Origin of the sequence: Streptomyces sp. NPDC051664 (assembly GCF_044453545.1) — a bacterium.
Taxonomy (GTDB): Bacteria; Actinomycetota; Actinomycetes; order Streptomycetales; family Streptomycetaceae; genus Streptomyces.
The window spans coordinates 57672-173014 of sequence record NZ_JBITCU010000005.1; the positions used below are offsets into that span (position 1 = coordinate 57672).

The following is a 115343-nucleotide window of genomic DNA, read 5'->3' on the forward strand; positions in this document are numbered from 1 at the left end:
GGTCGCCGCGCTACTTGACCCCGCCCAGCAGCGGCTCCGAGGCCCGCTCCAGGACCGAACCGACCCGCTCCCAGGTCTCCGTGTCCCTTTCGACGGGCGCCAGTCGGGTGTCTTCACCGGTGTCCCAGGAGGTGGCGATCGCGACCGGGTCCTGGCCGGTGGCCGCCGCCTGGGCGAGTGCGGCCGCGCCCAGCGCCACCAGTTCGCCGCTGCCGGGCACGACGACGGGTCGCCCGGACAGCCGTCGTACCGTCTCCACCCACATGTGCCCCTGCGCGCCGCCGCCGATCAGACGCAGCGGCCGGGCGGCCACCTCGGGGTCGGCCGGGTCGAGCCCGCAGGCCCGCAGCAGCTCGTCGAGGGCGCGCAGTACGGTGACGACCGCGCCTTCGTAGGCGGCGCCGAGCAGTTGCTGCGGGGTGGTGTCGTGCCGGAGGCCGGTGAGCAGGCCGGAGGCCGTGGGCAGGTCGGGGGTGCGTTCGCCGTCGAGGTAGGGGAGCAGCACCGCCTCACCGCCGGGTGCCGTGTCGTTGCGGTCCAGGCCGAGCAGGGCGGCGACCTTGTCCACGGCGAGCGTGCAGTTGAGCGTGCAGGCCAGCGGGAGGTACGTACCGTCCGCCGCGGCGAAACCGGAGAGCGCCGCCGACGCGGGCCGGGTTTCGGAGGCGGCGAAGACCGTACCCGAGGTGCCGAGGCTCAGCACGGGGTGGTCGAGCAGTCCGGCGCCGCCCAGACCGAGGCCGACCGCGGCGCTCATGTTGTCCCCGGTGCCCGCCGCAACGGCGATCCCGGCCGGCAGCCCCAGCGTCTGTGCCGCCTCGGCGGTCAGCGAACCGGCACGGGCCGCTCCGGTCGTGGCCACCTCGGGCAGCAACGCGGGGTCCAGGCCCAGCAGTTCGAGAAGTTCGGGGTCGTACGCACCGGTGGCGGTGGAGTACCAGCAGGTGCCCGAGGCGTCGCCGGGGTCGGTGACGGCCACTCCCGTCAGCCGTTCGGTGAGGAAGTCGTGCGGGAGGCGGATCGCCGCGGTCGCGGCGGCCGTCTCCGGCTCGTTCTCGCGCAGCCACTGCCACTTCGACGCGGTCATGGAGGCCACCGGCACCGATCCGGTGCGGGCGGTCCAGGCGGCCGCACCGCCCAGCGCGGCGGTGAGGGCGGCGGCCTGCGGGGCGGAGCGGGTGTCGTTCCACAGCAGGGCGGGCCGCAGCGGCCGGCCCTCACGGTCGAGAACGACCAGGCCGTGCTGCTGACCGGCCACCGCGATGCCGGTGACGTCCGCGGCGGGTACGCCGGACTCCTTCAGCCCGGCGGCGACGGCGGCGCGCAGCGCCTGCCACCACACCTCGGGGTCGGTCTCGCGGGCCCCCGCCTCACCCGTGACGACATGCGGGGCACGGCCGACGGCGAGCAGTTGACCGGTGGCGGTGTCGACGAAGGCCGCCTTGGTGGACTGGGTGGAGCTGTCCACGCCGATGACGACGGTACGCGGCGGCATGGGTTACCTCATTCTCGCGGTGCGGGTGTGCGGGTGTGGATGCACTGGTGTGCTGGTGGGCACAGGTGCGAACGATTTGGTCGTGCTGAAAACAAATTACGCGATCGCACGCGTTCGGACCAGGGGCGTCCCCCGATTCGCGGACGCGATGGGTGACGAGGGGTTACGGCGTGGCAGGGCGCCGTGCAAGATTAATCATGACACTGAACAAATGGGGGTTCGACGACCTCGATCGGTTGCGGACCCGACTGCACCGAAGGTGGTCAGACGATGACGGAACGCTTCACGCCCACCCCGGGAGACCGATTCACGTTCGGTCTGTGGACGGTGGGCTGGCAGGGACGCGACCCGTTCGGCGACGCGACCCGCGCGGCGCTCGACCCGGTCGAGTCCGTCCAGCGGCTCGCGGAGCTCGGTGCGTACGGTGTGACCTTCCATGACGACGACCTGATCCCGTTCGGCTCCACGGACACCGAGCGCGAAGGCCTCGTGAAGCGGTTCCGGCAGGCGCTGGACGCGGCCGGTCTCGTCGTTCCCATGGCGACGACGAACCTGTTCACCCACCCGGTGTTCAAGGACGGCGGCTTCACCTCCAACGACCGCGACGTGCGCCGCTACGCGCTGCGCAAGGTCATCCGCAACATCGACCTCGCCGTCGAGCTCGGCGCCACCACGTATGTGGCGTGGGGTGGCCGCGAGGGCGCGGAGTCCGGTGGCGCCAAGGACGTGCGGGTGGCGCTGGACCGGATGAAGGAGGCCTTCGACCTGCTCGGCGAGTACGTCGTCGAGCAGGGCTACGACCTGCGGTTCGCGATCGAGCCGAAGCCGAACGAGCCGCGCGGCGACATCCTGCTGCCCACCGTCGGCCACGCCCTCGCGTTCATCGAGCGCCTCGAGCGCCCCGAGATGTACGGGGTGAACCCCGAGGTCGGCCACGAGCAGATGGCCGGGCTGAACTTCCCGCACGGCATCGCACAGGCCCTGTGGGCCGGCAAGCTCTACCACATCGACCTCAACGGTCAGTCCGGCATCAAGTACGACCAGGACCTCCGCTTCGGCGCCGGCGACCTGCGCCAGGCCTTCTGGCTCGTCGACCTCCTGGAGACCTCCGACTACGAGGGCCCGCGCCACTTCGACTTCAAGCCGCCGCGGACCGAGGGCTACGACGGAGTCTGGGCGTCGGCCGCCGGCTGTATGCGCAACTACCTGATCCTCAAGGAGCGGGCCGCCGCCTTCCGTGCCGACCCGGCCGTACAGGAGGCGCTGCGCGCGTCCCGGCTCGACGAGCTGGCCCTGCCCACCGCCGAGGACGGCGTGGCGGGGCTGCTGGCCGACCGGTCGGCGTACGAGGACTTCGATGTGACCGCGGCGGCGGAGCGCAGCATGGCCTTCGAGGCGTTGGACCAGCTGGCGCTGGACCACCTGCTCGGGGTCCGCTGACGCCAGGGCGCGGCCGCCGGACAGGTCCGGCGGCCGCACACCCCGGTTCGGCCCGCCGCCCGCACATCCCCCGTGGTCAGCCCGCCGCCTTCGTCGCGTACGCCGCGGGGTCGGCCAGCACGTCCTGCATCACCAGTGCCGCCGCACCCCGCGCAGCGTCACCCGCGACCGACGAGGCGCGCAGCCGCCCGCCGCTCCGCGACCACAGCCCGGACACCACCCTGCCCGTGAGCTCCTCGTCGGCGGGCGCCGACAGCCACGGCATCAGGCCCCGATAGATGCCGCCGAGCACCACCGCGTCCGGGTCGAGCAGATTCACCGCCCCGGACAGCACCCGGCCCAGCATCCGGCCGGCCTCGGCCACCGCAGCCACCGCCCGCTCGTCCCCGGCCCGGGTGCGCCGCTCCAGCTCGGCCACCCCGCTGCCGCGGCCGGTCTGCTCGATCCCGGCCGCCCGCAGGAGTGCCGACTGTCCTGCGTACTGCTCCAGGCAGCCACGCGAACCGCACCGGCACTCCGGCCCGTCCGCGTCGACCACCACATGCCCGATCTCCCCGGCGAACCCGTGCGCACCGCGCAGCAGTTCACCGTCGATGACCAGGGCGCCGCCGACGCCGATCTCACCCGTCAGGTACAGAAAGCTGCGGACCTCGTCGAGCCCGCCGAACCAGAGCTCGGCCAGCGCCGCCAGATTGGCCTCGTTCTCCGAACTCACCGGCAGTTCCGTGCGGCCGGGACGCAGCGCGGCCAGCGAGGCCGCGAAGAGTTCCTCGGCCGGAACCTGGTTCCAGCCCAGGTTGGGTGCCTGGCGCACCGCGCCGCCGGACACCAGACCGGGCAGTGCGAGCGCCACCCCGACCGGGAACAGTTCCTGCTCGGCCGCCGATTCCAGGGTGCGCGCCGCGATCCCGGCGGCCCGCGCCAGCACCTCGGCGGGCGGTGCGCCCCGGTTGTCGAGGTGCTCCGTCAGCCGGACCCGGCCGGTGCCGGCCAGATCGACGACGCACACCGACACATAGTCGATGTTGACCTCCACACCGAGCCCGGCGGGGCCGCTGCGCGCCACCTTGAGTGCGGTGCCGGGGCGTCCGGCCTGCCCGCTGAAGGTCTTGCCCGACTCGGTCAGGAACCCGCTGTCGAGCAGCTGCTCGACCAGCGAGGACACGGCGGCACGGGTCAGCCCCACGCGCGCGGCCACCCCGGCCCTGGTCGCCTCGCGGTCGCCCTCGTCACGGACGGCACGCAGCACCAGGCTGAGGTTGCTCCGGCGCACGGTGTCCTTGTCGGCCTTGGGCCCCAGCGTCGTGAGGTTGCTCTTCATATCGCTGATGAGCCTATGCGATGCCGCACGTCAGTACGGTCCGGAGCGTGCTCCGGCCCCGGCCCGGTGGTCCCTGCGTGCGGGACCACCGAGCCCGGACCGTTCGGCTCACGCCGTGGCGCCGCGCTCCTCGGTCATGTCCGCCATCAGCGCGATCTCCGACCGCTGGCCACGGACCATGCCCGCCGTGAGATTCCTGATCTCGTCGGTGCCCGCCCCGGCGGCCGCCACCTGTGCCATCTCCTCACCGGCCCGGTGGTGCACGGTCATCAGCCGGAGATAGATCACCTCGGCGTCCTTGCCCTTCGCCGCCCGCAGTGCGTCCAGCTCGGTGTCGGTCGCCATGCCCGGCATCAGTGAACCGTCGCCCCTGGGCTCGACCGGGTGGCCCATCCACTTCATGGGCGGGCGGCTCGAGCTCTTGGCGCGGCCCCACACGTCCAGCCAGCCGAGCATCATGCCGCGCTGACTGGCCTGGGTGTTGATGATGTCGTACGCGAGCCGCCGCACGTCCTCGTCGGCCGTCCGGTCACGGACGATGAACGACATCTCGACCGCCTGCTGATGGTGGATCGACATGTCACGCGCGAACCCCACATCGACCGAGGCGTCCGCGGGCACGGCCGCCCGGTTCGCCTCCTGCGGGGTGGACGACGAGGTCGGACGTACGAACATCAGCGCGACCAGGCCCAGAGCCAGCAGCAGCACCACAGCTCCCGCCGCACCCATCCGCCACGGAGCGCGTACCGAGGACGTCACCGGGCGATCCCGCCGGTGCATGCGGCCCCCGGCTCCGGAGTCTGCGGCCCCTGGACGTACTTGGTGAAGAACTGCGCGACGCGTGCGGCTGTGGATGCGGCAGTAGAGGCTTCCGCTGTCGGACCGGCGGGATACTCTGCCCCGGTGACAACGCACTCGAACGTATCTGCGGGCTGGTATCCGGACCCCCATGGCGCGCCCCAACTGCTGCGCTACTGGGACGGCTCCCGCTGGACCGAGCACACCAACCCGGCCGGCGGACAGCAGCCCCAGGCGCCGGCCCAGGGGCAGGTGCCCCAGCAACAGGCCGCCCCCCAGTATCAGCAGGCCGCCGCTCAGCCGCAGGCCGCGCCGCAGCAGTTCGCCCCTCAGCAGGTGGCGCAGCCTCAGCAGGGTGGCGTCCCGGGTGGCGCCTCGCTCTTCAATCAGCAGGTCCTGGTCGTGAACCAGAAGGCCAAGCTGATCGAGGTGACGAACGAGTACAGCGTCTTCGACCAGCACGGCAACACGATCGGCTCGGTCATCCAGGTCGGCCAGAGCGCGCTGCGCAAGGTGCTGCGGTTCGTGTCCAGCATCGACCAGTACCTCACCCACAAGCTCGAGATCCGTGACGCGTACGGTCAGCCGCAGCTGCTCCTGACCCGCCCGGCGAAGTTCATCAAGTCCCGGGTCGTCGTGCAGCGCCCGGACGGCAGCCCCGTCGGCGAGATCGTCCAGCAGAACGCCATCGGCAAGATCAACTTCGCCATCGTGGTCGACGGTCAGAAGATCGGTGCCATCAAGGCGGAGAACTGGCGCGCCTGGAACTTCGCGATCGTCGACCACAACGACGCAGAGATCGCCCGGATCACCAAGACCTGGGAAGGCCTCGCGAAGACGCTGTTCACGACGGCGGACAACTACGTGCTGCAGATCCACTACCAGCTGCCCGAGCCGCTGCTGAGCCTCGTCGTGGCGACGGCACTGACCGTGGACACCGCCCTCAAGCAGGACGCCCGCGGCCTCGGCTGACCGGCCCCCTTCCGCACGGCACGCACCGCCCGCACGCCCGTACACACGTGTACGGGCGTGCGGGCGGAGGCTTGTCCCCGGGACGGCCGCACGGCCGCTGCCCGGGACGGGCGCCCCCCGGTGGGACGATGACAGGCATGCCCTACCTGGTGCCGCCCCACATCCCTTCCGGTCATCTCGCGGAAGGTGCGCAGCCGGCACTGCAGGTCGACGGCGATCTGCTCCTTCGACCGTGGGAGCGCACCGACGCACCCGCCGTTCTCGCCGCATTCTCGGACCCGGCGATCCAACGCTGGCACCTGCGGCGGGCCGACTCCCGCGACGAGGCCCGTGACTGGATCGAACAGTGGCAGGACGCCTGGCACGCCGAGACCGGTGTCCACTGGGCGGTTGTCCGCCCGAAGAACGGCGCGCCGGATTCAGCCGAGGAACTGCTCGGGCGGATCTCGCTCCGCTCACTGATGCTGGGCATCGGACAGGCCGAATGCGCCTACTGGACCCTGCCCGCCGCCCGCGGGCAGGGCGTCGCACCCAGGTCCGTGGCCGCTGTGGCGCGCTGGGCCTTCGACGAGGTCGGCTTCGAGCGTCTGGAGCTCGCCCACTCGGTCATGAACGAGGCGTCCTGCCGTGTCGCGACCAAGTCGGGCTTCGCGCTGGAGGGCACCCGGCGGCGGGGGCATCTGCACGCCGACGGCTGGCACGACATGCACATCCACGCCCGGATCCGGGGCGACCGGGCGAGCGTGGCCGCCGGTCGAGGTGCCCGTCCTGACAGTCCTTAGCGGCGGCAGCGTGGTGATCGTCCGGCCCGGTGTGCCGTTACCGAGGCGCGGCAGGGTCGGGCGGAGGAGTCATCGGCGTTCCAGCGCCCGGTCGGTGAGGGGGCCCGCGGACCCTGTGTACCGGGTGGGGTCGGTCAGTTCCGCCAGATCGAGGCCGGCGAGCTCGGGTTCCTCGCGCAGGACGTCGAAGAGCACATCGGCGAGGTCCGTCGTCTCGGAGTGAGCCCGGTCCGCCGCGGCTGCCAGCACCTCCCTGGCCCGCGCCCGGCCGATCCGGTCGGCGAACACGGCAGCCAGTCGCTCCGAGACGATCAGACCGTCGGTGAGCTGGAGGTTCTCCCGCATGGTGTACGGGACGACCCGCAGTCCGGCCGCGAGTGCGGCGCCGTCGCGCGCCGCGCCGCCGACGAGCCGCAGCAGATCGCGCAGCGGCTCCCACTCGGCGTGCCACGCCCCGGCGGGCCGCTCGTCCTCGGCGGCCAGCGAGCCGTACAGGGTGGCCGCCAGGCCCGGGGCGCGGCGGGCGGCCGCCGCGATCAGCGTGGCATGTACCGGATTCGCCTTGTGCGGCAAGGCTGACGAATCGCCCCCCTCCTCCTCCTCGACCTCGCCGATCTCGGTGCGGGAGAGCGTGAGCACGTCGGTCGCCATCTTGCCGAGAGCGCCCGCGGTGAAGGCGAGCGCACCGGCGAGATCGGCGATCGGGGTACGCAGGGTGTGCCAGGGCAACACCGGTTCCGCCAGCCCGAGTTCGCGCGCGTAGGCAGAGACCAGAGCAAGCAGGTCGACCTCCTCCTGCCCGTCGGTGTCCTCCTCCCCGTCGGTGCCCTCCTGTGCGGTGGGGGAGGCGGCGGGAGCGGAGAAGGCGGAGAAGGCCGCCAATGTGCCTGCCGCGCCACCCAGTTGGGCGGGCAGCGACGCCCGTACCGCACTCAGCCGGTCCCGGGCGTCGAGGATCAGCGCACGCCAACCCGCAGCCTTCAGCCCGAACGTGGTCGGCACGGCGTGCTGGGTGAGCGTGCGCCCCGCCATCTGTGTGTCGCGGTGCGTGGCCGCGTGCCGTGCCACCTCGCCCGCCGCCCGCTCCAGATCGTCGAGCACCGTTGCCAGCGTTCGCGAGGCGACCAGCATCGCGGCCGTGTCGAGGATGTCCTGGCTGGTCGCACCCCGGTGCACATACGGCCGGGCGTCCTCGGGAACGGCCGCCGTGAGGTCCACGACCAGGGGGATGACCGGGTTGCCGCCGGAGCGGGCCCGCAGCGCCAGATCGCGTACGTCGAAGCGGGCGGCGTCCGCCGTCGCCGTCACCGCACGCCCCGCCTCGGCGGGGGCGAGTCCGCAGGCGGACTGGGCGCGGGTCAGAGCGGCCTCGGCGTCGAGCATCGCCTGAAGGAAGGCGCTGTCGCCGGTGGTGGCCTCGGCGGGGGAGCCGGCCCGCCCGGGGGCGAGCAGGCCGGCATCGCTCTCGTACATCAGCTGAACTCCAGGAGGACCGTTTGACCGGCGCTGTGCGGACGGACGTCGAACCGGTGGGTGCGCCGGTCCGTGGGCGTCGCGATCAGTGTGGCCCGGCACTCCGTGTCCAGCGACTCCAGCAGCGGGCCCCCGGCACGGACAGTGCCGTCAGCGACCGGGGACAGATCCGGGTGACGGCCCCGGCCCCGGCCGTGATCCGCCGGACACCCCTAAGGACTGTCCCGTGATCCTCGGTGGGCGCACGACGGCAGCTACGGCACCTCGCTGCGTTGTCGGAACGCCTGAATACGCCAAGTACGAGAGCGCCCCTCCGCCATTGCAGGACAGCCCTCAGCCTTCCTCGCCCGTCAGGTAGATGCCGAAGACCGCGCCCTGCGGGTCACGTACCACTGCGATCCGTGGGCCGCCCGGGACGCTCGTCGGCGGCATCATCAGCTCGCCGCCCGCGCCCTGTGCGGTGGCCGCGGTCGCGTCGACGTCGGTCACTGCGAAGTAGGGCAGCCAGTTCGGCGGTGCCTCGGGCGGGAACTTGTCGTCCATCACCAGCATGCCGCCGAAATCGGCGCCGTCCACGCCCCACTGCGGGTATGTCTCCGACGCGGTGACCGTCCAGCCGAAGACCGCCGGGTAGAAGGAGAGGGCGGCATCGGCCTCTCGGGTGACGAGTTCGACCCAGCCGAGCGCGCCCGGCTCGTTCAGCAGATCGGCGCCCGCGAAGGCGCGTCCCTGCCACAGCGAGAACACGGCGCCGGTCGGGTCCGCGACCACCGCGAACCTCCCCTGGTCGAAGACGTCCATCGGGCCGACCAGCCGAGAGCCGCCTGTCGCCGTCACCTTGTCGACCGTGGCGTCCGTGTCCTCGGTGGCGAACGAGACCGTCCAGGCCGGTGGCCGGCCCGGCTGATAGACGGGGCTGAGTGCGGCGACGCGCTCATCACCGATGTGCGCCAGCGTGTAGCCGCCGGCCTCCTCGCGCGGGTCGGTCTCGGACCGCCAGCCGAAAAGCGCCGCGTAGAACGCCTTGGCTGCCGCGATGTCGGGCGTGCTGAGCTCGACCCAGCAGGGGCCACCGGACACCGGTTTGGTGAGCTTCATTGCGTTTCCTCTGTTCCCTCTGTCACTGCGGAAAAGCGTGGAGGTTCATGTGTTCTCGCACGCTATGGCCGGCCGGGGAGCGGGGCCAGCGAAAGGGGTCGGTGCGTCGCGGGATGAGGAAACCATTTTACGAGTGTAATATCTGCTAAAGTATTTGGGTGAGCGATTCAACCATTCGTACCCGGCAGCCCTCCTCCGTCCGCAGACTTACCCTGGTCGGCCCGTTGCGCCTGACCCGCCCCTCGGACCTGTGGTTCAAGCCGGCGCTGAGCGTGGTCGTCGCCTCCGCCGTACCGAATCTTGCCCTCTTCGCCTTCGGCCGGCTCGACCTCGTGATGTACACGATGGCCGGGTCGCTCTGTGCGCTGTACGGCCACAGCCTCCCGTACGCCCGCCGCGCCCGTACCGTCGCCGGAGTCGTCGTCGGCATGCTCATCGGCATGGCGATATCCCTGGTCACGGCCTCACTCACCGACTCGACCGCCGTGCTGATCGCCGTCGGCGCGCTTCTCGCGGCCGGGCAGAAGGTGGTCTGCGACGCCACCCGCATCGGACCGCCCGGACCGGTGATCTTCACCTTTGTCACCTCGGCCGCACTCTTCGCCCCGCAGCACCTCGGTCAGGTCCCCGGACACCTGGCGCTGACCGTGGCCGCGGGCGCGATCTCCTGGCTGGTCACCGTCGGGCCCGCGCTGCTGCGCAGGGAAGGCCCGGAGCGGCGCGCGACCGCCCGAGCCCTGGCCGCTGCCGCCGCGTACGCGGACGACCCGGGGCACCGCTCCCGGCACGCCGCGGCCACCGCCGTCCACACGGCCTGGCAGACACTGCTCGCCGCCGGGCGCCCCACCCCCGTACGCCGGGAGCTGGAGCGGCTCGTCGTCCACGCCGAAGCCGCCCTCGCCCAGGGAGCAGCACTGGGTGCGCACCCCGGCGTCCACGCGTGCCGGGTCGGCGACACCGATGGTGGTGGCCACGTCGAGCTCGCCCCCACGGCAGTTGGTCCCCGTACCGGCGACGACCTCGAAGCCTGCGTCGCCGGCCCCGATCGGCTCCGCGCCTGGGCCCGGCAGACCCGGGCCCGCGGCCCCGTCCCCACCCCGCCGCCCGCTCCCGGCACCGCCGAGGAGCTCTTCGGGATCGACGCCGAGCGGGCCGCGCGCCGGACTGTAGGCCGACGCACCGCCCGCCGGGCGGTGCTGCGCGCACTCGCCCCCGGCTCCCCGCTGCTGCCCATCGCCGCCCGCGCCCTCATCGGCTGCGCACTCGCCGGATATGTCTCGATGGCCGTCGGGGTCGGCCGCCCCTACTGGGCGATCGTCACCGCCGCCTCCCTCTACCAGGCCAACGTCACGCTCTCCTGGAACCGCGCCCTGCAACGCACCCTCGGCAACCTCCTCGGCGTGCTCGTCTTCGCCGCGGTCCTCCCCGTCTCCCGGACGAGCTCGCTCGCACTCATCGGCTGCTGCCTCTTCTTCAACTTCGCCGCAGAGGCCCTGATCACCCGTAACTACTGGCTCGGCTCCATAGCCGTGACCCCGATGGCCCTCCTCGTCCTCGAGTTCGGCGGCACGCACCCGGCCGGAGAGCTCATCGGTGACCGGGTCCTGGACACCGTCATCGGAGCCGCCGTCGGAATCCTCGCCGCCATGGCCGTCACCAACCGACGGGCCACCGGACGCCTGGAACGGGCCCTCGCCGCCACCGACCGGGCCCGGGCCCACGCCGTACGGACCATCGCCGCCCCGGCGCCCGCGCCCGCCGCCCTAGATGCCGCCCGCCGCAGGCTCACCGGATCGCTCGTCGAACTGCGCGAGGCCGGCGACACGGCAGCCGGCGAATGGTGGCAGCGCGCCCTGCCCGAGGAGCACATTCTCGCGGCCGAGCAGGCCGGACACCGTACGCTCGCGGCGACAGCAACACGGCAGGGGCTGATCGCCCCCGCCCCGGAGAACGGAGCGGTGTGACCGACGACATCGTCGCCTCGGTGGTACGGCAGTGGCACGCCGTCAACCCGGAGCTGGACACCGGACCGATGGAACTCATCGGCCGCATCAACCGCTGCGCCGCCCTGCTCCAGCAGGCGGAGGACGCCCCTCTGCGCGCCGCCGGACTCTCCCGCGCCGAATTCGACCTGCTGGGCGCCGTACGGCGTACCGACCGCGAACTCACCCCCGGCGAACTGGCCAGGGAGACGTTCTCCTCCGGTGCGGCCGTCACCAAGCGCCTCCGGATCCTCCAGGAGCGCGGCCTGGTCGACCGCCGCAGCGACGAGCGCGACCGGCGCGTCACACACGTCCGTCTCACCGAGGAGGGGCGCGCCCTGGTCGACCAACTGCTGCCCCGGCAGCTGGCGTACGAACGCGCCGTGCTCTCCGGCCTCGACGAGCGAACGCGCGGCGAACTCAGCGTGCAGCTCAGCGAATTGCTGGTCCAGCTGGAGGGACGCATCGGCGGGGCCCGGCGCTGACCCGCGCACCGGATCCCGCTGCGCCCGGGTGGGTGACGGCCGTCGGACGGCCCGCCCCGGACGTCGGCCCACCCACGGATGCACGGCCAGGATCAGCCCGTGGGGGCCGCCCGAAGACATGATCGGGGGTGGCGGCTCAGGCCGCCGTGCAGCCCCCGTCCACGACGCGTTCGGTGACGGTCGCGAAGCGGGACTCGTCGGAGGCCAGGTGGAGCACGCCGTACGCGATCGCATGTGCCTGCGTACCTCGGAGTGGGACGGAACGGCCCGCTCGGGAATCGATGCGGTGCGTCAACTCCTCTGCCGCCGTACCTCTCTCCGAAAGTAAGTCCTGACAACGTCCCGCACAGCGGTACGGGAAGCGTCATGTCGCCCGCGTTCCAGCACTACGTCACTCCTCGCACACGGCTGGAGGCGGTGCGTGCAAAAACTCGTGAGTGTATTACCGCCGGACGGCTCGCGCAGGGGGTTGGGTGAATATGCCGAAGCGCTGTTTCTATCTGGCTATGCTCACGCGCAGTGAAGTCGAGTTGATACGAATTCGAGCGCTTGTTCCTGCGCGCCCTCGATGCGCGCATACCTCCCGAATCAACCGTCAGAGGTCTTAGATGGTTCGAGTTGAATCACCGCCGATCGACCGAGAAATTCCCGTTGCTCGCGCCGCGTTGCTCCCCGTGCTCCTGATGGCCGGCGCGACCGCCGCCGCCGCGGCACTGGTCTCCGAGCCCGCGCGGATACCAGTTGTCCTGTGCGGAGCCGTCGCCACCGTCGTGGTCGCCTCACTCGGCGTCGTGCTCGGCCGCCGCGGACGCGCGATGCGCAGGCAGCGCGCCGAGTACGAACGCCGCCTCGCCGTCCTTGAACGTCGGCTCGCCACCCATGACGAAGAGGCCATCCGGATCAGCAAGGAGCTGCTGCCGGCCGCGATCCACCGGCTCCGGGTGGGCAACTCGCCCGACGAGGTACTGCGCGACGTCGTCGACGCCGACGAGACGTACCGCGATCTTCCCGACGCCCAACGCGCCCTCGTTCGTACGGTGCTGAACATCATCGACAACGAAGAGGCGATGCGTGACTCCGCGCAGCGCGCCTTCGTCAACGTCGCCCGGCGCGTCCAGGCGATCGTCCACCGCCAGGCCTCCGAGCTGCGGGAGATGGAGGAGCACCACGGTCGCAACCCCGACGTCTTCGACGACCTGCTGCGCATCGACCACGGCACCGCGCTGATCGGCCGCCTCGCCGACTCGATCGCGGTGCTCGGCGGCGCTCGCCCCAGCCGCCAATGGCCCAAGCCCGTACCGCTGTTCAGCGTGCTGCGTGGTGCCATGTCCCGGATCCTCGAGTATCCGCGCGTCGATCTGCACTCGATCGCCAAGGTCGCCATCATCGGCACCGCGGTCGAGCCGCTCATCCACGCCTGCGCCGAGCTCCTCGACAACGCCACCCGCTACTCGCCGCCGCAGACCCGGGTGCACGTCACCGCGGTCGAGGTGCAGTCCGGCATCGCCATCGAGATCGAGGACGGCGGCGTCAGCCTCAGCGAGGAGGCCCGCGCGCGGGCGGAGAACATGCTCGCCAGGGCCCAGGCCGGATCCAATATGAACGATCTCGGCGAGTCCCCGCGGCTCGGCATGGCCGTCGTCGGCCGGCTCTCCCGGATGTACGACCTCCAGGTCTCGCTGCGGCAGTCCGCGTACGGCGGGGTCCGCGCCGTCCTCATCGTGCCCCGCGCCATGATCACCACCGGCCCCGCACCCGGTATCGCCCACGGCATCGGTGCCACGTCGAGACCTACCAGCGACATCGACCTCTCGAACATGAAGCACGTCGTTCCGCCGCGCAGCAAGCGCCGCCAGCCTCTCCCCCTGGAGTCCCGCCCGGCCACCGGACCGGTCGCCTCCGACTCCCGGCCGGCCGCCCCCGCGTCCGCCACGGGGGACGACGCCCCCGTGGTGACCGAGTGGACCGCCGGCGGCCTCCCGCAGCGCCGCAGCCGCGGCCGCGCACCGCTCGGCTCGCACAATCTCCCCGCGCAGTCGGCCGCACCCGCCGCAGGGCAGCGCAACGGTAGCGACAGCGCCAAGGAGCCGCCGCCCGGACTCTGGCTGGAGGCATTCACCAACGCCGTCAACGGCGTGCCGCAGGAGCCGAAGACCGACGAAGACTCTGACGATGCGTGGGACAAGGGAGATCTGAAGTGATCCAGCAGCGGGGCAATATGGACTGGATGCTCAAGGAACTGGCCGACGACGTTCCCGACATCCATCAGATCGTGGTGCTCTCCGCGGACGGCCTGCGCATCGCCCGGCACGGTGGCGACCCCGATGTCGCCGACCGGCTGGCGGCCGCCTGCGCCGGACTGCAGAGCCTGGCCGCCGCCGTCGCCTCCGAAATCCCGTACAGCGACGGAATGATGAGGCTCGTCGTCATCGAAGTCACCGGCGGTTTCTTCTACTTGATGGCCGCCGGGACCGGTGCGTACCTCGCGGTCCTCGCCGGAGAGACGGTGGACGCGGGACTCGTCGGAGCACGGATGCGCGACATGGTCGTCAGGATCGGCGCCCACCTCACGAGCCCGCCGCGTCATGACGGGCAGGCCGGATGAGTGCTCCCCGACGAGAACGCCGAAAGGCCGATCCGGCACTGAGCGATCCGGAACGGCTGTACGTGATCACCGGCGATCCCGACGGCAGTGAGCGGGCGGCGCTCGACCTGGTCACGATGATCGTCGCGAAGGTGGAACCGACGCCGACGGTCCAGCCCGAACAGGCCGTGATCCTGCGGCTCTGCCAGGCGCCGTTATCCGTCGCCGAGATCTCGGCCTACCTCAGCCTGCCGTTCAGCGTGGTGACTTCGCTCCTCACCGATCTCCTCACGACCGAACTGATCGAATCGCGCGCGCCCATCGTCCGCGCCACACTCCCGGACAGGTCTCTTCTCGAAGCGGTGATGCATGGACTTCAGAAACTCTGACACGATCACCGGCCCAAGGACGGAGGACATCCTGCCCACCACGGCCACAGCGGCCGTGAAGGTGGTGATAGTCGGTGGGTTCGGGGTCGGCAAGACGACCATGGTCGGTTCCGTCAGCGAGATCCGGCCTCTGACCACCGAAGAGACCATGACCCAGGCCGGCGTCGGCGTGGACGACAACGTCGGGGTGGAGAGCAAGACCGCCACCACCGTCGCCATGGACTTCGGCCGGATCAGCATCAGCGACGAGCTGATCCTCTACCTCTTCGGTACCCCGGGCCAGGAACGCTTCTGGTTCCTGTGGAACGGTCTCTTCGAGGGTGCGCTCGGCGCCGTCGTCCTCATCGACACCCGACGCCTCGAAGTCAGCTTCGACGTGATCGGGCGTCTGGAGGAGCGCGGCGTGCCGTTCGTCGTCGCCGTCAACACCTTCCCGGACGCCCCGAAGCACCCGGTCGAGGCACTGCGCAGCGCCCTGGACCTGCCGGACGAGGTTCCGATGATCGACTGCGACGCGAGACTGCGCGCGTCCAGCCGCGATGTGCTGATGACCCTGATGCGCTATCTGCACAGCCTGGCCGTCCCGCTCGGCTGATCCCACCGCGCCGCACCGCACCGTGCCCGCCCCCACGCGCACCCCGCTGGACACCCTCTTGGCACCCGCTCGATCCCTCGCCCGTACACATCCGATCTCGGCAGCCTCATCCCTGGAGCGATCGTGACAACCCCTTTCCACTACGAGCCCGGCGCGGCCACGGGGCCGGTCCCACCGCCCGAGTGCCCGGCCCACGGCCTCGGTACCGGACCCGGCGGGCTGCGCCGGTTCTACGGCCCCGAGGCGGAGCGGGACCCCGCAGGGCTGTACGACAAGCTGCGCGCCGAACACGGCACGGTGGCACCGATCCTGCTGCACGGGGACGTACCCGCCTGGCTGGTGCTCGGGCACAGCGAGAACCTGCACATGACCCGCACCCCCTCGCAGTTCTCCCGCGACTCCCGGCGCTGGCGGGCCCTGCAGGACGGCAGTGTCGCCCCGGACCACCCGCTGGCCCCGATCTTCACCTGGCAGCCGGTGTGCGTGTTCGCCGACGGCGACGACCATGAACGGCTGCGCGGCGCGGTCACCGACAGCATGGCCCGCATCGACCACCGCGGCGTTCGCCGTCACATCAACCGCTTCAGCAACCGCCTCGTCAACGACTTCTGCCAGGAAGGCCGTGTCGACCTGGTCAGCCAGTTCGCCGAGCAGCTGCCGATGATGGTGATGTGCGCGATCCTCGGCATGCCCGAGGAGTACAACGACCGCATGGTGCAGGCCGCCCGCGACATGACCCGGGGCACGGCGACCGCTGTCGCGAGCAACGCCTACGTCGTCGCCGCGCTGAGCCGGCTGGTCCAACGGCGCCGGACCGAACCCGCCTCCGACTTCGCCACCTGGCTCGTCGAGCATCCCGCGGGAATGACCGACACCGAGGTCACCGAGCATCTGCGGCTGATCCTCATCGCCGCCTACGAGGCGACCGCCAACCTGATCGCCAACGTGCTCCGCATGGTGCTCACCGACCCGCGGTTCCGGGCCAGGCTCAGCGGCGGCCACATGACGGTGCCGGAGGCGGTCGAGCAGACGCTGTGGGACGAGCCGCCGTTCACCGCGGTGTTCGGCCGCTGGGCGGTCGGCGACACGGAGCTCGGCGGCCAGCGCATCAGGGAGGGCGACGCGCTGATCGTCGGCATCGCACCCGCCAACACGGACCCGGTGGTACGGCCCGATCTCACCGCCAACATGGAGGGCAACCGCGCCCACCTCGCGTTCAGTGGCGGCCCGCACGAATGCCCCGGCCAGGACATCGGGCGAGCGATCGCGGACGTCGGCGTCGACGCCCTGCTGATGCGCCTGCCGGACCTCGAACTGGCCGTCGACGAGAGCGAACTGCAGTGGATCGGGAACATCATGTCCCGGCATCTCGTGGAACTGCCCGCGGACTTCGCCGCCCGCCCGCCGCAGGACGACGACGAACCCCCGTCGACGGGCCGGCGTGACCCGGCGCGCGAGAACTGGGAAGTTCAGTCGCCGCTCCGGCACACGCCGCCCGCGTCGGTGCGCACTCCGGCACCCCCGCCTGCTCCGGCCGGTGCGGGGGCGCAGGCCGGCCCCGGCAGGGCCGGTGCCGTGCAGGGTGGCGGGGTGCAGACCGAGACGGAGCCCGGAAACGCGGCCGCGGGGCGGTCGGCAGCCGGCCGGATCCCGCGCCAGCGCAGGCCGGCCGCACCGGCGAGGCTGTGGCGCGCGGTGACGCGCTGGTGGAGCGGCTACTGACCTGGCTGTCCGCGCCACGACCGGCACGAGCGCAGTTACGGGCCGGTGGCCCCGGACCTCGGAGTCCGGGGCCATCGGCCCGCGCGCTTGCCGCGGTGACGGCGGCGGGCCCGGTACGGAGCTTCGGGCCCGTACCATGCGGAAGCGTGAAGCTGACAATTCTGGGCGGCGGCGGATTCCGGGTCCCCCTGGTGTACGGGGCGCTGCTCGCCGACCACGCCGAAGGCCGTGTCACCGCCGTCACCCTCTACGACACCGACGCCGACCGGCTCACGGCCGTCGCCCGTGTCCTCGCCGATCAGGCCGAGGGGGTGCCGGACGCACCCACCGTTCTCGCCACCACCGAGCTCGACGAGGCACTGCGGGGCGCCGACTTCGTCTTCTCCGCCATCCGTGTCGGCGGCCTCGAAGGCCGTGCCGCCGACGAACGGGTCGCCCTCGACGAAGGAGTGCTCGGTCAGGAGACGGTCGGCGCGGGCGGCATCGCCTACGGGCTGCGCACCGTCCCCGTCGCGGACGGTCTCGCCCGCCGCATCGCCCGGCTGGCCCCGCACGCCTGGGTCATCAACTTCACCAACCCGGCAGGCCTGGTCACCGAAGCCATGTCACGCCACCTCGGCGACCGGGTCATCGGCATCTGCGACTCGCCGGTGGGCCTCGGCCGCCGTATCGCCCGGACCCTGGGCGCGGATCACGACCGCGCCTGGATCGACTACGTCGGCCTCAACCACCTGGGCTGGGTCCGTGGGCTGCACATCGACGGCCGCGACGAACTGCCGCGCCTGCTCGCCGACCCGGAGTTGCTGGGCTCGTTCGAGGAGGGCAAGCTCTTCGGCACCGACTGGCTCCGTTCACTCGGTGCGATCCCCAACGAGTACCTGCACTACTACTACTTCAACCGGGAAGCCGTCCGCGCCTACCAGGACGCCGAACAGACCCGCGGCGCCTTCCTCCGCGACCAGCAGGAGGGCTTCTACGCCCGGATGAAGGACCCGGCCACCCCCGCCCTGCCGACCTGGGACCGCACCCGCGCCGAACGCGAGGCCACCTACATGTCGGAGAACAGGGAGGTCGCCGGGGCCGGTGAGCGGGACGAGAGCGATCTGGAGTCCGGCGGGTACGAACAGGTCGCCCTCGCCCTCATGCGGGCCGTCGCCCGCAACGAGCGGACATCCCTCATCCTCAACGTGCGCAACCGCACCACGCTGTCCGTGCTCGACGCGGACGCCGTCATCGAAGTCCCCTGCCTCGTCGACGCCAACGGCGCCCACCCCGTAGCCGTCGACCCCCTCCCGTATCACGCCGTCGGCCTGGTCACGGCGGTCAAAGCCGTCGAGCGCGCGGTCCTCGACGCGTCGGCCACCGGCTCACGCGCCACCGCCGTACAGGCCTTCGCACTGCACCCCCTCGTCGATTCGGTCTCGGTCGCCCGCCGACTCGTCGACGGGTATACGAAGGCTCACCCCGGGCTCGCCTATCTGAACCGGGCCTGACCGGGACACGATTGCTCGCCCCGGAGCGTCATCAGCTGTCGGCGGCCCGCAGCTCGCTGCTGACCAGGAGTTGGAGCCAGGCCTCCAGCCAGGCGGCGGTCCGCCCGCTCTCCGCCTGCCCGTCCAGCGCGTTCAGGAACGCCCGCGGCAATTCCGCCGCGCGGGCCGGCCCGGTCCAGACAGGGCGGTCGCCGCCTCGTCGATACGGGGCCGGGGCGGTCGGACGGGACAGCCTGCCGTCGGCCGCGGATATCGCCTCGTCCAGTGCCGCGGCCGGCGGATCCGGTGAGCGGCTTCCGGCCGCCGCCAGGGCCGTGGAGCCGTCACCGGCGGCCAGATCGGGCCGGTCACCCCGCGCCGGGGCACCGGCCCGCCCCCTTCACACCTGGACAGCCCGCTTCGCGGCGGGCTTCTCGATCAGTGCTGCGACACCGGAACCCGCCACTGACAACGCAGCGTGACGGTGCACCGGCGGAAATAGCCCCAGGTCAGGGGTGCAGTGAAGGCAATGGAGGTCAGCCGGCGGACACCGCTCGGGGGCCGTCGGCCACTGCCCAGGACGGTGTCACCCCAGTGACCTGGCACACCATCAAGAACAGCGGAATGGGCGGGGTGTAGGGCGTACGGCTGTCGGGTGCGTGGATCAGCCGCGGCCGCACCGCGGGGACATACGCACCCCTGGCGTACGCGACCTGCGCCGGCCAGTCCAGTTCGAGATCCGATCCCGCCGGGACGATCCACCACCAGCGGTCGGCGTCCGCGAAGACGCAACCGGTGCGTGGCAGATGCGACAACAACCGGAATCCGTATGCGGCCGGGACCCCCACCGCGTCGCAGCCCAGACTTGCCGAGAGCGCGGGCGGTACCGGCAGGTGTACCCCGCTGTCGCCCACGCCGGGCGGCTGGGGCTCACGGGAGCGGCGGGTTCCGAGCAACTGGGACATTGCGTTCCTCAACATGACTGCTCCGTGCCGTGCGGCAGTTCTGCCCAGACGATGCGGCCCGAGCCGTCCCCGCTGTCGCGGGACCCCCAGGCGCTGCTCATCGCGTCGACGAGCAGCAGGCCGCGTCCGTGTTCGTCATCGGCGGTGCGGCGCAGCTTCGGGCCACCGGGCTGGTGTCCTTGATCCTGTACGGCTATACGCAGCCGTCTTTCGAGGCAGTGCAGCTCGCACACGACGCGAGCGCTCGCGGTGTGCACCACCGCATTGGTGACCAGCTCCGAGACGACCAGGACCGCCGCTTCGTGTGCATCCGCGTCCAGCCGCCACTCGTCCAGCCGGGCCCGCGTCAGCCGTCGTGCACCTGCCACCGATTCCGGGTGGGCGGGCAGTGCGAAGCAGTACCGGAGCGCTTCCGTCCCGGGCGCGAGGTCGACGTGCCGGGGGATGAGCGCACTGCCAGGTGCCACGACCGATTCCTCACAGTGGGGGGATGCGCCACGCTTCGCATCTCGGGGGGAGAGAGCGGGCATGACTAAGTGAAGTGGTTCACCCACCAACTCTCCCCCTGTCGCGAACACTTGGCAAGGGGCACTCTGAAATTTTCAGAGTGACCGTGTCTTTGAAGGCATACGCATGGCACACTGCTCGCAAACAGCGCATCGGGAGGTCTGAAGTGAGCGAACCGCGGTCCGCCCCGACCGTGGGTCAGGTCGTTCTCGGCAAGCGCCTGCAGGACCTGCGGGAGCGTGTCGGCCTGAGCCGTGACCAGGCTGCCAAGGTGCTGCGGGTCGCTCCTGCGACGATTCGCAGGATGGAGACGGCAGAGGTCGCTCTCAAGATCCCCTATGTGCAACTGCTTCTGAAGGCCTACGGGATCACCGACGGTGAGGCCGACTCCTTCGTCGAGCTCGCCGAGGAGGCCAACAAGCCCGGCTGGTGGCAGCGGTTCCACGACGTCCTGCCCGACTGGTTCAGCATGTACGTCAGCCTGGAGGGTGCCGCGAGCCTCCTGCGCATGTATGAACCGCACTTCGTCCCCGGACTCCTGCAGACCGAGGACTACGCACGTTCGGTGATGCGCACCGGCGCCGTCGGCCAGACCCGGCCCGAGGACATCGAGGGCCATGTGGCGCTGCGGATGGAGCGGCAGGCGCTGCTGACACGCCCGGACGCCCCGAAGCTGTGGGTGGTGATGGACGAGACGGTCCTGCGCCGTCCCGTCGGCAGCGCCGAAGCCATGCGTGAGCAGACCGACCGGCTGCTCCACGCGACCGAAATGCCCAATGTGACGTTGCAGATCGCGGAGTTCGCGACCGGCCACCACCCCGGCACCTACGGCCCGTTCGTCCTCTTCCGCTTCGCCGTCCCCGAACTGCCCGACATGGTGTACAGCGAGTACCTGACCGGCGCCGTCTACTTCGACGCGCGCCCCGAGGTGGCCTCCTACCTCGAAGTCATGGACCGCATGGCGGCTCAGGCCGCAACTGCACAACGCACGAAGGAAATCCTCCGGGACTTCCGCAAGGAGCTGTGATGATCGACCCCATATACAACGGCATGCCGGCCGCCGAACTCGGCTCCGAAGGCTGGTACAAGCCGTGGAGCGGCGGCAACGGGGGCAACTGCGTCGAGGCCATGAGGCTGGCCGACGGCAGAGTCGCTGTACGCCAGTCCGCGGATCCCGACGGCCCCGCCCTTATCTACACCCCCCGTGAGATCGCCGCATTCATCCAGGGTGCCAAGGCCGGTCAGGCGGACTTCCTCCTGACCGGAACCTGACGCGCAGGTACCGGACCCTGAAGGGCCGGCGCCTGTTCCTCGCCTCACGTCAGCCTCTGTTCGCCGATCCACGGACCTAAGGAGCGCGCAATGACCGGGCACGACCCGCAGCCCATCGAGATCGACACCAGCAAGCCGCATCCCGCCCGGATGTACGACTGGTTCCTCGGCGGCAAGGACAACTACCCGGTCGACGAACAGATGGCCCAGCAGCTCCTGGCCCTCGACTCACGGGGCCGTGACATGGCCCGGGTCAACCGCGCGTTCATGCACCGCGCCACCGGCTGGCTCGCCGAGCGGGGTGTACGCCAGTTCCTCGACGTCGGCACCGGCATCCCGACCGAGCCCAACCTTCACCAGATCGCCCAGCAGACCGCCCCGGATGCGCGCATCGTCTACTGCGACAACGACCCGATCGTCCTCGCACACGCGGCGGCCCTGTTGCGCTCCACCCCCGAAGGCGCCACCGAGTACATCCAGGCAGACGCCCGCCGGCCGGAGGCCATCCTCGAGAACGCGGGCAAGGTCCTCGACTTCAGCCGCCCCATCGCGTTGTCCCTGCTGGCCCTGCTGCACTTCCTCGACGACGAGGACGGTGCGGCCGAACTCGTCGACCGGCTGGTGGCGCAGCTCCCCTCGGGCAGCTATCTGGTGCTCTCGCACACCACCGGGGACTTCAACCCCGAGGGTGCGGCCCAGGCCTCCGCCATGTACAAGGCCCGTGGGATGACGCTGCGTCCGCGCTCGCATGCCGAACTCAGCGCGTTCTTCGACGGGCTGGAGCTCGTCGAGCCGGGCGTCACCCTCTCTGCGGACTGGCACCCGGAGCTCGGTGAGGTCGTCGACGTGCCGGGCGACGAGCCGATCCCGGGATACGCGGGCGTGGCCCGCAAGCCCTGACCCCGAGCCCGCACGATTCACTTCGGCGCGGTAGACCGATTGGCGGATCACCTTCGCCTGCCGGCTGATGGAGCGCGGCGAGGAACGTCTCGACGTGGTCGCCCGCGCCGGCGGACTCGGTACGGCGACGAACCTGCGGGCCCAGCTACGCCGCCGCACGGGGCTCACCCCCACCGAGTACCGCCGCCGCTTCGCCGGGACATGGTGACGCACGGTCCGGCACGGCAGCGTCTGCCCTGGCGCACCTGCCCGGTCCCGTCGCAGGTCACAATGGGGCCATGTCCCGACGCAGCTCACGCCCCCGGCAGACCTCCGCCGCGAGCACCCGGATCGCCCCGGCCACCGCGATCACTCCGGCCTCGCCGTGCCCCTGCGGTCTTTCCGCCACGTACGCCGACTGCTGCGGACGGCTGCACGCCGGGGCCGCCGCGCCGACCTGTGAGGCGCTGATGCGTTCGCGGTACGCCGCGTTCGTCGTCCAGGACGCGGCGTACCTGCTCCGGACCTGGCACCCGGACACCCGGCCGCCCGTCATCGACTTCGATCCCGCAATGCGCTGGGTGCGCCTGGAGATCCTGGCGACGACGGACGGCAGCGCCTTCCACACCACGGGCACGGTCACCTTCCGCGCCCACTACACGGACAACGGCCGGCCGGACTCGCTCCACGAACAGAGCCGATTCGTCCGGCACGAAGGCGCCTGGGTCTACTCGACAGCGGTCTTCGCCGACTGATCACTCCGAGGTCCGCCGAGTGGCGTCACGCCGAGAGTGCTCACCGCGACCCTGCGGGCGGTGGAGCGCGACGGACTCGGTTGGAGGAGGAGATGGTGACGCCGGCGTCAGGCCGGGGCGGGCACCCGTGATGCACCGGCCGTGTCCGCCGGGGACAGCTCCTGCGTCAGGTCCTCCGCCAGCAGCCTTTTGGCGATGACATGGACAGCGGCCCGCAGCTGCTTGTCGTCGGGTCGGGGGCCGTCTTGGTCCACCTGTTCATTGAGCCAGGCGCCCCAGGCACGGGAGATCGTCGCCGCCTCCCGCCGGCCCGCCTCGGTGTGCGTGAAGAGATGACCGTCCCCGCTGAGATACCCCTCCTCGATCATCCGGTCGAAGACCGGCACCAGCACCTCGGGTGGAATCCGGTGCCGGGTCGCGATAAGGCCGAGCCCCGCATGGCCGACCATCCGGGTGAACAGCTCGACCTGCATCACCGCCCAGGCGCCCGCCATGTCGAGCCGGGTGTCCGAGGCGGCGACGATCCGTCGGGCCGTGTCCGGGCCCATACCCCGAAGGATCTTCGCCACCGAGTACTCGAGCAGCTTCGCCGAGTCCCCGTCGCTCGGAGAGGCGAAACCTTCGCCCATGTCGGTCGAGGCGACCCGTGCGGTGTCCCGCAGTTTCACCTCTTTCAGGAAGAGGGCCACGACGAACCCGAGCATCGCGACCGGCACCGTCCACAGGAACACGGTGTGGAGCGTGTCCGCGTATGCCTGGACCAGCGGCGCGGACTGCACGGGCGGCAGGCTGTGCAGCCCCTGCGGACTCTGCGCCGCCTTCACCACGACCGCGGGGTCGGCGCCCGCCCGCGCCGCAGCCGTGACTCCCTGGGTCAGGTTCGGGCCCAGCGCGTTGGCGTAGATCGTGCCGAAGACCGCGGTGCCGAAGGAGCTGCCGAGCGTACGGAAGAACGTCACGCCCGATGTCGCCGTGCCCAGGTCCGCGTAGTCGACCGTGTTCTGCACCGCGATCGTCAGCACCTGCATGGACAGCCCGATTCCGACACCGAGCACCAGCATGTACAGCGACTCCAGCCAGACCCCGCTGTCCGGACCCATCCGGGACAGCAGGTACAGCCCGACCGCCATGATCAGCGAACCGATGATGGGGAAGATCCGGTACTTGCCGGTCTTGCTGACCACATTGCCGCTGAAGATCGAGGCTGCGAGCAGACCGATCACGAGCGGCAGCGTCCGCACGCCCGACAGGGTCGCCGAGTTCCCGTCCACGAACTGCAGGTACGTCGGCAGGAAGATCATCGCGCCGAGCATCGCGAAGCCCACGATGAAGCTGAGGACCGAGCAGACGGTGAAGACCGGGTTCCGGAACAGCCGCATCGGCAGCATCGGTTCCTTCGCCCGGAACTCCACGAGGCAGAAGAGTGCCAGCGCGACGACACCACCCACGAAGAGACCGATGATGGCGGGCGACCCCCAGGCGTACTGGTTGCCGCCCCAGCTCGTGGCCAGGATCAGGGCGCTCGCACCGATCGTGACCATGGTGATGCCCAGATAGTCGATGACCGGCCGCCCGGCCGCCTTGACCGCCGGGATCGTCCGGGCGGCGGCTACCACCACCACGATCGCGATCGGCACATTGACGTAGAACGCCCAGCGCCACGAGAGATGGTCGGTGAACAGGCCGCCGAGCAGGGGCCCGACCACCGTGGCCACGCCGAAGACCGCGCCGATCGCGCCCTGGTACTTGCCGCGTTCACGCAGCGGGATCACATCGGCGATCAGCGCCATCGAGGTGACCATCAGCCCGCCCGCGCCGATGCCCTGCAGCCCTCGCCAGATGATCAGCATCGACATATTGGTCGCGAGACCGCACAGGAACGAGCCGGTGATGAAGATGATCGCCGAGACCTGGAAGACGATCTTCCGGCCGAAGAGGTCACCGAACTTGCCGACCAGGACCGTCGCCACCGTCTCGGCGAGCAGATACGCGGTGACCACCCAGGACATATGGGCGGCGCCGCCCAGATCCGAGACGATCGTGGGCAGGGCCGTGCCCACGATCGTCTGGTCCAGGGCGGCCAGCAGAATCCCCAGCACGATCGTGATGAAGACGATGTTCCGGCGACGCGGGTCGAGCACGGGCGGCGCGGCGGCACTCTGCGCGGCGGGGGCGGTCTCGCTGGCAGTGGTCACGCTTGCACCCTCACATCGGCCCCTGTCTCCCGCATGTGGGGGACGGCCGGACGGGTCAGCGGATCAGCTCGCGTACCGACGTCTTCATCCGGGCCACGAACGCCTCCCGCACCGGCTCCGTCACCCGGTCGAGCGAGAGGTACGGATTGAGGTCCTCCAGCTCGACGAGGAGCAACTCGCCGTCGGCCGTCCGGCAGGCGTCGATCCGCTGGATGCCGTGTGCGAGAGCGTTCCACTCCACGAACCGCCGGGCGAACTCCAGATCCGCCGCCGTCGGCCCGTACGGCTCCAGCACCCAGCGCCTGTCGGTGTGCGGTGCGTACAGCGCGTACTGGAAATCCCGGTCGATGAAGTAGAAGGACACCTCGTAGCTGAAGTCGATCTTCGGCTGGACGAGTACGGCGCCGTCCGGCTCGGCGGCCACCTCGGCGGCGAGCAGCTCCGGTGCGACGAACCGCAGCCCGACCGAGTCCGCACCCAGCTTCGGCTTGATCACATACTCTGCGGCCTCGGGCAGCAGCCCCAGATCGGCTGCCCGGTCCACGGTCGCGATCACCGGATACTTCGCGGCGCTCAGGTCGACCAGATACTGCTTGCCTGCCATGTCACCGCGGCCGGTCAGCGGGTTGTACACCGGCACGTTCCGCTCGCGTGCGCGGGCGCAGAACGCGTCGTGCGCCTCCTGGTAGTGCAGCACCGGACCGCTGTTGCGTACGACGACGACGTCGAAGCCGTCCAGGAGTGCGGCCGCGTCCCGCGGATGGCAGAGCGCTACGTCGAACTCCTCGCGAAGCCGCGAGGTCAGAAGGATGTCCTCGTCGCAGTAGCGCCGGCCGCGCGCCTCGTAGGCAAGATCGGTGACGAAGAGGACGGACGGGCGCGGACCGGCGGGCATGGCGTTTCCCAGGGGGTGTGTGCGAACAGCGGTTCGGTGGCATTACTGCCCGACATTCTCTCCTGGTCCACTTCACCCTGGTCACCGCGGTCCGATCGGCGGCCGTCAGGCCGGCCGATGCGGGTGCGGATGTTCTCCGTGGTCCCGTGGATCATGTGCTGCCGATGTCGTCGGCGCTGCAGTCACCAGGGGCTGCCGGGACGCACCGGCAGCCGGGGGTGGTGGGCGGCGAGCACCTTGTTGGCCCGGGCCAGCTCGGACAGGGCCTGCTCGCGATCGGCCTGGTCCTCGATGCCGAGCCGGGGACCGCGGAACCTGCGGACCTCGCGGGCGGCGCACTCGGCGGCGAACTCCGCCTGCACGATGTGCGGCGGGATGCAGGACCCGATCAGTGCGGCGACCCGGTCCGGGATAGGGACGGGGACGAGGAGGTGCGGGGCGGTCATGGGGGGTTTCCCTCTCGGATGGTTGACCAGGAGGTGATGCGGCGCGGCCGCCGGATGGGCGGTCGACTCCTCCTTATGTAACGGGACGCAGTTCCGGTTTTCTCGTTGAGAACGTCTCCGTCTGGCAACCGTTCGGGAGTGACCGGCTATTTTCCCTTACCCGTAAGTAAGTTGACTCCACGTGAGGTACGTGCTCGGGTCGTGATCCGCGCCGCGTCGCTCAGTGCGGCGCGTCGCTGCTGCGGGCGCGCAACTGCATCGCACGCGGCACGGCCTCGGTCGAGAACCGCGACTCGGCGTCGACGAGTTGTTCGCCGAAGTTTGTCTCCAGATTACGCATCCGGTAGCGGACCGTCTGCGGGTGTACGTCGAGCAGTTCGCCCATCTGGTCCGCGGTGCCGCGGGTGTCGAGCCAGATCCGCAGCGTCTCGATCAGGCGCTCGCGGCGGTTGGTGCTGATCTTGTCGATCGGGGCGAGTTCGCGCCCGTCGAGGAGGGCCGGGCGGAGAGGAGCCGGAGAGTGATCGGATGGTCCTCGCAGCAGTAGCGCGTACTCCGGGTGCACGCGAGTGACCTCCAGCCCGATCTCCTTGATCGGACTGGGCAGTTCGGGCCGCACGATCGCGGCGAACTCCTGCGGCAGTGGTCCGAGTGGTTCTCCGATGTCCGAGGGTTGTGCGACGCCCGGCATACCTGTACCCCTTGCTCTCCTGTGCCCGATGTGGGTGGGTCATGGGAGGAGCGCGCTCCCACGTGCGGTCAGGTGCGTACCGACTTGGGTTGTTGAAGATAGTCCAAGCCGGAGCCCGTGCACACAGGCGTGACAGGACGAGATGCACGGGGCACGTATTACGCTGCCGGGGCCGGTCCGCCCCAGCCCCGCGTCGGCCCGGGCTCCGGTGGCCGGAGCCGGCCCGCAAGCGGGTTCGGCACGGGGGCCTGCCCCGCTCGTCCTTCCGTGGCGTCCGAGCGAAGAGGACGAACCGGTCTCGGCAACATGTCGTCCGGCCCTCCGCTACGAAGAGAACTAAGGTGGTATGCGGATCACGCTGGAACGCCCCCGGAGGGGCCATGCGCCACCACCGCACCACTCACGTCGACAGCGCCCAGGAAGCCCTGCTCACCCTCGGACGTCTAGTAGATCAGGCGCTGGAGCGGATCAGGATCCAGCGGGCCCGCGTGGAACTGGCCGAGGCGCTGCAGCGCCATCTGCTCCCGCCTCAGCTGCCTCAACTGCCCCATATAGCCATCGCGGCCCGTTACACCCCCTCGCGCGACGGTCTCGATGTCGGGGGTGACTGGTACGACGCCTTTCCGATGACGAACGGTTCGGTCGGGGTCACGATCGGTGACGTGCAGGGGCACGACGTCGAGGCCATCGCCTTCATGGGGCAGGCCCGCACCAGCCTGAGGGCCCTCGCCGGTGCGACGACCGATCCGGGCGAGATATTGAGCCGCACCAACGACCTGCTCATCTCGATGAGCTGCGGCCTCTTCGCGACGTGTTGCTTCCTCACCTTCGACCCGGGCAGCGGCGCGCTCGCCATCTCCCGGGCAGGGCACATCCCGATGGTCTGGGCCACCGCCACCGGCTGGTCCGACATCATTCTCGACAGCGGGGGCCCGCCTCTCGGAATTCTCCCCGGTGAGACCTATCCGGTGACGCGACGACGGCTGACGGAGCCGGGATCGTTGGTCCTGGTCACCGACGGGGTCGTGGAAGGGCCGTCCTGCCCGATCGAGAAAGGGCTCGACGAAGTGGTCCAGCTGGTGAGCGGTGGTTACGACGGAGATCCCGACCAACTGGCCGGCGACGTGATCAAGGTGGCCGATCTGACGGGGCACCGCGACGATGCCGCAGTTCTCGTCGTCCGCTACGCCGGCATTCCTTCCGCGGGGTAGCCCTGTGCGGTCGTCGCACATGTTCCGCGTTGCGACGATGGAGATGTCTTCCGGCGCGTCCTGGCCGGTAGGGCCCTTCCGGGTGGTGTGTGATGACTGGCGTGGTGACCAATCAGGAGCTCCGGCGCAGGGGCGCCGAGACTCTGCTGGCCCTCGGTGTCGCCGCCGTCTACTACGGGGCTGCCTGGCTGGGCCTTCTCGAACAGTTGGTGCGCGGGCAGGTCACGCCGCTCTGGCCACCCACGGGTATCGCCGTGGCCGGTCTGCTCGTCTTCGGACTACGGGTCTGGCCGGGTATCGCGCTCGGCGCCTTTCTGGCCAATGTCGCCATCGGGCCGACACCTCTCACCCTTCTGGCAATCGTGGTGGGAAATACGCTCGCACCCGTCGGCTCCTACCTGCTGTTGCGGCGTGCGGGGTTCCACAACGACCTGGATCGGCTGCGCGACGCGCTGGCGCTGGTCTTCCTGGGTGCGCTGGGCGGGATGCTCATCAGTGCGACCGTGGGCAGCAGCGGACTGGTGCTTTCCGGTGCGCTGCCGGCCGGCGATTTCTGGCCCACCTGGTCGGTGTGGTGGACAGGCGATGCGATGGGCGTGCTGGTCGTCGCACCGTTTCTGCTCGTCCTTCGCAAGGCGCGGTGGCCACGAGGTGTGGCACCGAGGCGGTGGGCCGAGGCAGCGACCCTGTTGCTCGGCACCCTTGCGGTCACGCTCCTGGCAACGGCAGGCACCAGCGCCTCCCTGCTCTTCCTCGTCTTCCCGTTCCTTGTCTGGGCCGCGTTCCGCTTCGAACTCGCCGGTGCCGCGTCGTGCGCGCTGGGCGTCTCCACGCTGGCCATTCTGGCCGCCGGCCACGGGGTCGGCCCGTTCGCCCATAAGGATCTCTTCACCAACATGGTCACGCTCCAGGCCTTCAACGGGGCCACGGCACTCACCGCGCTGCTGCTCGCGGCGGTCATCACCGAGCGGAACCGCACCCACGGGGAGATCAAGCGGCTCTGTGCGCGGCTCACGGACATGGTGGCGGCCATGCCGGACCATCCGGTGACCGATCAATGGCAGACGTCCGACGACCCTGAGGACCCCGGCGGCCGGACCGGCGACGGTCAGCCCTGAGGGCCGTCCCGACCCCCGCGCCACACCGTCGCGCTCGACGTCAGTGGGCTGACAACACCTCGGCCAGGTCGTATCCCACCACCTCCTCCAACTGCGCATACGTGCAGCCGGCGGGGGTGCGGTCCGGCCGCCACCGGCGGAACTGGGCAGTGTGCCGGAACCGGTCGCCCTCCATGTGGTCGTACGCCACCTCGCACACCCGCTCCGGACGCAGCGCCACCCATGACTGGTCCTTCTTCGCGGACCACCGGCTCGGCGCACCGGGCAGCCGGGCGCTCTCGTGCGCGGTGGCGTCCGCCCAGGCCGCCCACGGATGGTCGGCGAAGTCGGTCCGCAGCGGCTCCAGCTCCGCCACCAGCTCCTCGCGGCGCTTCATCGGGAAGGCGGCGCACACCCCGACGTGCTGCAGGACGCCCCCGGAGTCGTACAGGCCGAGCAGCAGCGAGCCGACGATCGGGCCGCTCTTGTGGAAGCGGTAGCCCGCCACCACGCAGTCGGCGGTCCGCTCGTGCTTGATCTTGTACATGACGCGGACGTCGGGGCGGTACGGCAGATCGAGCGGCTTGGCGACGACACCGTCGAGCCCGGCCCCCTCGTACCGCTCGAACCACTCCTGGGCGACGGCCGGGTCGGTGGTCGCGGGGGCGAGATGGACGGGGGCCGAGGCACCGGACAGCGCCGCCTCCAGCACCGCGCGTCGGTCCACCTGCGGGGTACTCAGCAGGGAGTCGTCGCCCAGCGCGAGGATGTCGAAGGCGACCAGGCAGGCCGGGGTCTGTTCGGCCAGCAGCCGTACCCGTGAATCGGCCGGATGGATACGCTCGCTGAGCCGGTCGAAGTCCAGCCGGCCGTCGTACGCGACGACGATCTCCCCGTCCATCACACAGCGCGGCGGCAGATTCTCCCGAACCGCCGTGACCAGCTCGGGGAAGTAGCGGGTGAGCGGCTTGCCGGTGCGGCTGCCGATCACCACCTCGTCGCCGTCGCGGTGCACGATCGCCCGGAAGCCGTCCCATTTGGCCTCGTACTGCATCCCGGGCGGGATCCTGGACACGGACTTGGCGAGCATCGGCTTCACGGGCGGCATCACCGGCAGATCCATGGAGCGATTCTTACCCGGATACCTCGATGAGGCTCCCGATATGCGGCATATGTGAGCCCGGCCTAGCGTGGCCCCATGGGCGCAGCGGGAACAGCGGTGGAGCTGGATGCGGACGGGCGGGCGGTGCGGCTGTCCAGCCCGGACAAGGTGTACTTCCCGGAGAAGGGCTACACGAAGAGGGACGTCGCCGAGTACTTCCTCTCCGTGGGCGCCGGGATCACCCGCGCCCTGCGTGACAGACCGACCACCCTCCAGCGCTTCGTGGACGGCGTCGACGGCGACTTCTTCTACCAGAAACGCGCCCCGAAGAACCTCCCCGACTGGATCCCCACCGCCCGGATCGCCTTCCCCAGCGGCCGTCCGGCCGACGAGATCTGCCCCACCGAACTCGCGGCCGTCCTGTGGGCGGCCAACCTCGGCACGCTCACCTTCCACCCCTGGCCGGTACGGAGCGCCGACACCGACCACCCCGACGAGCTGCGCATCGACCTCGACCCGCAGCCCGGCACGGACTACGCCGACGCGGTCACCGCCGCCCATGAGCTGCGGGCCGTCCTCGACGACCACGGGCTGCGCGGCTGGCCCAAGACCTCCGGCGGCCGCGGCATCCATGTCTTCGTACCGATCGAACCCCGCTGGACGTTCACCGAGGTCCGCCGCGCCGCCATCGCGGCCGGACGGGAACTGGAACGCCGGATGCCGGACCGGGTGACCACCGCCTGGTGGAAGGAGGAGCGCGGCGAACGCATCTTCGTCGACTTCAACCAGACCGCCCGCGACCGGACGATCGCCTCCGCCTACTCCGTACGGCCCCACCCGCACGCCCCGGTCTCCGCACCCCTGCGGTGGGACGAGATCGACGACGCCGAGCCGCGCGACTTCGACATCAGGACGATGCCGAAGCGGTACACGGAGGTGGGCGATGTGCACGCGGACATGGACGACCACGCCTTCCGGCTCGACGGTCTGCTGGAACTGGCGGACCGAGACGAGCTGGAACGCGGGCTGGGCGACATGCCGTATCCGCCGGAGTACCCGAAGATGCCCGGCGAACCCAAACGGGTCCAGCCGAGCCGCGCCCGGCACGACGAGGACGGGGTTGCATGAGCGCGCCCGACCTGGAGCCCGTCACACCGCACGGCGACCATGCCCGCCCCCCGGCGCGCGGTGACCGATGGGCGGCGTTCACGGCGTCCCCGTATCTGCCCGCCGTCGTGCTCCTGTTCATCATCGCGGCCGCCGCCGGTCTCTTCGCCGGCTCCTACACGTACGCGATGGCCAACCCGACCCCGCGCAACATCCCGGCCGCCGTGGTCGGCGACCTCGACACCGTGCGCGACAAGGTCTTCCTCGACCGGCTGGAGGCCGCGCTCGACACCTCGCTGGTGCTCCGTGAGTACGGCACCCAAGCCGAAGCACGCACCGCACTGGAGCAGCAGAAGGTCTTCGGCATCCTGCGGTCCGAGAACGGCGGGGTCGGTCTGGACGTCGCGAGCGCGTCCGGAGCCTCGGTCGCCCAACTGCTCGCCGAGTCCACGCTGAAGGTGGGGGAAGCAACCCATGTGCCGGTGAAGGTCAAGGACGTGAAGCCGCTGCAGCGGGGTGACCCGCGTGGCCTCGCCCTCTTCTACATCTCGCTCGCCGCGGTGATCATCGGATTCGTCGGTGCCATCCAGCTGAATGTGCACGCCAAGGCGCTGGCCCCCCTGGACCGGATCGGATTCACCGTCGCCTACTCCCTGCTCGGCGGGTTCGCGATCGCCGCCGTGGTGGACTGGCTGCTCAGCTCCGTCAAGCTGCCGTTCCTCCAGTCGTGGATGATCCTCTCCCTCACCATGTTCACCACCGGCATGGTCTTCACCATGTTCAACGCCCTGATGGGGCGCTGGGCGATGATTCCCACCTGGGGACTGATGGTGCTGCTCGGCAACCCGTCCTCCGGCGGTGCGGTGTCCTGGCCGCTGCTGCCGTCGGTGCTCGGCTTCATCGGCCGCTGGCTCCCCCCGGGCGCCTCGGTCAACGCCCAGCACGCCGCCGTCTACTACCAGGGTCACCAGCGGGTCTTCCCGTACCTGGTGCTCGCCGGATGGGCGCTGGTCTCCTGCACCGTGTTCCTGCTGTGGCGCCACCGGTACCCGGAAGGCCGCGACCACATGCCTCAGCATGCGGCCGCGGCCACCTGACCTCTCCCTGAGCGGTTAGAGCTCCTTGATCCGGATGTCGCGGTACGAGATCACGTCCGAGGTGCTGTGGACCTGGAGTCCGATGTAGCCGGACGAGTAACGCCGACCGTCGGTGCCCGGGTCGTCGCCCCGTGGCGGTTCGAAGACCTGTCCGCCGTTGTTGTCGAACTCGTTCAGCAGGACACCGTTTCGGTAGATCGAGTAGTGCTGGTCGACCACCCGGATCTCGTAGTCGTTCCAGGTGCCCTTGGGTGTGACCCCGGCGCCGGCCAGGCCGATCCGGTCGAATCCGTAGAGCGAACCCGTCTTGTACATGTCGCCGTCCGGCTTGTCGAGAATCTGCACCTCATGGCCGTATTTGATGGCGACCCACTCCGGGCGGGACTCCTCCGGGTTGTCGTGGACGTTCGGGAAGCGGACGAAGACACCTCCGTTGGCGTTGCCCGTGCCGGGGGCGTCATCGCGCCACTGGAGCTTGAGCGAGAAGTCGCCGTACTGCCGTCCCGGGAACCAGAGCATCCCCATGCCGTCCACGGTCGTGGAGCTGGTGATCGAGCCGTCCGCGTTGAGCCCGAACCTGCCACCGCCGACCTGCTGCCACTTGGCGAACGACGCCGCGGTGCCGTCGAAGAGCTTCTTGTAGCCCTCGTCCTGGCCCGGCTTGCCGATGCCCGACTGCTTGGCCGCCCGGTAGATCTTCTTGTGCTCGCGGGCGTCGATCACCCCGGCGGCGAGCAGCTTGTCGAGGACCTTGTCGACGTGCTTGAGGAACAGCGCGTGCGACGACCAGTCCTTCTCGTCCTCGATCAGCTCGTTGATCGTGCAGCGGTTGCCGGTGATGCGGTTGGGAACGCCCGTGTCGACCGTGCCGACGATGACGGTCAGCCGCTCGTCGAACTCCGGGCAGTTCGGTGCGGGCACGCCCCCGCTCTGCGCGATGGTGAACGACACCTGCTTCGCCTCGGAGGTGTTGCCCGCCTTGTCCGTCGCCCGGTGGGCGACGGTGTGGTGGCCGACGCGGTCGACGATGACCGTGGCCGTGTACGCGAGGTACGGGCCGCCGTCGAGCGAGTACTCGATCCTGTCCACACCCGACCCGGCGTCGGTCGCCGTCACCGTCACCTTGGCGCTGGTGACGTAGGCGTTGTCCGAATTCTTGTCGCCCTCGACCTTCGCCGTCGTCTCCGGCGGGGTCGTGTCCTGCGTCGGCGGCGCGACGACGGTGAAGTCGACGGACTTTTCGGCGGCCGTGTTGCCCGCCTTGTCGGTGGCCCGGTAGCGGACGGTGTGCGTCCCCACCTCGTGGACCATCACCGGTGCGGTGTACGGCTGCCAGGCGCCGTCGGCCCCGACCGCGTATTCGACGGTGTTGACTCCGGACCCGGTGTCGGACGCGGTCACGGTGACGGTGGCCATACCCAGGTACGCACCCTGGGCGTCCTTCTCACCGGAGACGGTCGCCGAGGTCTCCGGCGCCGTACTGTCGTCGGTCGGCGGCGCGGCGACCGCGAAGTCGACGGACTTCTCGGCGGCCGCGTTGCCCGCCTTGTCGGTGGCGCGGTACCGGATGCTGTGTGTGCCGACCTCGTTCACCACCACGGGCGTGGTGTACGGCTGCCAGGCGCCGTCCGCCCCGACCGCGTACTCGACGGTGCCGACGCCCGAACTGTCGTCCGTGGCCGAGACGGTGACCGTCGCCTGACCGATGTACGCGCCGTCGGCGTTCTTGTCGCCGTCGACCTTGGCCGACGTCTCGGGTGCGGTGGTGTCCTCGCCGCCACCGCCGTCGGTCACAGTGAGAATGCCCTGCATCGCCTGATGCCCTGGCATGGTGCAGTGGTAGAAGTACCGGCCGGGCGTGAGCGTGACCTCGACGGTGTGTCTGCCGCCCTGGTCGTCACCCGGGTTGGCCAGGATGTTCAGCGGCACGTCGTTGTTGAACTCGGGGTCGGAGACGCTGAACGTCAGCGTGTGCGGCATGCTCGTCGTGTTGCCGGTCGCCGTGCTGTTCTCGAAGACGATGGTCGCCTTGCCGGCCACCGCGGTCGTGGGAGCCGACAGATAGTGGTCGATGGGATCGCCCGCGGTCCAGGTGAGGACCTGATCGGCCGCCGCGGCCTGCCGGCCGGCATCACGACCGTACGCGGCCGTCGACGTCAGCCCCAGAACCATCAGGAACGAACCCAGCAGAGCAAGCCACAATCGGGCGGGTCGGTACCGGGGTCGCGCGAAGAACGAACGGTGTCTCACTGCACTGCCGCCTTCCTGGCCAGATCAGAGGCGGCCGGGGTCGGCTCGCCGCCCTTGTACGTCACACGCCAGAGCGCGGACTTGGAGTCGGAGGTGAAGAAGCCGCGCCCGTAGTCCAGGACGTACAGCGAACCGTCCGGGGCGAACTTCCAGTCCATCAGGTTGCGGATGCCGTCCGCCCCGACCGGGATGATCTTCTTCAAGGACTCGGCGTGGGTGGGCAGACCGCCCTTGCCGACCGTCTTCGGGTCGGTGAGCACGGCATGCCGCGGCTGCGTGTCGTCGTAGAAGTCACCGACGAACCACTTGCCGTCCCAGTACGACGGCCACTTGTCGGCGCTGGTGCTCGCCGCGTCGTACCGGTACACCGGGCCGTTCATCGTCGCCTGGCCACCGCCCTTGAGCCACGGCAGCAACTGCTTCTGCTCCTCCACCTTGTAGCTCGGGATGCCGTTCGCGTCGCGCGGGTAGTCCACGCCACCGCCCTGCGGCGAGTACCAGATGGTGTTGGACGTGATCGGCGGCAGATTCACCAGACCGTCGTTGTTCGGCGACTCGTTCCTGGGATGGTCGCAGTCGTACCAGCCGAGCGGCTTGCCCGGGTCCGGCAGATTGCGGTCCCGGTACGGCTGCTTGTTGCCCATGCAGTACGGCCAGCCGTGGTTGCCCGCCTTGGTGATCGCGGCGAACGTGTCGTACTTCGCCGGACCCCACGTGGTGCTCGGCGCGCCCGCGTCGGGGCCGACCCAGCCCGCGTACAGGGTGTCGGTGGTCTTGTCGACGGAGATCCGGGCGGGATTGCGTACGCCCATCACATAGATCTCGCCGCGGGTCTTGCCGCCGCCCTCGTCCGGCTCCTTGCCGGTGAAGAGATTGCCCTCGGGCAGTGTGTACGTGCCGTCGTCCTCGGGGTGGATCCGCAGGATCTTCCCGTTGAGGTTGTTCGTGTTGCCCGCGGTGCGCCGGGCATCGGCGAACGAGACGCCCTTGTAGTTCGGCGCCGGGTTGTTGCCGGAGTAACCGTCGCTGAAACCTGAGGAGTTGTTGTCCCCGGCCGCTATGTACAGGTTGCCCTTGGAGTCCCAGGCCATCCCGCCGCCCGCGTGGCAGCAGCTGTGGATCTGGACGGGCCAGTGCAGCAGCACCTTCTCGGACGAGAGATCCAGCTTGTTCGTGGCAAGGTCCAGGGTGAACCGCGAGACCTGACGCACCGCCATCTGCTTGTCGCGGTCGATCTTCGAGTGGGGCGTGTAGTGCAGATACACCCAGCCGTTGGTCTCGAAGTCCGGGTCCAGCTCGATCCCGAGCAGGCCCTCCTCGACCTTGACCAGCTCGTCACCGCCGCCCTTGTTCCCGAAGACCGTCAGCTCTCCGGCGAGGGTGACCTTCTTGGTCTTCGGGTCGTAGACATGGATCTGGCCCAGGCCCTTGCCGATGTTCGGGTCGTTCCAGTCGGTGACCACCGGCTTGCTGCTGTCGGCGCCACCGCGCCCGATGTACAGCACCCGTCCGTCGGGCGCGACGACCAGTCCGTGCGGCTCGCCGATCTGGTCGTTCTGACCGGGCTGATTGGGCTGGGTGACCCGTTCCGCCTTGTAGTTGGAGGTGATCGTCGCCTTGCAGTCGGCCCGCGAGATCCGGGTCGTCCAGGCGAGTGCGCCCCGCAGATGGTCGCGGAAGTCCGTCTCCGCGAAGCTGTCGACCGTGCCGCCCATCGCGGTGTAGAAGGACCGGCCGCCGTCGTAGTCACGGCACCAGGACACCGGGTGGTCCCAGCCGTTGGCACTGGCCCCCGGCTTGTACGTGATCTCCCGGACACGGGCCACGGTGTGCACATCGCCGGACGGGTTCTTCGTCCAGTTCAGCCACCTGTCGGGGCGCTTCCACTCCAGCGGCAGGTTCTTCGTCGCCGGGTGCTGCCGGTCCCCGATCTCTACCGTGGCCCGCTGTACGGCGGTTGGGCTGTCGGCTGCCGGGCGGGCGCCGACCAGGCCGGTGAACCAGTCCGAGTACGGTTCGGTGCGTGCCGCGTCATGGATGCCGAGGAAGCCGCCGCCGGCCTCCATGTACGCCTCCAGACCCGACTCCTGCTCCGGGTCGAGGACGTCTCCGCCGCCGGTCAGGAAGACGACGGCGTTGTACTTGCCTAACTGTTTGCCGTTGGTGAAGACGGCCGGATCATCGGTCGCAACAGTCTTGAATCGCCCGGCCTCCGGGCCGGTGAGCCCGATCTTCTCGATCGCGGCGATACCGGCGTCGACGGTCGGGGACTCGTCGGTCGCCGAGGCGTGGAAGACCAGCACCTTGACGTTGGCGCCGCCGGGCGGAGACGGCAGGGACAACGTTGTCGCCATCGACTGCGTGTCCACCGGATGAGGTCTGGCATCGGCGGCGTTCTGGCCGAGTAATGAGACGGTCAGCGCCCCGGCCGCCACGGCCGCCGCGAGCCCGCGTCGTGATCTGGACCGGTGATGTGGTGTGCGCTGCATGTGGTCACCCACCCCTCTTTGGTCACTGCAACAGCATGGAGTCACTGCAACAGCCGATGAAGCTAGACCTCTTTTCGCGACTCGCCAATAGCTATGGCGGCAATGGCACGAACTTTGTCCTTAGTGTGGATAAACGAAGATCCCCGGGCTACCGTATGGCCCGTCCCGGGGGTCACGTGTGCCCCGCCGGTCTCTGGAAACCTCCGCAAATACCCTTATGACAGTGGGGAGTTCGACATGGATCGAAGGAGCTTCAATCGCCGGTTCCTGGTGGGCGGCGGGGTCGCGGCGGCGACCGGAGTGACATCGTTGTCCCTCGGAACGATCGAGGCCAGCTCGGCGGAGCCCCCGCCGAAAACCGCGCCGGCGGGCGGCGTGGTCCGCCATCTCAAGCTGTACGCGGAGAAGCTGGCGGACGGTCGGATGGGCTACGGATTCGAGAAGGGCAAGGCAACGGTCCCGGGGCCGCTCATCGAGATCAACGAGGGCGACACCCTGCACATCGAGTTCGAGAACACCATGGATGTGGCCGCCAGCCTCCACGCGCACGGAGTCGACTACGACATCGCGAGCGACGGCACCCGGATGAACAAGAGCATCGTCGAACCGGGCGGCACGCGCACGTACACCTGGCGCACCCACGCGCCGGGCCGCAGGAACGACGGGACCTGGCAGCCGGGCAGTGCGGGCTACTGGCACTACCACGACCATGTCGTCGGGACGGACCACGGCTCGGGCGGCATCCGTAAGGGGCTGTACGGTCCGGTGATCGTCCGGCGCAAGGGCGACATCCTGCCGGACAAGACGATCACCATCGTCTTCAACGACATGACGATCAACAACAAGCCGGCGACCGAGAGCCCCAACTTCGAGGCCACCGTGGGTGACCGGCTCGAAGTCGTCATGATCACGCACGGCGAGTACTACCACACGTTCCATGTCCACGGTCACCGCTGGGCCGACAACCGCACGGGCCTGCTCGCCGGCCCCGACGACCCCAGCCGGGTCATCGATACGAAGATCGTCGGCCCGGCGGACTCCTTCGGCTTCCAGGTCATCGCGGGCGAACACGTGGGCGCGGGCGCCTGGATGTACCACTGCCATGTGCAGAGCCACTCCGACATGGGCATGGCCGGGCTGCTGCTGGTCGCCAAGGCGGACGGCACGGTGCCGGGCTACGACCCGCACGACATGCATGAGATGCACGACATGAAGACCGACCCACCGAAGGCCGAGAAGTCCTGAGGGTCAGCCCCCGGTCGGGCCCGTCGCGAGGCGCAGCTGCTCCTCCTCGACGATGCGCCGGGCCAGGCTTCTCTCCGACACGTCCACGGCGTCCGGTGTCGTCTCGGCGACATCGCTGCGCCGTGCGTACGCGTCGAAGAGCCGCTCCTTGCGGGCCAGGATGTCCAGCATCCGCTGGTCGACACTGTCCGTCGCGAGCAGCCGGTGCACCTGGACCGTGCGTATCTGCCCCATCCGGTGGGCGCGGGCCACGGCCTGGTGCTCCATCGTCGGCTTGATCTGCGGCTCGCAGAGGATGACTACCGACGCGGCCTGCATGTTCAGTCCGACGCCCCCTGCCTGGATCTGGCTCAGCAGGACCGCATGGCCGTCCACCGCACTGAACTCGTCGATCAGCTCCTGCCGCCGGGCGGCCGGGACGTTCCCGGAGACCGGTCCGAACGCGCCCTCACCCAGGGCCTCCTGGACCGTGGCGAGCACCTCGCGGAAGTACGAGAACACGACGACCTTGAGTCCGTTGCCGGCGGCCTCCGTGACCAGCTCGCGCAGCCGGTTCAGCTTCGCCGAGGTCTCGGGGCGGGCGTACGCCGCCCGGCGCATCCGCATGAACTGCCCGGCGGCGACCGCCTCGCGATAGACGGCGAGATCGGCCTCGCTGAACTCCTCCCACTCGTCGACCTGCACCATCGCCGGGAGTTCGGTCAGCACGTCCTCCTGGTTGCGGCGCAGATAGGCGGGCGCGACGGCTCTGCGAAAGGCGTGCGAACCCGCGACACCATGGGTGGTGCTGATGGACGGGGCCAGTTCGGGCTGGAGATGGCGGACCAGGCTGCGGAACTCCTCGACGCGGTTCTCCATCGGCGTACCGGTCAGGAAGAGCACCCGTTCGGTGTGTCCTGCCCAGCCGGACACCGCGCGCGAGCGGCGGGTGGCCGGGTTCTTGACGTAGTGGGCCTCGTCGACGACCAGCATGCCGGGGCGCTTCCCGCCGTCCCGGGCGGCCGGCAGGGTGTGCAGAGCGTCGAACGTGGTGAGGGCGACCCCGCCCCGCTCGTGCCACTCGGCGAACGCCTCCTGCCGCTCGGGCCCGTGCACCGGCAGGACCCGCAGCGTGGAGCGGGCCCGGACCTCCCGCGCCCAGTTGATCAGCACGCTCGCCGGGCACACCACCAGGAAGTGCGTCTCGCCCCCCGCCGAGAGATGCGCGAGCGCGGCAATGGCCTGCACGGTCTTGCCGAGCCCCATCTCGTCGCCGAGAATCACCCGCTTCTGCGCGAGCGCGAAACGGGCGCCGAACGACTGGTAGCCGCGCAGCGAGACCCGCAGGTGCGCGTCGTCGAGCCGCACCCCACGCACCCGGTCCGCGATCCTGGAGGGGAGGAACCCCTCGGCGGCGTGCCGGTCGGGACCGGTGCCCGACACCTCGGCGAGCAGGCTGTAGTACTCGGCGGACCGCAGCTCGAAGTCGACCCAGGCGGCGACCTCCGACTCCGGGGCCCGCAGCAGATCGACCGACACCTGCCCGAACAGCAGCGGAAGTCCGCGCTCCGCCGCGTCCGCGACGACGGTCCGTACGGACGCGACGGCGGCGAGCGCCGCCGCGCGGGCCTGCCGGCCGGAGAACAGCATGCGCAGCCGCCCACGGGCCGGCCCGGCCTCCGCCAGCAGCGGCTCCAGCTGGCCGACGAGCCGTCGGGCCGCGTCCACCGCCCGCCGGACGTCCGGTCCGGCCTCGACCAGCCGGTGCAGGGCCGTGATCAGGGCGGTGGTGGACTTGTCCGGCGCTTCCACATCGATCCGGACGGCGACCGTGTCCCGGACGGCGTGGGCGATCTGCCCGGCGGCGGCAAGTACCTGGTCGGCGGTCTGCGCACCGACGCCGGGGATCTGACGGAGCTCGTACCGGTTGGCCTCGTGGACCTGGCCGACGGTGGTGTAACCGGCCTGCTCGACCGCGCCGATGCGCAACCGTCCCTCGGTGACGTCCTTGAGCCGGGAGACCGGGATGGCGGCCAGCTCGCGGCGGATCAGGGAGTCGAGGATCGGGGTGAGTTCGGCGTGTATGGCCTCGACGGCGCGGGTGTGATCGGACAGCACCGCACGCGCCGCGCCGAGCAACTGCTCGGCGTGCGCGAGCAACTCCCGGGCGGCCTTCCCCCTCGGAGCCCCGGTATCCGTCTCCCCGGCCTCTGTCATGTACGTTCCTCTGTCCGCGCAGCCCCGCTGCCGCCTCGCCCGACACCTGCCCGAGTGAGACATATCGTGCCACGGGCCGATGACAGGGACGGCCGGGCGGGGCTGGGAGGGGGCACCGGCAGGGGTGTGGTCGGGCGGCGTTCGGCTTGTACCGGAGAGGCAGAGGACGGCGGTGGCCCCGAGGCCTGTCGCGCAACGCCAGGACGGCGATGGCGCACGTCCTTTGTCAGAGTTCGAACGCGATGGTGACCTGCTCGGTCAGATCATCTTCGGTCATCGTGGTGTCGGCCTCGATGGTGCGCAGCTCGAGACGCTCCGTTTCGTCACAGAGGCGTTTCGTGAACATTCGGTCGCGTTCGGCCAGGTTGCGGTTGGCCTTGTCAGGATCACTGGTCCTCCAAGTGAAGCCTTCCCCCGGCGTTTCCCGCCTGCGGATCGCGGCCTGGCGGAACTCGGGCGTCGGAAGGAGCCAGACGGCGTGACCCGGGACGGCAAGCAGTGGGTTCACGAGGTGTGGGAGCAGCCGGAAGCCCTCGACGACGACACAAGGCTCCCGTGGAAGTCGAAGAAGATCTTCCACGATCAGACCGAAGCCCTCTCCTCGAAACCAATGGAATGTCTCCAGCATGGTTTCCGGCGACCGGTTCACCCAGCGCTCGTCCATGCTCATGGCGATGAACTTGTGAAGGAACGGAGCGTCTTCGGGGGTGGTCCGGCCGGCGTGATCACCCATCACATCGTCGGTCGCGTAGAGACGCCAACTGTGCCGATCCGCCAGTCGGCGAGCGATGGTCGACTTGCCTGCGCCGGTCCCGCCGCCGATCCAGTAGACGTGCCGCAGCTCCGCACGCAGCGCCGCGGCGTCGGCAGCCTGCTCATGCCGTCGAGGTCGCACCCGTCTCCTCTCGGCCGCGTCGGCGAAGGCGCGTGCAAGCGCCGCCTCGGCTGCTGTGACGTCCACCGTCCCCACTGTCACTCGTCCGCCGGCCGCTGTCCAGCGGTCACCGGTGCAGGCGGTGCGCGTGGTCCATCTCGCGCATACGGCTTCCGCCGACGTGGCCATGGCGCCCGGTCGTCTCTCAGGGCTGCCCGGTGAGCGGCTGCCCCCACCAAGCCGCCCGAACCGACCCGAAGACCGTGTACGACGCGGCCCTTACGCGCTGAGGTCGAACACCGACCAGTCCGTGTCGTCGCGCTCCCGCAGATGGATACGGGAGCCACGGCAGACCACCGCGTTCCGGTCCGGCATGCCGCCGGCCGGCGGGGTCAGCAGCGTCCTGCGCCCGTCCGGATCGACAGCCGTCTCGGTGATCCGGCCGTGTTCCAGCGTGCTGTTGCCGGTCAGGAAGACGACCCGATGGATTCCGGCGTTGCGCGGACCGCGGTTGTCAGTGCCCGGTGCAAGACTCGGAAGGTCAGGAGATGCCGCTGCAGTACAGGTACGGGACTCGCTGAAGGAGCCGCGCGATGCTCACCACCGATTTTGTCACCGGATCCCCCAACTGGCTCGATCTCGGCACGCCCGACCTCGATGGGGCCACCGCCTTCTACCGAGGTCTCTTCGGCTGGGAATTCGTGCCCGGCGGTCCCGAGACCGGCGGATACGGGATGTTCATGCTGGACGGGAAGTCGGTCGCGGGAGCGATGACTGTCCCGTCGGAGCAGGCGAAGTCGTCCTGGTCGGTCTACTTCCAGACACCTGACGTCGATGCCACCGCGAAGTCGGTCGAGCAGGCCCGTGGCGCGGTGTCCTTCCCGCCGATGGACATCCTCGACTTCGGCCGGATGGGCGGTTTCACCGACCGGGGCGGGGCGTACTTCGGGACCTGGCAGCCGAAGAAGGTCCCGGGCCTGGGCGCGGTGGGCGTTGCACGCACGCTCTGCTGGGCCGAGCTGTACACCCCGGATGTGCCCGCGGCCGCCGCGTTCTACCGCGCTGTCTTCGGGTGGGACACCGCCCAGACGCCGTTCCCCGGCGGCGGCGGGTCCTACACTGGGATCCGCACCGAGGGCGGCGGCGAAGAGGCGGGCTTCGGCGGGCTCGTACCCGTCAACGCCGTTGCGACCCAGGCCGTTCTGGGACCGCACTGGCTGCCGTACTTCGAAGTCGACGACTGCGACGCCGCGGTCGCGGACGTCGAGCGGCTGGGCGGCAAGCTGACGCTGGAACCCATGGACATGCACGGCGTGGGCAAGCTCGCCGATGTCGCCGATCCGTACGGGGCGCACTTCGCGGTGATCAAGAGTGCCGGGACACCGGGGAGCTGACCGGAGGCCGTGCGAGCCCCGCATTGATGCGTCGTTGATCAGTCGTTTATCGCGACCGGGCACTGTGTCCGGCATGCTGATCAACACCGTGACCGACCCCGCACTCGCCTGGCAGGAGACCGCGCTGTGCGCGCAAGCGGGACCCGAATTCTTCTTCCCTGCCCCCGGCAGCTCCACACGTGAGGCCAAGCGGTTGTGCAACGCCTGCGAGGGCCGGGAGGCCTGCCTGGAGTACGCCCTCGACAACGACGAGCGGTTCGGCGTCTGGGGCGGCCTCTCCGAGAAGGAGCGGGAACGACTGCGCAGAGTTGAGCGCAAGCAGGCCTGAGATTCCCTTGTTACATGCCACAATTCGGCCCTGCGCGTTCCTGAGCCAACAGTCCAGGGGGAGCCGAGTTGAGCGAGTACGACTACATCGTCGTCGGGGCGGGATCGGCCGGCTGTGTGCTGGCCGCGCGACTCTCCGAGGACCCCACGGTCCGGGTCGCGCTCGTCGAGTCGGGCGGGCGTGACCGAAAGCCGGAGATCCGGATTCCGGCCGCCTTCCCGAAGCTCTTCAAGACCGCGTACGACTGGGACTTCAGTACGGTGAAGCAACCGGCCCTCGGTGGCCGGGAGCTGTACTGGCCCCGGGGCCACACCCTCGGCGGATGCTCGTCGATCAACGCCATGATGTGGGTGCGCGGGCACCGCGACGACTACGACGCCTGGGCCGCGTCCGCCGGTGCGGACTGGTCCCACGACGTGCTCGTACGGTACTTCCGCCGAGCGGAGCAGTGGACCGGCCCGACCGGCGACGGCACGGTGTACGGCACCGAGGGGCCCCTCTTCATCTCGCCGCCCCGCGCCCCCAGCCCACTGACGGCCGCCTTCCTCGACGCCTGTTCGCTGGAAGGTCTGCCGTTCCTGCCCGAGCTGAACGCCCCCGACCACAGTGGCAGTGCCCTCACCCCGGTCAGCGTCCACCGGGGCCGCCGCTGGAGTGCCGCCGACGGCTACCTCAAGCCGGCCGGTCGCCGCGCCAATCTCGACATCCTCACCGGAACCCGCATCCGCAGCCTGGCCTTCGACGCCGACGACTCCACCCGCGTCACCGGCGTCGTCACCGAACGCGGCCACGGCGCGGCCGTGCTCACCGCACGCAGCGAGGTCATCCTCAGTGCCGGAGCCATCGGATCGCCGCAGCTGCTCCTTCGCTCCGGCATCGGCGACCCGGACCGGCTGCGCGAGTCCGGCATCGAGGTGCGGGCCGCATCCCCGGACGTGGGCCGCCACCTCCAGGACCATCTGTCCTTCGCCGTGACCGTGCACTGCCCGCAGCCGGTGACCATGACCGGAGCCGACAGTCTCGCCAATCTCGGCCGCTTCCTGCTGGCGCGCCGTGGGCCACTCACCTCGAACCTCGCCGAAGCGGTGGCGTTCATCCGCTCCACCCCGGAACTCACCGCCCCCGACCTGGAACTGATATTTGCCCCGGCTCCGTTCATCAACCACGGTCTGACCGCCCCGGCCGAACACGGCATCACCATCGGCGTGGTCCTGCTCCAGCCGGAGAGCGCCGGCTGTATCACCCTGGACCCGGACACCGGTGAGAAAGCCGACGGAGCCCGGGGCGTCCGCATCGACCCCGGCTATCTGACCGCCGAGTCGGACCTGCAGCGCATGATCGCCGGAGTCCGCCGCGCCGAGTCCCTGTTCGCCGCCGCGCCCCTGGCCGTGCACACCTCGGGTCCGATGGGGCCGTACCCCGGACCGGTCGACGACGCGCGTCTCGCCGAGGCGATCCGTACCGGCGCCGAGACGCTCTACCATCCGGTCGGCACCTGCAGGATGGGTGAGGACCCGGAGTCGGTGACCGACCCCCGGCTGCGGGTGCGCGGCGTGGCGGGGCTACGGGTGGTCGACGCCTCGGTGATGCCACGCATCACCCGCGGCCACACCCATGCGCCCACGGTGGCCATCGCCGAGCGGGCGGCCGAAATAATTCGTGAGGACGCACGGGTGACAGCTGGTTAGGATCTCCCCAATGCCCGGACGTAGCGCAGAGGCAGGCGCGCCGCCTCGCCGGGGCGGATACGCCGGTTCGAATCCGGCCGTTCTGGCAGGTCGTCCGCTCGGGGCCCCGTAGCGCAGAGGCAGTCGCGTCCGCACTGCTGCGGAAGGACGCCGGTTCGAGCGGCATGGTGACTCCGCTGCCACACGCCGGAGTCCCCGCCGGGCACGCCGATGCCGCCGTCGCCCGCAGCGTTCACCGGGCCGCTCGAGACACTTCGATCCCGGAAGGCACAATCGCCCCATGGTGAAAGATCTCCTGGACGCCCTCGACCCGCTCCCGTATCCGCAGCGCATGCGTGAACTCGCCGCGCGGGTACGCAGGCTGGCCGCCCACGGCGAGCTGCGACCGGTCCTGGCGGAACTGGAGCGGCGTGGACCGTACGAGCGGGGGCTCGCCGTCATCGCCGCGGCCGTCGGCCGGGACAGCGACTGGATCGCCGAACACCTCGCCGACGAGGACACCTTCGTACAGGGCCACGCCCTGCGGGTCGCGCACAGCCTCGGCGTACCGGACACGGCGTACGAAGCGGCGCTCGACGATGCCCCCGAAGCCGTGCGCCGCAGACTGCTGCGCGCCGTCGTGGACGGGCATCGCACCGCGCTCGCCGACCGGCTGATCGACGAGCTGCGCGCCACCTGGGGCGACGCCGAGGCGGCCCGTCTGCTGCCGGGCTGCTCCGCCGGGACCGTGACCCGACTGCTGCCGGAGCTCTTCCACGCGGTGTCCTGCTGGTCCGCGTTGGGCCGCCGCCACCCCGGCCCGCTCCTCGACGCCGCGGAACGCGAACTGGCCGCCAAGCCGGAGACCTCGCGTGACGGATGGTGGCAGTGGTACGGGCACGAACGAGGGATCGCCACGGCCGTCACGCACTGTCCGGAGCGGGTCCTCGACCTGCTCGAACGGTACGGTCCGTCCCAACTGCCCGCACCCCTGCACCGCCGGCTCGGCATCCTGGTCGGCGCCGACCCCGCGCGCTTCGTACGGCTGCTGCTCGGCCACCACGGCTTCGCGATCCGTCGCAGTGGCGCACTCACCCGCACCGTGCTCCGCCGCCTGGCCGACACGGTGCCGGAGGAACTCCTTGTCGAGCTGGGCCGCGCCATGGCCGGATTCTCCGAGCAGAACCGGTTGATCCAGGCGCTGCCACCGGGCCGCCGCGGGGCCTTCCACGCCGCGGTCGCCGACGGTCAGGGCGACGGCTCGCGCGTCACCGTCGACGCCACGCTGCTCGATGTGCTGCCCCGTACCTCCGTCGTGGAACAGGCGCGGCGCATGGCGGACCGGGCCCGGGACCGCGGCGCCCCGTGGTCCACCGTGCTGCTGGCGGAGTCGTATCTGCCCGTCGGTGAGGTGCGGGAGAAGCTGCTCGCCGCCACCCGGCGGTCTGCCGCGGACGACCGTGCCGAAGCCTGGCCGCTGCTGATACGCAACGCCGGACGCTCCGGCGACCCGGCCGCCGTCGCCGTCGTCCTGGACGACATGGCGAGGCTGCGCAACGAACAGGACCCCGTACGGTCCGCCGCGCTGCACGCGCTCCTCGCCGTCCCGCCCGCACTCCTCACCGACGACGTGGAACCACACCTGGACCGGTTGGTCGCCGACGCCGTCGAGGCCCGCGACTCCTCCCCGTACACCCGCGAAACGCTGAGCTCCCTCGCTGTCGCCGTGCTGCGCACCCACACGGCAACCGGGCAGCGCGCCCTGGTCAGCTGGGCGTTGCGCACCCTGACCAGGCTCTCCGGGAACACCGGCGGCGCCGACCTCGGCCGGCTCGACCGCACCCTGCGGCGCGGCCAGGAGCACACCGTCTTCGAGGCGCTGCGGCCCTGGCTGGAGGCAGGTGCCGAGAAGTCCGACTACGGGCTCGTCCTCTCCCTCACCCGGGCGGTGGGCCGCCGCGCGGCCGCCATGGAGGACCTGCAGGAACTGCTGTGGCAGGCCGTGCGCTTCGGGACCAGTTCCACCTCGCAGGCCGCCGTCGACCTCTGGCTGCAGTCGCGCGCCGACCGGGACGTCCGCGTCGAACGGATCCTCGCCCGCGAGCCGTCGGCCGCCGTGCTCCCCGCCGTGCTCTCCGTCCTCACCCGGCGGCGCACCGATCTGCTCGACCGATTCCTCGGCGACACCCCGCCGTACGGACGGTTCCTCACCCACGGCACGCCGTGGACCGTGCCGGTCGGGCGCGAGGTGCGCCGCTGGGTGCCACGTCAGGTGAGGGCCGCCGCCCGCGCACTGGAGCAGTCGGCGCAGGACGAGAAACTGCCGCTGCACGCACGGGCGGCGGCGATCGGCCAGCTGGCCGCGGTTCCGGAGTCGGGGGCGGAGGCGTTGAGCCGCTGGACCGGTTCGTCCGACGTGGTCCTTGCCGAGGCGGCACTCGCCGCGCTCGCCCGGACCGACCGGCCCGCCGACGTGTTGCCCGAACTGCTCGCACACACCGGAGACGACCGGGCCCGGGTCGCGGTGTACGCGGCGAGCCGCGTCTCGCGCCACGTTCGACCGTCACGGCTCGGTCCCCTGCTGCGGGGTCGGGTGGCGCCCGGCACCGGCAAGGTGACCAGCCGCAAGGAGGCCGTGCGGCTCGCCGCGACGCGGCTGCCGGCCGGCGAGGCGGCGGGCGTGCTCGCCGAGGCGTACGCACTGCCCGGCCAGCACCCGGATGTCCGTGCCGCGGTTGTGGCCTTCGGTACGGAACTGCTCGGTGACGAGCGGATGTGGGAGGTGATGGCGGACGCGGCGACCGGCGGCCGGGCACTGCGGACCGCCGTACTGCGGGTGGGTCCGGCCGAGCTGCCCGGGGCGTCCCGGCCGCGTTACGCGCGCCTGGTGCAACAGGTGTGCGCCACCGACGACGAGGACCTGGCCGCGCTCGCCCATCAGGCGCTGGCCCGCTGGGTGCCGTGAGCGCCCGGGGCATGCGCGGTGCTCGTCGACGCCCTCACCGACCTGGACCGCCGCCGTGGCTGGCAGTCCGCCGCCGTTGCGCTGACCGGCGCGGCCTCCGCGGCGCCGGAGGCGGCCGGTGAACTGAACCGGGCACTACGGACACTGGCCACCACCGACACCGCCGACGAGGCGGGATCCGAACGGGACCGGCCCGCCCGGCAGCGGATCGATCACCTCGTGAACCTGTTGACCGCACGGGCCGTGACGCACCCCGAGACGTTCCGGGCGGAACGTACCGCCGCCGCCGATATCCTCGCCGCGCACCGGGGTTTCGTACCGCAGGCTGCCGTACTCCTCGCCCACGCGCTGGACCTGGACGCCGGTCCCGACCCGCTGCACTCGGCGCTGGTCCGGCTGGCCCGCCTGCACGAGCGGCGGCCCGTGCTCGCTTCCCGTACCGCGCAGACGCTCGCCACCCGGATCACGTACGCACACCGGAACGGCATCGGAGACACCGACACCCTGCTCACCGTCGCAGCCCGGCTCGGCGCCACCGGAGACACCGCGGAAGGGCTGTTCGCCGCCGCACTCACCGCGACAGGCGGCGCCCGCACCGCGTGGACCGGACCCTGGCGCACCCAGCTGAGGCTGCTGCGCCAGCACCCGGTCCCCGACGTGCGCGACGCCGCCTACGCAGAGGTGACGGCCCACGAGTGAGCGGGCTCGTGGGCCGTCGGTGAGCCGTGGGTCAGGCGCCCGCGCGGGCGGCCATCCGAGCCTTGCGCGCGGCCAGCTTCTCGTCGAACTTGGCCGCCTCGCTGTCCAGGCCGCCCATGTACAGCCCCAGCTCCTCCTGCGCCTTCAGCCCGTCCGGGCCGAGCCCGTCGATGTCCAGGACCTTCAGGTAGCGCAGCACGGGCTGGATCACGTCGTCGTGGTGGATCCGCATGTTGTAGATCTCGCCGATCGCCATCTGCGCGGCGGCCCGCTCGAAGCCGGGCATTCCGTGGCCGGGCATCCGGAAGTTGACCACGACGTCGCGCACGGCCTGCATCGTCAGGTCCGGGGCGAGCTCGAAGGCCGCACCGAGCAGGTTGCGGTAGAAGACCATGTGCAGGTTCTCGTCGGTGGCGATGCGCGACAGCATGCGGTCGCAGACGGGGTCGCCCGACTGGTGACCGGTGTTGCGGTGCGAGACGCGGGTCGCGAGCTCCTGGAAGGCGACGTACGCCACCGAGTGCAGCATCGAGTGGCGGTTGTCGGACTCGAAGCCCTCCGCCATGTGCGCCATCCGGAACTGCTCCAGCTTGTCCGGGTCGACCGCGCGCGAGGTGAGCAGGTAGTCGCGCATCACGATGCCGTGCCGGCCCTCCTCGGCGGTCCAGCGGTGCACCCAGGTGCCCCAGGCGCCGTCACGGCCGAAGAGGGAGGCGATCTCGTGGTGGTAGCTGGGGAGGTTGTCCTCGGTCAGCAGGTTCACGACCAGTGCGATCTTGCCGATGTCGGAGACCTTGGACTGGTCGGCCTGCCAGGCCTCGCCGTCCTCGAAGATGCCGGGGAAGTTCCTGCCGTCCGAGAACGGTACGTACTCGTGGGGCATCCAGTCCTTGGCGACCTTGAGATGGCGGTTGAGCTCCTTCTCCACCACCTCTTCCAAGGCGTACAGCAGCTGGGCGTCTGTCCACGCCTGCGAACTGCCGAGGTGGGGAGAGGTGATCGTCACGGGGGCTCCTGGGGACGGGAGAATTACTTACGGCCTCGTAGGTTACGAGACCGTAGGTTAAGGCGGGAGTAAGGCCCCCGCCAAGCCCACTCACCCGAAGTTCGCTTACGTACCGTTATGTATGCAGGTCACGCTGGGTGTGCGGAGAAGTACATCACGCAGTTTCCGAGTGTTGCGAACTCACTGATGCGGAGGTATGGCGGCCGGGACCGCGCCCCGGTGGCGAGCACTGCCACCCCCCGTGCGGTCCTCATCCGTCCACCGATCCGGCCACGCTCCTCACATTTCCGCGCGTACCGCCTCTGCGGTCGTGTCTCGCAGTTCGCCGTCGAGCAACAGCCAGCGCGTGATCCCGAGCGACTCCAGGAACAGCACATCGTGGCTCGCCACCATCAGCGCCCCCTCGTACGACTCCAGAGCCGCCGTCAGCCGGCGCACGCTCGCCATGTCCAGGTTGTTCGTCGGTTCGTCCAGCAACAGCAGCTGCGGCGCCGGCTCGGCGAGCAGCAGCGCAGCCAGCGCCGCACGGAAGCGTTCCCCGCCCGACAGTGTTCCGGCGGGCCGGTCGGCCCGCGCCCCCTTGAACAGGAAATGCGCCAGCTTCGCCCTGATCCGGTTCTCCGTCGCGTCCGGTGCGAACCGCGCCACATTCTCCACGACGCTCAGCCCGTCGTCGAGCACATCCAGGCGCTGCGGAAGAAAACGCAGCGGCAGATGGGCCGTTGCCTCACCGGCCACCGGTGCCAGCTCGCCGGCCAGCGTGCGCAGCAGAGTCGTCTTGCCCGCGCCGTTGCGGCCCACCAGGGCGATCCGCTCGGGGCCGCGTACCTCGAACTCGCCGCGCACCCGTGCCCCGTGAGCGAGTTCCAGGTCGCGCAGTACGAGCACCCCCAGGCCCGGATGGACCTTCGTGTGGGGGAGTTCGACCCGGATCTCGTCGTCGTCGCGCACAGCCTCGACAGCCTCGCCGAGGCGCTCCTTCGCCTCGGCGAGCTTCCCGGTGTGCAGGACGCGGTGCTTGCCGGCCGACACCTGGGCGGCCCGCTTGCGGTTGCCCATGACCGCCTTCGGTTCGCGCTTGGTGTCCCACATCTTCTGTCCATAACGCTTTCGCCGGGCCAATTTGACCTGGGCGTCGGCCAGTTCACGCTTCTGGCGTTGTACGTCGGCCTCGGCGACCCGCACCATGCGCTCGGCCGCCTCCTGCTCGACGGCGAGAGCTTCCTCGTACGCCGTGAGGTTCCCGCCGTACCACGTGACCTGACCGTCCCGCAGATCTGCGATCTGGTCGACACGGTCCAGGAGTTCACGGTCGTGGCTGACGACGACCAGCGCACCCGTCCAGGCGTCGATGGCCTCGTACAGCCGCCCGCGGGCGTACAGATCCAGATTGTTCGTCGGTTCGTCCAGCAGCAGCACCCCGGGGCGGGCCAGCAGAAGTGCGGCGAGGCGCAGCAGCACGCACTCGCCGCCCGACAGCTCGCCGATGGTGCGGTCGAGTCCGATGTGGCCGAGGCCGAGCTGATCGAGGGTGGCGCGGGCGCGCTCCTCCACGTCCCAGTCGTCCCCCACGGCCGCGAACCACTCCTCGCGCACGTCACCCGCCTCGATGGCGTGCAGTGCGGCCCGGGTGTCCGCGACACCGAGGGCGGCATCGACCCGCAGGGCCGTGTCGAGGACCAGGTTCTGCGGCAGGTAGCCGATCTCGCCCAGGGTTCGGATACGGCCGTCGGCGGGGGTGAGTTCACCGGCGATCAGCCGCAACAGGGTTGATTTACCACTGCCGTTGAGCCCGATCAGGCCGGTCCTGCCGGGGCCCACGGCCAGCTGGAATTCGTCGAAGACCACACTGCCGTCCGGCCAGGCGAAGGAGAGAGACGAACAGGCGATGTGAGTCATGGGGGTAGACATACGGATCTCCCGGTTGCGAGGAAGGAAAGGAGGCAACGGGGTGAGACACCGGTCGGGGGCGTTCCACGGGCATGGCGCACGGCCAAGGAGGAGCCCCGGTTGCGGAGGACGGCTCGAAGAGCTGAGGTCACACCCGGGCGCGCAGACATGACAGACATGCACAGGCATGAACTGTCCGGACACGGCGCGCAACGCGGTGTCTCACGGCCTCAGACGAGCAACGTCCTTCTCCGATCCGACGACAACAAGGACGTCACGAACGGTACGAGCGGGCCTCGCGGCACAGCAAACGATTTACGTCGATCCCGGCCGCGCCGACGGGTGCGGCGGGACCCGGGCCGGTGGAGCCGCCGGGGGAGTCCGGATCAGCAGGTTCCGCCGAGCAGGTCCGCCAGACTGCGGTCGAGATCCAGGTACCGGTGCTCATCGCCCGGCGGGACCAGCGCCTGCGCCCGCCGGAGGAAGCGGCGCAGCTCCCCCGTGCGGACATGCACCATCGCGATGCCCTCGGCGGCGTGGAATTCCAGAACCGTACGGTCGTAACCGAACGGCCTGATCCGTACGTCCCCGACACCGGCCGGCGCGTCCATGCCCGCCGCCAGCAGCTCGCGGGAGAACTCCCAGGCCACCTCGGCGCCTTCCAGCGTCGCCGGGGCGGGGAACGCCATGCGTACGGCGAACGGGTCCCTGCGGTCGTACTGCAGCGTGGCGGGAAGGGTCTCCATGCGCGGCGCGGACGCGACCATGCGTGCCTGCACGGACTGCTCGATAACGATGGACACGACCTGCTCCCCCTCGGGCCGGATGAACGGTAACCGGCACCGACAGAGACGACAGAAGTCTTTGAACCGTGCACCGGCGACAGCGTGAGCTGCGTCACCTTGCGAGGCCGCCGCGATCGGATGTCCCTTTCGAGGAGGCGCACCCTGGACGGCGCCTTGACGGTCGGTTAGCTTCCTGCGCCATGAGGCTCAAGGGGAAGACGAGACGACTGATGTCATGGGGAGTGTGCGGGGCGGCGCTGACCGCCGCACTGGCCACTCCGGCCGCGCAGGCAGCACCGGGAGAGGGGCACGGGCCCGGCCACCGGCCCGCGTGGACGCTCACGGACACGGGAACCGACGCCCGCTTCCGTGGCCTCGCCGCCGTCAGCAGCCGCACCGCCTGGGCCGCGGGCTCGAAGGGCACGGTCCTGCGCACCACCGACGGAGGCCGCCACTGGCGCGACGTGGCGCCGCCCGGCGCGGCTGAGGCGGCCCTGGAGTTCCGCGACATCGAGGCCTTCGACGCACGGCGCGCGGTGGTACTGGCCATCGGGGAGGGCGACGCCTCCAGGGTGTTCCGTACGGACGACGGCGGGACCACCTGGACCGAGTCCTTCCGCAACACCGACGCCCGTGCCTTCTACGACTGCCTCACCTTCTTCGACAGCCGGCACGGCCTTGCCATGAGCGATCCGGTGGACGGTAAATTCCGCATCCTGTCCACCGCGGACGGCGGCCGCAGCTGGAAGGTGCTGCCCTCGGCGGGGATGCCGGACGCCCAGGCGGGCGAGGCGGGGTTCGCCGCGGGCGGCCAGTGCCTGGTCAGCTCGGGGCCGAAGGACGTCTGGCTGGCGACGGGCGGCGCGGCCACCGCCCGGGTGCTGCACTCCGCCGACCGCGGGCTGACCTGGACATCGACCGAATCGACGATCCCGGCCGGAGACCCGGCCCGAGGCGTCTTCGGCCTGGCGTTCCGTGACCGTACGCACGGCATCGCGGTCGGCGGTGACTATCGGGCCGACCAGGCATCGCCGAACGCCGCTGCCGTCACGGGCGACGGAGGCCGCAGCTGGCAGCAGTCCACCACCGCGCCGCCCGCCTACCGCTCCGGTGTCGCCTGGGTTCGGCACACCCGCTCGACGGCACTGGCCGTCGGCCCGACCGGGACGGACCTGACGACGGACGGCGGGCGCACCTGGCGCACGGTCGACACCGGTTCGTACGACACCGTGGACTGCACACCGGACGGCGGCTGCTGGGCGGCCGGCGAGAAGGGGCGGATCGCCAGGCAGGCATAGGGCCCGTCGTCAGGGCAACTGCTGCCGGTAAGGGGCGAGTTCGTCCGACGTCTTCGTCGCGATGAACTCCGTGATCCGGTATGCGCACACGCCCTCGGCCGCGAAGGGGTCGGCCGCCGCGATCTTCTCGATCTGCGCGCGGTCGTCCCCCACGGCGAGGATCACACCGCCGTCGCGCGGATTCTTGCGGCCGGACGCGATGAAGACCCCGGCCGCGTACTGCGTGTCCAGCCAGGCGACATGCGCCTCCATCAGTGCGTCGACACGTTCGACAGGGGCGGTGTAGGTCAACTCGAGTACGAACATGAATGTCACCTTATCGACACCGCATCGGAGCCCGCCCGGACGGGACTTCTAAGCTGGTCGGCACCATGACGACCTTCCGCACACCCGCCGATGCAGCCGAAGCCCGCGCCATCCAGGACACCCTCCGCGCCCGCGTGGTGCTCGACGAGCCGGGGCCGCAGCCCGGGACGGGACGGGCGACCGGTGTCGACGTCGCCTACGACGACGAGCGCGATGTCGTGGTCGCGGCGGCGGTCGTGCTCGACGCGGCGACTCTGGACGTCGTCGCGGAGACCACCGCCGTCGGACGGGTCACCTTCCCGTACGTCCCGGGACTGCTCGCCTTCCGGGAGATCCCGACCGTGCTGGCCGCGCTGGAGGCCCTGCCGGTCGACCCCGGTCTCGTCGTCTGCGACGGATACGGCAGGGCGCACCCGCGCCGCTTCGGGCTCGCCAGTCACCTGGGCGTTCTCACCGGACTCCCCGTCATCGGCGTCGCCAAGAACCCGTTCACCTTCACGTACGGCCAGCCGGGCCCCCGGCGCGGCGCCTCCTCGCCGCTCCTCGACGGGGACGAGGAGGTGGGCCGGGCGCTGCGCACCCAGGACGGCACCAAACCGGTGTACGTCTCGGTCGGACACCGGACCGGCCTGGACAACGCCTGTGCGCACACGCTCCTGCTGGCCAGGGATTTCCGCCAGCCGGAGACCACCCGCAGGGCCGACGCGCTGTGCAGGCAGGCGCTCCGGGAAGCGACCGCCTGAGTGCGCGCGGCCGCCGGTACCTGAGTATGTGTACGGATACCGCCTGCTGATCATGACCGGCACCCTTGTGCACATGAACGATCATCGAACGTCTGCACACACCGGAACTGTCCATCTCGCCCAACGGCGCCTCGCCGTGGGAATGAGCCTCGGCGTCCTCGCGGGTGTCGTGTGGACCGTCGCGATGATCTGCACGCTCGCGTCCTGGATGCTCTGACCGGCAGTTCCGCCTGCCGACCCCTCCCGCGACGGGTCGCGCGGCCGATCCGCTCAGCGGACGGCCGCGACCCGGAAGCGCAGCCCGGCCCCGCGCAGCCGCTCCAGCAGCGCGTCACCCATCGCGACGGCCGTCGTGACCTGCCCCGATGTCGGCGGAAGCTCGTCCAGGGCGAGGCAGAGCGCCGACTGGGCGAGCATCTTCGCCGTCTCGTCGTAGCCGGGGTCACCACCCGACACCTCCGTGAAGACCCGGCGGCCGCCGCCCTCCCCGACGAAACGCACCGTGAACCAGCTCCGCCTGCGGCGCTCCGCGTCCGGGCCCGCCCCCGGCTCGTACCGGCCCATCAGCCAATTCCGTGCGGCGGGCAGCTGAGCCACGCCGAGGAGGGCGCCGATCGCGGCCGTGCCGCCGAGCGCCACCGGCAGGCGCCTCACCGAGGCGAAGTGGCGGTAGCGGAAGTCGGGTCCGTACCGCGCCAGCCGCCGCGCCGAGCGTTCGACGACCTGTGGGTCCAGGGTTGGCAGGGGCAGCGCCCAGGTGCCGGTCCCTGCACTGAAGTGGGGGGTGCCGAGCGATGCGCGGGCGCGGCGGCCGACCAGGCGTGGTTCGTGCAGCCGGCGCTCCTGGGCCGCGCGCAGCATCTGCGGGCCGCGGCCCATCGCGGTGAGCGCGGATGCGAACGTACCGCCGGAGAAGACGGCATTGCTGCGGACGAAACCGTCGATCGTCAGCGGCACGTCCTGCGGCAGCTGCTGGACCGTGAAATACACCCCGAGGTCGTGCGGTACGGAGTCGAAGCCGCAGGCGTGCACGAGCCGGGCCCCGGTCTCGCGGGCCCGCGCGTCATGCTCCAGATACATCCGGTCGACGAACTCCGCTTCGCCGGTCAGGTCCGTGTAATCCGTCCCGGCCTCCGCGCAGGCGGCGACCAGCTTCTCGCCGTACCAGACGTACGGACCCACGGTCGAGGCCACCACATGCGCCGATTCGGCGAGTTCGCGCAGCGCGTCGGGGTCGTCGGCGTCGGCGTGCAGCAGTGGAAGGTCCGCACAGCGCGGATCGATCGCCGTCAGGCGGTCGCGTAGCTCGGCCAGCTTGGCCGGGCTACGGCCGGCCAGCGCCCAGCGGCAGCTGTCGGGTGCGTGGGCGGCGAGATATTCGGCGGTGAGGGCACCCACGAAGCCGGTGGCACCGAAAAGGACTATGTCATAGGGGCGTTGTGCCCCGTTCTGCCTGTTCACGAGTGCCTCCGCAGGGGCCGGCGCCGATGTAGCAGGCAGAGGTTAGCGGAGGGGGTCGTGGCGGTGTACAGCCGGGCGGCGATCGTGAGGGAGGATCCAAGGGAAAGAACTAAGCGCTTGCTCGGCTCAAGGGGTTGTGCGGAGCGCGGCACGTTCTTAGCATCATCGCTGTTACATCAGTTGTGTCACACCGCTGGGGGCTTGATGGCAACGACAGAGCACGGCCCACTGGCGGGCGTACGCGTGGTGGAGCTGGCGGGCATCGGGCCCGGCCCGTTCGCCGCGATGCTCCTGGCCGACCTCGGCGCCGACGTCGTCAGAGTCGACCGGCCCGCCGGCCCGGGGCTCGGCATCGATCCCGCATACGACCTCACCAACCGCAACAAACGCTCCGTGCTCGTCGACCTCAAGGCCGAGGACGGCCCGGACCGCGTCCTGGACCTGGTCGAACGCGCCGACATCCTGATCGAGGGCTACCGGCCGGGCGTCGCCGAACGCCTCGGCGTCGGCCCCGACGCCTGTCTCGCCCGCAATCCCGGGCTCGTCTACGGGCGGATGACCGGCTGGGGCCAGGACGGGCCACTCGCCGAGCGGGCCGGACACGACATCGCGTACATCGCCCTCACCGGCACGCTCTCCATGATCGGCAAGCCGGGCGAGCCGCCCACCGTCCCAGCCAATCTGGTCGGCGACTACGCGGGCGGCTCGCTCTATCTCGTCGTCGGCATCCTGGCCGCCCTCCAGCACGCACGCACCCCCGGCGGAACGGGCCAGGTCGTGGACGCGGCGATCGTCGACGGCGCCGCCCACCTCGCCACGATGATCCACGGGATGCTGGCGGCCGGCGGCTGGCAGGACCGGCGCGGCTCCAACCTCCTGGACGGCGGCTGTCCGTTCTACGGTTCGTACGAGACCGCCGACGGCCAGTACATGGCGGTCGGCCCGCTGGAGCAGCAGTTCTACGACGAGTTCATCAAGCTACTCGGCATCGAGGACCGGTGCCCGGACCGCAAGGACGTCACCCGCTGGGAGGAGCTGCGCACGGTCGTCGCCGACCGGTTCAGGACCCGGACACGCGCGGAGTGGACCGAGGTCTTCGAGGCCACGGACGCCTGTGTGGCCCCCGTCCTCTCGCTCCGCGAGGCCCCGCACCACCCGCACCTCGCCGCCCGCTCCACCTTCGTCGAACACGGCGGCCTCACCCAGCCCGCCCCCGCACCGCGCTTCTCCGCCACGCCCGTCTCCGTACGCAGCGGACCCGCGCAACCCGGCGCGGACACCGAGGACGTCGCCCGCGACTGGGACGTACCGAGCATGCACCGGCCCCGGAAGGACACCACCGACTGATGGAACTCTCCCTGCCGTTGAACTACGCGGGCAACCCGCGCGAGGCCTGCGACCAGGTCGCAGGCCTGGAGTCCGCCGGACTCGACGCCGTCTGGGTCGCGGAGGCCTATGGTTTCGACTCGCCCACACTCATGGGCTATCTGGCCGCCCGCACCGAACGTATGAAGATCGGCGCGGCGATCCTCAACGTCTATTCCCGCACTCCCGCCCTGATCGCTCAGACCGGCGCCGGACTCGACGCGATCTCCGGCGGCCGGGCGCTGCTCGGGCTCGGCGCGTCCGGGCCGCAAGTCGTCGAGGGCTGGCACGGCAAGGCGTACGACAAGCCGCTCGGCCGGACCCGCGAGACCGTCGAACTGTGCCGCCGGATCTGGCGCCGCGAGGTCATCGACCACCACGGCATCACCGACATGCCGCTGCCCAAGGAGAAGGGCGGCCGGCTCGGCAAGCCCCTGAAGATCCTGACCCGTCCGGTGCGCGAGGAGATCCCGCTCTACATCGCCTCGCTCGGCCCCGCCAACGTCCGGCTGACCGCCGAGATCGCCGACGGCTGGCTGCCCACCCTCTACCTGCCCGAGAAAGCCCAGCAGGTATGGGGCACGGCCCTCGCCGAAGGCGCCGCCGAGCGCGACCCGGCGCGCGGCCCGCTGCAGACCGTGGCCGGCGGACTCCTTGCCATCGGCGACGACGCGACCGCGCTCAGGGACCTCGCCCGCCCGCAGATCGCGCTGTACGTCGGCGGAATGGGCGCCAAGGGCAAGAACTTCTACAACGACCTCGCCGTCGCCTACGGGTACGAGAAGGAAGCCGCGCTCATCCAGGAGCTCTACCTCTCCGGGAAGAAGAAGGAGGCCGAGGCCGCCGTCCCGGACGAATTCTGCGAGCTCATGTCGCTGTGCGGACCCGAGGGGTACGTACGCGACCGCGTCGAGGCGTTCCGCGAGTCCGGCGTCACCATGCTGAACGTCATCCCGGTCGGCCCCGATCCGGCCCGGCTGATCTCCACCGTCAAGAACTGGCTCTAGGGGGCCCGCAGTGCAGCGGCAGATCTTCACCGAGGAGCACGACGCGTTCCGTGAGACCGTCCGGACCTTCCTGACCAAGGAAGTCGTCCCGCACTACGAGCAGTGGGAGAAGGACGGCATCGTCTCGCGCGAGGCCTGGCTCGCGGCCGGCCGGCAGGGACTGCTCGGCTTCGCCGTGCCCGAGGAGTACGGGGGCGGCGGCACCACCGACTTCCGGTACAGCGCCGTCCTCGCCGAGGAGTTCACCCGGGCCGGCGCCCCCGGACTCGCTCTCGGCCTGCACAACGACATCATCGGCCCCTACCTCACCGGCCTCGCCACCGAGGAACAGAAGCGGCGCTGGCTGCCGGGCTTCTGCAGCGGCGAGATCATCACCGCCATCGCGATGACCGAACCCGGCGCGGGCTCCGACCTCCAGGGCATCCGCACCACCGCCGAGGACAGGGGCGACCACTGGCTGCTCAACGGCTCCAAGACGTTCATCTCCAACGGCATCCTCGCCGACCTGGTGGTCGTCGTGGCGAAGACCACCCCGGAGGGCGGCGCGAAGGGACTCTCGCTGATCGTCGTCGAACGCGGCACGGAGGGCTTCGAGCGGGGCCGCAACCTCGACAAGATCGGCCAGAAGTCCCAGGACACGGCCGAGCTGTTCTTCAACGACGTCCGCGTCCCCAAGGAGAACCTGCTCGGTGAGCGCGACGGCGCGTTCATCCATCTGATGACCAACCTGGCACAGGAGCGGATGGGCATAGCGCTCGCCGGTATCGCCGCCGCCGAGTACCTCCTGGAGATCACCACCCAGTACGTCAAGGAGCGCGAAGCCTTCGGGCGGCCGCTCTCCAAGCTCCAGCACATCCGCTTCGAGATCGCCGAGATGGCCACCGAGTGCGCCGTCACCCGGACCTTCGTCGACCGGTGCATCGTCGACCACTCGAACGGCGAACTCGACGCCGTACACGCCTCGATGGCCAAGTGGTGGGCCACCGAACTGCAGAAGCGCGTCGCCGACCGTTGCCTCCAGCTCCACGGCGGCTACGGCTACATGGCGGAATACCGGGTCGCCAAGGCGTTCACCGACGGCCGCATCCAGACCATCTACGGCGGAACGACCGAGATCATGAAGGAGATCATCGGCCGCTCGCTGCTCGCCTGACCCCGACGATCGACCACCCCCGAAAGGCTGCTGTCTTGAGTACCGAAGCATTTGTCTACGACGCGATCCGTACCCCGCGCGGGCGCGGCAAGGCCAATGGCGCCCTGCACGGCACCAAGCCGATCGATCTCGTCGTCGGCCTCATCCACGAAATCCGCAACCGCTTCCCCGGCCTGGACCCGGCCGCCATCGACGACATCGTCCTCGGCGTGGTCAGCCCGCTCGGCGACCAGGGCTCCGACATCGCCCGGATCGCCGCCATCGCCGCCGGACTCCCGGACTCGGTGGCGGGCGTCCAGGAGAACCGGTTCTGTGCCTCCGGTCTGGAAGCCGTCAACCTGGCCGCAGCGAAGGTCCGTTCGGGCTGGGAGGACCTGATCCTCGCAGGCGGTGTCGAGTCCATGTCCCGGGTGCCGATGGGCTCCGACGGCGGTGCCTGGGCGATGGACCCGATGACCAACTACGAGACCGGCTTCGCCCCGCAGGGCGTCGGCGCCGACCTCATCGCGACCATCGAGGGCTTCTCGCGCCGCGACGTCGACGAGTTCGCCGCACTCTCCCAGGAGCGGGCCGCCGAGGCGTGGAAGGACGGCCGCTTCGCGCGCTCCGTCGTCCCGGTCAAGGACCGCAACGGCCTCGTCGTACTCGACCACGACGAGCACATGCGCCCCGGCACCACCGCCGACTCGCTGGCCGCTCTCAAGCCCTCGTTCGCCACCATCGGCGAGCTGGGCGGCTTCGACGCCGTGGCGCTGCAGAAGTACCACTGGGTCGAGAAGATCGACCACGTCCACCACGCGGGCAACTCCTCGGGCATCGTGGACGGCGCCGCACTCGTCGCCATCGGCAACAAGGAGACCGGCGAGCGGTACGGCCTCACGCCGCGTGCCCGGATCGTCTCCGCCGCGGTCTCCGGCTCCGAGCCGACCATCATGCTGACCGGACCCGCCCCCGCCACCCGCAAGGCCCTCGCCAAGGCCGGACTCACCATCGACGACATCGACCTCGTCGAGATCAACGAGGCGTTCGCCGGTGTCGTCCTCCGCTTCGCCCGGGACATGGGGCTCTCCCTCGACAAGATCAACGTCAACGGCGGCGCCATCGCGCTCGGACACCCGCTCGGCGCCACCGGCGCGATGATCCTCGGCACGCTCATCGACGAACTGGAGCGCCAGGACAAGCGGTACGGCCTCGCCACCCTCTGCGTCGGCGGCGGCATGGGCGTCGCCACCGTCATCGAGCGTCTCTGACCGTCCCCGGCCACCCCTTGCCTACGGAGAACACAGCAATGACCGAGAGCACGACCATCCGCTGGGAACAGGACGAGACCGGCGTCGTCACCCTCGTACTCGACGACCCCAACCAGTCCGCCAACACGATGAACCAGGCGTTCAAGGACTCCATCGCGGCCGTCGCCGACCGCGCCGAGGCCGAGAAGGACGCCATCCGCGGCATCATCTTCACGTCCGCCAAGAAGACCTTCTTCGCGGGCGGCGACCTCAAGGACATGATCAAGGTCGGTCCGGAGAACGCCCAGGACGCCTTCGACGTCGGCACCGCCATCAAGCACTCGCTGCGCCGCATCGAGACCCTCGGCATCCCCGTCGTCGCCGCCATCAACGGAGCGGCCCTCGGCGGCGGTTACGAGATCGCGCTCGCCTCCCACCACCGCATCGCCCTCGACGCGCCCGGCTCCCGCATCGGCCTGCCCGAAGTCACCCTCGGCCTGCTGCCCGCGGGCGGCGGTGTCACCCGCACCGTACGCCTCATGGGCGTGGCCGACGCGCTGCTGAAGGTCCTCCTCCAGGGCACCCAGTACACCCCGAAGCGCGCCCTGGAGAACGGCCTCGTCCACGAGGTCGCGGCCACACCCGAGGAGATGCTCGACAAGGCCCGCGCCTTCATCGACGCCCACCCCGAGTCCCAGCAGCCCTGGGACGTCAAGGGCTACAAGATCCCCGGCGGCACCCCGTCCCACCCGAAGTTCGCCGCCAACCTGCCCGCCTTCCCGGCCAACCTGAAGAAGCAGCTCGCGGGCGCCCCCATGCCTGCGCCCCGCAACATTCTGGCCGCCGCCGTCGAGGGCTCCCAGGTCGACTTCGAGACCGCGCTGACCATCGAGGCCCGGTACTTCACCGAGCTCGTCACCGGCCAGATCTCGAAGAACATGATCCAGGCGTTCTTCTTCGACCTCCAGGCCGTCAACTCCGGCGCCAACCGCCCCAAGGGCATCGAGGAGCGCCAGGTCAGGAAGGTCGCCGTCCTCGGCGCCGGGATGATGGGCGCCGGCATCGCGTACTCCTGCGCCCGCGCCGGCATCGAGGTCGTCCTCAAGGACGTCTCCACCGAGGCGGCCGCCATGGGCAAGGCATACAGCGAGAAGCTGCTCGCCAAGGCGCTCTCCCGGGGCCGTACGACCGAGGCGAAGCGCGACGAACTGCTGGCCCGCATCACCCCGACCGGCGACCCGGCCGATCTGGCGGGCTGCGACGCCGTCATCGAGGCGGTCTTCGAGGACACCGCGCTCAAGCACAAGGTGTTCCAGGAGATCCAGGACATCATCGAGCCCGACGCACTGCTCTGCTCCAACACCTCGACCCTGCCGATCACGGTCCTCGCCAAGGGGGTCAAGCGCCCCGCCGACTTCATCGGCCTGCACTTCTTCTCGCCCGTCGACAAGATGCCGCTGGTGGAGATCATCAAGGGTGAGCAGACCGGCGACGAGGCCCTGGCGCGCGCCTTCGACCTGGTCCGCCGGATCCAGAAGACGCCGATCGTCGTCAACGACTCGCGCGGCTTCTTCACCTCGCGTGTCATCGGCCAGTTCATCAACGAGGGCGTCGCCATGGTCGGCGAGGGCGTCGAGCCCGCGTCGGTCGAGCAGGCCGCGGCCCAGTCCGGCTACCCGGCCAAGGTCCTCTCGCTGATGGACGAGCTGACGCTGACCCTGCCGCGCAAGATCCGCAACGAGTCGAAGCGCGCGGTCGAGGAGGCGGGCGGCACCTGGGCCGGGCACCCTGCGGACGCGGTCATCGACCGGATGGTCGACGAGTTCGGACGTACCGGACGCAGCGGCGGCGCGGGCTTCTACGAGTACGGCGAGGACGGCAAGCGGGCCGGGCTGTGGCCGGGGCTGCGCGAGCACTTCGCCAAGCCGGAGGCCGACGTCCCGTTCGAGGACATGAAGGAGCGGATGCTCTTCTCCGAGGCACTGGACAGCGTGCGCTGCCTGGAGGAGAACGTCCTCATCTCGGTCGCCGACGCCAACATCGGATCCATCATGGGCATCGGCTTCCCGCCGTGGACCGGAGGCGTGCTCCAGTACATCAACGGGTACGAGGGCGGCCTGCCCGGCTTCGTGGCACGCGCCCGGGAACTCGCCGAGAAGTACGGCGACCGGTTCCTGCCGCCCGCGCTGCTGGTGGAGAAGGCCGAGAAGGGCGAGACCTTCCACGACTGACCGGCGTCCCCAGCGGGCCACGTACCGGCCGGAGGCTGCGGTATCCGCACCCTCCGGCCGGAAAATACCGGGTGGACAGCGGGACACCCTGTCAGCGTCAGCGCCATGAAGCGCGCTGCCATGACGACGACGCCGGAGAGTGTCCCGGAGCGCTGACAGATGTCTCAGTCCGAAGCCCCGGGGCGAGTGCCCCGGGGCTTCGGCACGGGGTCCCTCACTGCTCGAGCGAAGCCGAGAGCGTGCGGGAGGTCACTCGCCCGATGACCGCGAGGAGACCGCCATGCACGACCACCGCAAGCTCGGCCGCGAACTGGCCCTGTTCGGCACCGACCCGCTGATCGGCGCGGGGCTTCCGTACTGGCTGCCCGACGGCGCGACCGTGCGGCACACCCTGGAGGAGTACATCCGCACCGCCGAGCGGCGGGCCGGCTACCGGCACGTGTACTCGCCGGTGCTGGGCGGGGGCTCACTCCGCCGTGAACGCGGCCCGCAGCTCTTCCTTGAGCGACCGCTGGAACGCGGTCACCAGCGCCTGCAGCACCATCGGCTGCATATGGGCCGACAGCGACTTCATCGCCGCCACGTGCTCCGGGTCCGACTCCCGCTCCCGGTACGGGTTCCACACCTCGTCCCGGAACAGTCGCGTCAGCTCGTGCGCAGCGGAACGGGTGTGCTCCAGCAGCACCGTGCGCGCCGCGAGGATCGTCTCGTTGGCGATCGGTACGTCGAGCAGCTCGACCCCCAGCCGCAGCATCCCCGGATCGACCCGGAAGCTGCCGTCCGCCGCCTTCGCGCGCTCCAGCACACCCATCGCGGCCAGCCGGTCCACGTCGTCCTCGGTCAGTGCCCGCCCCGCGCGCCGCTCCAGCTCCGCCCGGGTCGCCTCCTCCGCCGAGTCCGGCGCCCAGGACGCCACCAGCGCCCGGTGGATCGCCAGATCGTGGGCGCTCAGATCGGGCGGCAGCTGCTCCAGATAGCGTTCGATCGCCGCGAGCGTCATGCCCTGGTGCTGAAGCTCCTCGATCAGCGCCAGACGGGACAGGTGGTCGTGCCCGTAGTGCCCGACCCGGCGCGGCCCGATCACCGGGGGCGGCAGCAGCCCCCGGGTGCTGTAGAAACGCACGGTACGTACGGTCACTCCGGCGCGCGCCGCCAGTTCGTCGACAGTGAGCGTCGGCTCCTCGGTTCCGGTCGCCATGTCTGCTCCTCGCTGCTGGCCGCTGGGCACTGCCGTCCCCGGTTACGCCTGTACCGACGGCACTGTCCGCATCCGTGTGCACCTATCCGGTTCAACAGTATTGCTGTCTCACCACTGTTGTGAAAGTCTCCGGCACCGCCGAAGTGCAGTAGGACCGCAGTACTCGCCGCCGGACCCTGGCCCACCTGGGAGCCGCCGGGTCCCGGCCGGTTGTCGGTGGTGGTCCGTACGGTGGTGTCATGTCGGAGATCACGTATGTACGGGGGGACGCCACCGCACCACAGGGCAAGGGCGTCAAGCTGATCGCGCATGTCTGCAACGACCTCGGCGGCTGGGGCAAGGGCTTCGTCCTCGCCGTGTCGCGCCGCCGGCCCGAGCCGGAGACCGCGTACCGCCGCTGGCACCGCGAGCGCGCGGGCCACGACTTCGGCCTGGGCGCGGTGCAGTTCGTCCAGGTGGGGCGGTATCTGTGGGTGGCGAACATGGTGGGGCAGCGGGGCATACGTACGGGCAGCAAGGGTGTACCCGTGCGGTACGAGGCGATGGACACGGCGCTGGAATCCGTGGCCGAACGGGCCGTCGAGCTGGGAGCATCGGTCCACATGCCCCGGATCGGATGCGGCCTCGCAGGCGGTAAGTGGTCCCGGACAGAGCCGTTGATCGAGCGTCGGCTGCTGAGCCGAGGCATAGCCGTGACGGTGTACGACTAGGAGTAGGGCGCCAGGCGCTGAGCCCGCGTCACCGGTGAACCGTCGTCCGCCGTAGGCTCCCGGCCATGCGAACCGACAGCGCTCCGGAAGCCCGCGCCCTTCTGATCACCGGCACCGTCGGGGCCGGCAAGACGTCGGTGGCCGACGCCGCAGGAGACCTGCTGACCGGCTCCGGCGTGCCCAACGCCGTCATCGACATGGACTGGCTCTGCCGGAGCCGGCCCGCGCCCGCCGACGACCCCTTCAACTTCTCGCTGCTGCTGCGCAATCTGAGGTGCGTGGTCGGCAACTACCTCGACACGGGCGTCACCCGGCTGGTTCTCGCGGGCGTCGTCGAGGACGCGGAGGACCGCAAGCGGTGCGAGAAGGCGGTGGGTGTCGGCCTGTCCGTGTGCCGGCTCCGGGTCGAGCTGCCGGTGGTCCGGCAGCGGCTGTCCCGGCGCCACGCGGACGAGCCCGAGGCGCTGCGGTGGCACCTGGACAGATCGGGGGAGCTCGACGGGATCCTCGACCGGGCCCAGGTGGAGGACTTCACGGTCGACGCCACCCAGCACCGCATCGACGAGGCCGCGGCCGCGGTGCTGGAAGCGGCCGGCTGGCGGTGACGGTCGGTACCGCCCACCTGCGCACACGGTGGCCGCCGGCCGAACCGGTCCCGCCGCCCCTGCTCGCCGGCCCGCCCGCGATCGCATACTGGAATACACATCAGCCGGGCACCGGCCCGCACGCCCGTCGACTGCTGGGAGCGCCGCATGAGCAGCGAAGCACCCCGGGGCAGGAACCGGAAGCGGGAGCCCGAGCCGCCGCCGCCCGGCGGAGTGCTCTGGAGCCTTGCCGGAGACGTCCGCGCCCTGCTGATGCTGCCCGCCGCCCTCACCCTCCAGGTCGCCCACCCGGCGGTCGGCGCGGGCGTCGACGATCACTCGGTGTTCCGCACGGACCCGTGGGGGCGCGGCGAGCGGTCGCTGCGCTCGCTCCAGCTCTGGGTGTACGGGGGTGAGGAAGCCGCCGAGGAGGGGCGCAGGCTCCGCAAGCTGCACCGCACCATTGAGGGCACCGACACCCGCGGGCGCCGTTACCATGCGCTGTCACCCGCGAACTATGCGTGGGTGCACGCCACGGGCTTCCCCATCTACCGGCACGGCACGCGGTATCTCGTCCGCCCGCTCACCGAGGCGCAGGAGCGGGCCCTGTACCGGGAGTGGCTCCAGGTCGGCCGGATCCTCGGCATCAACGACCGGGACATGCCGCAGTCGATCGAGGAGTTCTGGCCGTACTACCGCAAGGTGCTCGCCGACGAGATAGAGGCCACCGTCGTCGTCGAGGAGCTGGTCGCCACCGACCGGCCGGTACCGCCGCCGGACCGGGGTCCGCGGTCGGTCAGGCTGCTGGTCAAGGTTCTGTGGCCGGTCCTTTTCCCGCCGCTGGCCCGGTTCCGCAGGTTCATCACCATCGGGCTGATGCCGCCGGAGGCGCGCGAGGCGATCGGTCTGGAATGGACGGACGCGCAGGAGCGGAGGCTGCGGCGGTTCTGCGGTGTCGTCCGGGCTGTGGTGCCCGTGCTTCCTGAGCGGCTGCGCTATCTGCCGTACGCGCGCCGGGCCCGAGCCGCCCAACGGATGCGAGGCGCCCGCTGAGCTCACCCGGGCCCGTGGTGTTCAGCCGCCTGATGCGCCTTCGGTGACTGCGGGCGTCTGCGGGCCGGTCGTGGTCGGACGGGCTCGTATGCGGGCGGGGGCGCCGGTGCCGACGGCGTCTTCCGCACCGACGGGTCAGGCCGAGGCTCGCCGGACCAGCTCGGTCGGTGTGATCACCGAATCGGTCTCCTGCCCTTCGCCGTTCAGCCTCTGCATCAGCAGCCGCACCATCAACCGTCCCATGCCTTCGACATCCTGACGGACGGTCGTCAAGGCAGGATCGGTCGCTTCGGCCACCTGCTCCATGTCGTCGAAGCCGACCAGCGCCACGTCCTCCGGTACCCGGCGGCCTTGCTCGCCCAGCACCCGAAGGGCGCCGGACGCCATCAGGTCGTTGGACGCGAACACGGCGTCGAGGCCGGGGTGGCGCTCCAGCAGTTCGGCCATCGCCCGGGCGCCGCCATCGACGGTGAAGTCGCCCTCCACGATCAGTGACGGATCGCTGTCGGTCAGCACATCGCGGTAGCCGTCGATCCGGTCGAGCGCCGATGTCTGGCCGCGGGGCCCCGCGATGTGCCCGATCCGCTGCCGGCCGAGAGAGACCAGATGGCGTACGGCCTCGCGGGCGCCGCCGCGGTTGTCGCAGTCGACGTAGGGGACGGCGTGTTCCGATGCGTCCCCCGGTGTGCCGGGGCGGCCGCCGTAGACCGTGGGCACCCGGAACCGGCGGATGACGGCGGGAAGTTCGTCGTCGGTGTGCAGCGAGAACGCCAGCACGCCGTCCACATGGCCACCGGCCAGATAGCGGGTGATTCGGTCGAAGTCCCCGCTGCCCTCCACCAGGAGGAGCACCAGCTGGGCGTCGTACACGTTGAGTTCCCGGCTGATGCCACGGATCTGCCGGGAGAAGAACGGGTCGGAGAAGATCCGGAACTCCGGCTCGTCGATGATCACGGCCACCGCGCCGTTGCGCCGGGTGACCAGGGTCCGCGCGGCATGGTTCGGTATGTACCCGAGTTCCTCGACCGCCTTGCGGACCTGGTCCACCAGCGGCTGTCGCACCCCCGCCCCGCCGTTCACGACCCGGGAGGCCGTCGCCCGCGAGACTCCGGCGCGGGCCGCCACGGCCTCCAGCGTGGGGCGGGCATCACGGGAGGAAGGGGTCGGACCGGGCAAGGGACGCTCCTCGTAAGCGCGGGAACCGGCCGGAATCGGCCGAGGCTGGCGGAACAGCACGAACCCCACAAGCCTAAGGGCTGTCCCGTAATCCCTGGCGGGCGCCCGACGACAGCTACGGCGCCTCGCCGCGCCGTCGGAACGCCGCATACATCCAGTATCCGGACGTCTCTCCGCCTTGCCATGCACCGCATCTGACGCCGCGCGCCGAGCCACCAGGGATTGCGGGACAGCCCTCCGGGCCTGGAGTCCGCGAGGTCCCGTCCGACCCGTGCCACCGGCACGCGACCGGGCGCCGCCCCCCCCACACCGGGGAGGACGGCGGCGCGGAGACCGAACCCTTCGGGGCAAGACGTGTCCATGGCCGCTGCCGTCATACGGATCGCCATTCGGCCGTCATGGCAGTTCGACCGCTCTCACGTCACGTAGATGGGGAATCGCCCCCTGTTGCCCAGGAGTTGACCGGGGTACCTTCCGCAGATGCCGATACGTGTGCGGGGCACCCGCTTGACGTACAGATCGCTGGTGGTGGCGGCCTCGGCCGCCCTGATGACCGTCCTGCTCTCACCGGCAGGCGCGCAGGGCGCGAGCCCGCGGGAGAGCAGACCCGTCTACTCGTACGGGAACGCCGTCCGTGAGTCCGTCTGGGTGGACACCGGACTGGACGGCGACGGAAACGGAAAGAGCGACCGGGTCGCCGTCGACATCGTGCGGCCGCGCGAACCCGCGGCGCAGGGCCGGAAGATACCCGTGATCATGGACGCCAGCCCGTACTACTCCTGCTGCGGGCGCGGCAACGAGAGCCAGCTGAAGACGTACGACAGCCAGGGAAATCCGGTCCAGTTCCCGCTGCACTACGACAACTACTTCGTCCCGCGCGGCTATGCCTTCGTCGCCGTCGATCTGGCCGGTACCAATCGCTCCGACGGATGTGTCGATGTCGGAGGCCGCTCCGACATCCAGTCCGCCAAGGCGGTCATCGACTGGCTGAACGGCCGGGCCCGCGGCTACACCACCCGCACCGGCACAGAACGCACCGGAGCCGGCTGGTCCAACGGCCGCACCGGAATGATCGGCAAGAGTTACGACGGCACCATCGCCAACGGGGTGGCGGCGACCGGAGTCGACGGTCTGCGGACCATCGTTCCCATCGGATCCATCTCCTCCTGGTACGACTACTACTTCGCCCAGGGCGCCCCCCTCTACGACAGCGGCCCCGAATGGCTCTCCGACTATGTCGAGAGCCCCGAGGCACGGGCGCGCTGCGGTGCCGTCCAGCAGAAGCTCGTCGACGAGGCGCCCCGTACCGGCGACTGGACGAAGCTCTGGAACGAGCGCGACTACGTGAAGGACGCCCGCAAGGTGAAGGCCAGTGTCTTTGCCGTCCACGGGATGCAGGACCTCAACGTCCGCACCAAGCACCTCGGCCAGTGGTGGGACGCCCTCGCGGATCGGGGCGTCGAGCGCAAGATCTGGCTCTCCCAGACCGGGCACGTCGACCCGTTCGACTACCGGCGCGCCGAGTGGGTCGACACCCTGCACCGCTGGTTCGACCACTACCTCCTCGGCTACGACAACGGCATCGACCGCGAACCGATGGCCGACATCGAACGTCACCCCGACCAGTGGTCCACCGACAAGGTCTGGCCGCCCCGCACCACCGCGGTCACCACCGCGCGCCCCGGCCCCGGCACCGCGCCCGGCGTCGGCACCCTCACGCGCAGGCCCGCCCGCCCCGGCGCAGCCGAGACGTTCACCGACGACCCGAAGCAGAGCGAGACGGACTGGGCCGCCGACCTGGAGAGGACCACGGGCGCCAAGGCCGGGTTTCTCACCGCACCACTCGCCCACGACCTGCGGCTTGCCGGCTCTTCGCAGGTCACCGTCACCGCGACCCCGACGACCGCCACCGCCCATCTCTCCGCGGTCCTCGTCGACGTCGGCCCCGACACCATCCGGGACTACGCCGCATCCGGCGAAGGCATCACCACCCTCACCGACCGCACCTGCTGGGGCGCGAGCACCGCCGGCGACAGTTCCTGCTTCAAGGTGACCGAGGCCAGGACCACCACCGTCGACCGGACGGTCTTCAGCCGCGGCTGGGCCGACCTCGGGACGTACGCCTCCGCGGGCAAGGGACGCCCCCTCACCCCCGGCAAGCGCTACACGATCACCGTCGACCTGGCCGCGAGCGACCACATCGTGCCGGCCGGACACCGCCTCGCCCTGATCGTCGCAGGCACCGACAAGGACCTCATCGACCCGCCGGACTCCACCCCCACGCTCACCCTCGACCTGGCCCGTACGTCCGCGAAGCTGCCGTTCGTCGGCGGCGCCGCAGCGTTCGTGCGCGCCACCGCGGGCCCCGCGCCCGCGACAACCCCCCGCGTATCCCGTCCCGAGGGCGTGGCACCGCCTCGTCCCGCGCACCGCATCCCGGGAGGCAGCCGCTCATGACACCCCGTACCCCGATCGTCCGACAGCTCGGCACCCGTCCCCGCCCTGGTCGCCTCGGACTCCGTCAGCTCGGACTCCGGCACCTGTCCCTGACGGCCGGGGCCGCCATACTGGCCGTACCCCTGGTCACGGTGCCGGCCGAGGCCGCGCACACCCCGCCCCGTACCGGCTTCGAGATCAGCAACGGGGCCCACTGGACCGGTCAGCCCGAGGAGCAGTCGTTCCTCGCCGCCGTCGGCCGGGGCAGCGACCGCGTCTCCATCGACCGGATCGGCACGACGAAACAGGGCCGCCCGCTCCAGCTCGTCCGTATCGGCAACCACCGCCCCACGTCCGACACGATGCTGCTGATCTGCAGCCAGCACGGCAACGAACCGTCCGGCCGCGAGGCCTGTCTGACCACCGTCCGGGATCTCGCGTACGCCAAGGACCCGGCGACCCGCGCCTTCCTCTCCCGGACCGACGTCCTCGTCGTCCCCACCGCGAACCCCGACGGGCGGGCGGCGAACACGCGCGGCAACTCCGACGGTGTCGACATCAACCGCGACCACATCGCCCTGCAGACCGCCGAGGCCCGTGCCATGGCCGCGGTGATCCGCGACCGGAAGCCCGATGTGATCTACGACTTGCACGAGTACGGTGCCACCCCGCCGTACTACGACAAGGACCTGTTCGTCCTCTGGCCCCGCAACCTCAACACCGCCGACCGGGTGCACGGCGAATCGCAGATCCTGTCCGATGGGTATGTGCGGCCCACCGCCAAGGAGGCCGGCTACAGCAGCGGTCTCTACGGCATCTGGACCGACCCGGTCACCGGCGACCCGATCAAGCAGACCGCGGGCGACGGACAGGAGCGCATTCTCCGCAACACCGCGGGCATCAAGCATGCGGTGGGCCTGCTCATCGAGTCCCGGGTCGACGCGCTCACCGACGCCGAGAAGGCCGACCCGGCCCTCAACAGCCGACGTCGCGTCGCCTCGCAGCTGGCCGCACTCGACGGGCTGTTCAGTTTCACCGACGAGCGACGCGGACGCATCGAGGCCGCCACGGCCGCGTCCCGCACGGCAGGGTTCAAGGACCGCGGTCCCGTCTACCTCGGCGGCGCCGACAACGAGGCGGCCGAGCCCGCCGAGATCCTGCAGGACCCGCCCTGCGGCTACCGGCTGACCGCCGCCCAGTTCGCCGACGTCAAGGACGAACTCGCCCTGCACGGCGTCACGTTCCGGCGCGACGGTGACGGAGCGTACGTACCGCTGCGCCAGTCGGCCCGGAACTTGGTCCCCCTCCTCCTGGATGAGAGGGCCACATATCACATCACAAACGGGCAAGCCGATACCGCTTGTTGATCCCGCGAACGGCACGATGCGTGTGGTACTGCCTACGGAGAGCGAAATTACAGCTTCCGTGAAAGGTGCCACTCGTGTCGCAGGACGAACAGGGGACGGGCGGCCGGGCGGATCTTCCGGTAACGGCGGATCTGCCCGGCGACCCGACCCAGGACCGGCAGCCCACGACCGACCGAGTGGTCTTCGGAGTCACCGCCGTCCTCACTCTCGCCTTCGTGACCTGGGGGGCCGCCGCCACGGGTTCGCTGGAGAACGTCTCCAGCAAGATGCTCAACGGGCTCATCCACAACGGTGGTTGGGCCTTCATGCTCGTCGCGTCCGGGTTCGTCGTCTTCGCCCTCTGGCTCGCCGTCAGCCGCTACGGGAAGATCTCCCTCGGCCAGGAGGGCGAGGAGCCCGAATTCCACACCGTGTCCTGGGTCGCGATGATGTTCAGCGCCGGCATGGGCATCGGACTCATGTTCTATGGCGTCAGTGAGCCGCTGGCCCACTTCACCAACCCGCCGCCCGGCACGCACCCCTTCGACGCCGCCGACGCGATGCAGACGGCGATGGCCACCACCCTCTTCCACTGGACGCTCCACCCCTGGGCGATCTACGCGGTCGTCGGGCTCGCCATCGCGTACAGCTCCTACCGGCGCCGCAGGCGGCAGACGATCAGCGCGGTGTTCGAGCCGCTCATCGGCGCCCGGCACGCCCACGGCGCCGTCGGCCGGCTCATCGACATCCTCGCCATCTTCGCGACCCTCTTCGGCTCCGCCGCGTCGCTCGGACTCGGCGCACTCCAGATCGGCAGCGGGTTCCATGAGCTCAACTGGCGGGAGAAGACCGGCACCGGACTGCTCGTCGTGATCATCGCGGTGCTGACCGTGGCGTTCGTCGTCTCGGCGATCTCCGGTGTCGAGAAGGGCATCCAGTGGCTGTCCAACACCAATATGGTGCTCGCCGTGATCCTCGCGGTCTTCGTCTTCATCGCCGGCCCCACCATCATCGTGCTGGATCTGCTGCCCACCTCGATCGCCGCGTACTTCGGCAACCTCGCCCAGCTCGCCGGACGCACCGAGGCGACCGGCAAGGGCGAGGTGGCCGAATGGCTCGGCAGCTGGACCGTCTTCTACTGGGCGTGGTGGATCTCCTGGACGCCCTTCGTCGGCATGTTCATCGCCCGCATCAGTCGCGGCCGGACGATCCGTCAGTTCGTCGGCGGCGTCATTCTGGTGCCCAGCACCGTGAGCCTGGTCTGGTTCGCGATCTTCGGCGGTACGGCGATCAAGCTCCAGGAAGCGGGCAGGCTCGGCGGCGCCACGACCCAGGAGGCCGAGCTGTTCGGTGTCCTGAAGCAGTTCCCGATCGCCACCGTGATGAGTCTGCTGGTGATGATCCTGGTCGGCATCTTCTTCGTCTCGGGCGCCGACGCGGCCTCCATCGTGATGGGTACGCTCTCGCAGAAGGGCATCCGTGAACCGGCCAAGTGGGTCGTCATCTTCTGGGGCGTCGTCACCGGCGCGGTGGCGGCCGTGATGCTGCTGATCGGCAACGGGAGGGGCGACGCGCTCGCGGGGCTCCAGAACCTGACGATCCTGGTCGCCGCACCGTTCGCGCTCGTCATGATCGGCATGTGCGTGGCGCTGATGCGGGACCTGCGTGAGGACCCGATGATCGTGCGCCGTGAGTTCGGCATCGAGGCCGTCGAATCGGCAGTGATCGAGGGCCATGCGAAGTACGCCGGCGACTTCGAGATCCGGATCGGCCCCGGCGGCAGCCAGATCACCACCGAACACCACGACAAGCCCGGCCCCAAGAACCCGCCCGGCGATTGAGGACACCACAGGGCCGAAGCCCCGCACCGGCGGCTCAGCCCACCAACCGGGCCACTGTCTCCGCGCAGCCCCAGGCAACCGTCACCCCCGCGCCACCGTGCCCGTAGTTGTGGACCAACCGCCCGCCGCCCGGCAGCGGTTCGGCCTCGATGCGTACACCCGCATCGCGGGCCGGACGCAGCCCCACCAGGTGTCCGATGATCCGCGCCCGCGCGATCTCCGGCCGGATCCGGGCGCACCGGGCCACGATCTCCCTGGCCGTACCGGGATCGGGCACCGTGCTCCAGTCGTCCACCTGGGCCGTGCCGCCGAGGATCAGCCGCCCGGGCTGAGGGAAGAAGTACGTGGTCGCCTCCGACGCCGGGTCCGCCTCGGTGAACCACTCCTCGATCCCCGGGTTCTCCACCAGCACCAACTGGCCGCGCACCGGCCGCACCCCGGCATCCCGGACCAGTTCCCGGGCCCCGAGACCCGTGCAGTCGACCACCGTCGTGGCCTCCGCCGCCGCTTCGTCGAACACGGTGACCGCGCGCTGCTCGACCGCAACCCCCGCCGCCGCGAGCCGTCGCTCCAACCAGCCCAGGTACACCGGCATGTCGATCAGCGGCAGCCGGGCCCGCAGCCCGTCGGCCGCCTCCACCAGTTCCTTCAACTGCCCCGCCCACGGCCCGAGCACGGCGAGCCGCTCGCCCCGGTGCAGGCCGGTGACCAACCGTACGCCGGTCTCCTCCGAGCGCCCGGCCAGCTCCTCGTACCTCCGCAGCGACGTCAGTGACCAGTCGCCGACCAGGTGTTCCGGCTCGATCCGGTACGGCCACCACAACGCGCCCGCCACGGCCGATGCGGTCGCCGCGGCCGGCTCCCGGGACCAGACCCGCACCGGGTGACCGCGCTCGGCCAGTACCAGCGCCGTCGTCAGTCCGCTGACCCCGCCACCCACCACGATCACGTCCGACACTTCTGCCCCGCCCGTCCCATCGGCTCATGCGCTGCTCATGGGCGGACGCTAACGGAATGCCCGATGCCGCGCTCACAACAGGTCCGGGCCGGGAATACTCGGGTCATGTCTGCCGAGTACGCGACCTTCGGCCTTGCGCCGGCGATGCGAGCCGGTGGAGTCCGCGCCCATGGCGACTACCAGGTGCACCGGGACTTCATGGACTTCATCGTCGACGGCCGCCCGCTGCTGTTCCAGCTCACCGACCTCGACGCCGTGTCCCCGCTCGCCTCCGACGTACCGCCCGCGATCTTCACCACGCACGTGCGGCGTCTGCTCCTCGAAGTGGAAGCCCCGCTCGCCGACGGGCGTTACGTGATCTACGGCTGCCCCGAGTGCGAGAGCCTCGGATGCGGGGCGGTCACCGCTGTCATCGAACGCGACGGCGCCGACATCGTCTGGCGCGACTTCGCCTGGCAGACGTACGAGACCGTCGACCTGGAACGGAGCGGCTACCACGGCATAGGGCCGTTCCGCTTCGACGGCTTCCAGTACCGGCAGGAACTGGAACGACTGCTTCCGGCCGCGTCGGCGGACGGTTCCGAGCCGGGCCCGGACCTGCCCGCCGGGCGCCGCGTCCTGCTGATCGGCGCCCGCGTCGCCGTACTCGCCAAGCTCGCCGCCGCACTCCGCGCCATCGGGATCGGCGCCGACATCACCGCCGACGTCGCCCAGGTGTCGCCCGACGAGCTCCGCGGCTACCGTGCCGTGGCCTTCGGCCGCGCCATCACCGAGGACGAATGCGCCGCCGTGCGGCGGGCCTTCACCCGGGCCGGAGCGGACGTCGCCTACGTCGACGGCCTCGCTCCGGTCGTCCCCGTGCTGGTCGCCCAGATCGAACACGCCCTTGACCGCAGCGCACCCGCCCAGCGCCGTCTGGTCCGGTTGGCGGCGGCGGACGGCACAGCCGGAGTCCACGTCACCTCGTCCTGCCGGGTGAACCTGGTCGCGTACCGACTCGACCGGCTGTACCGCACCCACACCCAGCAGGTCTTCGACGGCGTGCTGGAACCGGGCGAGCACCGAATTCCACTGGACGCACGGGCGGTGAAGGGACAATCCTTCATCGTGGCGCGCACCATGGGGAGCGTGCTGGTCGCACCGATGGTGCACCACTGAGCTGGAAGTCGATGGCCCCGGTGAGCCGCCAATCGCCGCACACGATGCCTCGTACGCACCACCACTCGTCCGGGAGGTCCGCCTCCGTGCCGCGATGAGCGGCGACCGGAGCGGCCCCGCGATCCGCACCCGTACCCGCACGGAACTCCGCCGCACCCGGCGCCCGCGCGCACACTCCTGCTGGGACCACCTCTACGCTGCTCCGCTCTGGCCGCTCCACGGCGCGAACCTCGGTACCCTGGCCCGCACCTGTGACGCCGTCGGCGCCTGCCTCACCGTGCCCCGCCACCCGTGGGTGCCCGAGGCCCTGGCCCGCGGCAACACGCTCCGCAAACCCCTCTGCACCCACTGGACCGGCGATCCCCTCGGCTGGCTGCAGAAACAGCGCGAGCGCGGTCTGCGGATCGTCGGTGTCGAACTGGCCGACGAGGCGATCCGCCTCGCAGACCTGCCCGCGGCCCGCGAACCGACCGTGATGGTCCTCGGCCATGAACAGCAGGGCATCCCGCCCGAGGCCCTGGATCTCCTCGACACCTGCGTCGAGATCCCGATGATCGGCACCGGCGCCAGCCTGAACGTCGCCGTGGCGGGATCCCTGGCCCTCTACCGACTGGCCGGCCTGCTCTGACACCCGTCGAGGGCGAGGCCGGGCGCCGTCTAGGATCGGGACCCTGATGACTGCCACTCTCGTCGCCAAGGACCTCGCCGCCGGACACGGCGACCGCACACTCTTCGCCGGGCTCGACCTCGTCGTCGCGCCCGGCGACGTGATCGGTCTCGTCGGAGTCAACGGAGCCGGAAAATCGTCGCTGCTGCGGCTGCTCGCCGGGCTCGACCGGCCGGAGGAGGGCGAGCTGCGGCTCTCCCCGCCCACCGCCACCGTCGGCCACCTCCCGCAGGAGCCGGAACGGCGCCCGGACGAGACCGTGCGGGAGTTCCTCGCCCGCCGGACCGGCGTCGCCGACGCACAGGCGGCGATGGACGCCGCGACCCAGGCCCTGGTCGACGAGGCGCCGGGCGCCGACGACGCGTACTCCGACACCCTCGAACGCTGGCTGGCCCTCGGCGGCGCCGACCTGGACGAGCGTGCCGAGGAGATCGCCGCCGACCTCGGTCTGACCGTCGGTCTCGACCTGCCGATGACCGCACTCTCCGGCGGCCAGGCCGCCCGCGCCGGACTCGCCTCGCTGCTCCTGTCGCGGTACGACATCTTCCTGCTCGACGAGCCCACCAACGACCTCGACCTGGACGGCCTGGAGCGCCTGGAGCGGTATGTCTCCGGGCTGCGCGCAGGCACCGTCGTGATCAGCCACGACCGCGAGTTCCTGATGCGCACGGTCACCAAGGTCCTCGAACTCGACCTCGTCCAGCAGCAGATCAACCTGTACGGCGGCGGTTACGCGGCCTACCTGGAGGAGCGCGACCGCGCTCGCCGGCACGCCCGCGAGGAGTTCGAGGAGTACGCCGACAAGCGCTCCGCCCTCGAGGGGCGGGCGCAGATGCAGCGCGGCTGGATGGACAAGGGTGTCAAGAACGCCCGCCGCAAAGCCACCGACTCCGACAAGATCGGCCGTAAGTTCCGCAGCGAGTCGAGCGAGAAGCAGGCCGCGAAGGCCCGGCAGACGCAGCGCATGATCGAACGCCTCGACGTCGTCGACGAACCGCGCAAGGAGTGGGAGCTGCGGATGGAGATCGCGACGGCCCCGCGTTCCGGTTCGGTCGTCGCGACCCTGCGCGACGCACAGGTCGTACGCGGCGATTTCGCGTTCGGCCCGGCGTCGCTGCAGATCGACTGGGCGGACCGGGTGGCGATCACCGGCGCCAACGGAGCCGGTAAGTCCACCCTCCTCGCGGCGCTGCTCGGCCGCCTCCCGCTGGACTCGGGCCACGCGACGCTCGGCTCGGGCGTGGTGGTCGGCGAGGTGGACCAGGCACGCAAGCTGTTCCACGGCTCGGAGTCGCTGCTGGAGGCGTTCTGCGCGGCCGTCCCGGACACCGAACCCGCCGAAGTCCGCACGCTGCTGGCCAAGTTCGGGCTGCGCGCGGATCATGTGATGCGCCCCGCGACGACGCTCTCCCCGGGCGAACGCACCCGCGCGGCACTGGCCCTCCTGCAGGGCAGGGGCGTGAACCTCCTGGTCCTGGACGAGCCCACGAACCACCTCGACCTGCCCGCGATCGAGCAGCTGGAATCGGCGCTCGACTCGTACACCGGCACGTTGTTGCTGGTCACGCATGACCGGCGGATGCTGGAAGCGGTGCGGACGACGAGGCGGGTCGAGGTGGCGGCGGGCAAGGTGACCGAGGCCTGACGGCCTTCCGGGGCTCGGCCCAGGCCCCGCTCCTCAGTCTCCGACACCCGGAAGATGTCCTCGGACGCCGGACGGGCTGGGCCTTCCCGCCTGGACGGGGCACCTTCGGTCAGTCCGGCGTACGAGGGCCGGGGCGGAGCCCCGGTTCCGGGAAGGGGCGGGGAGGGGGCAGCCCGCTCGGCGGACCGCCCCCACCCGCGCCGCCGTCAGCGCTTCTTCCCGCCCTGCTGCGGATCCGCCAGCCCCGCCCGCCGCAGCGCATCCGCCATCGCGCTGTTCACCGGCGCCGGCGCCGGACGAGCGGAGCCACCGCCACTGCCACCGCGCCGCTCGCGTTCCTGACCGCCCTGGCCCTGGCCCTGCCGCTGCCGCGGCGGCCGGCCACCCTGACCGCCTCGCTCGCCCCGCTCGCCCCGCTCCCGCTTCGCCCCGCCGCCCTGAGGCGCCGCCCCCGCCGACGCCTCGTCGTCCAACCGCAGCGTCAGCGAGATCCGCTTCCGCGGGATGTCGACGTCCATCACCTTCACCTTCACGATGTCGCCCGGCTTCACCACATCCCGAGGGTCCTTCACGAAGGTCTTCGACATCGCCGACACGTGCACCAGGCCGTCCTGGTGGACGCCGACGTCCACGAATGCCCCGAACGCGGCAACATTCGTGACGACCCCTTCCAGCACCATCCCGGACGCCAGATCGCCGATCTTCTCGACACCCTCCTTGAAGGTGGCCGTCTTGAACGCCGGCCGCGGGTCGCGCCCCGGCTTCTCCAGCTCCTTCAGGATGTCCGTGACCGTCGGCAGACCGAACTTCTCGTCCACGAAGTCGTCGGCCCGCAGCGACCGCAACACCCCCGTGTTGCCGATCAGCGAAGCGACGTCACCGCCCGTCCTCTTCACCATCGTCCGCACCACCGGATACGCCTCCGGGTGCACGCTCGACGCGTCCAGCGGGTCGTCGCCCCGGATCCGGAGGAAGCCCGCGCACTGCTCGTACGCCTTCGGGCCGAGCCGCGCCACATCCTTCAGCGCCCTCCGGGACCGGAAGGGTCCGTTCGCGTCCCGGTGCGCGACGATGTTCTCCGCGAGGCCGGAGCCGATGCCCGAGACCCGCGAAAGCAGCGGCGCCGACGCGGTGTTGACGTCGACACCGACGCCGTTCACACAGTCCTCGACCACCGCGTCCAGCGAACGCGACAGCTTCACCTCGGACAGGTCGTGCTGGTACTGGCCGACACCGATCGACTTCGGGTCGATCTTCACCAGTTCGGCCAGCGGATCCTGCAGGCGCCGCGCGATGGACACCGCGCCGCGCAACGACACGTCCATGTCGGGGAGTTCCTGCGAGGCGAAGGCCGAGGCCGAGTAGACCGAGGCGCCCGCCTCGGACACCATCACCTTGGTGAGCTTCAGCTCCGGGTGCTTGTCGCACAGCTCGCCGGCGAGCTTGTCCGTCTCGCGGGACGCGGTGCCGTTGCCGATCGCGATCAGGTCGACGGAGTGCTCCTTCGCCAGCCGCTCCAGCTTGGCCAGCGACTCGTCCCACTTGTTCGCCGGGACGTGCGGGTAGATGACGTCCGTCGCCACGACCTTGCCCGTCGCGTCGACGACGGCGACCTTCACCCCGGTACGGAGGCCGGGGTCGAGCCCCAGCGTGGCCCGCGTCCCGGCCGGCGCGGCGAGCAGCAGATCGCGCAGGTTCGACGCGAAGACCCGTACCGCCTCGTCCTCCGCCGCCGTACGCAGCCGCAGCCGCAGATCGATCCCGAGGTGGACGAGGATCCGGGTCCGCCACGCCCAGCGCACGGTGTCGCCCAGCCACTTGTCGCCGGGGCGGCCGCGGTCGGCCACGCCGAAGCGGCGGGCGACCATGTTCTCGTACGTCGACGGGCCCGGCTCGTCCGACGGCTCCTCCGGCTCCAGGACCAGGTCGAGAACGTCCTCCTTCTCGCCCCGGAGCATCGCGAGCACCCGGTGCGAGGGCAGCGCGGTGAACGGCTCGGCGAAGTCGAAGTAGTCGGCGAACTTCGCGCCGGCCTCCTCCTTGCCGTCCCGTACCTTCGCCGCCAGCCGCCCGCGCGACCACATGCGCTCGCGCAGCTCGCCGATCAGATCCGCGTCCTCCGAGAAACGCTCGGTCAGGATCGCGCGGGCGCCGTCCAGCGCCGCCGCCGCGTCCGCGACGCCCTTGTCGGCGTCGACGAAGGCAGCCGCCGCGGCGAGCGGCTCGACCGACGAGTCGCCCAGCAGCCCGTCGGCGAGCGGTTCGAGCCCCGCCTCCCGGGCGATCTGCGCCTTCGTCCGCCGCTTCGGCTTGAACGGCAGATAAATGTCCTCAAGACGGGCCTTGGTGTCGGCCGCCCGGATCTGCGCCTCCAGGGCCGCGTCCAGCTTGCCCTGCTCGCGAACGGAGTCGAGGATCGCGGTACGCCGGTCCTCCAGCTCCCGCAGATATCGCAACCGCTCCTCGAGCGTGCGCAGCTGCGCGTCGTCGAGCATCTCGGTCGCTTCCTTGCGGTAGCGCGCGATGAACGGCACGGTCGACCCGCCGTCGAGCAGCTCGACGGCCGCCTTCACCTGCCGCTCGCGTACGCCGAGCTCCTCGGCGATCCTGCCTTCGATGGACGTCGTCACGGTTTCTACCGACTCGCCTTCTCGTACTGGCTGTGCTTACCGGGGGCCAGGGCACGCCGTGGCTCCTTCGCCAGCATTGTGCCGCGTGGTCGGGCGCCGTGTCGCCCGACCACCCCGTTTGTCGACCGGTCGGCGGCTCAGCCCTTGCCGATCAGGTCGGCCGGGAACGCGCCCGCCGAAGCCGCCGTGAACAGGAAGCCGCGCGCCAGTTCGGTCAGCCGCGCCACGCCCTCCGCGCCGAGATGCTCGTACGGTGCCGCGTCCATCCGGTCGGTGGCGTCCTCCAGCTCCGCGCGGAGCGCAACCCCGGCCTCCGTCAACTCGCCCTCACCGTCGAGGAGTCCACGCCCGCGCAGCCGCTCGGTCGCGTCCTCCCAGTCGTTGCGGCGCCAGCCGCGGGTGGCGAGAACCCAGCGAGGCGACATGCCCTTGCCGGTTGCCGTGTGGCTGGCCAGGGCCTCGACCGGGTCGAGACCGGCGGCGAGGAGCGCGGCGAGATGGCCGTCGCCACGGTGTTCGCGCAGCAGTGTCGCGGCGTGCCAGTACGCCAGGTGCGGCTGCTCGGGCACGGGCAGATCGGCGTGGGCGGCGTACAGCGGCCGGGCGTGTCGGGTGCACGCCTCGGCGGCGCGCAGCGCCAGCTCCGCCGCCTCGGCCAGTTCGGGGGAGTCGATGATCTCCGGGCCGAGCAGCCGGCGCAGCGTCGTGTCGACGGCGCGCAGCCGGGCCTCCAGGACCGCCTCCGGCGAGGCGACGGACCACACTGCGGGCAGGTGCCGGGCCACGAGGTCGTGGTTGAAGTTGTAGAAGGTCGCGGTGACGGTGCCCGGTCCGACAGCTCCCAGCGCCGCCCCGCGTGCGGCGAAGTAGGCGGCGTTCGAGTCGCCGACGCCGAGCTCTCCGAGCTCCTTGCCGAGGTCGGGGGAGAAGTAGACCGTCGAGTGCAGCGGGTTGATGGCGTTGTGGCAGCGGCGTCCGGCGAGCGGCGGCAGAGTACTCATGCGCGCACGTTACCGACTGGTCAGTACGTGGCGGAACCCCGGGATGACGTCCGGTCCGCACCGGATCCCCGATGGCAGGAAAGGTGGGTTGTTCGTCATTGCGGCCATCTTCGCGGCCTACAAGGATGGAAGACATGACGCAGCGATCCGTACTCGTCGTCCTCTTCGACGGTGTCCAGAGCCTCGATGTGACCGGGCCCATGGAGGTCTTCGCGGGGGCCGCCCGCTTCCCGGACGTCACGTACGACCTCCGCACCGCCTCACTCGACGGCGCGCCGGTCCGCACGAGTGTCGGACTCACTCTCGTACCGGACGGCAGCCTCGCCGACGCCGAGCCGCCCCACACCCTCCTCGTCCCCGGCGGCCAGGGCACCCGGTCTCCGGACCCGGCACTCGTCGACTGGCTGCGGGTACACGCCCCGCACGCCGAGCGTCTGGTCTCGGTCTGCACCGGAGCCCTGCTGCTCGCGGAGGCGGGACTGCTGGACGGGCACCGGGTGACCACGCACTGGGTGGTCGCCGAGCACCTCGCCCGCGCCTATCCGGCCGTCGAGGTCGACCCGGACCCGATCTTCGTACGCGACGGGAACCTGGCCACGTCCGCCGGTGTCACCGCGGGCATCGATCTCTCCCTCGCTCTCGTCGAGGAGGACTTCGGCAGGCAGATCGCGCTCACCGTCGCCCGCCATCTCGTCGTCTTTCTGCGGCGGCCGGGCAACCAGGCCCAGTTCAGCGCGCAGCTCACCTCCCAGATCGCGCGCCGCGAACCACTGCGCGAGGTCCAGCACTGGATCACCCAGCACCCCGGTGAAGACCTCTCCGTCGAGGCGCTCGCCGCCCGCGCCAGCCTCTCGCCCCGCCACTTCGCCCGCGCCTTCCAGGCCGAGACGGGCCAGACACCGGGCCGGTACGTCGACCGAGTCCGGCTCGAACACGCCCGGTGCCTCCTGGAGGACACCACCGATGGGGTCGCCCACATCGCGCACGCCTGCGGGTACGGCACCCCGGAGGCCATGCGCCGCGCCTTCATCAAGACCCTCGGCACCGCGCCCGCCGAGTACCGGCGGCGGTTCCGCCCCCAGCCCATGACCAGCACCCGCTGAAAGGCATGCCATGCAGATCGCCATCGTCCTGTTCGACCGCTTCACGGCACTCGACGCCGTCGGCCCCTACGAAATCCTCTCCCGCATCCCCGGCGCCGGGACCGTCTTCGTCGCCGAGCGGACCGGCCCCGTGCGCAACGACAGCGGCAGCCTCGCGCTCGTCGCCGAACGGACCCTCGCCGACGTACCCGCCCCGGATCTGGTGATCGTCCCCGGCGGCCCCGGCCAGAGCGCCCAGATGGAGAACGAGACGCTGCTCGGCTGGCTGCGCGCCGCCGATGCCACCAGCACCTGGACGACCTCCGTCTGCACCGGCTCGCTGCTGCTCGCCGCGGCCGGTCTGCTGGTGGGGCGGCGCGCCACCTCGCACTGGCTCGCCCTTGACGTGCTGAAGACGTACGACGCCGAGCCGACCGGCGAGCGCGTCGTCATCGACGGCAAGTACGTGACGGCCGCCGGCGTATCGTCCGGCATCGACATGGGGCTCACCCTGCTCGGCCGGATCGCCGGCGACGAGCACGCCCAGGCCGTACAGCTGCTGACGGAGTACGACCCCCAGCCGCCGTACGACGCGGGGTCACCGGAGAAGGCGCCGGCCGCGCTCGTCGAGGAATTCCGCGCCAAGAGCCGCTTCATCCTCCGCTAGGGCTGTCCCGTAATCCCTGGCGGGCGCGCGACGACAGCTACGGCACCTCGCCGCGTTGTCGGAACGCCCGAGTACGCCCAGTACGATGACGTCCCTCCGCCTTGCGATGCACCGCATCCGACGCCGCGCGCTGATCCACCAGGGATCACGGGACAGCCCCAGGACTGTCCCGGCCGAGGCTCAGGTCGTCCAGGTGAAGCGCGGCGCCCGCCGCTCCAGGAAGGCGGCGACACCCTCCGCGGTGTCGCCGCTGCGGCGCGCCTGCTCCGCCCAGTACGCGTCCCGGTCCTCGCGTCCCGCGGCGAACTCCTTCGCCGCCGCCTGTGTCAGCTGCGAGCGCGAGGCCAGGATCCGTACGTACGACTCCACCCGCTTGTCCAGCTCACCGGGCGGCAGCACCTCGTCCACCAGGCCGGTCCGCAGCGCGCGCTCCGTCCCGATCAGCTCGCCGGAGAACAGCAGGTGCTTCGCCGCGGCCGGGCCGATCAGCGCGACCAGCCGTCGGGTCGACGACGCGGCATAGACGATGCCCAGCTTGGCCGGGGTGACGCCGAAGGACGCGCCCTCCTCGGCGAACCGCAGGTCGCAGGCGGCCGCCAGCTGGCTGCCGCCGCCCACGCAGAAGCCGCGCACAGCGGCGAGCGTCGGCCGGGGGAAGGCGGCCAGGGCCTCCTCGGCCGCCACGGCGAGAGCCTGCGGATCGTAGTCCGGATCGCTCACCCGGTCCCGGAGCGAGGAGATGTCCGCACCCGCACAGAAGGTGTCCCCGGCGCCGGTCAGGACCAGGGCGCGCACGGCGGGGTCGGCGGCCAGCCGCTCCAGCAGCGCGGGCAGAGACTGCCACATCGCGGCCGTCATCGCGTTGCGCTTGGCCGGGTGGCTGATCACGACGGTGGCGACGCCGTCCGTGACGGTGTGCTTCAGCTGCGGTTCCTCACGGTCCATGCGCCGGATGCTATCCGTACTGTTCGAACCTATGATCAAGAAGGGCGCCAGGCAGGCACGCACCGTGAGGGGACGCAGTTCGGCTGGACGCTGCTGCAGGGCGCCTTCGGTCTGCTGCTCGGGCTGCTCTGGCTGCTCGGGCTCTTCGACCGGCCGCACAGCAGCCTCTATGTGCTCGGTCTGTTCCTCTCGCTCGCGCTGCTCTTCGACGGTCTCGGTCTGATCGCGATCGGGGTGGGCGGCCGCCGCATCGTCTCGTTGGTCGCGGATCAGCAGACGGTGACCGAGGAGCTGCCGGACAAGCCGTAGAAGAAGATCAGAAACAGTCCGAGAAGTGGCGCCGTCCTACTCGATCGATCAAATTCTGTCGATAGAGGTCGACTTTTGTTCAGTAGTACGGTCCGGACCAACCACTCCCCGCACTCTGTACTCGACGTGCAGTGACCAACGAGTCGAGAGCGGGTGCCGGAACTATGGAGAGCCGCGGGAGTGTCCCGGCCCGGCCCGTGTCGTACGAAGGGGTCTGGCGCTTCACCGCGCCTGCCGTCGACATCTCCGTACCGCAGGCCCGGCACGCCGTACGCGATCTGCTGAACCGCCAGGGCGTGCCGATGGACGAGGACATCGCCCAGGGTCTGCTGCTCATCGTCTCCGAGCTGGTCACCAACGCGGTGAAGCACGCGGCGCTGCTCTCCCCGGAGCTCGCCGTGGAGGTGGCCGTCGGTGCCGAATGGGTCAGAGTGTCCGTGGAGGACAACCACCCGTACCGGCCGACGGCCCTGGAGACGGACTACGCGCAGACCGGTGGGCGCGGGCTGCTGCTGGTCCGGGAGATCACGCTCGAAGCGGGCGGCACCTGCGACGTCGAACACACCGCCGCCGGCGGCAAGATCATCTGGGCGGCACTGCCGCTGAGCGCGAAGCTCTGACTGCCCGTACCCACCCGGTCCGCCGGCCCGTGCCGTCCCCGGTCCGCCGGCCCTTGCCGCCGGCTCCGTGCCGCCGGTCCGCCGTCACCAGCCCGCGGACGGGCCGGTCAGCTCCCGGATCGCCGGGCGTGCCGCATCGAGCACCGTCATGAACCAGGCCGAGAACGGCGCCTCGTCATGCCGCTTCGCCAGCTCGTCGGCGGCCACGAACGCCGTCTCGCCGACCTCCTCCGGGTCCGGAAGCAGCTGTGCCTGTGCCAGCCCGACGAAAAGGTGGTTGAACTCCTGCTCCACCAGTCCGGATGCCGGGTCGGGGTGGTTGTAGCGGACGGTGCCGGCCTCGGCGAGCAGCGACGGCGAGATCCCGAGCTCCTCGTACGTACGCCGGGCGGCGGCGGCGAAGGGCGCCTCGCCCGGATACGGGTGACCGCAGCAGGTGTTCGACCAGACACCGGGGGAGTGGTACTTGCCGAGCGCACGGCGCTGCAGCAGCAGCCGGCCCTGCTCGTCGAAGAGGAACACGGAGAACGCGCGGTGCAGCTGACCGGGCGCCTGATGGGCGGCGAGCTTCTCCGCCGTGCCGATGGTGGTGCCGTTCTCGTCGACCAGTTCGAGCATGATCGCTTCTGCTGTGCCGTTCGACGAGCTGTTCGCCGCGGTGGCTGGTGTGGTCGGCATACCCATCCTTCGCTATGGTCCCCGGCACCGTGCGCCGGTCCCCTCGAGTCTGCTCAAGTCTGCCGTACAAAAGCGGCTTGTCCGTACTTCGGGTCCTGGCATGTCCGGTCCCACCGCACTGTACGGATGCGGTGGGACCGGACCACGCCTCAGACCCCGAATGCCGCCGGATACTGGATCATGCCCTGCGGCACCGGCGTGGAATCGTCGAGCAGCAGAGCCATCATCGCCTCGTCCGGTACGTCGAAGCCCGGACGGATCCCGTACCGGGAAGCCGGTACGAAGCCGAACCTCGGGTAGTACCCGGGATGCCCGAGCACCAGCACGAGCCGTTCGCCCCGCAGCCGGGCCGCGTCCAGCACGGCCCGCACCACCGCCTCACCGGCCCCCTGGCGCTGCCGGGCAGGGACGGCCGCCACGGGTGCCAGTGCCAGCGCCGGTGTGTCACCGACCCGGCACCGGGTCAGCAGCGCGTACGCGGCGATGTCGCCGTCCGGCCCGTCCTGGGCCACGTACGACAGGCCGGGCAGCCAGGCCGACGGATCGGCCCGTAGCGCGTCGACGAGACCGGCCTCGTCCGGTGTCGGGAACGCGGCCGCGTTGACCGCGTGCACGGCGTCGATGTCCGCCGCCGTCTCCGGCCGGGTGGTCCAGCGGGGGTCGGCGGGACGCAGGGCGTACGCGGCGTAGCCGTACTCCCTGCCGTGGTCGCGGCGCATGGCCAGTTCCGCACGGGTGGACGCGAGCGCCCACGCCATGCCGGGCGCCGAAGGATCCGCGGCTTCGACATGCCGGGCGAGCGGGACGTAGTACTCGTCCCAGTCGCTTTCGGGCTGCACCCGGGCGCCGAGGACGTGATAGCCGGCCGCGACGGCCGCCGCGGTCTGCCCTGCCACCGGGAGCATCGGACCGTCCTGGTCCCAGAAGGCGCGCGCCTCGTCCGACGGCTCGTCCGTCGTCCAGACACAGTGGCTGACGACCAGGGAGCCGCCCGGGGCGAGCAGCCGCTTCCAGTCCCTCAGCGCGGTGTCGAAGCCGATGATGTACGCGGACCCCTCGGCCCAGACAAGATCGAACGACCCGTCGGGGAGGTCCGGTGTGCCGGGGCCGGAGAGCTTGCCCATATCGGCCCGGACGGTACGGATCCGGTCGCCGAGCCCGCGCGCCTCGGCAGCCGCGCGCAGCTCGTCGAGGAACGGCTGGTGGGTGTCGACGGCTGTCACTTCGGCACCCGCCTCGGCGGCGAGCAGCAGCGCGGCCCTGCCCGGGCCGCAGCCCAGATCGAGGACGCGCGGACGGTGCGGCAGCGGGCCGGTGAGGGCGAGCAGCTGCCGGGTGGTGGCGTCGGAGCCGGGGCTCTGCCGCGGCAGGTTGTGGTGCAGGGAGAAGAACGCCTCGTAACGAACGGCGTGATCGTCACGAACGGCGTGATCGTTGTCGGTCAACGTGGGAAACCCTTGAGTGAGAGGGCTCCGGCCAACGTCGCGACTCGGCGTGAGTCGGGGGCTAGCCGGCAACCCGGGAGCTGAAGTAGGACCGAATGCTGCGCCGGGCAGGCGCCGTCGTGACGGTCATCAACCTCAGCTCCTCTCTCAGACACGGGCGAGGCCCGAATGCCTCTGCGGGGACCCTACACCCGTCCCCCGAGGGGCCGTTCAGTGACAGAGCTTGGCCTCGTGCTCCGCATGACCGATGGGCTCGAGCTGGAATGTGCAGTGCTCGACATCGAAGTGGACACCGAGGCAGCCCTGCAGTTCGTGCAGCAGCTTCTCGTGCCCCACCGAGTCGAGCAGTTCCTGGTGCACCACCACATGGGCGGAGAGGACCGGCATGCCCGAGGTGATGGTCCAGGCGTGCAGGTCGTGGACGTCCAGCACTCCGGGCAGGGCGGTGATGTGGGCCCGTACCTCTCCCATGTCGACCCCCTTCGGGGCCGACTCCAGCAGCACATCGAGTGTCTCCCGGAGCAGCTTCACCGTGCGGGGGACGATCATCAGGCCGATGAGCAGCGAGGCGACCGGGTCGGCGGCCTGCCAGCCGGTGGCCAGGATGATGCTCGCCGAGACGAGCACGGTGACCGAGCCGAGCGCGTCCGCCAGCACCTCCAGATAGGCGCCGCGCACATTGAGGCTCTCCTTCTGTCCGCGCATCAGCAGCGACAGGGAGATCATGTTGGCGACGAGGCCGACCAGCGCGAAGACGATCGTCAGGCCGCCCCGGGTCTCGGTCGGTGTGATGAAGCGCTCGACCGCCTCGAACAGCAGATAGCCGCCGACCCCGAGGAGCAGCAGACAGTTGGCCAGAGCGGCGAGGATCTCCGCCCGGGCGTAGCCGAAGGTGAGGTTGAGTCCGGCCGGCTTGTTGGCGAAGTGGATCGCCAGCAGCGCCATGCCGAGCCCCAGTGCGTCGGTGGCCATGTGGGCGGCGTCGGCGATCAGCGCCAGCGAGTCCGAGAGCAGGCCGCCGACGATCTCCAGGACCATCACGGTGAGCGTGATGCAGAGCGCGACCCGCAGTCGCCCCTTGTAGGCGGCGGCCGCGGTGCCGGTCGGCGGCGGCCCGCCGTGTGTGTGTCCGTGATCGTGCCCAGCCCCCATGGGGACGCCTCCGGTCGTCTCGCGGACCCGGGTCCGTATCGGCCCGAGAAGGCCAGTGAACTACGGGCGGGGGGTATCGGGCAACACGGCACTGAACACCGTTGTCAACTGCTCTGACCTGCGGAAATGGTCGCAGGTCAGAGCAGTTGGACGATCACACGGGGGTCATGCGCCGAGTGCCTGGGGGTGGCGCAGACACCAGCCCTCCCAGGCCGACTCGACCATCTCCCGCACCCCGCGCCGGGCCGTCCAGCCCAGTTCCTCGGACATCCGCGTGGCGGAGGCGACGGCCCTGGCCGCGTCGCCGGGCCGGCGCGGCTCGGTCTCCGGCTTGATGTGGTGGCCGGTGATCTCGCCCACCAGGTCGGCGAGCTCGCGCACCGAGACGCCCTCGCCGCGGCCGATGTTCACGGTCAGGTCCGCGGGACCGCCCTGCTCGCTCAGCCTGCGGGCCACCGCGAGATGGGCGTCGGCGAGGTCGGCGACATGGATGTAGTCGCGGATGCAGGTCCCGTCCGGCGTCGGATAGTCGTCGCCGAAGATCCGCGGGGTCTCGCCGCGGGTCAGCCGGTCGAAGAACATCGGAATGACATTGAAGACGCCGGTGTCCGACAGTTCCGGTTCGGCCGCTCCCGCCACATTGAAGTAGCGCAGACAGCCGGTGGACAGGGAGTGCGCCTTCCCGGCCGCCCGGACCAGCCACTCCCCGGCGAGCTTCGTCTCACCGTACGGATTGATCGGGGCGCAAGGGGTCTCCTCGGTGATGAGTTCCGCGTCCGGTACGCCGTACACCGCGGCCGAGGAGGAGAAGACGAAGCGCTGCACATCGGCCGCGACGACGGCCTCGAGCAGAACCGCGAGCCCCGAGACGTTCTCCCGGTAGTAGAGCAGAGGCTTCTCGACGGACTCTCCGACCTGCTTCTTCGCTGCGAGATGCACCACACCGGTCACGGCGTGCTCGGCGAGCACCCGGTCGAGCAGTGTGCGGTCGGCGGCCGAGCCGCGGACCAGCGGTACATCGGCCGGGAGCCGGTCGGGAATGCCGGTGGAAAGGTCGTCCAGGACGACCACCCGCTCCCCGGCGCCCGTCATGGCACGCACCACATGTGCCCCGATATATCCCGCTCCGCCTGTGATCAGCCATGTCATGTCTGTCAGCCTAGGTCCATGCCGCCGCGGTCCATCGGCCGAGGCCAGGGCCGTGGCCACCGCGGTTTGTCGGGCGAGGCAGGGATCGACGATGATGATCGCGGGCGGCGCCGCATGATGGCGGCCCACCCCGAACGGAACATAAACGGGCGGTGAACTCCCGCTTCCGTTCATCAGATAGCCTCTGCCGACGTGCCGCCGGCCCGCATAAGGGCCGCACTGTCGCGCGCCGACCCTGTCAGCACCAAGGAGTGAGTTCGTCTGTCGACCGCCATCCTCACCGGTGCGCCGGTACCCGGGTCGTCGCTCGAGGACGATCTGAGGTCGCTGGGCTTCGACGTACAGGCCGCCGGTGATGTCACCGAAGCCGCGGAGCTGCTCGCCGCGGCTCCCGCCGACGCCCGCGTCGCCCTGATCGACCCCCGCTTCGTCGGGCATGTCCACGCCCTCCGACTGGGACTGACCGACCCTCGCTTCCCCGCCGTCACCGTGCCCGGCGCGCTCACCGCGCAGCCGGAGGCGCGGGCCGCGCTCGTCCAGGCCCTGCGCAGCACCGCTGCGGCAGTCGGCGCGGGCGTCCCTCTGGGACGGGCCGGCGGCGCGGACACCGTGCCCGTCACCGACCGCACCGTGCCCGGCCGCATCGCCGTCGCACTGGAGGCCGAGGGCACCGCCGTGCAGCGCCCCGAGCTCGGCTCGCTCGTCGCCGCCGTCCCCGCCGACCAGGCCGCCCGCGCCACCGCGCAGTCCGCCGTGGCCGCGGTCGATGACGAGGCGGTACGGCTGCGCAGCGCCGTGAAGGCCCGGGACGGCTTCTTCACCACGTTCTTCATCAGCCCGTACTCGCGCTACATCGCGCGCTGGTGCGCGCGCCGCGGCCTCACCCCCAACCAGGTCACCACCGCCTCCCTGCTCACCGCACTGATCGCGGCGGGCTGCGCGGCCACCGGCAGCCGCGGCGGCTACATCGCCGCAGGGCTGCTGCTGCTCTTCTCGTTCGTCCTGGACTGCACCGACGGGCAGCTCGCCCGCTACTCGCTGCAGTACTCGACGATGGGCGCCTGGCTGGACGCCACGTTCGACCGGGCCAAGGAGTACGCCTACTACGCGGGACTCGCGCTCGGCGCCGCCCGCAACGGCGACGACGTATGGGCGCTCGCGCTCGGCGCGATGGTGCTGCAGACCTGCCGCCATGTCGTCGACTTCTCGTTCAACGAGGCCAACCACGACGCGGTCGCCAATTCGAGCCCGACGGCAGCGCTCTCCGACAAGCTCGACAGTGTCGGCTGGACGGTCTGGCTGCGCCGGATGATAGTGCTGCCGATCGGTGAGCGGTGGGCGATGATCGCCGTGCTGACCGCGGTGACCACCCCGCGGATCGTCTTCTACGCCCTGCTGATCGGGTGCGCCGTCGCTGCCTGCTACACCACTGCCGGCCGCCTGCTGCGTTCGCTGACCCGCAAGGCGCAGCGCACCGACCGGGCCGCCCGGGCACTCGCCGACCTCGCGGACTCCGGGCCGCTGGCCCAGTTCGTGGCGGCGCGGGGACCCCGTATCGGGAGCGGCTGGGCCGCACCGGCGGCAGCCCTCGTCGGCGCGCTCGCCCTGGTAGCCGCCGCTCTGACGCAGCCGTTCGGCAGCCGGCAGATGATCGTCGCCGCGATCTTCTACGCGGTCTGCTCGGGCGTCGCCGTGGCCCGCCCGCTCAAGGGCGCACTCGACTGGCTCGTACCCCCGATATTCAGGGCGGCGGAGTACTGCACGATCCTCGCTCTGGCCGCCCGCAGCGATGTCGATCAAGCCCTTCCCGCGGCTTTCGGGCTGGTTTCGGCCGTCGCCTACCATCACTACGACACGGTGTACCGCATTCGCGGGGGCACCGGCGCGCCGCCCCAGTGGCTGGTGCGGACGATCGGTGGGCACGAGGGCCGGACCTTGGTGGTGGCCGTACTCGCCGCCGTATTCACTCAGCATTCAGGCTTCACCGTGGCACTCACCGCTCTCGCAGTGGCCGTGGCAGTGGTGGTGCTTGTCGAGTCCATCCGTTTCTGGGTCTCCTCCGGAGCACCTGCCGTTCACGACGAAGGAGAACCCGCATGATCGGCCTCGTACTCGCAGCCGGTGCCGGACGTCGTCTGCGCCCCTACACCGACACGCTTCCGAAGGCCCTCGTACCGGTCGACGGCGAGAAGACCGTGCTCGACCTCACGCTGGCCAACTTCGCGGAGATCGGCCTCACCGAGGTCGCGATCGTCGTCGGTTACCGCAAGGAGGCCGTCTACGAGCGCAAGGCCGCGCTCGAGGCGAAGTACGGCCTGACGCTCACCCTCGTCGACAACGACAAGGCCGAGGAGTGGAACAACGCCTACTCCCTGTGGTGCGCCCGTGACGTGCTCGCGCGAGGTGTGATCCTCGCCAACGGCGACACCGTGCACCCGGTCTCCGTCGAGAAGACGCTCCTCGCCGCCCGCGGCAACGGCCAGAAGATCATCCTCGCCCTCGACACGGTGAAGAACCTCGCCGACGAGGAGATGAAGGTCATCACCGACGGTGACAAGGGCGTGCGGCGCATCACCAAGCTGATGGATCCGGCCACCGCGACCGGCGAGTACATCGGCGTCACCCTCATCGAGCCCGAGGCCGCCGCGGAGCTGGCCGACGCCCTGAAGGCGACGTTCGAGCGCGACCCCGACCTGTACTACGAGGACGGCTACCAGGAGCTCGTCAACCGCGGCTTCACCGTCGACGTGGCCGCCATCGGCGAAGTGACGTGGGTCGAGATCGACAACCACGACGACCTCGCGAAGGGCCGGGAGATCGCATGCCAGTACTGAGCCGGCTCATTCCGTCGCCGGTCGTCGTCGACATCCGGCGGGGCGCCCTGGACGATCTGGCGGCCCTCCTCGCCGACCAGCGGATCTCCGCCTCCGGCAAGCTCGCCGTCGCGATCAGCGGTGGTTCCGGCCTGGCCCTGCGCGAGCGGCTCGCCCCGGCGCTGCCCGGCGCCCACTGGTACCAGGTCGCCGACGGCACGATCGACTCGGCCGTCAAGCTCGCCGACGACATCAAGGGTGACCGGTACGACGCGGTGGTCGGCCTCGGCGGCGGCAAGATCATCGACGTGGCGAAGTACGCCGCGGCGCGGGTCGGCATGCCGATGGTCGCGGTCGCGACGAACCTCTCGCACGACGGTCTCTGCTCGCCGGTCGCGACCCTGGACAACGACAACGGACGGGGCTCGTACGGCGTCCCCACCCCGATCGCCGTCGTCATCGACCTCGACATCATCCGTGAGGCGCCCACTCGCTATGTGCGCTCCGGTATCGGCGACGCCGTCTCCAACATCTCGTGCGTGGCCGACTGGGAACTCGCACACCAGGTCAACGGCGAGGAGATCGACGGACTCGCCGCGGCCATGGCCCGGCAGGCCGGCGAGGCCGTGCTGCGCCACCCCGGCGGGGTCGGCGACGACTCCTTCCTGAAGGTACTGGCCGAGGGCCTGGTGCTGACCGGCATCTCCATGTCGGTCGCCGGGGACTCCCGGCCGGCCTCCGGCGCCTGCCACGAGATCAACCACGCCTTCGATCTGCTGTATCCCAAGCGCGCCGCCAGCCACGGCGAACAGGTCGGCCTCGGCGCCTGCTTCGCCATGCACCTGCGGGGCGCGCGGGACGAGTCGCTGCTCATGGCGGCCGCGCTGCGTCGCCACGGGCTGCCGGTCCTGCCCGACGAGATCGGCTTCACGGCCGACGAGTTCGTCCAGGCCGTCGACTACGCCCCGCAGACGCGCCCGGGACGCTTCACGATCCTGGAACACCTCAACCTGTCCACCGACCAGATCAGGGACGCGTACGCCGACTATGCCAAGACCATCCGTAGCTGAACTCCGTCCGGTCGTTCACCCTCCGGGCGTCAAGGACCGGCGCAGCGGTGAACACTGGGCGGGCCGGCTCTACATGCGTGAGCTCTCACTGCGTGTGGACCGGTATCTGGTGAACACCAGGGTGACGCCCAACCAGCTGACCTACCTGATGACCGTCGCCGGCGTGCTCGCCGCTCCGGCCCTGCTCGTGCCGGGTATCCCCGGCGCGCTGCTCGGGGTTCTCATGGTCCAGCTCTACCTGCTGCTCGACTGTGTCGACGGCGAGCTGGCGCGCTGGAAGAAGCAGTTCTCCCTGGGCGGCGTCTACCTGGACCGCGTCGGCGCCTATCTCTGCGACGCGGCCGTGCTGGCCGGCTTCGGCCTGCGCGCCGCCGACCTGTGGGGCAGCGGACGGATCGACTGGCTCTGGGCCTTCCTGGGTACTCTCGCGGCCCTGGGCGCCATCCTGATCAAGGCGGAGACCGACCTTGTCGGGGTCGCACGTCACCAGGGCGGGCTGCCGCCGGTCAAGGAGGTCGCGTCCGAGCCGCGCTCGTCCGGCATGGCGCTCGCCCGCCGGGCCGCCGGTGCGCTCAAGTTCCACCGGCTGATCCTGTGCGTCGAGGCGTCACTGGTGATTCTGGTCGCGGCCGTCCTGGACTCGGTCCGGGACGATCTCTTCTTCAGTCGCCTCGCGGTCGCGGTCCTGGCCGGCATCGCCCTGCTGCAGACCCTTCTCCACCTCGTGTCGGTCCTTGCATCGAGCAGGCTGAAGTGAGCAGCCCCATGAAGCTCGGCGCGGTCATCATCACGATGGGAAACCGTCCTGACGAGCTGCGTGCCCTCCTCGATTCGGTCGCCAAGCAGGACGGCGACCGGATCGAGACGGTGGTCGTCGGCAACGGCGCCCCCGTCCCGGACGTCCCCCCGGGCGTCCGGACGGTCGAGCTCCCCGAGAACCTGGGCATCCCCGGCGGCCGAAACGTCGGTATCGAGGCCTTCGGCCCGTCCGGCGCCGACGTCGACGCCCTGCTCTTCCTCGACGACGACGGACTGCTGCCACTGACCGACACTGCCGAGCTGTGCCGGCAGGCGTTCGAGGAGGACCCGAAGCTGGGCATAATCAGCTTCCGGATCGCCGACCCGGACACCGGTGTCACCCAGCGGCGGCACGTCCCGCGGCTGCGCGCCGCCGACCCGATGCGTTCGTCGCGGGTGACGACCTTCCTCGGCGGCGCCAATGCGGTCCGGACCCAGGTCCTCGCCGAGGTCGGTGGGCTGCCGGGCGACTTCTTCTACGCGCACGAGGAGACCGATCTCGCCTGGCGGGCGCTGGACGCCGGCTGGATGATCGACTATCGCGCCGACATGGTGCTCAACCATCCGACCACTGCCCCGTCGCGGCACGCGGTTTACCATCGCATGGTGGCCCGTAACCGGGTCTGGCTGGCACGCCGTAATCTGCCCGCACCGCTGGTGCCGGTCTACCTCGGCGTCTGGCTGCTGCTGACCCTGCTCCGCAAGCCGTCGGGCCCCGCCCTGAAGGCGTGGTTCGGCGGATTCCGGGAAGGTTGGGCGAAGCCCTGCGGACCGCGCCGTCCGATGAAGTGGCGGACGGTATGGCGGCTGACCAGACTCGGCCGACCTCCCGTTATCTGAGAAGCTCTTCTCTGAGAGCATGAGGCGTATTTTTCTTTACGCGACCTGTCCGCCTGAACCGCGCCCGCGACTGGCTGCGCATCTTGAATACGAGAGTTTCATCTGGTGAGTGACACAACCCATGATGGTGCGGTTGCGCTGAGCACCCCGCCATCCGCCGACGACGGCCTGAGCGCCGCCGAGAGGGCCGAGAAGTACGGCCTGACGGTGAGCGGAGCCCGGCCCGGGCTGTTCGAGTACGTGCAGCAGCTCTGGGGGCGCCGCCACTTCATCATGGCGTTCTCCAGGGCGAAGCTGACTGCCCAGTACAGCCAGGCCAAGCTCGGCCAGCTGTGGCAGGTGGCCACGCCGCTGCTCAACGCCCTGGTCTACTTCTTGATCTTCGGGCTGATTCTGGGCACCAGGAAGGGAATGTCCCAGGAGGTATTCATTCCCTTCCTGGTGACGGGCGTATTTGTCTTCACCTTTACGCAGAGCTCGGTGATGGCGGGCGTACGGGCGATTTCCGGAAACCTCGGACTGGTCCGCGCGCTTCACTTCCCGCGCGCCTCGCTGCCCATCTCGTTCTCGCTGCAACAGCTCCAGCAGTTGCTGTACTCGATGATCGTGATGGCGGTCGTGGTGGTCGGCTTCGGCAGCTATCCGTCGCTGTCCTGGCTGCTGGTCGTCCCCGCGCTGGTCATGCAGTTCGTCTTCAACACCGGTCTCGCCCTGATCATGGCCAGGCTCGGCAGCAAGACCCCGGACCTGGCCCAGCTGATGCCGTTCGTCATGCGCACCTGGATGTACGCGTCCGGTGTCATGTTCTCCATCCCGGTGATGCTCCAGGACAAGCCGGAGTGGATCGGCAGGGTGCTGCAGTACAACCCTGCGGCCATCTACATGGACCTGATCCGCTTCGCGCTGATCGACGGGTACGGCTCCGAGAACCTGCCGCCGCACGTGTGGATCGTCGGGCTCGCCTGGGCGGCCTTCATCGGCGTCGCTGGCTTTGTGTACTTCTGGAAGGCAGAGGAACGGTACGGCCGTGGCTGAGGACAACACTTCGGGGCGCGTCCCCACCGTCATCGCCGACGATGTGCACATCGTGTACCGGGTCAACGCGGGCAGCGGAGGCAAGGGCAGTGCCACCGCTGCACTGAGCCGGATACTGCGCCGCGGCAAGGGCGAGGCGCGCGGAGTCCGTAAGGTGCACGCCGTACGCGGCGTCTCCTTCACCGCCTACCGGGGCGAGGCCATCGGTCTCATCGGCTCCAACGGCTCCGGCAAGTCGACCCTGCTGCGGGCCATCGCCGGTCTGCTGCCGACCGAGCACGGCAAGGTGTACACGGACGGCCAGCCTTCGCTGCTCGGTGTGAACGCGGCGCTGATGAGCGACCTGACCGGCGAGCGGAACGTGGTGCTCGGCGGACTGGCGATGGGCATGACGCGTGAGGAGATCCGCGAGCGCTACGAGGGGATCGTCGACTTCTCGGGCATCAACGAGAAGGGCGACTTCATCACTCTGCCGATGCGGACGTACTCCTCCGGCATGGCCGCCCGGCTGCGCTTCTCCATCGCTGCCGCCAAGAAGCACGACGTCCTCATGATCGACGAGGCGCTGGCCACCGGCGACCGCAAGTTCCAGATCCGCTCCGAGAAGCGCATCCGCGAGCTGCGCAAGGAAGCGGGCACGGTCTTCCTGGTCAGCCACAGCAACAAGTCCATCAGGGACACCTGCGACCGGGTGCTGTGGCTGGAGAAGGGCGAGCTGCTGATGGACGGCCCCACCGACGAGGTCCTCAAGGCGTACGAGCGGGAGACCGGGAAGTAACACCCTCACCGCTCTCCGACACCGCAGCGGCCTCTGCCGGAGTGCTCCGGCAGAGGCCGCTGCGGTGTCCGGACCGTGGGTGCCGTGGGGGGCGTGCCCCGCGCCGACGCACGCCCGGGGAAGATCTCCTCCCGCCGGATGACGTCAATTTCCTTGTACGCGGGGAAGGTTGGCGGAGAACGCAGCGTTGTTGTAATGCGCGCTACACCCCGGCGTATGCCTGGGCGTTGTGCAACGTAAGCTGTACCGGTGCTGATTCGTGGCAAGTGGGGCGATACCGCCTGGGTGTACCGCCCGTAGGTGGTCCTCCGCACTCGGGAGAGCGGGCGGCGTGTCCGGAATGGGATGTTTTGGGTCAGCAGTGTAGAACGGGAGATGTGACGGCAATGACGGAAAATCTCCAGCTCCGAGGTGTATATGCCGTCCCCGCGCCGGACGGTCAGTGGTGACCCGTACCCGGCAGGCGCGCCATGACGCCGCTGTGCCCGCCACGCTCGACAAGGCCGCGGACGAGAACTTCCCCGTGGCCCCTTTCTTCCTGCCACGCGCCTGGCGTAACGATCTGATGGCGGTGTACGGCTACGCCCGCCTGGTCGACGACATCGGTGACGGCGATCTCGCCCCCGGCGGCGCCGACGCCCGCCACCTCGGGCTGGACCCCGCGCAGACCGATGACCGGCTCGCGATGCTCGACGCGTTCGAGGCGGACCTGCACCGGGTCTTCGACACCGCGGGCGACGGCCCGCGTCACCCGCTGCTGCGCGCTCTGCGCCCCACCGTGCGGCGCCGCGCCCTCACGCCCGAGCCGTTCCTCGGGCTCATCGAGGCCAACCGGCAGGACCAGAAGGTCCGACGGTACGGGACGTACGAGGAGTTGCTCGCCTACTGCGAACTCTCCGCCAACCCGGTCGGCCGCCTGGTCCTCCAGATCACCGGCACCGCGAGCTCCGAGCGGATCCGCCGCTCCGACGCCGTCTGCACCGCCCTGCAGATCGTCGAGCACCTCCAGGACGTCACCGAGGACCTCGGCCGCGACCGGATCTACCTGCCGGCCGACGACATGGCCAGGTTCCATGTCACCGAGGCCGACCTGGCAACCCCCTCCGGGGGCGCATCGGTGCGTGCACTGGTTGCATACGAAGCAGAACGCGCCCGGAACCTGCTGAATGAAGGCACCCCCTTGGTGGGTAGCGTCCACGGCAGGCTCAAGCTGCTTCTCGCCGGATTTGTGGGAGGGGGGCGTGCCGCCCTCACCGCGATCGCGGCCGCCGGGTTCGACGTACTGCCCGGACCGCCCAAGCCCACCAAGCCCAGCTTGCTGCGCGAGGTGGGAGTTGTCTTGCGAAGAGCGCGTAGAGAGGGGTGAGCCGGACCGTGGAGGGACAGACGACGTACATGTCGGCGCCGGTACAGGCCGCATACAGTTACTGCGAAGCCGTCACCGGACAGCAGGCGCGTAACTTCGCGTACGGAATCAGGCTGCTGCCGGCCGAGAAGCGGCAGGCCATGTCGGCGTTGTACGCCTTCTCCCGCCGGGTCGACGACATCGGCGACGGCGAGCTGGAGCCGGAGACCAAGCGGATCCGGCTGGAGAGCACCCGCACGCTGCTGGACCGGATCCGGGACGGCGCGATCGACGAGGACGACACCGACCCGGTGGCCGTCGCGCTCGCCGACGCCGCGAGCCGGTTCCCGCTGCCGCTCGGCGGACTCGACGAGCTGATCGACGGCGTGCTCATGGACGTGCGCGGCACGACGTACGAGACGTGGGACGACCTCAAGGTCTACTGCCGGTGTGTCGCAGGGGCCATCGGCCGGCTCAGCCTGGGCGTTTTCGGTACGGAACCGGGCGCACCCGGCGCCGACCGCGCCGCGGAGTACGCCGACACGCTCGGTCTCGCCCTGCAGCTGACCAACATCCTGCGCGACGTCCGCGAGGACGCGGGCAACGGGCGAACGTATCTGCCCGCCGACGACCTCGCCAAGTTCGGCTGTTCCGCCGGCTTCCACCGGGCCACCCCGCCGCCCGGCTCCGACTTCGCGGGCCTGGTCCACTTCGAGGTGCGGCGCGCCCGCGCTCTCTTCGCTGAGGGCTACCGGCTGCTGCCGATGCTGGACCGCCGCAGCGGCGCCTGTGTGGCCGCCATGGCCGGTATCTACCGCCGCCTGCTCGACCGGATCGAGCGCGACCCCGAGGCGGTGCTGCGCGGCCGGGTGTCGCTGCCGGGCCACGAGAAGGCGTACGTCGCGGTGCGCGGCCTGTCGGGTCTGGACGCGCGGTACATCTCGCGCCGGACGGCCCGGGGGCGTGTCTGATGCGTAATGCAGATATCTCGCGCACCATGTGCATCACGGACACTCGGTCCAGACCTTGGGCAACCCTGCGGTGGTCCGACGCGTCCCTGACTGAAACAGCGTGCCTGACCGAAAAGACGAGCCTGGCCGGCACGGCCTGGCCGACCGGAGCGACCCGGCGAAGGGGGGACGCGTGACCGACAAGGCCCTGCGTTCCTCCCGCGCGGTCGTGATCGGCGGCGGACTGGCCGGCATCACCGCGGCCCTCCGTCTCGCCGACGCCGGGCTTGACGTGACCCTGCTCGAAGGACGGCCGAGGCTCGGCGGACTCGCCTTCTCCTTCAAACGCGGCGAACTGACGGTGGACAACGGTCAGCATGTCTACCTTCGCTGCTGCACCGCCTACCGCTGGTTCCTCGACCGGGTCGGCGGCGCACGTCTGGCACCCCTGCAAAACCGTTTGGACGTGCCCGTTCTCGATGTGGGACGTCCCTCGGGGCCCCGGCTCGGACGGCTGCGCCGCAACGCCCTGCCGGTGCCGTTCCACCTCGCCGCCGGGCTGGCCGGCTACCCGCATCTCTCGCTCGCCGAGCGGGCAGGTGTCGGGCGCGCCGCACTGGCACTCGGCCGGCTCGACCCGGACGACCCGGCGCTCGACGCCATCGACTTCGGCAGCTGGCTGACCCGCCACGGGCAGTCCCCGCGCACCATCGAGGCACTCTGGGACCTCGTCGGCGTCGCCACACTCAACGCCACCGCCCCGAACTCCTCGCTGGCCCTGGCCGCGAAGGTCTTCAAGACCGGACTCCTCTCCGAGCCCGGCGCCGCAGACATCGGCTGGGCGAGCGTGCCGCTGGGCGAGGTGCACGACACGCTGACCCGCAAGGCGCTCGACTCCGTAGGCGTACGGACCGAGCTGCGCACCAAGGCGGACACCGTCACCCGCACCGGCGACGGACACTGGATCGTCGACACGGGCGCCGAACGGATCGAGGCGGACACCGTCGTCCTCGCCGTCCCGCAGCGCGAGACGCACGACCTGCTGCCCGAAGGCGCACTCGACGAGCCGGGCAGGCTGCTCTCCATCGGTACCTCGCCGATTCTCAATGTGCACGTCGTCTACGACCGCAAGGTGCTGCGCCGCCCGTTCTTCGCCGCGCTCGGCTCCCCGGTCCAGTGGGTCTTCGACCGTACGGACGCCTCGGGGCTGACCGGCCCCGGACAGTACCTCGCGCTCTCCCAGTCCGCGGCCGACGACGAGATCGACCTGCCCGTCGCCGAGCTGCGCAGTCGCTACCTGCCCGAGCTGGAACGGCTCCTGCCGGCCGCCCGCGGAGCCGGCATCAGGGACTTCTTCGTCACCCGGGAACGCGCAGCGACCTTCGCCCCCGCTCCCGGAGTCGGCCGACTGCGCCCCGGGACCCGCACCCGTGCCCCCGGCCTCTATCTGGCCGGAGCGTGGACGGCCACCGGCTGGCCCGCGACGATGGAGGGCGCGGTGCGCAGCGGGTGCAGCGCCGCGGACGCCACACTCCGTGCGCTCGGCCGCACCCATGAATTTCCGCTGCAGGAGGCGGCATGAGCAGTACCACCGGAACAAGAGGAGAGTCAGTGACCCCGGCGAATCCGGCTTTCGACACCGTGGTGGACACCGCGGACGTCACCGTGCTTCTGGAGCGCGGACGGGCCCTGTCTGCTCCGGTGCTCCGGGCCGCCGTTGACCGGCTCGCACCGCCCATGGACACCGTCGCCGCCTACCACTTCGGCTGGATCGACGCCCAGGGCCGGCCCTCCGACGGCGACGGCGGCAAGGCCGTCCGCCCGGCGCTCGCCCTGTTGTCCGCCGAGGCGGCGGGCGCTGCGGCCGAGGCCGGCATCCCCGGCGCGGTAGCCGTCGAACTCGTGCACAACTTCTCGCTGTTGCACGACGACCTGATGGACGGCGACGAGCAGCGCCGCCACCGTGACACCGTGTGGAAGGTGCACGGCCCCGCGCAGGCGATCCTGGTCGGCGACGCGCTGTTCGCGCTGGCCAACGAGATCCTGCTGGAGCTCGGCACGGTCGAGGCAGGCCGCGCGGCCCGCCGGCTGACCACCGCCACCCGCAAGCTCATCGACGGACAGGCCCAGGACATCTCCTACGAGCACCGCGAGCGGGTCACCGTCGCGGAGTGCCTGGAGATGGAGGGCAACAAGACGGGCGCCCTGCTCGCCTGTGCCGTGTCCATCGGTGCGGTGCTCGGCGGCGCCGACGACCGTACCGCCGACACCCTGGAGGCGTACGGCTACCACCTCGGCCTCGCCTTCCAGGCCGTCGACGATCTGCTCGGTATCTGGGGCGACCCGGAGTCCACCGGCAAGCAGACCTGGAGCGATCTGCGTCAGCGCAAGAAGTCCCTGCCGGTCGTCGCCGCGCTCGCCGCGGGCGGACCGGCCTCGGAGCGCCTCGGTGAGCTGCTTGCCGCGGACGCCAAGAGCACCGACTTCGACAGCTTCTCCGAGGAGGAGTTCGCCGCCCGGGCGGCGCTCATCGAGGAGGCGGGCGGCCGTGAGTGGACCGCCCAGGAGGCCCGTCGGCAGCATGCGATCGCCATCGAGGCGCTGCACGGTGTCGACATGCCGGAAACCGTGCGTGCGCAGCTCACGGCGCTCGCGGACTTCGTCGTCGTACGAAAGAGATGATCATCATTCGCATATGACTCGCAGTCGCGGGGGGGGGGGGGGGGGGGGGGGGGGGGGGGGGGCGGGGCGCCCCCCCCCCCCCCCCCCCGCCGCCATCGGCAGCCTTCGTCGACCGTCCTCAACGACCGCCCTGATCGGACGCCCTCAGGGCGGCCCTCATGGGCCGGACAGGCTCGGCGGGGTGACCGAACCGGTGTCCTGCGCCAGAGCCCGGGTCAGCCAGCCGATCCAGAAGTTCTCGAGATCGATTCCGCCCCGCAGCACCAGATGCCGCAGCCGGTCCCCCTCGGAGTCCCGACCGGGTGGGAAGTCCCGCTTCTCGATCGCCAGATACTCGGCCAGCTGCTTCTCGTGCAACGCCAAGTGGCGGCGCAGCTCCGCGGTGAGGCCCGGTGCGCCGACCACCGCCGCCGCTCGCATCCGCAGCAGCAGCGGATCGCGGACCTGCTTCGGGTCCTCCGGGAGCGCCACCCAGGCGGCCAGCGCCTCGCGGCCGGCGGGCAGCACCTCGTACTCCTTCTTCCGGCCACGGGTCGGCCGGGTCGACGGCAGGGCCCGGATCTGTCCGGCCTCCTCCAGCTTCCCGAGTTCGCGATAGATCTGCTGGTGCGTGGACGACCAGAAGTAGCCGATCGACCGGTCGAACCTTCGGGTCAGCTCCAGCCCCGACGACGGCTTCTCGAGAAGGGCGGTGAGGATCGCGTGCGGGAGTGACATGGGACGCATCCTAAGGACGGCGCCGCGCCCGGAGCCGTGGGCCCCGGGCGCAGCGGCCCGTTGTCACAGCGCGGCGGCGAGCTCCGTGCCCTGGCGGATCGCCCGCTTGGCGTCCAGCTCGGCGGCCACGTCGGCGCCGCCGATCAGGTGCGCCGTGCGGCCTGCGGCGAGCAGCTCCTCGTACAGTTCGCGTCGCGGTTCCTGTCCGGCGCAGAGCACCACCGTGTCGACCGGCAGGAGGTGCTGTTCGCCGTCGACCGTCAGGTGCAGACCGGCGTCGTCGATGCGGTCGTACGCGACGCCCGCGATCATCGTCACGCCTCGGTGCCGCAGCTCCGTGCGGTGGATCCACCCGGTCGTCTTCCCGAGCCCCGCGCCGACCTTGCTCGCCTTGCGCTGGAGCAGGTGGACGGTGCGCGGCGGCTTGGGGCGCTCGGGGAGGCGTAGACCGCCGCGCTCCTGGTACCCGGTGTCGACCCCCCACTGCCGGAAGAACACCTCGGGGTCGAGGCTCGCCGCGTCGCCGCCGTCCGTCAGGAACTCGGCGACGTCGAATCCGATCCCGCCCGCACCGATGATCGCGACCCGCTCACCGACCGGCGCCCCGTCCCGCAGGACATCGAGGTAACTGACCACGCTGGGGTGGTCGAGGCCCTCGATCGCGGGGGAGCGGGGCGAGACACCGGTGGCGAGCACGATCTCGTCGAAGCCGTCGAGGGTGCCCGGTGTGGCCTTCGTCCCGAGCCGGAGCTCGACCTGCTGCTCCGCGAGCCGGGTACGGAAGTAGCGCAGCGTCTCGTTGAACTCCTCCTTGCCCGGGATCCGGCGCGCCACATCGAGCTGGCCGCCGATCTCGTCGGCCGCATCGAAGAGCGTCACCGCGTGCCCGCGCTCGGACGCCGAGACGGCGCACGCGAGACCCGCGGGCCCGGCGCCGACGACCGCGACGCGCTTACGGGTCCGGGTCGGCGACAGGGTGAGCTCGGCCTCCGTCTCGTGGCAGGCGCGCGGATTGACCAGACAGGAGGTGATCTTCCCGCTGAACGTGTGGTCCAGGCACGCCTGGTTGCAGCCGATGCAGGTGTTGATCGCGTCGGCGCGGCCCGCGCCCGCCTTGGCCACGAAGTCCGGGTCGGCGAGGAACGGCCGGGCCATCGACACCATGTCCGCACGGCCCGACGCGAGAATCTCCTCGGCGACCTCGGGGGTGTTGATCCGGTTACTGGTCACCAGCGGTACGGAGACGGACCCGCGCACCTTCTCGGTGACCCAGGTGTAGGCACCGCGCGGCACCGACGTCGCGATGGTGGGGATGCGGGCCTCGTGCCAGCCGATCCCGGTGTTGATGATCGTGGCCCCGGCCGCCTCGATCGCCCGGGCGAGCTGCACGACCTCCTCCAGCGAGGAGCCGCCGGGCACCAGGTCCAGCATCGAGAGCCGGTAGATCAGGATGAAGTCGCTGCCGACCCGCTCGCGGACCCGGCGCACGATCTCGACCGGGAACCGGATGCGGTTCTCGTACGAACCGCCCCAGCGGTCGGTGCGGTGATTGGTTTCGGCGGCGATGAACTCATTGATCAGATAGCCCTCGGAGCCCATGATCTCGACACCGTCGTAGCCCGCCCGTCGCGCCAGTTCCGCGGTCCGCACGAAGTCCTCGACGGTCTCCTCGACCTCGTCGTCGGTCAGGGCGTGCGGTGTGAACGGGCTGATCGGGGCCTGGATGGCGCTCGGCGCCACCAGGTCCGGATGGTGCGCGTACCGGCCGAAGTGCAGGATCTGCATGGCGATCCGGCCGCCCGCCGCGTGCACCGCGGCGGTGACCTGAGCATGCTGCTCGGCCTCCGCCTCGGTGGTCAGTTTGGCGCCGCCGGGATACGGGCGGGCGCGGTCGTTCGGCGCGATGCCACCGGTGACCATGAGGCCCACACCGCCGCGGGCACGGGCCGCGTAGAACGCCGCCATCCGCTCGAAGCCGCGCTCCGCCTCCTCCAGACCGACATGCATCGATCCCATCAGCACCCGGTTGGGGAGGGTGGTGAACCCGAGGTCGAGCGGGCTCAGCAGGTTCGGGTACGGGGTCATCCGGCGGCTCCTCACACAGTGTCGTTGCGCCAGTTGTAGACCACCGAAGCGTCATTGTGCAACAAGTTGCACAATGACCTGCGTCGCATTTGCCCGCCACCGGATGGCAGCCCCGGACGGAGTAGTACCGGGGCACGTCCACCCGTCGCGGCGCGGAGAGTGGATCCGTAACCCGGAACACACCCGACACCCCCACGGAGCCCCCCATGGCCTGCCTCTGCCGGCGTGACCTCGGTCTGCTCGTCCTGCGCGTCGGTACCGGCGCGGTCCTGGCCGCGCACGGCAGTCAGAAGCTGTTCGGCTGGTTCGGCGGCGGGGGCATCGAGGGAACCACCGCGGGCATGCAGGCCATGGGCTTCCATCCGCCCAGGCACAGCGCCGTCGCCGCCGGACTCGGTGAGGCGGGCAGCGGCGCCCTGCTGGCCCTCGGCCTCGCCACCCCCGCCGCCGGAGCGGCCGCGGCGGGCGCCATGTCGGCCGCCGTCGCCGTCCACGCGCCCGCGGGCTTCTTCGCGCAGGGTGGCGGGTACGAATACCCGGCCTTCCTCGGCTTCACCGCTGCAGCGATCGGCCTGACCGGCCCCGGCCGGTACTCCCTCGACCACGCGACCTACCACATCCTCGACCGGCCGTGGATCGTCGCCCTCGCCTTCGTGGTCAGTGCGGCCGGGGTCGTGGCCGTCGTCGGGAAGCGGTCCAGGGGGCTGAGGAAGAACGCGGCCGAGAACTGAGCCGACGGTGCGTCAGGGCCGTCCTGGCCACCCTGACGCACCGTCGCCCCCATGGCTGCGTTCCCGGCCGTCGGGTGGCCGCAGAACGTTCCCCCTTTCGAGTGACTCCGCCGCCTGGTGATGACGGAGCCCGTCGGGTGTGTCCGAGGCTTGCAGGCGGCCGGACCCGCTCCGGCCGGGAGTCGCAGAGCCGCAGAACCTCAGAGCCGCTGGGAGTCCGCCGTGCACATCCTGCTCGTCGCGAGTGCGTTCAACAGCCTTACTCAACGCGTCCACGCGGAGCTGCGGGACCGAGGCCACACCGTGGCGGTCGGACTCGCACTCTCCGACGGCCATCTGCGGAACGCGGTCCGGGGGTTCGCACCGGACCTGATCGTGGCTCCGATGCTCAGGACCGCCATCCCGCGCGACGTGTGGTCGGCGCACACCTGCCTCATCGTCCATCCAGGACCCGTCGGCGACCGCGGACCGTCCTCGCTCGACTGGGCGATCCATGAGGGCGTCACCGGTTGGGGCGTAACGGTTCTGCAGGCCGACGAGGAGATGGACGCCGGAGACGTCTGGGCGTCGGTGGAGTTCTCCGTACCGCCGGTGGGCAAGAGCGACCTGTACCGCAACGAGGTCTCCGACGCGGCGCTGACGGCGGTGCTGCGGGCCGTCGACCGGTTCGCCTCGGGGATGTACACCCCCCGGCCCCAGGGCAGCGCACGTGCCACGGACGGCACCCGGCCGTATTTCCGTCAGGAACTCCGGCGGATCGACTGGCGGTCCGACTCCACCGAGACCGTGCTGCGAAAGCTGCGGGCGGCCGACTCGCAGCCCGGCGTGCTGGACGAACTGCTCGGCGGCGAGTGGTTCCTGCACGGGGGGCACCCCGAGGACCGGCTGCGAGGCCGCCCCGGAGAGCTGCTGGCCACGCGCGCCGACGGGGTCTGCCGGGCCACCGTCGACGGCGCCGTATGGATCCCGGAGCTGCGCGCCAGGCGGCAGCCGGGACAGCCCGCCCCGTTCAGGCTCCCCGCCGTCCTGGCACTCGGCGACCGGCTGCCGCCGCTGCCTGCGGACCCGGTCCCGCCGGACGCATCCGGGCGCCGCGGAACCTGGACCGACATCCGCTACGAGGAGACCGGCGCCGTCGGACATCTGACGTTCTCGTTCCCCGGCGGGGCCATGAGCACCACGCAGTGCACGCGCCTTCTGGACGCCTACCGGACAGCCTGCTCCCGGCCCACCTCGGTCCTGGTGCTGGGCGGCGGCCGGGACTTCTTCTCCAACGGCATCCATCTGAATGTCATCGAGGCGGCGGCCGACCCCGCCGAGGAGTCCTGGGCCAACATCAATGCCATGAACGACCTGGTGGAGGCCGTGCTGACCACCACCGACCGACTGGTGGTCGCCGCCGTGGGCGGCAACGCCGCCGCCGGCGGAGCGATGCTCGCGCTGGCCGCCGACGAGGTCTGGTGCCGCAGGGGCTCGGTGCTCAACCCGCACTACCGGCTGATGGGTCTGTCCGGCTCGGAGTACTGGACCCGCACCCTGCCGAGCAGGGTGGGGCCCGAGACGGCCGAGCGGGTCTCCCGCGAAGCGCTGCCGCTCGGCGCCGAAGCCGCCCAGCGGCTCGGCCTGGTGGACCGGACCATCGCCTGCCGGCCCCAGGACTTCCCGGGCGAGGCTGTCCGACTGGCCGTCCGGCTGGCCTCGTCGACCGCCGCACAGGCGCGGATCGCTCGGAAGAAGACGGCGCTCGAGCGCCAGGAGGCGCTCAAGCCGCTGGCCGCCTACCGGCAGGAGGAACTGGCCGCGATGCGGTCCACCTTCTTCGACCCGGACGCGCCGTACCACCGCCTGCGTCGTGCCTTCGTACGCAAGGAACCCCCGACCCGGACGCCGCCTCACCTCGGCGTCGGCGTACCCGGAAGGCGCACGGCGTATCCGTCCGCCACCCGGGAGCGCGCCGTCACCGCAACGGCGGCACTCACCGATGTACCCGGACCGACTGACGGTTAGCTGGACAGGAAGGCCGAAAAGCGGGCTTTCAGCGCAGAGCTCCCCAAGGAGACATCCCCATGGATGCAGCAACAGCGAACACGGTCGGCGACCGGGCAGACGGTGCAGCCGCCGACGAGGAGTCCCCGATCCACATCCTCTGGATCAACGCGGGGCTGAGCTGTGACGGCGACTCGGTGTCGCTGACGGCGGCGATGCAGCCGAGTATCGAGGAAATCGTCCTCGGTGTGCTGCCGGGCCTGCCGAAGATCCAGGTCCACTGGCCCCTGATCGACTTCGAATGCGGTCCGGTGGGCGGTGCGGACACCTTCATCGAGTGGTTCTTCAAGGGCGAACGCGGCGAGATCGATCCCTTCGTGCTGGTCGTCGAGGGGTCCATCCCCAACGAGTCGATCAAGCAGGAGGGGTACTGGTGCGGCTTCGGCGACAACCCGGAGACCGGCCAGCCGATCACGACCAGTGAATGGATCGACCGGCTGGCGCCCAAGGCCCTGGCGGTCGTCGCCATCGGAACCTGCGCCACCTACGGCGGCATCCATGCGATGGCCGGCAACCCGACGGGTGCCATGGGCGTGCCCGACTACCTGGGCTGGGACTGGACCTCGAAGGCAGGCATTCCGATCGTGTGCGTGCCCGGCTGCCCGATCCAGCCGGACAACTTCTCGGAGACCCTCACCTACCTGCTCTACCAGGCGGCGGGCTCCGCTCCGATGATTCCGCTGGACGACAAGCTGCGCCCGACCTGGCTCTTCGGCGCCACCGTGCACGAGGGGTGCGACCGGGCCGGGTACTACGAGCAGGGCCAGTTCGCCACCACGTACGACTCGCCCAAGTGCCTGGTCAAGCTCGGCTGCTGGGGCCCCGTCGTCAAGTGCAACGTCCCCAAGCGCGGCTGGATGAACGGCATCGGCGGCTGCCCGAACGTCGGCGGCATCTGTATTGCCTGCACCATGCCGGGCTTCCCCGACAAGTTCATGCCGTTCATGGACGAACCGCCCGGCGGCAAGGTCTCCGTCGGCGCCAGCGGAGCGTACGGGGCGGTGATCCGCAGACTCCGGTCGGTCACGGCCAGGACCGTGGACAAGGAACCGAAGTGGCGTCACACGGGCAAGAAGCTGACCACCGGGTACCGCCCGCCCTGGTGACCGACCGGCCGGCGCCACCGCCCCGCGATCGACGCACGGCTCGCCTCCGCCCCGCTCCCCCCTCAACTCCCGCTTCCCAGAAGGGTTATGGCACACACAATGGCATCCACGACGAAGGCGGCCGGCGACGGCAGTGGCCTCGTCGAGATGGCCTGGGATCCGATCACCCGGATCGTAGGCAGTCTCGGCATCCACACGAAGATCGACTTCAAGCAGAAGCGGGTCGCGGAGTGCTACAGCACTTCGTCGGTCTTCCGTGGCTACAGCGTCTTCATGCGGGGCAAGGACCCTCGGGACGCCCACTTCATCACCAGCCGCATCTGCGGGATCTGCGGCGACAACCACGCCACATGTTCCGTCTACACGCAGAACATGGCCTACGGGGTGAAGCCGCCGCACCTCGGTGAGTGGATCATCAACCTGGGCGAGTCGGCGGAGTACATGTTCGACCACAACATCTTCCAGGAGAACCTGGTCGGGGTCGACTACTGCGAGAAGATGGTCCGCGAGACCAACCCCGGAGTCCTGGAACTCGCGGAGCGCACCGAGGCGCCGCACGCCGGGGAGCACGGCTACCGCACGATCGCCGACATCATGCGCTCCCTCAACCCCATCGAGGGAGAGTTCTACCGCGAGGCTCTTCAAGTGAGCCGCTACACGCGGGAGATGTTCTGCCTGATGGAAGGGCGCCATGTGCACCCCTCCACGCTCTACCCGGGCGGTGTGGGAACGATCGCGTCCGTCCAGCTCTTCACGGACTACCTCAGCCGCCTCATGCGGTACGTGGAGTTCATGAAGCGGGTCGTCCCCCTGCACGACGACCTGTTCGACTTCTTCTACGAGGCGCTGCCCGGGTACGAGGAGGTCGGCCGCCGAAGGGTGCTGCTCGGCTGCTGGGGAGCGCTCAACGACCCCGAGTACTGCGACTTCACGTACGCCAACATGACGGACTGGGGACGGAAGATGTTCGTCACCCCAGGCGTGATCGTGGACGGCAAACTGGTCACCAACGACCTCACCGAGATCAACCTCGGCATCCGGATCCTGCTCGGCAGTTCGTACTACGACGACTGGCAGGGCCGGGAACAGTTCGTCACCCACGACCCGCTGGGCAACCCGGTGGACCCCCGCCACCCGTGGAACCAGCACACCATCCCCGCCCCGCAGAAGCGGAACTTCGACGACAAGTACAGCTGGGTGATGTCGCCCCGCTGGTTCGACGGCAAGGACCACCTGGCACTGGACACCGGCGGCGGCCCCATCGCCCGCCTCTGGTCCACCGCCCTGTCCGGGCTCGTCGACGTCGGCTATGTGAAGGCCACCGGCCACAGCGTCGTCATCAACCTGCCGCGCACGATGACCAAGCCCGAGACCACCTTCGAGTGGAAGATCCCGAAGTGGAGCAACGCGCTGGAACGCAACCGCGCCCGCACCTACTTCCAGGCGTATGCCGCCGCGATCGCGCTGCACTGTGCCGAGAAGGGGCTCGAGGAGGTCCGCGCCGGACGCACCCAGACCTGGGAGAAGTTCGACGTGCCGGACGAGAGCATCGGCGTCGGCTTCACGGAGGCCGTACGGGGCGTGCTCTCCCACCACATGGTGATCAGGGACGGCAAGATCGCCAACTACCACCCCTATCCGCCCACTCCGTGGAACGCCAGCACCCGGGACACGTTCGGCACCCCCGGCCCGTACGAGGACGCGGTGCAGAACACGCCGATCTTCGAGGAGAACACCCCGGAGAACTTCAAGGGCATCGACATCATGCGGGCGGTCCGCAGCTTCGACCCCTGTCTGCCGTGCGGCGTCCACATGTACGTGGGCGACGGCAGGACCGTCAAGCAGATGCACGTGCCCACCGGACTGAGCGGACTGGCCGGATGAGCCCCGCAGCCCCGTCGGCCGTCGCACCGCCGCGAGCCGTCGACGCCGTGGAGGCCGGACAGCGGGTCGAAGAGCTGCTCGACCGCCTGACCACCATCGGAGACCAGGAAGTGGGTGCCGCGGCCGAGGATCTGGTGCGGGTCCTGATGGACTTCTACGGCGCCGGCCTGGCCCGTATCGTCGACCGCCTGAGCACCCCCGCGGACCACGGAACCGGCAGCGGACCGCTCGCCGCACTGCTCGACGACGAACTCGTGTCGAGCCTGCTGGCCCTGCACGACCTGCACCCGGAGGACATCGGCACGCGGATCGCGCGCGCCCTCGACTCCGTCCGTGACCCTGTCGAGGTCGTCGGCTTCGACGAGGAGACCGGCATTCTGCGGCTGCGCGCCTCGTCCGAAGCCGGTGACGGCGGTGGCTGCGGCTGCCCGAGCACGGGCGCGGCGACCCGGCGCAGCGTCGAGGACGCGCTGGCCTGCTTCGTACCGGAAGTGAACCAGGTGGAGATGGAGCCCTCGACCACCGACCGGGAGCCACCGCTGCTCCAGATCGCCACCCGTCCGCCGGCCGGATCTTCCGTGACCGGGCAGGCCGTTGAGGCGAAGGCGCCATGATCGCACCCCAGGCACCCGCCGGGCGCCCGGCGCCCGTTGCCCGCCCCCGAGGCCTGCGCAGGTTCACCACGCCGCCGGAACCCCGGCAGGAGTGCTGCGAGCTGTGCGGCGTGCCCGTGACCGAGGGTGGCCATCGGCATCTCGTGGACACCGAGAAGCGGGCGCTGGCCTGCGCGTGCACCCCGTGCGCCCTGCTCTTCGAGCGGCCGGGCGCAGCCCACGGACGCTTCAGAACGGTCCCGGACCGCTATCTGTCCGATCCGGACCACCGTCTCGACGACGGTGCGTGGGAACTCCTGCAGATCCCGGTCGGCGTCGCGTTCTTCTTCCGCAACGCCGCTCTGGACCGACTGGTCGCGCTCTACCCGAGCCCGGCCGGAGCGACCGAGAGCGAACTCGACCCGGAGACCTGGCAGACCGTGCTCGGCACCACTCGCCTCGCCGCGCTGCTCGAACCCGACGTCGAGGCGCTGCTGATGCGCCGCACGGAGGGCCGGGCCGAGTGCTACCTCGTACCGATCGACATCTGCTACGAGCTGGTGGGACGCATGCGCCTCCTCTGGCAGGGCTTCGACGGCGGGGCCGAGGCGAGGGCCGACCTCCAGGCGTTCTTCGAGCACGTCGAGGGACGCGCCGCCCGGACCCAGGGGAAGGGGCAGCCGCGGTGACGGAATTCGCCTTCACCTGCACCGGAGTCCGCGCCGACCCGTACGCGGCGGGCCCCACACTGGTCTTCCGGCTGCGCATCACCGCGTCCGCGGAAGCCCGGGTGCATGCCCTCGCGCTCCGCTGCCAGATCCGTATCGAACCCGGCCGGCGCGGCTACGAGCAGGCCGAGGCGGACGGACTGCACGACCTCTTCGGTGACCGCTCACGCTGGGGAAACACGCTCCAGCCCGTGCAGTTCGCCCAGGTATCCCTGATGGTCCCGTCATTCACCACGGTGACCGAGGTGGACCTCGTCGTGCCCTGCACCTACGACCTGGACGTCGCCGCGACACGGTATTTCGACGCGCTCCAGGACGGCGAGGTGCCGCTCCTCCTGCTCTTCTCCGGCACCGCCTTCACCGGGGACAGCGGCTTCCACGTCGAGCCGGTGCCCTGGGACCGCGAGGCTTCCTGCCGTATGCCGGTGGCGGTGTGGAAGGACATGATCGAGCAGCACTTCCCGGGCTGCGGCTGGATCCGGCTGCCGCGCGACACCATGAACGCGCTGCTCGCCTTCCGCTCGCGGCAGGCCCTGCCGTCCTGGGAGGCGACCGTCCAGTCGCTGATCGACCTGGCCGGAGCCGCCGGGACTCCGACCCCTGAGCGCCCGGCGCGCCGGCCCGTTCTGCCCCGCGTCACCGAGAGGACGGCGCCGTGACCGCATCCCTGCTCACGCCCGCACTGGAGTCCCGGTTCGCCACCGCCCGGCAGGTCGCCGACACCGTCCTCTTCGAGGGCTATGTGCTGTACCCGTACCGGGCCTCCGCGGCCAAGAACCGGCTGCGCTGGCAGTTCGGGGTGCTCGTGCCGCCCGGCTGGGGCGCCGACCGCGAGGAGCACGACTTCCAGCACACCGAGTGCCTGATGGAACCGAAGCCCGGCGCGACGCTCGCAGTCGAGGCACGGTTCCTGCACGCCCAGCGACGGACGGTGCAACAGGTCCTCGACGACGGCACATTCGAGACCGTGGACCGACTCGATTTGGCCGACCGGGTGCTGGTCCCGTGGGACGAGGGCGCCGAGGAACGCGTCGAAGTGGTCGTGGACGTCGCCGAACTGACCGGGGACGGAGTCACCGTCCCCTTCACCCGGCCCGCCCGTGAGGAGACCGAACCCGTCCTGGACGCGGACGGGAGGACGGTGGGCCGCCTGGTCCGCCGCTGCGAGGAGATCAGCGGTGCTGTGCTGGTGTCCGCCCGCGAACTCGACGGCCCCTACCGGGTCATGAGGCTCACCGCCGTGGTGGAGAACACCAGCGTTTGGACGCCCGACTCCGCCGGGGCCGACCGGGAGGCCGCGCTCCCACGGTCGTTGGTCGCCGCGCACCTGCTGCTGGGTCTCAGCGCGGGATCGTTCCTGTCGATGACGGACCCGCCGGAATGGGCCAAGGGTGCGGTCGCGGCCTGCCGCAACCTGCACACCTGGCCGGTGCTCGCCGGGGAACCCGGGCGCACGGACCTGATGCTGTCGTCCCCGATCATCCTGGAGGACCATCCGGCCATCGCTCCCGAGAGCCCGGGCACGCTCTACGACGCCACCGAGATCGACGAGATCCTCGCCCTGCGTACGGCGGCCCTGACCGACCAGGAGAAGCGCGAGGCACGCGGTACCGATCCCAGGGCGGCAGCCGTCATCGACCTGGCCGAGTCCATGCCCCCCGAGGTCCTGGAGCGGCTGCACGGCGCGGTACGGGCCCTGCGGGAGATCACCGGACCCGACACGCCCCCGCCCGCCGCGCAGGACCCCGTCCCGGACGGCGTGGACCTGATCGACACCCGCGGGGTACTCCGGCCCGACACCCCGTGGTGGGACCCGGCGAGCGACGACACCGCCGACCCGGCCCGGGACCGGATCCTGGTGGACGGACGGTCCGTGGGCGTGGGCAGCCGCGTCCTCCTGCGACCGGGGCTCCGGCGGACCGACGCCCAGGACCTGTTCCTCAAGGGCCGCAGCGCACAGGTCGAAGCAGTGCTCCACGACGTCGACGGCGGAGTGCACCTCGCGGTCACCGTGGAAGGCGACCCGGGCGCGGACATCCGCCGCGAGCAGGGGCGCTTCCTGTACTTCCAGCCGGACGAGATCGCCCCCCTGGAGGACGCGTGAACGCCCTTGCGCAGCAGCACGCGAGGACCCTCGTCGCCGGGATCGGGAACATCTTCCTCGGCGACGACGGCTTCGGCGTCGAGACGGTGCACGCACTGTCCTCGCACCGGCTCCCCGACGACGTCGAGACCGTCGACATCGGCGTACGGGGCGTCCATCTCGCCTATCAGCTCCTCGACGGATACGACACCCTCGTCCTGATCGACGCCACCGCACGCGGTGGCCGCCCGGGAACCCTGTATCTGATCGAGGCCGACGAACCCGGAGCCGTCGAACCGCAGAACGCGCTGCTCGACGGCCACCGGATGTCCCCCGATGCCGTCCTGGCACTGCTCGGCACCCTGTGCGCGGGCACCGGAGCCGTACCGCCGAGGCGCACGCTCGTCGTCGGCTGCGAACCCGACAGTGTCGACGAAGGGATCGGGCTGAGCGCCCCCGTGGCCGCAGCGGTGCCCCACGCCGTACGGATGGTCGTGGACCTCGTACAAGCAGCCGACCGTCCGGCCGACGCCCGGCGGACGTCGGCCGGAACTGTCATGAACTGAGCAGAAGGAACACACCACCATGAAGAAGATCATTGTCTGCGGCCTGAGCGCCGTCGCCGTCGCCGTCGTCGTCGCGCAGATCCTGCCCGACGTCAGGCGTTATCTGCGGATGCGCAGCATGTGACGGCACCTGCCGCCCGGGCCCGCCCCATGGCTGCACCGAATGGTGCATGTGCCGCACGGGTACCGGCGAGCCGGTCCGCCGGCCCCCGTGACCCGCCGCTGTAATGACGCAGTGCAGGACGGAGAACCAATGCACGAGATGTCGATCGCCATGGCCGTCGTCGACCAGGTGGAAGAGGCGGCTCAGGCAGGCGGAGCCACCTCGGTCGGGTCCGTCCGGCTCCAGGTCGGGGAACTGGCCGGAGTCGTCCCCGACGCCCTGTCCTTCTGCTTCGGACTCGCCTGCGCCGGGACCGTCCTGGAAGGAGCCGAACTCGTCATCGACTCCGTGGCGGCCCGCGCGCGGTGCATGCCCTGCGCGGACGAATGGGCGGTCGGCATGCCGCCGCAGCTGTGCTGTCCGGTCTGCGGCGAGGCGACCGCCGAACTCCTGTCGGGCCGCGAGCTGCAGATCCTCAGCGTGCACTGGCAGGACGGCGCCGCACCCGAACACACCCGCGAACCGATCTCCC

At 70.5% G+C, this 115343-nt stretch carries 100 protein-coding genes, 1 tRNA gene and 4 pseudogenes (1 of these 105 only partly in view); 71 read left to right on the forward strand and 34 right to left on the reverse strand.

Going from position 1 to position 115343, the window contains the following annotated elements:
* Positions 1-10: 10 nt before the first annotated feature.
* On the reverse strand, positions 11-1495 hold the full coding sequence (xylB, locus tag ACIA8E_RS11585; RefSeq protein WP_399296908.1) for a xylulokinase: 1485 nt from the start codon (positions 1493-1495) through the stop codon (positions 11-13).
* 270 nt (positions 1496-1765) lie between these two features.
* Between xylB and xylA the strand changes: the two genes are divergently transcribed.
* Positions 1766-2935 (forward strand): xylose isomerase, encoded by a 1170-nt coding sequence (xylA, locus tag ACIA8E_RS11590; protein ID WP_399296910.1) that lies wholly within the window; start codon positions 1766-1768, stop codon positions 2933-2935.
* 76 nt (positions 2936-3011) lie between these two features.
* Here xylA and ACIA8E_RS11595 read toward each other — a convergent pair whose 3' ends face one another.
* Together ACIA8E_RS11595 and ACIA8E_RS11600 are read right to left on the reverse strand one after the other, a co-directional pair.
* Positions 3012-4256, reverse strand: coding sequence for an ROK family protein (locus tag ACIA8E_RS11595; RefSeq protein ID WP_399296912.1), 1245 nt, complete (start codon positions 4254-4256; stop codon positions 3012-3014).
* Between the two features lie 108 nt (positions 4257-4364).
* Positions 4365-5036, reverse strand: a complete 672-nt coding sequence (locus ACIA8E_RS11600) for a DUF305 domain-containing protein (RefSeq protein WP_399296914.1) — start codon at positions 5034-5036, stop codon at positions 4365-4367.
* Positions 5037-5159: 123 nt separating this feature from the next.
* On the opposite strand from ACIA8E_RS11600, the gene ACIA8E_RS11605 reads away from it, so the two are divergent.
* Both ACIA8E_RS11605 and ACIA8E_RS11610 read left to right on the forward strand, forming a co-directional pair.
* Entirely contained in the window at positions 5160-6026 is an 867-nt protein-coding gene (locus tag ACIA8E_RS11605; protein WP_399296916.1) for a phospholipid scramblase-related protein, read from the forward strand.
* A 137-nt stretch (positions 6027-6163) separates the two neighbouring features.
* Positions 6164-6808 carry a GNAT family N-acetyltransferase gene (locus ACIA8E_RS11610; protein ID WP_399296918.1) on the forward strand — a complete coding sequence of 215 codons (645 nt, stop codon included), beginning with the start codon at positions 6164-6166 and terminating at the stop codon, positions 6806-6808.
* Between the two features lie 69 nt (positions 6809-6877).
* On the opposite strand, the gene pcaB is transcribed toward ACIA8E_RS11610, so the two are convergent.
* Positions 6878-8281, reverse strand: coding sequence for a 3-carboxy-cis,cis-muconate cycloisomerase (pcaB, locus tag ACIA8E_RS11615; RefSeq protein WP_399296920.1), 1404 nt, complete (start codon positions 8279-8281; stop codon positions 6878-6880).
* Between the two features lie 333 nt (positions 8282-8614).
* Positions 8615-9379, reverse strand: a complete 765-nt coding sequence (locus ACIA8E_RS11620) for a VOC family protein (RefSeq protein WP_399296922.1) — start codon at positions 9377-9379, stop codon at positions 8615-8617.
* Between the two features lie 158 nt (positions 9380-9537).
* Between ACIA8E_RS11620 and ACIA8E_RS11625 the strand changes: the two genes are divergently transcribed.
* On the forward strand, positions 9538-11343 hold the full coding sequence (locus tag ACIA8E_RS11625) for an FUSC family protein (RefSeq protein ID WP_399296924.1): 1806 nt from the start codon (positions 9538-9540) through the stop codon (positions 11341-11343).
* Positions 11340-11846 (forward strand): MarR family winged helix-turn-helix transcriptional regulator, encoded by a 507-nt coding sequence (locus tag ACIA8E_RS11630; RefSeq protein WP_399296926.1) that lies wholly within the window; start codon positions 11340-11342, stop codon positions 11844-11846. The genes ACIA8E_RS11625 and ACIA8E_RS11630 overlap by 4 nt, the downstream gene beginning before the upstream one ends.
* Before the next feature lie 136 nt (positions 11847-11982).
* Here ACIA8E_RS11630 and ACIA8E_RS11635 read toward each other — a convergent pair whose 3' ends face one another.
* A complete protein-coding gene (locus ACIA8E_RS11635; protein ID WP_399296928.1) occupies positions 11983-12141 on the reverse strand; it encodes a hypothetical protein in 159 nt (52 codons plus the stop codon).
* Between the two features lie 313 nt (positions 12142-12454).
* Between ACIA8E_RS11635 and ACIA8E_RS11640 the strand changes: the two genes are divergently transcribed.
* The 6 genes from ACIA8E_RS11640 (at position 12455) to ACIA8E_RS11665 (ending at position 18629) form a co-directional block, all read left to right on the forward strand.
* Complete coding sequence (locus ACIA8E_RS11640; RefSeq protein WP_399296929.1) at positions 12455-14047, forward strand: sensor histidine kinase; 1593 nt, start codon at positions 12455-12457, stop codon at positions 14045-14047.
* On the forward strand, positions 14044-14451 hold the full coding sequence (locus tag ACIA8E_RS11645; RefSeq protein ID WP_030929977.1) for a roadblock/LC7 domain-containing protein: 408 nt from the start codon (positions 14044-14046) through the stop codon (positions 14449-14451). The genes ACIA8E_RS11640 and ACIA8E_RS11645 overlap by 4 nt, the downstream gene beginning before the upstream one ends.
* Positions 14448-14819: a DUF742 domain-containing protein gene (locus tag ACIA8E_RS11650; protein WP_399296932.1), complete on the forward strand. Its 372-nt coding sequence runs from the start codon at positions 14448-14450 to the stop codon at positions 14817-14819. The genes ACIA8E_RS11645 and ACIA8E_RS11650 overlap by 4 nt, the downstream gene beginning before the upstream one ends.
* Positions 14800-15414: an ATP/GTP-binding protein gene (locus ACIA8E_RS11655; RefSeq protein ID WP_093779424.1), complete on the forward strand. Its 615-nt coding sequence runs from the start codon at positions 14800-14802 to the stop codon at positions 15412-15414. The genes ACIA8E_RS11650 and ACIA8E_RS11655 overlap by 20 nt, the downstream gene beginning before the upstream one ends.
* Positions 15415-15537: 123 nt before the next feature.
* Positions 15538-17136, forward strand: coding sequence for a cytochrome P450 (locus ACIA8E_RS11660; RefSeq protein WP_399296934.1), 1599 nt, complete (start codon positions 15538-15540; stop codon positions 17134-17136).
* A gap of 146 nt (positions 17137-17282) precedes the next feature.
* Complete coding sequence (locus ACIA8E_RS11665; RefSeq protein WP_399296936.1) at positions 17283-18629, forward strand: 6-phospho-beta-glucosidase; 1347 nt, start codon at positions 17283-17285, stop codon at positions 18627-18629.
* Positions 18630-19144: 515 nt separating this feature from the next.
* Here the strand turns inward: ACIA8E_RS11665 and ACIA8E_RS11670 are convergent.
* Positions 19145-19588, reverse strand: coding sequence for a hypothetical protein (locus ACIA8E_RS11670; protein WP_399296938.1), 444 nt, complete (start codon positions 19586-19588; stop codon positions 19145-19147).
* Positions 19582-20040 (reverse strand): ATP-binding protein, encoded by a 459-nt coding sequence (locus tag ACIA8E_RS11675; protein ID WP_399296940.1) that lies wholly within the window; start codon positions 20038-20040, stop codon positions 19582-19584. The genes ACIA8E_RS11670 and ACIA8E_RS11675 overlap by 7 nt, the downstream gene beginning before the upstream one ends.
* Before the next feature lie 206 nt (positions 20041-20246).
* Between ACIA8E_RS11675 and ACIA8E_RS11680 the strand changes: the two genes are divergently transcribed.
* The 5 genes and pseudogenes from ACIA8E_RS11680 to ACIA8E_RS11700 all read left to right on the forward strand — a co-directional run bounded on the left by ACIA8E_RS11680 (position 20247) and on the right by ACIA8E_RS11700 (position 22986).
* Entirely contained in the window at positions 20247-21107 is an 861-nt protein-coding gene (locus ACIA8E_RS11680; RefSeq protein ID WP_399296942.1) for a helix-turn-helix domain-containing protein, read from the forward strand.
* 2 nt (positions 21108-21109) lie between these two features.
* Positions 21110-21352 carry a DUF397 domain-containing protein gene (locus ACIA8E_RS11685; RefSeq protein ID WP_030930006.1) on the forward strand — a complete coding sequence of 81 codons (243 nt, stop codon included), beginning with the start codon at positions 21110-21112 and terminating at the stop codon, positions 21350-21352.
* A 90-nt stretch (positions 21353-21442) separates the two neighbouring features.
* Positions 21443-22252, forward strand: coding sequence for an SAM-dependent methyltransferase (locus ACIA8E_RS11690; RefSeq protein WP_399296944.1), 810 nt, complete (start codon positions 21443-21445; stop codon positions 22250-22252).
* 43 nt (positions 22253-22295) lie between these two features.
* Positions 22296-22460, forward strand: a pseudogene (locus tag ACIA8E_RS11695) (AraC family transcriptional regulator); the annotation flags it as partial.
* Positions 22461-22530: 70 nt separating this feature from the next.
* Positions 22531-22986 (forward strand): YchJ family metal-binding protein, encoded by a 456-nt coding sequence (locus tag ACIA8E_RS11700; protein WP_356001866.1) that lies wholly within the window; start codon positions 22531-22533, stop codon positions 22984-22986.
* A 107-nt stretch (positions 22987-23093) separates the two neighbouring features.
* On the opposite strand, the gene ACIA8E_RS11705 is transcribed toward ACIA8E_RS11700, so the two are convergent.
* From ACIA8E_RS11705 to ACIA8E_RS11720, 4 genes and pseudogenes are all read right to left on the reverse strand, one after another.
* Complete coding sequence (locus tag ACIA8E_RS11705; protein ID WP_399296946.1) at positions 23094-25181, reverse strand: MDR family MFS transporter; 2088 nt, start codon at positions 25179-25181, stop codon at positions 23094-23096.
* Between the two features lie 55 nt (positions 25182-25236).
* The gene (locus tag ACIA8E_RS11710; RefSeq protein ID WP_399296948.1) at positions 25237-26076 is read right to left on the reverse strand and encodes a hypothetical protein; all 840 of its coding nucleotides are present in this window, start codon (positions 26074-26076) and stop codon (positions 25237-25239) included.
* A gap of 182 nt (positions 26077-26258) precedes the next feature.
* Positions 26259-26522, reverse strand: a complete 264-nt coding sequence (locus ACIA8E_RS11715; RefSeq protein ID WP_399296950.1) for a hypothetical protein — start codon at positions 26520-26522, stop codon at positions 26259-26261.
* Between the two features lie 220 nt (positions 26523-26742).
* A pseudogene (locus ACIA8E_RS11720) lies at positions 26743-27062 on the reverse strand (helix-turn-helix domain-containing protein); the annotation flags it as partial.
* Between the two features lie 531 nt (positions 27063-27593).
* Here ACIA8E_RS11720 and ACIA8E_RS11725 point away from each other — a divergent pair.
* Both ACIA8E_RS11725 and ACIA8E_RS11730 read left to right on the forward strand, forming a co-directional pair.
* Positions 27594-28424, forward strand: coding sequence for a PP2C family protein-serine/threonine phosphatase (locus tag ACIA8E_RS11725; RefSeq protein WP_399296952.1), 831 nt, complete (start codon positions 27594-27596; stop codon positions 28422-28424).
* 92 nt (positions 28425-28516) lie between these two features.
* Positions 28517-29542, forward strand: a complete 1026-nt coding sequence (locus ACIA8E_RS11730) for an MASE1 domain-containing protein (protein ID WP_399296953.1) — start codon at positions 28517-28519, stop codon at positions 29540-29542.
* Between the two features lie 40 nt (positions 29543-29582).
* Here the strand turns inward: ACIA8E_RS11730 and ACIA8E_RS11735 are convergent, their stop codons facing one another.
* Complete coding sequence (locus ACIA8E_RS11735) at positions 29583-30644, reverse strand: ATP-dependent DNA ligase (RefSeq protein WP_399296955.1); 1062 nt, start codon at positions 30642-30644, stop codon at positions 29583-29585.
* Between the two features lie 96 nt (positions 30645-30740).
* Between ACIA8E_RS11735 and ligD the strand changes: the two genes are divergently transcribed.
* Positions 30741-31751: a non-homologous end-joining DNA ligase gene (ligD, locus tag ACIA8E_RS11740; protein ID WP_399297580.1), complete on the forward strand. Its 1011-nt coding sequence runs from the start codon at positions 30741-30743 to the stop codon at positions 31749-31751.
* Positions 31748-32827 (forward strand): ABC transporter permease, encoded by a 1080-nt coding sequence (locus ACIA8E_RS11745; protein ID WP_399296957.1) that lies wholly within the window; start codon positions 31748-31750, stop codon positions 32825-32827. Before ligD ends, ACIA8E_RS11745 begins: the two co-directional genes overlap by 4 nt.
* Positions 32828-32842: 15 nt before the next feature.
* Here ACIA8E_RS11745 and ACIA8E_RS11750 read toward each other — a convergent pair whose 3' ends face one another.
* Positions 32843-34999, reverse strand: coding sequence for an OmpL47-type beta-barrel domain-containing protein (locus ACIA8E_RS11750; protein ID WP_399296959.1), 2157 nt, complete (start codon positions 34997-34999; stop codon positions 32843-32845).
* A 74-nt stretch (positions 35000-35073) separates the two neighbouring features.
* Positions 35074-37566, reverse strand: coding sequence for a ThuA domain-containing protein (locus ACIA8E_RS11755; protein WP_399296961.1), 2493 nt, complete (start codon positions 37564-37566; stop codon positions 35074-35076).
* A gap of 237 nt (positions 37567-37803) precedes the next feature.
* On the opposite strand from ACIA8E_RS11755, the gene ACIA8E_RS11760 reads away from it, so the two are divergent.
* A complete protein-coding gene (locus ACIA8E_RS11760; protein WP_399296963.1) occupies positions 37804-38811 on the forward strand; it encodes a multicopper oxidase domain-containing protein in 1008 nt (335 codons plus the stop codon).
* Positions 38812-38814: 3 nt separating this feature from the next.
* Here ACIA8E_RS11760 and ACIA8E_RS11765 read toward each other — a convergent pair whose 3' ends face one another.
* Entirely contained in the window at positions 38815-41007 is a 2193-nt protein-coding gene (locus tag ACIA8E_RS11765) for a DEAD/DEAH box helicase (RefSeq protein ID WP_399296965.1), read from the reverse strand.
* A 226-nt stretch (positions 41008-41233) separates the two neighbouring features.
* Positions 41234-41902, reverse strand: a complete 669-nt coding sequence (locus tag ACIA8E_RS11770; protein ID WP_399297582.1) for a hypothetical protein — start codon at positions 41900-41902, stop codon at positions 41234-41236.
* 572 nt (positions 41903-42474) lie between these two features.
* On the opposite strand from ACIA8E_RS11770, the gene ACIA8E_RS11775 reads away from it, so the two are divergent.
* The 6 genes from ACIA8E_RS11775 (at position 42475) to ACIA8E_RS11800 (ending at position 48934) form a co-directional block, all read left to right on the forward strand.
* Positions 42475-43275: a VOC family protein gene (locus ACIA8E_RS11775; RefSeq protein ID WP_399296967.1), complete on the forward strand. Its 801-nt coding sequence runs from the start codon at positions 42475-42477 to the stop codon at positions 43273-43275.
* Positions 43276-43348: 73 nt separating this feature from the next.
* Positions 43349-43603 (forward strand): WhiB family transcriptional regulator, encoded by a 255-nt coding sequence (locus tag ACIA8E_RS11780; protein WP_399296969.1) that lies wholly within the window; start codon positions 43349-43351, stop codon positions 43601-43603.
* 68 nt (positions 43604-43671) lie between these two features.
* Complete coding sequence (locus tag ACIA8E_RS11785; protein WP_399296971.1) at positions 43672-45291, forward strand: GMC family oxidoreductase; 1620 nt, start codon at positions 43672-43674, stop codon at positions 45289-45291.
* Between the two features lie 12 nt (positions 45292-45303).
* Positions 45304-45379: transfer RNA gene (locus tag ACIA8E_RS11790), tRNA-Gly, on the forward strand.
* 192 nt (positions 45380-45571) lie between these two features.
* Positions 45572-48235 (forward strand): hypothetical protein, encoded by a 2664-nt coding sequence (locus tag ACIA8E_RS11795; RefSeq protein WP_399296973.1) that lies wholly within the window; start codon positions 45572-45574, stop codon positions 48233-48235.
* An 18-nt stretch (positions 48236-48253) separates the two neighbouring features.
* On the forward strand, positions 48254-48934 hold the full coding sequence (locus ACIA8E_RS11800; RefSeq protein WP_399296975.1) for a hypothetical protein: 681 nt from the start codon (positions 48254-48256) through the stop codon (positions 48932-48934).
* A 31-nt stretch (positions 48935-48965) separates the two neighbouring features.
* Here the strand turns inward: ACIA8E_RS11800 and ACIA8E_RS11805 are convergent, their stop codons facing one another.
* The 3 genes from ACIA8E_RS11805 to ACIA8E_RS11815 all read right to left on the reverse strand — a co-directional run bounded on the left by ACIA8E_RS11805 (position 48966) and on the right by ACIA8E_RS11815 (position 52633).
* On the reverse strand, positions 48966-49940 hold the full coding sequence (locus ACIA8E_RS11805; RefSeq protein ID WP_399296977.1) for an acyl-ACP desaturase: 975 nt from the start codon (positions 49938-49940) through the stop codon (positions 48966-48968).
* A 279-nt stretch (positions 49941-50219) separates the two neighbouring features.
* Positions 50220-51851 (reverse strand): ABC-F family ATP-binding cassette domain-containing protein, encoded by a 1632-nt coding sequence (locus ACIA8E_RS11810; protein ID WP_399296979.1) that lies wholly within the window; start codon positions 51849-51851, stop codon positions 50220-50222.
* 365 nt (positions 51852-52216) lie between these two features.
* Complete coding sequence (locus tag ACIA8E_RS11815) at positions 52217-52633, reverse strand: SsgA family sporulation/cell division regulator (protein WP_399296981.1); 417 nt, start codon at positions 52631-52633, stop codon at positions 52217-52219.
* A 182-nt stretch (positions 52634-52815) separates the two neighbouring features.
* Between ACIA8E_RS11815 and ACIA8E_RS11820 the strand changes: the two genes are divergently transcribed.
* Entirely contained in the window at positions 52816-53913 is a 1098-nt protein-coding gene (locus ACIA8E_RS11820) for a WD40/YVTN/BNR-like repeat-containing protein (RefSeq protein WP_399296983.1), read from the forward strand.
* A 9-nt stretch (positions 53914-53922) separates the two neighbouring features.
* On the opposite strand, the gene ACIA8E_RS11825 is transcribed toward ACIA8E_RS11820, so the two are convergent.
* The gene (locus ACIA8E_RS11825; protein WP_326606778.1) at positions 53923-54219 is read right to left on the reverse strand and encodes a YciI family protein; all 297 of its coding nucleotides are present in this window, start codon (positions 54217-54219) and stop codon (positions 53923-53925) included.
* 65 nt (positions 54220-54284) lie between these two features.
* Between ACIA8E_RS11825 and ACIA8E_RS11830 the strand changes: the two genes are divergently transcribed.
* Positions 54285-54962: an endonuclease V gene (locus tag ACIA8E_RS11830; protein ID WP_399296985.1), complete on the forward strand. Its 678-nt coding sequence runs from the start codon at positions 54285-54287 to the stop codon at positions 54960-54962.
* A 73-nt stretch (positions 54963-55035) separates the two neighbouring features.
* Positions 55036-55179, forward strand: a complete 144-nt coding sequence (mmpA, locus tag ACIA8E_RS11835) for a morphogenic membrane protein MmpA (RefSeq protein WP_399296987.1) — start codon at positions 55036-55038, stop codon at positions 55177-55179.
* 53 nt (positions 55180-55232) lie between these two features.
* On the opposite strand, the gene ACIA8E_RS11840 is transcribed toward mmpA, so the two are convergent.
* A complete protein-coding gene (locus tag ACIA8E_RS11840; protein ID WP_399296989.1) occupies positions 55233-56423 on the reverse strand; it encodes a saccharopine dehydrogenase family protein in 1191 nt (396 codons plus the stop codon).
* A 204-nt stretch (positions 56424-56627) separates the two neighbouring features.
* Here ACIA8E_RS11840 and ACIA8E_RS11845 point away from each other — a divergent pair, with 204 nt between their 5' ends.
* The 6 genes and pseudogenes from ACIA8E_RS11845 to ACIA8E_RS11870 all read left to right on the forward strand — a co-directional run.
* On the forward strand, positions 56628-57770 hold the full coding sequence (locus ACIA8E_RS11845) for a CaiB/BaiF CoA transferase family protein (RefSeq protein ID WP_399296991.1): 1143 nt from the start codon (positions 56628-56630) through the stop codon (positions 57768-57770).
* Positions 57770-58795, forward strand: a complete 1026-nt coding sequence (locus ACIA8E_RS11850; protein ID WP_399296993.1) for an LLM class F420-dependent oxidoreductase — start codon at positions 57770-57772, stop codon at positions 58793-58795. The genes ACIA8E_RS11845 and ACIA8E_RS11850 overlap by 1 nt, the downstream gene beginning before the upstream one ends.
* A gap of 10 nt (positions 58796-58805) precedes the next feature.
* Positions 58806-59948, forward strand: a complete 1143-nt coding sequence (locus ACIA8E_RS11855) for an acyl-CoA dehydrogenase family protein (protein ID WP_399296995.1) — start codon at positions 58806-58808, stop codon at positions 59946-59948.
* 35 nt (positions 59949-59983) lie between these two features.
* A complete protein-coding gene (locus tag ACIA8E_RS11860; RefSeq protein WP_313940210.1) occupies positions 59984-61198 on the forward strand; it encodes an acetyl-CoA C-acetyltransferase in 1215 nt (404 codons plus the stop codon).
* Between the two features lie 38 nt (positions 61199-61236).
* A complete protein-coding gene (locus ACIA8E_RS11865) occupies positions 61237-63408 on the forward strand; it encodes a 3-hydroxyacyl-CoA dehydrogenase NAD-binding domain-containing protein (protein WP_399296997.1) in 2172 nt (723 codons plus the stop codon).
* A 280-nt stretch (positions 63409-63688) separates the two neighbouring features.
* Positions 63689-63868, forward strand: a pseudogene (locus tag ACIA8E_RS11870) (threonine--tRNA ligase); the annotation flags it as partial.
* A gap of 6 nt (positions 63869-63874) precedes the next feature.
* Here the strand turns inward: ACIA8E_RS11870 and ACIA8E_RS11875 are convergent.
* Positions 63875-64606, reverse strand: a complete 732-nt coding sequence (locus ACIA8E_RS11875) for a MerR family transcriptional regulator (protein WP_399296999.1) — start codon at positions 64604-64606, stop codon at positions 63875-63877.
* Positions 64607-64845: 239 nt separating this feature from the next.
* Here ACIA8E_RS11875 and ACIA8E_RS11880 point away from each other — a divergent pair, with 239 nt between their 5' ends.
* The 3 genes from ACIA8E_RS11880 (at position 64846) to ACIA8E_RS11890 (ending at position 66953) form a co-directional block, all read left to right on the forward strand.
* Complete coding sequence (locus tag ACIA8E_RS11880; RefSeq protein WP_399297001.1) at positions 64846-65316, forward strand: macro domain-containing protein; 471 nt, start codon at positions 64846-64848, stop codon at positions 65314-65316.
* Positions 65317-65381: 65 nt separating this feature from the next.
* A complete protein-coding gene (locus tag ACIA8E_RS11885) occupies positions 65382-65921 on the forward strand; it encodes a hypothetical protein (RefSeq protein ID WP_399297003.1) in 540 nt (179 codons plus the stop codon).
* A gap of 147 nt (positions 65922-66068) precedes the next feature.
* Positions 66069-66953: an oxygenase MpaB family protein gene (locus ACIA8E_RS11890; RefSeq protein ID WP_399297005.1), complete on the forward strand. Its 885-nt coding sequence runs from the start codon at positions 66069-66071 to the stop codon at positions 66951-66953.
* 135 nt (positions 66954-67088) lie between these two features.
* Here the strand turns inward: ACIA8E_RS11890 and ACIA8E_RS11895 are convergent, their stop codons facing one another.
* On the reverse strand, positions 67089-68129 hold the full coding sequence (locus ACIA8E_RS11895) for a LacI family DNA-binding transcriptional regulator (protein ID WP_399297007.1): 1041 nt from the start codon (positions 68127-68129) through the stop codon (positions 67089-67091).
* A 480-nt stretch (positions 68130-68609) separates the two neighbouring features.
* On the opposite strand from ACIA8E_RS11895, the gene ACIA8E_RS11900 reads away from it, so the two are divergent.
* The 3 genes from ACIA8E_RS11900 (at position 68610) to ACIA8E_RS11910 (ending at position 73752) form a co-directional block, all read left to right on the forward strand.
* Entirely contained in the window at positions 68610-70586 is a 1977-nt protein-coding gene (locus tag ACIA8E_RS11900; RefSeq protein WP_399297009.1) for a Xaa-Pro dipeptidyl-peptidase, read from the forward strand.
* Positions 70583-71932, forward strand: coding sequence for a M14 family metallocarboxypeptidase (locus tag ACIA8E_RS11905; protein WP_399297011.1), 1350 nt, complete (start codon positions 70583-70585; stop codon positions 71930-71932). Before ACIA8E_RS11900 ends, ACIA8E_RS11905 begins: the two co-directional genes overlap by 4 nt.
* Before the next feature lie 74 nt (positions 71933-72006).
* The gene (locus ACIA8E_RS11910) at positions 72007-73752 is read left to right on the forward strand and encodes a BCCT family transporter (protein ID WP_399297013.1); all 1746 of its coding nucleotides are present in this window, start codon (positions 72007-72009) and stop codon (positions 73750-73752) included.
* A gap of 34 nt (positions 73753-73786) precedes the next feature.
* Here the strand turns inward: ACIA8E_RS11910 and ACIA8E_RS11915 are convergent, their stop codons facing one another.
* Positions 73787-74710: an FAD-dependent oxidoreductase gene (locus ACIA8E_RS11915; protein WP_399297015.1), complete on the reverse strand. Its 924-nt coding sequence runs from the start codon at positions 74708-74710 to the stop codon at positions 73787-73789.
* Between the two features lie 105 nt (positions 74711-74815).
* Between ACIA8E_RS11915 and ACIA8E_RS11920 the strand changes: the two genes are divergently transcribed.
* From ACIA8E_RS11920 to ACIA8E_RS11930, 3 genes are all read left to right on the forward strand, one after another.
* Positions 74816-75868, forward strand: coding sequence for an oxidoreductase (locus ACIA8E_RS11920; RefSeq protein WP_399297017.1), 1053 nt, complete (start codon positions 74816-74818; stop codon positions 75866-75868).
* Positions 75869-75962: 94 nt separating this feature from the next.
* Entirely contained in the window at positions 75963-76496 is a 534-nt protein-coding gene (locus tag ACIA8E_RS11925; RefSeq protein ID WP_030930134.1) for a TrmH family RNA methyltransferase, read from the forward strand.
* A gap of 46 nt (positions 76497-76542) precedes the next feature.
* The gene (locus tag ACIA8E_RS11930; RefSeq protein WP_399297019.1) at positions 76543-78180 is read left to right on the forward strand and encodes an ABC-F family ATP-binding cassette domain-containing protein; all 1638 of its coding nucleotides are present in this window, start codon (positions 76543-76545) and stop codon (positions 78178-78180) included.
* Between the two features lie 206 nt (positions 78181-78386).
* Here ACIA8E_RS11930 and ACIA8E_RS11935 read toward each other — a convergent pair whose 3' ends face one another.
* Both ACIA8E_RS11935 and ACIA8E_RS11940 read right to left on the reverse strand, forming a co-directional pair.
* Positions 78387-80810 (reverse strand): Tex family protein, encoded by a 2424-nt coding sequence (locus ACIA8E_RS11935; RefSeq protein ID WP_399297021.1) that lies wholly within the window; start codon positions 80808-80810, stop codon positions 78387-78389.
* A 137-nt stretch (positions 80811-80947) separates the two neighbouring features.
* On the reverse strand, positions 80948-81811 hold the full coding sequence (locus ACIA8E_RS11940) for a hypothetical protein (RefSeq protein WP_399297023.1): 864 nt from the start codon (positions 81809-81811) through the stop codon (positions 80948-80950).
* Between the two features lie 134 nt (positions 81812-81945).
* Between ACIA8E_RS11940 and ACIA8E_RS11945 the strand changes: the two genes are divergently transcribed.
* Both ACIA8E_RS11945 and ACIA8E_RS11950 read left to right on the forward strand, forming a co-directional pair.
* Positions 81946-82914, forward strand: a complete 969-nt coding sequence (locus ACIA8E_RS11945; RefSeq protein WP_399297025.1) for a GlxA family transcriptional regulator — start codon at positions 81946-81948, stop codon at positions 82912-82914.
* Between the two features lie 10 nt (positions 82915-82924).
* Positions 82925-83560, forward strand: a complete 636-nt coding sequence (locus ACIA8E_RS11950; RefSeq protein ID WP_399297027.1) for a DJ-1/PfpI family protein — start codon at positions 82925-82927, stop codon at positions 83558-83560.
* Positions 83561-83740: 180 nt separating this feature from the next.
* Here ACIA8E_RS11950 and ACIA8E_RS11955 read toward each other — a convergent pair whose 3' ends face one another.
* Complete coding sequence (locus ACIA8E_RS11955) at positions 83741-84505, reverse strand: enoyl-CoA hydratase/isomerase family protein (protein ID WP_399297029.1); 765 nt, start codon at positions 84503-84505, stop codon at positions 83741-83743.
* Between the two features lie 69 nt (positions 84506-84574).
* Between ACIA8E_RS11955 and ACIA8E_RS11960 the strand changes: the two are divergent.
* Together ACIA8E_RS11960 and ACIA8E_RS11965 are read left to right on the forward strand one after the other, a co-directional pair.
* Positions 84575-84814: pseudogene (locus ACIA8E_RS11960) on the forward strand (HdeD family acid-resistance protein); the annotation flags it as partial.
* A gap of 164 nt (positions 84815-84978) precedes the next feature.
* Positions 84979-85434 (forward strand): ATP-binding protein, encoded by a 456-nt coding sequence (locus ACIA8E_RS11965; RefSeq protein ID WP_399297031.1) that lies wholly within the window; start codon positions 84979-84981, stop codon positions 85432-85434.
* An 84-nt stretch (positions 85435-85518) separates the two neighbouring features.
* Here ACIA8E_RS11965 and idi read toward each other — a convergent pair whose 3' ends face one another.
* The 4 genes from idi to galE all read right to left on the reverse strand — a co-directional run bounded on the left by idi (position 85519) and on the right by galE (position 89858).
* Positions 85519-86112 (reverse strand): isopentenyl-diphosphate Delta-isomerase, encoded by a 594-nt coding sequence (gene idi, locus ACIA8E_RS11970; RefSeq protein WP_399297033.1) that lies wholly within the window; start codon positions 86110-86112, stop codon positions 85519-85521.
* Positions 86113-86261: 149 nt separating this feature from the next.
* Positions 86262-87557, reverse strand: coding sequence for a bifunctional class I SAM-dependent methyltransferase/N-acetyltransferase (locus ACIA8E_RS11975; RefSeq protein ID WP_399297035.1), 1296 nt, complete (start codon positions 87555-87557; stop codon positions 86262-86264).
* Positions 87558-87767: 210 nt separating this feature from the next.
* A complete protein-coding gene (locus ACIA8E_RS11980; protein ID WP_399297037.1) occupies positions 87768-88709 on the reverse strand; it encodes a cation diffusion facilitator family transporter in 942 nt (313 codons plus the stop codon).
* Between the two features lie 165 nt (positions 88710-88874).
* Complete coding sequence (gene galE / locus ACIA8E_RS11985; protein WP_399297039.1) at positions 88875-89858, reverse strand: UDP-glucose 4-epimerase GalE; 984 nt, start codon at positions 89856-89858, stop codon at positions 88875-88877.
* A gap of 261 nt (positions 89859-90119) precedes the next feature.
* On the opposite strand from galE, the gene ACIA8E_RS11990 reads away from it, so the two are divergent.
* From ACIA8E_RS11990 to ACIA8E_RS12040, 11 genes are all read left to right on the forward strand, one after another.
* Positions 90120-91958: a DUF5941 domain-containing protein gene (locus ACIA8E_RS11990; protein ID WP_399297584.1), complete on the forward strand. Its 1839-nt coding sequence runs from the start codon at positions 90120-90122 to the stop codon at positions 91956-91958.
* Positions 91955-92692, forward strand: a complete 738-nt coding sequence (locus tag ACIA8E_RS11995) for a phosphocholine cytidylyltransferase family protein (RefSeq protein ID WP_352269201.1) — start codon at positions 91955-91957, stop codon at positions 92690-92692. Before ACIA8E_RS11990 ends, ACIA8E_RS11995 begins: the two co-directional genes overlap by 4 nt.
* Positions 92680-93741 carry an iron-containing alcohol dehydrogenase family protein gene (locus tag ACIA8E_RS12000; protein ID WP_030979777.1) on the forward strand — a complete coding sequence of 354 codons (1062 nt, stop codon included), beginning with the start codon at positions 92680-92682 and terminating at the stop codon, positions 93739-93741. The genes ACIA8E_RS11995 and ACIA8E_RS12000 overlap by 13 nt, the downstream gene beginning before the upstream one ends.
* A complete protein-coding gene (locus tag ACIA8E_RS12005; protein ID WP_399297041.1) occupies positions 93719-94498 on the forward strand; it encodes a CDP-alcohol phosphatidyltransferase family protein in 780 nt (259 codons plus the stop codon). Before ACIA8E_RS12000 ends, ACIA8E_RS12005 begins: the two co-directional genes overlap by 23 nt.
* An 8-nt stretch (positions 94499-94506) precedes the next feature.
* Entirely contained in the window at positions 94507-95379 is an 873-nt protein-coding gene (locus tag ACIA8E_RS12010; protein WP_399297586.1) for a glycosyltransferase family 2 protein, read from the forward strand.
* Between the two features lie 105 nt (positions 95380-95484).
* Complete coding sequence (locus ACIA8E_RS12015) at positions 95485-96414, forward strand: ABC transporter permease (RefSeq protein WP_399297043.1); 930 nt, start codon at positions 95485-95487, stop codon at positions 96412-96414.
* Positions 96407-97192 (forward strand): ABC transporter ATP-binding protein, encoded by a 786-nt coding sequence (locus tag ACIA8E_RS12020; RefSeq protein ID WP_399297045.1) that lies wholly within the window; start codon positions 96407-96409, stop codon positions 97190-97192. Before ACIA8E_RS12015 ends, ACIA8E_RS12020 begins: the two co-directional genes overlap by 8 nt.
* Positions 97193-97637: 445 nt before the next feature.
* The gene (gene hpnC / locus ACIA8E_RS12025; protein WP_399297588.1) at positions 97638-98558 is read left to right on the forward strand and encodes a squalene synthase HpnC; all 921 of its coding nucleotides are present in this window, start codon (positions 97638-97640) and stop codon (positions 98556-98558) included.
* Positions 98559-98587: 29 nt separating this feature from the next.
* Positions 98588-99508 (forward strand): presqualene diphosphate synthase HpnD, encoded by a 921-nt coding sequence (gene hpnD, locus ACIA8E_RS12030; protein WP_399297590.1) that lies wholly within the window; start codon positions 98588-98590, stop codon positions 99506-99508.
* 172 nt (positions 99509-99680) lie between these two features.
* The gene (gene hpnE / locus ACIA8E_RS12035; protein WP_399297047.1) at positions 99681-101069 is read left to right on the forward strand and encodes a hydroxysqualene dehydroxylase HpnE; all 1389 of its coding nucleotides are present in this window, start codon (positions 99681-99683) and stop codon (positions 101067-101069) included.
* Positions 101066-102169 carry a polyprenyl synthetase family protein gene (locus ACIA8E_RS12040; protein ID WP_399297049.1) on the forward strand — a complete coding sequence of 368 codons (1104 nt, stop codon included), beginning with the start codon at positions 101066-101068 and terminating at the stop codon, positions 102167-102169. Before hpnE ends, ACIA8E_RS12040 begins: the two co-directional genes overlap by 4 nt.
* A gap of 156 nt (positions 102170-102325) precedes the next feature.
* On the opposite strand, the gene ACIA8E_RS12045 is transcribed toward ACIA8E_RS12040, so the two are convergent.
* Positions 102326-102886, reverse strand: coding sequence for a PadR family transcriptional regulator (locus tag ACIA8E_RS12045; protein ID WP_399297051.1), 561 nt, complete (start codon positions 102884-102886; stop codon positions 102326-102328).
* A gap of 63 nt (positions 102887-102949) precedes the next feature.
* Positions 102950-104971 (reverse strand): FAD-dependent oxidoreductase, encoded by a 2022-nt coding sequence (locus ACIA8E_RS12050; protein ID WP_399297053.1) that lies wholly within the window; start codon positions 104969-104971, stop codon positions 102950-102952.
* Between the two features lie 206 nt (positions 104972-105177).
* Here ACIA8E_RS12050 and ACIA8E_RS12055 point away from each other — a divergent pair, with 206 nt between their 5' ends.
* The 11 genes from ACIA8E_RS12055 to hypA form a co-directional block, all read left to right on the forward strand.
* Positions 105178-105702, forward strand: coding sequence for a DoxX family protein (locus ACIA8E_RS12055; protein WP_399297055.1), 525 nt, complete (start codon positions 105178-105180; stop codon positions 105700-105702).
* 222 nt (positions 105703-105924) lie between these two features.
* Positions 105925-107709: an enoyl-CoA hydratase-related protein gene (locus tag ACIA8E_RS12060; RefSeq protein ID WP_399297057.1), complete on the forward strand. Its 1785-nt coding sequence runs from the start codon at positions 105925-105927 to the stop codon at positions 107707-107709.
* Positions 107710-107768: 59 nt separating this feature from the next.
* Positions 107769-108854 (forward strand): hydrogenase expression protein HypE, encoded by a 1086-nt coding sequence (locus tag ACIA8E_RS12065; RefSeq protein WP_399297059.1) that lies wholly within the window; start codon positions 107769-107771, stop codon positions 108852-108854.
* A gap of 99 nt (positions 108855-108953) precedes the next feature.
* Entirely contained in the window at positions 108954-110738 is a 1785-nt protein-coding gene (locus tag ACIA8E_RS12070) for a nickel-dependent hydrogenase large subunit (protein WP_399297061.1), read from the forward strand.
* Positions 110735-111352 (forward strand): hypothetical protein, encoded by a 618-nt coding sequence (locus tag ACIA8E_RS12075; RefSeq protein ID WP_399297063.1) that lies wholly within the window; start codon positions 110735-110737, stop codon positions 111350-111352. Before ACIA8E_RS12070 ends, ACIA8E_RS12075 begins: the two co-directional genes overlap by 4 nt.
* A complete protein-coding gene (locus ACIA8E_RS12080; RefSeq protein WP_399297064.1) occupies positions 111349-112020 on the forward strand; it encodes a DUF5947 family protein in 672 nt (223 codons plus the stop codon). The genes ACIA8E_RS12075 and ACIA8E_RS12080 overlap by 4 nt, the downstream gene beginning before the upstream one ends.
* Positions 112017-112718, forward strand: coding sequence for a DUF6084 family protein (locus tag ACIA8E_RS12085; RefSeq protein ID WP_399297066.1), 702 nt, complete (start codon positions 112017-112019; stop codon positions 112716-112718). The genes ACIA8E_RS12080 and ACIA8E_RS12085 overlap by 4 nt, the downstream gene beginning before the upstream one ends.
* Positions 112715-114163 (forward strand): hypothetical protein, encoded by a 1449-nt coding sequence (locus ACIA8E_RS12090; protein WP_399297068.1) that lies wholly within the window; start codon positions 112715-112717, stop codon positions 114161-114163. The genes ACIA8E_RS12085 and ACIA8E_RS12090 overlap by 4 nt, the downstream gene beginning before the upstream one ends.
* The gene (locus ACIA8E_RS12095; protein WP_399297070.1) at positions 114160-114708 is read left to right on the forward strand and encodes a hydrogenase maturation protease; all 549 of its coding nucleotides are present in this window, start codon (positions 114160-114162) and stop codon (positions 114706-114708) included. The genes ACIA8E_RS12090 and ACIA8E_RS12095 overlap by 4 nt, the downstream gene beginning before the upstream one ends.
* A 19-nt stretch (positions 114709-114727) precedes the next feature.
* The gene (locus ACIA8E_RS12100; protein ID WP_399297072.1) at positions 114728-114832 is read left to right on the forward strand and encodes a DUF6893 family small protein; all 105 of its coding nucleotides are present in this window, start codon (positions 114728-114730) and stop codon (positions 114830-114832) included.
* A 129-nt stretch (positions 114833-114961) separates the two neighbouring features.
* A protein-coding gene (hypA, locus tag ACIA8E_RS12105) for a hydrogenase maturation nickel metallochaperone HypA (RefSeq protein ID WP_399297074.1) crosses the window boundary here: on the forward strand, positions 114962-115343 show its 5' portion. The gene runs 11 nt beyond the window's last position; the window shows 382 of its 393 coding nt (coding positions 1-382); its start codon is at positions 114962-114964; its stop codon lies beyond the right edge, outside the window.

Coding starts and splice junctions, on each gene's coding strand:
- xylB (WP_399296908.1), bottom strand. CDS start 1,495: ATGCCGCCGCGTACCGTCGTCATCGGCGTGGACAGCTCCACCCAGTCC.
- xylA (WP_399296910.1), top strand. CDS start 1,766: ATGACGGAACGCTTCACGCCCACCCCGGGAGACCGATTCACGTTCGGT.
- ACIA8E_RS11595 (WP_399296912.1), bottom strand. CDS start 4,256: ATGAAGAGCAACCTCACGACGCTGGGGCCCAAGGCCGACAAGGACACC.
- ACIA8E_RS11600 (WP_399296914.1), bottom strand. CDS start 5,036: ATGCACCGGCGGGATCGCCCGGTGACGTCCTCGGTACGCGCTCCGTGG.
- ACIA8E_RS11610 (WP_399296918.1), top strand. CDS start 6,164: ATGCCCTACCTGGTGCCGCCCCACATCCCTTCCGGTCATCTCGCGGAA.
- pcaB (WP_399296920.1), bottom strand. CDS start 8,281: ATGTACGAGAGCGATGCCGGCCTGCTCGCCCCCGGGCGGGCCGGCTCC.
- ACIA8E_RS11620 (WP_399296922.1), bottom strand. CDS start 9,379: ATGAAGCTCACCAAACCGGTGTCCGGTGGCCCCTGCTGGGTCGAGCTC.
- ACIA8E_RS11640 (WP_399296929.1), top strand. CDS start 12,455: ATGGTTCGAGTTGAATCACCGCCGATCGACCGAGAAATTCCCGTTGCT.
- ACIA8E_RS11650 (WP_399296932.1), top strand. CDS start 14,448: ATGAGTGCTCCCCGACGAGAACGCCGAAAGGCCGATCCGGCACTGAGC.
- ACIA8E_RS11655 (WP_093779424.1), top strand. CDS start 14,800: ATGGACTTCAGAAACTCTGACACGATCACCGGCCCAAGGACGGAGGAC.
- ACIA8E_RS11670 (WP_399296938.1), bottom strand. CDS start 19,588: ATGTTGAGGAACGCAATGTCCCAGTTGCTCGGAACCCGCCGCTCCCGT.
- ACIA8E_RS11690 (WP_399296944.1), top strand. CDS start 21,443: ATGACCGGGCACGACCCGCAGCCCATCGAGATCGACACCAGCAAGCCG.
- ACIA8E_RS11700 (WP_356001866.1), top strand. CDS start 22,531: ATGTCCCGACGCAGCTCACGCCCCCGGCAGACCTCCGCCGCGAGCACC.
- ACIA8E_RS11710 (WP_399296948.1), bottom strand. CDS start 26,076: ATGCCCGCCGGTCCGCGCCCGTCCGTCCTCTTCGTCACCGATCTTGCC.
- ACIA8E_RS11715 (WP_399296950.1), bottom strand. CDS start 26,522: ATGACCGCCCCGCACCTCCTCGTCCCCGTCCCTATCCCGGACCGGGTC.
- ACIA8E_RS11725 (WP_399296952.1), top strand. CDS start 27,594: ATGCGCCACCACCGCACCACTCACGTCGACAGCGCCCAGGAAGCCCTG.
- ACIA8E_RS11730 (WP_399296953.1), top strand. CDS start 28,517: ATGACTGGCGTGGTGACCAATCAGGAGCTCCGGCGCAGGGGCGCCGAG.
- ACIA8E_RS11735 (WP_399296955.1), bottom strand. CDS start 30,644: ATGGATCTGCCGGTGATGCCGCCCGTGAAGCCGATGCTCGCCAAGTCC.
- ACIA8E_RS11745 (WP_399296957.1), top strand. CDS start 31,748: ATGAGCGCGCCCGACCTGGAGCCCGTCACACCGCACGGCGACCATGCC.
- ACIA8E_RS11750 (WP_399296959.1), bottom strand. CDS start 34,999: ATGGTTCTGGGGCTGACGTCGACGGCCGCGTACGGTCGTGATGCCGGC.
- ACIA8E_RS11755 (WP_399296961.1), bottom strand. CDS start 37,566: ATGCAGCGCACACCACATCACCGGTCCAGATCACGACGCGGGCTCGCG.
- ACIA8E_RS11760 (WP_399296963.1), top strand. CDS start 37,804: ATGGATCGAAGGAGCTTCAATCGCCGGTTCCTGGTGGGCGGCGGGGTC.
- ACIA8E_RS11765 (WP_399296965.1), bottom strand. CDS start 41,007: ATGACAGAGGCCGGGGAGACGGATACCGGGGCTCCGAGGGGGAAGGCC.
- ACIA8E_RS11775 (WP_399296967.1), top strand. CDS start 42,475: ATGCTCACCACCGATTTTGTCACCGGATCCCCCAACTGGCTCGATCTC.
- ACIA8E_RS11780 (WP_399296969.1), top strand. CDS start 43,349: ATGCTGATCAACACCGTGACCGACCCCGCACTCGCCTGGCAGGAGACC.
- ACIA8E_RS11795 (WP_399296973.1), top strand. CDS start 45,572: ATGGTGAAAGATCTCCTGGACGCCCTCGACCCGCTCCCGTATCCGCAG.
- ACIA8E_RS11810 (WP_399296979.1), bottom strand. CDS start 51,851: ATGTCTACCCCCATGACTCACATCGCCTGTTCGTCTCTCTCCTTCGCC.
- ACIA8E_RS11820 (WP_399296983.1), top strand. CDS start 52,816: ATGAGGCTCAAGGGGAAGACGAGACGACTGATGTCATGGGGAGTGTGC.
- ACIA8E_RS11825 (WP_326606778.1), bottom strand. CDS start 54,219: ATGTTCGTACTCGAGTTGACCTACACCGCCCCTGTCGAACGTGTCGAC.
- ACIA8E_RS11830 (WP_399296985.1), top strand. CDS start 54,285: ATGACGACCTTCCGCACACCCGCCGATGCAGCCGAAGCCCGCGCCATC.
- mmpA (WP_399296987.1), top strand. CDS start 55,036: ATGAACGATCATCGAACGTCTGCACACACCGGAACTGTCCATCTCGCC.
- ACIA8E_RS11845 (WP_399296991.1), top strand. CDS start 56,628: ATGGCAACGACAGAGCACGGCCCACTGGCGGGCGTACGCGTGGTGGAG.
- ACIA8E_RS11850 (WP_399296993.1), top strand. CDS start 57,770: ATGGAACTCTCCCTGCCGTTGAACTACGCGGGCAACCCGCGCGAGGCC.
- ACIA8E_RS11865 (WP_399296997.1), top strand. CDS start 61,237: ATGACCGAGAGCACGACCATCCGCTGGGAACAGGACGAGACCGGCGTC.
- ACIA8E_RS11875 (WP_399296999.1), bottom strand. CDS start 64,606: ATGGCGACCGGAACCGAGGAGCCGACGCTCACTGTCGACGAACTGGCG.
- ACIA8E_RS11880 (WP_399297001.1), top strand. CDS start 64,846: ATGTCGGAGATCACGTATGTACGGGGGGACGCCACCGCACCACAGGGC.
- ACIA8E_RS11885 (WP_399297003.1), top strand. CDS start 65,382: ATGCGAACCGACAGCGCTCCGGAAGCCCGCGCCCTTCTGATCACCGGC.
- ACIA8E_RS11890 (WP_399297005.1), top strand. CDS start 66,069: ATGAGCAGCGAAGCACCCCGGGGCAGGAACCGGAAGCGGGAGCCCGAG.
- ACIA8E_RS11900 (WP_399297009.1), top strand. CDS start 68,610: ATGCCGATACGTGTGCGGGGCACCCGCTTGACGTACAGATCGCTGGTG.
- ACIA8E_RS11905 (WP_399297011.1), top strand. CDS start 70,583: ATGACACCCCGTACCCCGATCGTCCGACAGCTCGGCACCCGTCCCCGC.
- ACIA8E_RS11920 (WP_399297017.1), top strand. CDS start 74,816: ATGTCTGCCGAGTACGCGACCTTCGGCCTTGCGCCGGCGATGCGAGCC.
- ACIA8E_RS11925 (WP_030930134.1), top strand. CDS start 75,963: ATGAGCGGCGACCGGAGCGGCCCCGCGATCCGCACCCGTACCCGCACG.
- ACIA8E_RS11930 (WP_399297019.1), top strand. CDS start 76,543: ATGACTGCCACTCTCGTCGCCAAGGACCTCGCCGCCGGACACGGCGAC.
- ACIA8E_RS11940 (WP_399297023.1), bottom strand. CDS start 81,811: ATGAGTACTCTGCCGCCGCTCGCCGGACGCCGCTGCCACAACGCCATC.
- ACIA8E_RS11945 (WP_399297025.1), top strand. CDS start 81,946: ATGACGCAGCGATCCGTACTCGTCGTCCTCTTCGACGGTGTCCAGAGC.
- ACIA8E_RS11950 (WP_399297027.1), top strand. CDS start 82,925: ATGCAGATCGCCATCGTCCTGTTCGACCGCTTCACGGCACTCGACGCC.
- ACIA8E_RS11955 (WP_399297029.1), bottom strand. CDS start 84,505: ATGGACCGTGAGGAACCGCAGCTGAAGCACACCGTCACGGACGGCGTC.
- ACIA8E_RS11965 (WP_399297031.1), top strand. CDS start 84,979: ATGGAGAGCCGCGGGAGTGTCCCGGCCCGGCCCGTGTCGTACGAAGGG.
- idi (WP_399297033.1), bottom strand. CDS start 86,112: ATGCCGACCACACCAGCCACCGCGGCGAACAGCTCGTCGAACGGCACA.
- ACIA8E_RS11980 (WP_399297037.1), bottom strand. CDS start 88,709: ATGGGGGCTGGGCACGATCACGGACACACACACGGCGGGCCGCCGCCG.
- galE (WP_399297039.1), bottom strand. CDS start 89,858: ATGACATGGCTGATCACAGGCGGAGCGGGATATATCGGGGCACATGTG.
- ACIA8E_RS11995 (WP_352269201.1), top strand. CDS start 91,955: ATGATCGGCCTCGTACTCGCAGCCGGTGCCGGACGTCGTCTGCGCCCC.
- ACIA8E_RS12000 (WP_030979777.1), top strand. CDS start 92,680: ATGCCAGTACTGAGCCGGCTCATTCCGTCGCCGGTCGTCGTCGACATC.
- ACIA8E_RS12005 (WP_399297041.1), top strand. CDS start 93,719: ATGCCAAGACCATCCGTAGCTGAACTCCGTCCGGTCGTTCACCCTCCG.
- ACIA8E_RS12010 (WP_399297586.1), top strand. CDS start 94,507: ATGAAGCTCGGCGCGGTCATCATCACGATGGGAAACCGTCCTGACGAG.
- hpnD (WP_399297590.1), top strand. CDS start 98,588: ATGTCGGCGCCGGTACAGGCCGCATACAGTTACTGCGAAGCCGTCACC.
- ACIA8E_RS12040 (WP_399297049.1), top strand. CDS start 101,066: ATGAGCAGTACCACCGGAACAAGAGGAGAGTCAGTGACCCCGGCGAAT.
- ACIA8E_RS12045 (WP_399297051.1), bottom strand. CDS start 102,886: ATGTCACTCCCGCACGCGATCCTCACCGCCCTTCTCGAGAAGCCGTCG.
- ACIA8E_RS12050 (WP_399297053.1), bottom strand. CDS start 104,971: ATGACCCCGTACCCGAACCTGCTGAGCCCGCTCGACCTCGGGTTCACC.
- ACIA8E_RS12055 (WP_399297055.1), top strand. CDS start 105,178: ATGGCCTGCCTCTGCCGGCGTGACCTCGGTCTGCTCGTCCTGCGCGTC.
- ACIA8E_RS12065 (WP_399297059.1), top strand. CDS start 107,769: ATGGATGCAGCAACAGCGAACACGGTCGGCGACCGGGCAGACGGTGCA.
- ACIA8E_RS12070 (WP_399297061.1), top strand. CDS start 108,954: ATGGCATCCACGACGAAGGCGGCCGGCGACGGCAGTGGCCTCGTCGAG.
- ACIA8E_RS12075 (WP_399297063.1), top strand. CDS start 110,735: ATGAGCCCCGCAGCCCCGTCGGCCGTCGCACCGCCGCGAGCCGTCGAC.
- ACIA8E_RS12080 (WP_399297064.1), top strand. CDS start 111,349: ATGATCGCACCCCAGGCACCCGCCGGGCGCCCGGCGCCCGTTGCCCGC.
- ACIA8E_RS12100 (WP_399297072.1), top strand. CDS start 114,728: ATGAAGAAGATCATTGTCTGCGGCCTGAGCGCCGTCGCCGTCGCCGTC.